Source organism: Shewanella sp. SM32, assembly GCF_025654235.1.
Taxonomy (GTDB): Bacteria; Pseudomonadota; Gammaproteobacteria; order Enterobacterales; family Shewanellaceae; genus Shewanella; species Shewanella oncorhynchi.
On the sequence record NZ_JAKKRO010000001.1, the window covers coordinates 113,521 to 210,784 of the forward strand.

Consider the following 97,264-nt stretch of genomic DNA (forward strand, 5'->3'; position numbering starts at 1 on the left):
TAAAGATGCGCGTAAAGAAATTGGCAACTTTAAAAGTGAGCGTGAGTTTAAGACGCATTATTCTCGTTTAAAGCAGCAAGTTGCGCGTGTAGCCCAGAAGCGCCTAACTAACTTGCAGCAAAGAATGAATCAAAAAGCCGAAACTAATTGCCAAGATCCTAAGGTGCTAGAGGTGTTAGAGGCCTGTGGTGAGCGTTCATTCCTGACGTATATGGAAGATTTAGGTAATGCCGAAAATCGATATGATCAATCGGTACGTTTACGTGAGCATCAAACATTAGCCAGCCATCAGGCGATGAAAAGTGCCGCTGTGGTGGCAACGTCTCATATTGTTGAGGTAGAAACTTCCGAAGCACCAGAGGCGATGGAAGCAAGATTGAAAGCCGAGCTTGTTGCTGAAGCGAATGCTAAAAAAGCTGCAGAGGCCGAAACGCCAGAACAAGCTGAACAACGTATTCGACAAGAGCTGCTTGCTGAAATAACTCAGCAAAAAAAGGTTGTTGAAACGGAAGAACAGATGCGCGATCGTTTACGCAAAGAGATACTTGGAGAGTTAAGTTCATGACAGGAATGACAAAGCTTGCTAAGTTGGTGGTTACTGGCTTGTTTGGCACTTTAGCTATTTCTATGTGTTTGCCTGCGATGGCCGCTGAGAGAAATGATATTAAAAGTTGCTACGAGTTTGCCAAAATTGATCCACTAACGGCAAAGACAGTTTCTGGCCGACATTTGTTTGTGGCGATCGATGGTACTTTTTCTCCGGACATAAATATTAAACAGTTAGTTCATGAGAAAGTGCATCTCTTCCTACAAGCTGGGGATAAAATTACTATCATTAGCTTTAGTGCTTATGTAAAAGATTTTTATACCGATGTTTTGTTTAGTGGCAGGCTGGATACTGATATTGCTGACAGGGATGACGTATCGAAGAAAAATCTAATGGCTTTTGATAATTGCATGAACAAGCAAGCTCAGTTCGTTAGAAGTAAAATTGATGCCCATATAAAACATGCTTTTAAACCTAATTATGTGGATTTGCCCAAAACTGAAATCCTCAGTAATTTATCTCAGGTTATTGCGCCGCAAGTGGCTGCCGATACCGAAGGACGCCGAGTATTGTTACTTGTGTCCGATATGGTTGAAAATTCAGATGTGACCAGCTTTTACAGTAAAAACACCTTAAAAGTTATCGAACCTGAGCAAGAAATGCTAAAAATACAAAAAGCGAATATGCTGAGTGATTTTAAGCAGGCAGATATTTACGTATTAGGTGCGGGTTGGGTTCCTGCTACATCAAAAGGATTTAGAGGCGGTCAAGTAATGTTGCCGTTGAAACAGTTTTGGCAACAGTATTTTGAGTCCTCCCATGCTGAACTTAAAGGTTTTGGCCAACCCGTATTAATGACGGATATGTAATGACTGAGATTTTAATTAAATTGTTACGTCATAGATAAGTACCGTTTTAGACTCTAATAAAAAAGCCAGACTCAGTCTGGCTTTTTTATTGTTATCGCGATGGCTAAAGATGCATAGCGATATTCTAAAGCAAGTTCAGTGTGCTTATTCTTCGCTATCACCCAGTGACAGTAACGTGGCGTTACCACCTATGGCGGTGATGTTGTTGGTGCGGGTCTTTTCAGTCACAAAACGGGTTAAGTAGTGTGGGCCACCGGCTTTAGGACCTGTGCCTGACAGGCCTTGACCACCGAAAGGCTGTACACCCACCACAGCGCCGATTTGGTTACGGTTAATGTAGACGTTACCCACATTCACTTTGTCGGCAACTTCAAGGGCATGGCCTTCGTTACGGCTGTGGATACCTAAGGTTAAGCCAAAGCCTGTGCTGTTGATCTCGTTGATCACTTGGCTCAGTTCGGCTGCCTTGTAGCGGATCACGTGCAGGATTGGGCCAAAGTGTTCTTTTTCGAGCACTTTGATTGAGTCGATTTCCACTGCTGTTGGCGACACGAAGTGACCGTTCTCAGTGCCAGCAGGCAGCGGCATTTGCTTGATAAGCTTACCGACTTGCTTGATATGATCGATATGCGCATCTAAGTTGGCTTTGGCGGTGGCGTCAATCACTGGGCCTACGTCGGTTTTGATTGAACTTGGGTTTCCAATCACCAATTCATCCATGGCGCCTTGCAGGACTTCGATCACGCGATCGGCGATGTCTTCTTGGAGGAATAGCACGCGCAGTGCGGAGCAGCGTTGGCCCGCGCTGGTGAATGATGATGAAACCACATCGTTAACCACTTGCTCGGGTTGAGAGGTTGAGTCCACTACCATGGCATTCTGACCGCCCGTTTCGGCGATTAATGGAATAATCGCGCCTTCGCGGTTGGCGAGTGTGCGGTTAATCAGTTTTGCTGTGCCAGTAGAACCGGTAAAGCACACGCCACCGATACGTTCATCGGCCGTAATTGCGCTACCGACAGTTGCACCAGTACCTGGTAAGAATTGCAGCACCTCGACAGGAATACCCGCTTGATGAGCGAGTTGCACCGCACGGTAACCAATAATCGAGGTTTGTTCCGCGGGTTTTGCGATGACTGTATTACCCGCCGCTAATGCCGCAGACACTTGACCGAGGAAGATGGCCAATGGGAAGTTCCATGGGCTGATACACACGAATACACCGCGGCCTTGGAGGAACAGTTCGTTCAGTTCACCCGTTGGGCCTGGAAGCAGTTCAGGTTTTGCCATCATCTTCTTGGCTTGTACTGCGTAGTAACGACAGAAATCAACGGCTTCACGTACTTCGTCGATACCGTCTTGAATGCTCTTGCCCGCTTCACGGGTGCACAGGGCGATCAATTCTTCGCGGTTTTCTTCTAATAAATCGGCCAATTTTTGCAGTGCAGAGGCACGGGTTTCCACTGGTGTGCGTGCCCAAGAGGTAAATGCTGCTTCAGCAGACGCGACGGCTGCTTCGATTGCAGCTTTGTCGGCGAAGGCGACTTGACCTACGGTTTGGGTAGTGTCGTATGGGCTAACAACAGTTTTATGTTCGCCAGTTAAGGTTTTACCGTTAACCAGAGGGCCCGCTTGCCATTGGGTATTTTTAAACTGTTCTAGTGCCGCGAAAAATGGCTCAGATTCGGAAATGATGTTCATATTGAGTCCCTTGGAATTTTTGCGTTCGCTACCGAAAATATCGGCAGGTAAAACGATTCTGTTGTTAGCCAGGGTTTTATAGCCCGTCAGCGTTGTTAGCGGATGCACCACTAATGACTCGATGGGGGTTTTAGGATCCACCAGTTTGTGGACGAACGAAGTATTCGCGCCGTTTTCCAGCAGACGACGGACTAAATAGGGCAGTAGATCTTTATGCGCACCGATAGGCGCATAAATACGTACCGCTTTAGCACCGGCTTCAGCCAAAATCGTGTCGTACAGCTCTTGTCCCATGCCGTGTAAGCGTTGGAACTCATGGTTACGATCGCCCGCCATATCGGAAATTGCCGCCACCGTTTGCGCATTGTGGCTAGCAAATTGTGGGTAGATAGCACCGCGAGTCGCATCCGATAACAAGTAACGGGCGCAGGCGAGGTAAGAAACGTCAGTACCGGCTTTGCGAGTGTAGAGTGGATAAGCGGCTTCGCCAGCTTGTTGCGCCCACTTAAGTTCGCTATCCCAATAGGCACCTTTTACCAGACGCACTGGGATTTCATCCCCTTGATTTTTTGCCAGACGCGTTAACCAAACCAGTACGGGCAGGGCACGCTTAGAGTAGGCTTGTACTACTATGCCGAGTAATCCCCAGCCTTTAGTTGCTTCAGAATTAAACAGTTTTTGGAACAGTTTTAGTGATAACTCGAGGCGATCGACTTCTTCGGCATCGATAGATATACCGATATTTAAGCCACGTGCCAGCTTAATCAGGCGAATCACTGTGTCGTACAGTTCAGTCAAGACGCGGTCTTCATTGGCCACTTCGTAACGTGGGTGCAATGCCGACAGCTTGATGGAGATTGTTGGCCGCGGTGATTCATTTTCGTTATAGCTTTGAGCACCGAGCTCAGTGATCGCATTGGCGTAATCGGTATAGTATTTCTCGGCATCTTTGCGAGTTAACGCCGCTTCGCCCAGCATGTCGTAGGAATGGGTATAACCTAACTTACGTTTATCTTCGCTGTTTTTTAGGGCTTCTTTCATGTTGCGGCCCAGTACGAACTGCTTACCCATGATCTTCATCGCTGCCATCATGGCTTGACGGATCACGGGTTCACCGAGGCGATTCACTAAGCGGCTCAGCAAGTTGCTTGGAGTACCATCGAGTTTTTTATCGAGTTTAACGATTTTACCTGTGAGCATTAAGCCCCAGGTCGATGCGTTAACCAGTACTGAGTCACTCTTGCTCATGTGCTCATCCCACTTAGCGCCTGAAAGCTTATCTTCAATCAGCGCATCGGCAGTGGCCGCATCGGGAATTCGCAGTAAAGCTTCGGCTAAACACATCAGGATAATGCCTTCCTGTGTTTCTAAGCTGTACTGTTGCAGGAAGGCATCTATGCCGACCATCAAGCCTTTTTTATCGAATTGACGAACCTTATTGACCAGTTCGTGGGCACGACGAGTGACGCGCTCTATGGCTTCATCACTGGAGGGCACTAGTTTGATCAGCTCTGACAAGTATTGTTCTTCATCGACAATGTAGTTGTCGCTGACTGCTTTGAACAGTTCGTCGAGATTGGCAGAATCGTAGCGGCCTGCCAGCACTTCACTCGCTTTGAACATAGTTATCGCTTCCATCTTGGCCGTTATTGGGGCGCTATTGTTGAAACAAATTGGGAGGCGCCAAACGCATTTGATATTTTGTATACAATATGAAGGTTTGCGCGCGCAGATTATACAACCAAAATGTGACGGACAACACTATAGCGTGAAAGATTGTGAAGCTTGTTTGATTAGCTTGTTAATAAGTCGATGTAACGCTTGATTGACAAAAAAGCCAGTGTTTGAAAACACTGGCTTTTGGAAGGTAAATTAAGACTTTTTGTGTGTCAGACTCACATCCAACGTTTTTTATTGCGACGTTGTGGTCTAGGTAAATACACTAAAATAATGCCTAGGATTAAGCCCATGCCTGCGATTAATCCACCTTGGCGCCAAAGTTCAAAACGCTCGTCTTGAGCTGTGCGATCTACCGCATTTTTCAGTTGATCACGTTCTTGAGTCGTTTTAGCTAGGTTGGTTTCTAACTCGCTTAGTTTAGCCTTTAATTCGAGCAGTTCGCCGGCATGATTATCTGTTGAACTTGATACTTCTGCTAACTTAGCTTTGGCCTGTGCGAGTTCAGTTGTTAACGCAGGGACTTGCTCACGGAAACTTTGAGTCGAACTGATCAAGTTGGTTTGTACCCAACCTTCACGGCCTTTATGGTCGATTATTTTGGAGTAATCACCTTGAGTTTCGTTGAGCAGTGTCACAGGTTGACCCGCTTCAATTGATCCAACAATTCGAAACTCAGTACCAGGGCCACCTAAAAGATACAGAAACACGTTATCCGAGATGTAGCGGGATTGGCCTTCGGCCAGCAGGTTGGAAGACAGCAAGATCATTCCTACCAGAGTCAGGAGTCTAAACACTTTTGTATTCTCATCAACGAAATAGTCTGCACATGCTAGGGATTTGAGGCCTGTAATGCAAGAGGGAAGTCATAGACTTCCCTCAACTTTACGGCATCCATGCTATGACCATTCCAATTTAATTCAATCTTTCCTACGACCTTCTAGTCCTAGGCGCTAATACTGCTTAATGTCAGCAACACATTTAGCGAGACTTCTTAATTAAAAATACCTTTAATCATATAGAAGAAGATGATTGATAGGCCAGCACCTGCTGGTAAGGTCACAACCCAAGATACGACTATATTACGTACCACACCAATGTTAATCGCTGCGATACCACGGGCCATACCTACACCTAATACCGCACCCACTAAGGTTTGTGTGGTAGAAATAGGTAAACCAGTGCTAGAAGCAATAACTACAGTCGTTGCCGCGGCTAATTCTGCCGCAAAACCACGACTTGGCGTCAAGTGAGTGATGTTTTTTCCGATAGTTTGCATAACGCGCTGACCAAAAATCGCCAGACCCATCACAATACCTACGGCACCCAAAGGTAAAATCCACCAGACTAGAGGTGATTTCGCTGCAATCTCACCACCGCTATTGACGACAGAAACAACCGCCGCTAATGGACCAATCGCATTTGCTACATCGTTTGAACCATGGGCAAAAGCCATACAACAAGCAGTCAAAACCATCAGGATCGCAAACACTTTTTCAACGTTTTTGAACTGGGTTTGACGATCTGCTTTATCACTCATTTGTAAGCGTGAAATGGCGATTTTACCTAAGATACCAACTACAGCAGCAATAGCACCTGCGAGTAGGTAAGACTCGGTAACTGAGAAATGCAGACCAACATGGGATAAGCCTTTCATAATCGTCATTAATGACATGATGAAACCAGCAAATGCCATATAGAAAGGTACGAAACGCTTAGCATTACTCAATGGATCGTCAGTGTTGAAAATGAGTTTTTGAGTGCTTTGGAAGAGGATGAATGCCATAAAGCCCGAAATAGCGGGGGTTACGATCCAAGAGCCTACAATCCCGCCTACTTTATCCCATGAGACTGAATCTGCACCAACACCCACGGCGGCGAAGCCAATAATGGCACCGACGATGGAGTGAGTCGTTGATACTGGCCAGCCAAGAGCCGATGCGACGACAAGCCAAATACCTGCTGCCAACAATGATCCTATCATGCCGTAAACCAGCAATTCAGGAGTTGCAGTGAAATAGCTAGAATCAATAATACCGCTACGAATTGTATTGGTAACTTCGCCCCCAGCTAAAAATGCACCGGAAAACTCAAAGATCATTGCGATAATAATCGCTTGTTTAATTGTAATTGCGTTTGAACCTACAGAGGTTCCCATCGCATTGGCGACGTCATTCGCCCCAATACCCCATGCCATGAGAAAACCAAATGCAGCCGCAATGGCAATAAGCCACGGGCCATTGGTGACTAAGACGTTAGCCACCTCAATACCTGCATCAACCATATTGATACCTTGATAACCTTAATTTGTTAAACGCGAGCCAGCATAAGCTCAAGACGCGAACCGACGCGTTCGGCAAGATCTGCAAGACCACCGACCCATTCAATCGTTTTGTAGAGGAACATCACATCGACAGGATTCAATTCAGATTCCATAGCGAATAACTGACGGCGTAACTGAATTTGTAGATCGTCAGTATCTTCTTCGATGATATCGAGTTCGTTGATCATTTTTGCCACTAAGTCGACTTCACGGCCACGGAAACCTGTTTCTAACAGATCTTCGAGTTCATTAATGACTTGTTTTGCTAGTGCTACCGCATCGATACAGCGTTGTAGATAAGCAATAAATGGGACTTGCATGACCTGAGGGATTAACAGCTGACGGCCGATAACACGACCGGAAATATCTTTGGCTTTGTTGGCTATCTTGTCTTGTTGAGTTAAAAGTTCCAATAAATCTGTACGTTCTACTGGCATAAATAAACCGCTTGGCAGAGTCAGACGGATTTCACGCTTCAGTGAATCTGCTTGCTTCTCGGCTAAACTAATTTGCTTACGTAATTGAACTGCACTGTCCCAGTTACCTGTGATAGTGGCTTCGAAAAAGGGGACGAGTAACGATGCGCAATCGTGTACTTTGTCCATGTGCTCTTGAAGAGGCTTAATTGGCGATTTTGCAAACACGCCCAAAATAGAGTTTACTGGCATTGCCGTTTACCTATTTAGATTGTTCCATTATTGGAAAAAGCGGGCGCATGTTAACCTATGCGTCCGCGTATTGAAACTGTGTTTTTTCAGAAAAAACGACAGGTTTATTCTAACGGGTTATATACCAACTGCAAAACCAAATCCTACGGGATTTTTATGACACATTTGTGACATTATGAACTAAAGATGACGCATCGATGAATATTTGATGACAAAGTGAGCGGTTACGCAATGAATGCTGAGATTGAATTAAAACTGTTTTTCCTGCCGATATATCAAGAATCCCTGATAAATAAGTTAGATAGTCTCGATAATGCCGTACCTCAAGGTCAACGTCGTTTGGCGAATGGTTACTTCGACACCCCTGACTTGCAATTACGTCAGTGGGACATGGGATTGCGGGTGCGCGGTTACGATGCGCACCGAGAGCAGACCATAAAAACCGCAGGACAAGTCGTGGGCGGCATTCATTCGCGGCCCGAATACAATGTGACTATCCAATCCGATAGCCCAGACTTAAGTCTATTTCCTACCAGCATTTGGCCCGTTGATGCCGATTTAGCGGCGACGCAAGCTCAGTTGACTTGTATATTTCACACCGATTTTTATCGTCGCGCTTGGCATGTTCAGATTGATAACAGCGTGGTCGAAGTGGCGTTAGACATAGGTGAAATCACCGCAAATGGCCAGCAAGAAGCCCTGTGTGAGCTCGAGTTTGAACTCCTCAGCGGCGATACTGAGGCGCTACTTAAGCTGGCGATGCAAGTGGCGAGCGTTGTGCCCGTGCGTTTAGGTAAGGCCAGTAAAGCGCAGCGGGGCTATCGATTGGCGGGCAAGGCTAAGCCGCTCGATTTAAAAGCATTGGAATTTCTGCCACTGGCCGAGTCACACGATTCTTCTTCACAGGATTTAAGTGCAAACTGCCAAATCCTGCTTGAAACCGCCCTTGAGCGTTGGCAATTATTAGAGAGCATGATCGCAGAGGAAAGCGACCCTGAAGCCTGTGTGGTACTATGGTGGCGGATGCGCGCCTGTATTCGTTTGCTGCGCATGACCCTAAATCAGTTCGAATTATTGAATGTGACACTGTCTAGCCAATTTATGCTGATTGAAAAGCAGCTCGATTTTATTGAGCAGGCACAGGCGTTGACCGCTTTGCTTGGTAGCCAAAGAGGCTTATTTGCTAAACTTGGCCAACACGCCCAAGTTAAAGTGCGACTTCTGGCGCAACTGACAGAGATTAATCTGACGGGACGCTTACTCTTCCTATGGCAACAGACCGAATATGGTCAATTACAGCTGGCTATTGTTGAACTGTTGCTAAAGATCAGTGCTGGTGAAGTGGACATCACCCATCAGCCTAGCTTACGCCAGCATGCCGATCGTGCTCAGCAAGCTTCTTGGATGGCGATAATTGAGGTCATGCCACTCAATAGCGTCATGACAGCGGCGAATTATCTACAAGTGGCCACAGTGTTGGATGCGAGCATTCTTGTGGGTCATGCCTACGGCAGTTTATATGAGGCGAAATCACGGGACGCATTTCGTGCACCTTGGCAAGATCTCGCGCTTGGGATTAAAACTTTGGCTTGTTATCGCGCCTTACAGGATGCGAGTCGGGAGTTAGATATCAATTTAGCTGAGTGGCTGGAAGACAAGCAGCAGAGTTTGTTGTTTGCTATGGAATCGACACGCCGTAACGCGATGCAACAGCAGGTCTACTGGTAGTATTACTTTTTATCGCTGATAAACGGAAAAGGCTCAATCTAAAATAGATTGAGCCTTTTCATTAGTCCGTTTTCGCAACAAAGTCAGCTATTTTTTGTTTCGATAACCTGCTTAAGTTCCGCAACTTGAGCCAGCATTTGCGCTTGATTTTGTTCTATTTTTTGTTGGTTCTCTTCCATTCTCGCTAAGGCTAATTCAAGCTCTGATTTGATTTCGGCTTTATGCGCATCTTGGCGTTCTTGGCGTTCAGATTCATCTGGCGCGACAAATACCGATGCCATATAACCTGAAATCACCCCAAAAAAACTCACACCGCTGACAATGACCACGCCACCTATGATGTGGCCTGCTGTGCTTACAGGATAATAATCGCCGTAGCCGACGGTAGAGATAGTGACTAATGCCCACCAAATCGCTTGCTCAGCGGTCTGGATATTGGCGCCTTCGGTGCCGCTTTCGACGATGAGCATAATGACGGAAGCTAATGTTAGAATCGTCACCATAGCAACCAGTAAACTGGCTAAGGTGGCTTGTTTACGTTGTTTTACCAGTGGGAGCAGCAGTGAGCGACTCATGCGGATCAGGCGTATTACCCGTAGGATTTGAAAAAGCCGTGCCATACGTAGGGCTTCAATCGCCGGAATACTGGCAATAAAATCAATCCAATGGTGTTTAATGAAAAAGCGTTTATCGCGAGCACGGATCAACCCAACAAAGAAGTTGATCATAAAAATCATGCAAATACTGGTATCGACAAAGAAGAGCAAGCGGTAGGTTTCGCTATCTAGGCGGCCGAAGGTCATGACAAGTACTATGATCACCGACAGCAAGGACAATAGCATCATCGCCATTTCGAATGGAGAAGGAGTGCCAAGGGTGCGAAGCGACCATGGGGTTTTATCTGTCATGCCAAACATGATCCCTGTTAAGTGCGGCGAATATCACTACTAAAGTAAAAGACTTTAGGCTGTGAGTAAATTGACTGAGTTAATATATCGATTAATCGCGCCAGCCAATGGTAAGAAGGGTTGGCGCTTGAGATCAGCGTTGATTTAGGTTTCATCAACAAAGTGGACTAAATCGTCGAGTACACGACGTTTAATTTCTAGCTGTGAATCGGCACTTAAACCATATTTCTCTGCCAGTTGCACATAGTCATCTGCATTGAGTGACACGGTAAGACGCGGACGCGTTGGCCGTTTCGATACGCTAAGACCTAAAATAGTGCGAATTTGATCAGAAGGGCTAACGCCTGCATCTAACGCGGCTTTACGTATAGAATATTGAAATTTTTCATCGAGATCGAAGGCAACCTGTGTTGCCTTAGCGGCTTGTTGGTTCTTTAACCATTGCTCGGGCAGAGGGTGTTTGGTTTTACTCATGGCGTATTACCTATTGCTATCAACCGTTTCTAGCGCTTATCTGTGAGATTGTATTGGGATTATTGATAAAGTGCGAGCACGCACTTTATCTTATTTTCGTGTTATTTCGCCGGCCAGTATTCCCGAATATCCGTTAGCGGGCGATATAGGGTCAAGACAACATCGGTATCACCCCCTTCGTAGACTTCCACTTCGACAGCGCAGCTTTCATTGTCATCAAGTAATAAATAGTACTCAAAGGGCTCACCTGTGGCGCCATTGGCATCCTGTGGCGGCTTTTGGCCACGATAATCCTGACGATGGAAATAGCCAAAAGCGGCAAAAGTCACTTGGTGGTATTGTTTTCCAAGCCATTGTTCAAGTTGTTCAGCTAAGTCGGCCGGTAATTCTTGCGTAGTTAACTCGGCATGACCCGGTTCCTCGAACAGGGCGCTGAATTGCTCGAGATCGAATAATTGCTCCACTTGGGCGCGGGAAACCTTAATCGAAAAGGCGAGATAGGTTTCGTCGTCTTCTTCAATGCTCAAAAAGAGAGTATCGCTACCATGTCCCTTGAGTAACCACTCGGAGTGTTGTTTACGTTCAGACTCGTAAGTATGTACGGCTTCGACTCTTAATTGTTGACCACGGAGTTGTGGTGGCAGGGCAAAACTATCATCAATTGAGATCATGTCGCCGACATTGAGCTGGGACGGGTGATTGAGCTCGCGCTGTGGCGGGGCTTTCTTACCAAAAATACTATTGAAAAATCCCATAGTGACTCCTGCTGACTATGCTCGCGTGCGGCCTCATATTGATTGGCAGCAGATATTCACGGGCAATAGTGGTCATTTTTATTTAATGAGGATGAAACAAAAAAATGCCGAGGTCAGTAGGGGGTGATGATCCCACTGAGACTCGGCATTCGGTCAATCATTGCTTAGCTTTTACGTGCTTTGATTCGATCTAGCACTGCATTTGCGTTTGACTTTTGCTCACCAATACCCGCTTCGGCTAGTTTGGCTTGCAACGACTTATCACTGTTTTCATCGGCTAAGGTTTCAGCCGCTTTTAAACGGTCGTCAAATTGTTGCTGACGTGCCTTGATACGTTCTAGTGAATCTTTAGCGTTCAGCAGCTTAGAGTTGCTAGACGCGAACGAGTCAGTAATGGTTGCCGTCGCTTTTTGCACGCTTTCAGTGGTTTTAACCATGCTCAACTGACGTTGATAATCAGACAGTTGGCGTTCGGTTTTCTTCACTAAGTCTTTCAAGCGTGCAGCATGGGCGCTAAAGCTGTCGTTGGCGCTTTGTTGCTCAGACAACTCTTGGTCTAACTGAGCAATCTTTTCAGCAATTTCAATCGCTAAGGCTTCATTGCCTTTGTCTAATGCTTGAGTCGCATAACCTTCGTGTTCTGCAATCGAACGTTTCAGACGGTCGATTTCACGGCTGGCTTGCATTTCTTTTGCCATGACATCGGTCAGTTCACGTTTAGCATTGGTTAAATGCTTTTCTGCATCACGGATTTCCTGTTCGAAAATACGGGTTGAGTTTGCGTCAACGATGCTTTGGCCAACTTCGGTGGCACCACCGCGAAACGCTGTTAAAATTTTATTCAGAATGCCCATTTAGTGGCTCCTTATTTCAGATAGTCGACCAATTCATCAATAACTTCTAAACAGTTATCAGATAAAACTGCTAATTCTTGCTCGATTTCGAGCATGCTAGATTGTAGTGATAGCGCACCGTAAACCACGTATTTGTCATCAATTTTTGCAAAAGCTGACAAGGGCATTGGAATGTTGAGCTCTAGCATGGTTTCAAACATTTCACTGCGACGTTCTTGATTTACTTCGTTCTCGCCCCACAGGTAGCTGATGCAAAGTACTTGGTTGTCCGTTACCGATACAAATACCGGGATTTCTTCACGGCCGACCACATTCACTTGCAACACTTCGACTTCACCATCGATTGGATAACAATCAAATTGAAAGCCAGTTTGGCTGTTGTTGCCAAGACTGTTGAGGTGATTGGCAATGGTATGGATATTCATATTTGTCCTTATTGACATATTATGTCTGTGTTCAAAGATAGCACCGAGACATAATATGTCAAGTACTATCTCATCCTATTAAAAAAGATCCAGTCCTTGATTCTCGGACCAATCTTGCAAATGGTAGTGATACAGCTGCAATGAACCCAATTCATTGGGTTTTATGTTGGCGGCATCTTGATAAAAATTGGCTGGAAACTCAAAGGCGCCATCCACTAAACCTAAAGTGAGCCAGTCATCTTTGATGGGCAACTCAGTTAACTTCGCTAATCTGTGTTGTGCATCGAGCCCGCCTAAGGTTGCAATACTCCAGCCCCATTCGCCAAAACTGGGCACATTATGATGGTACTGCTTGACGTCAAATCCCGCCAATGCCAAGGTTTTTGCTACCGAAATAAAGGCCTTAGGGGCATGGTAAGGCGATGTTGACTGTACAGTCAGAGCGCCATCACTGCTCATAAGTTCCTTTAATTTACGGTAGAAATAGTCCGAATAGAGCTTATTAAGATCGGGATGGCTCGGATCGGGCAAGTCTACGATAATCGCATCGTATTTCACGCCTGTGGCAATCAGTTTATCGACACCATTAAATGCATCGTCGTTGATCACTGTGACACGGGGATCGTTCAGTGCATTGCCATTGAGCGCCAACATAGCGCGACTGAGACTATCGGGCATATCTGTATCGGGCGATTTAAATAATTGCACTAGGCCCACATCGAGATCGAGCAGCGTGACTTGTTCAGGCTCCCAGCGCAGTACTTGTTTGAGACCGAGTCCATCACCGCCGCCAATGATCAGCACCTTGTTGTGACGGGCACTGGCCGCGAGCGTAGGATGAACGAGAAACGTATGGTAGATGTGCTCGTCTATGCTAGAAAATTGTAAGCGACCATTGATGTATAAAGCATAAACTGGCGGCAGACCGTTACCGCGCAACCGCTCGGTGAAGGTCAGCTGTTGGAAACGTGTCGCCTTGGCGTAAACCACTTTGTCTTTATAGAGCAAATTATTGAATTCTTGCTCCCAGCGTGGGCCGTGGATTGCTAATACGAGTAAGACACCAGTCACGATAAAATGCCCACTCAAAAGCAGTTTAGGGCGGCGGATTTTAGGCCAGAATCGCCAGATAAACACAAAACCTGCCAATAGATTGAAACTGGCAGTTAAGGCGGCGGCGAGTTGGATATCGATGGCGAGCATAAAGCCAACCCAAATGGCGGCACCTATGCCTGCGCCTATGTAATCAGCTCCGTAAATTGTGCCCGCGTTATGCAGTAAATGCTCGTCGGAAAGGGATTGGCGAACCCTAGCAATCAGCGGGATTTCCATACCAATCATCAGGCCCAATAACACACCCCACACATAGGGTAAGTATTCGCTGAGTTTTTGCAGCGAGCCTATCATGCCACCTTCGGGCAGTTGATCTGGCGGTAAACCTAAGGTGTTAGCAATGATTAATGGCAGTTGTTGACCAAAACCAATCACCGCTGCTGTGATTAAAATGGCGAGTGAGCCACAGAGTGCAACTGTGAGTTCTAAGATCACAAAACCGGTAAAGGCATCACGGATCTTACGCGCGGCGAAGGCACCTAGCCCCATGGAGACAATCATTAAGCCTATCATGGTGTAAATGGCGGCTTCTAATGCGCCTAAAATGCGGCCCGCATAGTGGGATAAAAGATATTCGTAGATCAGGCCGCAACCTGCTAATACGGCCATAATGCCCAATAAGAGAACATCGTCGAACCAACCTAGGCGGCTAGGTTTAGCCGCCGAGGGAGTTAAGCTAATTTCTTGCATTCGATTAAGCCATCAGTGCCGTAAGAATAAGTGCGATAGCGATACTGATCGCCATTTCTACTGCGGCGATACCGATATTGTGTTGTCTTTCCACTTCATCGGCTAAATCGATACGGGCCAATACCAGTTTCTTCACGACGAACAGCAGTAAGGAGAGTGCGATCAGCATAATGACTGAGAACACTAACCAACCGATCACGTTAGTCACATAAGCCGTTGGATTATAAATAATAAAGTGACTGGCGGCATTAAAGCTCAGTGCCATAGCAATCATGTAACCCGCATGGCGTAGCGCTAACGCTGTATGACCTTGGGCTAAGGCTTGTTGCATAGACGAGTCTTGGTTGCGGCTTGCGAAACGGTTTTCACGCCACCGCGTGAGTAGCACTAACATCAACTGCGAAATCGCAAAGGCGCTGAAGATGGCAATGAAGGTATCGACCGTTAAATCTTCTGCCCACAGCAAGACGGAGCGAATGATAATGGCGGTAGCAATAGCAACGCTAGCATCGACGATAGCGACGGACACATTACCTTTGATGATTTGCTCGTTCTTATCAAACTCATTTAGCGCTATTTTATCGTGGAGAAAACGGCCGAGTTTAATCAGTACTAAACCGAATAAACCATAGCAGCTCATGCCAATCGCTTCGGTAAGATAAGAGTGTGCCGCAGCGCCTGTGATAGCGCCTGTAAGCACTATGCCTAGGGCGGCAACTGCGCCAGCGGTACTTATGCCAAAGGCAAAGTTATCCCGCTCTGCCAGCTCTTTACTGCTATTGACCTTTACACTCCAACCTTGCAAATAACGCATTAGCGTTAGCAAAATCACGGCTATGGTGAGGTCGATAGCCAGAATGATGGCTAGCTCTGGTGTGATACCGAAATCCTGAAATAATGTCATTGGAAATCCTTAGTTACTTGCCCCGGCGCACACTGCGGGTCGTGCGATTGCTGGAATTGCGGAAACTGCTGTCTTTAGCATAGTTAGATCGAAACTTACTGTTCGAACTCTTGCTCGCACTTGTCGTGCTGGCCTTAGGTGCGCTGGTACTTTCACGGGATAACGCCGTGCCACCAGTTCGCGGTTTAGCATAAGGGCTGTCAAAGCGTTTGCCTTGTGAGTCGAAACGTTTTTTCGTTTGTTCGAAGGTCTTATTTTGCGCATCCGCTTGTTTGGGTGAGGTATAGCGATAACGACCTACGTCATTGTAATAGCTATAACCTCGGTTACCCGACCAACGATCGTAGGAAACTGGGCGATTGAAAACATTCGAAAACATCGAATACATGCCATACCAAGCCCAAAACGAAGTGCCGCTTGAGTCGGTTTGCCAGTTGCCGTAAGAGGGATTACCAACTAATTGACTGCCTGGACCAAAATCTTCACCGCCATTGGCTAATGTTGCGGCCTCACGGCTAATCGAATTCACGCGAGCCAGTTTGCCGTCGGACATATCGGCGACCACGTTGACGGGATCAGACAACATATCGTTAAACAGACTGGGATCTGCGGCTTGATAAAGATTTTCCGCTTCGGCCAGCTGTTGATCGAGATCAGCAAAGTTACTCGCCACTTTCGATTCATCTAAACGACGTTTCAGCGAGGTATACATGGGACCTTGGGTGCCAGAATCCTTTGCTAATTCATCGAGTAAGGGTGCTAAATCGGGTTTCTGTTGCTTTAGCAGTGTCGTGTATTGTTTTAAGAGATTAGCGTTACGCAACTGGCCGTCATCGATCATCGTCGTGAGCGTAGCGAGACGTTGCTGCGTGAGTTGTTGATACTTCGCGATTTTATCCGGTCTGTCATCGCCACAACCCGTCAGCGATAGCGAAACGGCTAAAAAAAGTATCGATGTGAGAACACGGGTTAGCATTCCTGCCATGTTTTCTCCAAAAGGTAATGAAATAAAACTCAAATACTTGCAGGCAATAATAATCCTCTTGCCCAATATGCCTGCCGCGCAGGTTATAGTACCCTTAAATGCCACAGATAAAAGTGTAAACCTTTATTTGTGTGTTACATCAGGTAGCTGCAAGTCTCGTCGAACATAACATGATGTGGCGTCAATCTATATCATTTACGACATAATATGTCGATAGCTAAATTTGTTAGGGATTATTATGACCATGCAAAAAGACAGTAATAAGTCATTGTCTATTCTTATTAATCAAACCGCTGAACGCAATTGGCTGCGATTAGAGGAAGCATGGTCCGAAGGACTTGCGCAATTAACGCCTGCTCAGCAGCAAGAACTCAAAACGGTTTTGGGACTCAGTGATTATGTAGCGGCTCAACTATGCCGACATCCCGAGTGGATCGCTATGCTGTTTGCGGGCGAGTTAAGCCTGATTGATCGTAAAAATTTTGATGTTGATTTGCATGAAGAACTGGCTAGCACGACCACCGAGGAGATGGCTAAAACCACCCTGCGACGGTTTCGTAACTATCAAATGGTGCGTTTAGCTTGGCGTGACTTTTTAGACTATGCCAGTTTAGAGGAATCCTTGCTTGATCTGTCGGCGCTCGCCGAAGCGTTAGTAATCTGCGCCCGCGATTGGCTCTATAAAGATATGTGCGCTCAATATGGCACGCCGATGGACAAAGAAGGGAATCCGCAACCGCTACTGATTTTAGGTATGGGTAAGTTAGGCGGCCGCGAGCTTAATTTCTCCTCCGATATCGATTTGATTTTCACGTTTCCTGAGCATGGCGAAACCGTCGGCGGTCGTCGCAGTTTAGACAATCAACAATTCTTTATCCGCATGGGGCAAAGGCTAGTGAACTTGCTCGATCAAGTTACCGTCGATGGTTTCGTGTTCCGCGTGGATATGCGTTTGCGTCCCTACGGTGAAAGTGGCCCCTTGGTGGTGAGTTTTAGTGGTCTTGAGGATTATTACCAAGAACAAGGGCGAGACTGGGAGCGTTATGCCATGGTCAAGGCTCGTGCGCTCGGGCCTTGGAACCATTTCTCCGATGAACTACACAGCCTCCTGAGACCCTTTGTGTATCGCCGTTATATCGACTTTTCGGCAATTGAATCCCTGCGAAAAATGAAGCAACTCATAGCGCAAGAAGTGCGGCGCCGTCATTTGACCGACAATATTAAACTCGGTGCAGGCGGTATTCGTGAGGTCGAGTTCGTGGTGCAAAGTTTTCAATTGATCCGTGGCGGCCGTGAGCCTGCGTTGCGTCAGCAGAGTTTATTCGGTGCTATCGATACGCTTTACAGCTTAGGGCAGTTTGAATATTTGGCGGTGGATGAGCTTAAACACAGTTATTTACTGCTGCGCCGGGTTGAGAATCTGCTGCAAGCCATTGACGATAAACAAACCCAAACCTTACCGAATAATCCACTCGATTGGGCGCGATTGTGCCATGTACTCGATATGGCCAATGAGGTTGATTTACGCACTCATATTGAAGCGGCAATGAGCAAAATCCATCGCCATTTTAAAGCCACTGTGGGTGGCGAAGAAGGCGAAGAAAAAGCCGAACATTGGACAGCGCAGCTGTGGAATATGCAAGACCTTGATGATGGCATTACGTTGTTGGCCGAACAGCAAATTGATGATGACAAGCTGTGCCCTATGCTCAGCAGCTGGCGCGAAACAGTGACTAAGCGTTCCATTGGTCCACGCGGGCGGGAAACCTTAGATAAGTTAATGCCAAGATTATTGGAAGAATTGATTAATCAACAGAGTCCATCGTCAGCTTTTGAGCCCGTGTCTAAGGTGCTGGAGCAAATTTTAACTCGTACCACTTACCTTGAGCTTTTGTGTGAAAACCCAGGCGCACGGCAACAGTTAGTGAGCTTGTGCTGCGCCAGTCCTTGGATTGCCGCGCAGTTGGCTAAATTTCCCATGTTGCTCGATGAGCTTATCGATCCATCGCAGCTTTATGACACGACCTCCATCGACGATTATCCGAGCGAGCTGCGTCAGTACATGATGCGCGTGCCCGAGGATGATATGGAGCAGCAGATGGAAGCGCTGCGACAATTTAAGCTTTCACAACAACTTAAAATCGCCGCCGCCGATGTCACGGGTGTTTTACCCGTGATGCAAGTGAGCGATCACTTAACTTTTTTAGCCGAAGCTATTATCGAACAAGTGGTGATGCAGGCGTGGCAACAGGTTTCAGTGCGCCATGGGGTGCCCGCTCACCTTGAGGGCAGTGACACAGGCTTTGCCGTTGTCGGTTATGGCAAGCTCGGCGGGATTGAATTGGGTTACGGCTCCGATCTCGATTTAGTTTTCTTGTGTGAAAATAAAACAGAGAACGGCCTGACCAATGGTGATCGCCCGATTGAAGTTGGTCATTTTTACCTCAAACTCGCCCAGCGCATTCTGCATTTATTCTCGACTCGCACCACTTCGGGGGAGTTGTATGAAGTGGATATGCGCCTGCGTCCTTCTGGCGCCTCGGGTTTGATGGTCAGTGAGATTGAGCGTTTTGGCGAATACCAAGCTAACGAGGCATGGACGTGGGAACATCAAGCCTTAGTGCGCTCGCGTTTTGTTTTTGGCGACAATAGTTTAGCGGTTAAATTCAGTCATATTCGCGCTTCAGTATTGGAAAAGCCCCGTGATAAAGCTGAGCTGCAAAAAGCGGTACGTGAGATGCGTCAGAAGATGCGCGATCACTTGCTTAAAGTCAGTGATGGCATGTTTGATTTAAAGCAGAGTCCAGGCGGGATTGCCGATATTGAGTTTATTGCCCAGTACTTAGTGCTGGCTAATGCCCACGAGTATCCAGAGCTAACGATTTGGTCTGATAATGTGCGGATTTTTGGTGTGTTAGCTGAGCTTGAACTTTTGCCAATGATGAGTGCCCAGCATTTAACTCAGACATATTGCTTACTACGGGATGAAAATCATCGACTGACTCTGCAACAAAAGGCGGGGCAGTTACCAGTGTCAGAGGTAGAAGACCATGCTGAGCGGGTGTTAAACATTTATCGTGCTGTGCTTGAATAGTGCAGTCTTTAAGGGGATTAAGGCTGATACGAATTTCAGCCTTAACACCGCAAGAATACACCATTTAGGCTAGAGTTTAATGAGAGCAGTTAGCTGAGAGCACCATGCAATTACCTACAATTCCTGAAAACGAGCTGCAACGCTTGGCCACATTACGCGCACTTAATGTGCTCGACACCGATGCCGAGGAACGTTTCGATCGTATTACTAGGCTTACGCGTAGAATTTTCTCCCTGCCCATTTGTGTTGTGACCTTAGTAGATGCCGATCGGCAATGGTTTAAATCACGCCAAGGATTGGAGGTGACTGAAACACCTCGGGAAATTTCATTTTGTGGACATGCGATCAATCATGACGGCATTTTCATCGTGAACGACGCCCTCAAAGATCCCCGTTTTAGTGACAATCCTCTGGTGACTGAGCAGCCGCATATTCGCTTTTACGCCGGCTATCCCCTCACCATTCACGAGCAATATCGGGTGGGTACTTTGTGTTTAATCGGTACTGAACCGCGGGATTTTACGGCTGAAGACATTGAAACCTTAACGGATTTAGGACAAATGGTAGAGGCTGAATTACTCTCTATCGCGCAAAATACCTTAGATCCCTTGACGGCTATTTCGAATCGACGTGGTTTTGAATTACTGGCCCATCAGTCAATGGCGAGTTGTCGACGTACCGAATCTGAGGCGGCCTTAGTATTCTTCGATCTCGACTTTTTTAAGGAAGTGAATGACAGCTTTGGTCATCGCAAGGGCGATCAGATGTTATATGATTTTGCCCATATCTTAATGACTGCTTTTAGGGAGTCGGATGTGATCGCAAGGCTTGGCGGCGATGAGTTTGTGGTGCTGCTAAGTTTTGTGCATAGAGATACAGTCAATCGGGTCATCGAGCGTTTTAAGCAGTTACTTGATCAATATAATCAACAGCATCCTAAGCAACATAGATTGGCGACCAGCATAGGTATCGCCCATTGGACACCGGATTCAGATATGAGCTTAGAGGATCTGTTAGATTCCGCTGATAAAGCCATGTATCAGAATAAAGCCACACATCACAGTGATGCATCTTAAATTGTTTACGCTTATGCCAATGAAAAGGGAGACAATAATGTCTCCCTTTTCATTGGACTTTATTCGGCGAAGAAGTACTAAGCTGTAATGAGCGTTACCCAATGTTGATATAAGGGTAAGCCAATTAGCACGTTAACTGGAAATGTGATCCCGAGTGAGGCTAGCATAGCCAGACCTATATTGGCTTCGGGGATTGCGGCTCGAATGGCCGCTGGCGCTGCGATATAAGATGCGCTGGCACTTAATGCCGCTAACACTAAAATGCTGCCTGAAGGTAAGTCCAGCCAAACACCTACACCAATACCACACCAAGCCAATACAAAGGGCGCTACGGTGGCAAACACTAATAAGCGCCATTGCTTAAGTGGCAGCGGCAAACACACTTTGGCCGTTACTAAGCCCATTTCCAGTAAAAATAATGCCAGTAAGGTTTTGAACCCGCCTAGTAACACAGGTGTAAGCGGCGCAAGTCCCGTTGGGCCATAAAGCCAACCTATCACCACACCGCCAAGGAGTAAGACAACGCCACGACTGGTTAAGGCTTCGTGCAACACGCTTGATTGATTTTCATTTTTGGGTGATGTTTCAATTGCTTTTTTGGCACTTAAGTATCTGTGTAACCAGAGCATTACGACAATAGCAGGTAGTTCCAGCAGCACGAGATATAGGGTCGTTTCTGGCCTTAAGATCAACCCAGATTTTTCAACCATAGCCATCACCACCGCAAAGGTTCCTGCACTGACGGAGCCGTAATGGGCGGCAATACTAATGGCATCGGTATGGCCAATGCGAACCAGCCGGGTTAGTACAGGGTATAAGGCCAAGGGGATAATCAAACCTAAGGCAACAACCGCTAACAGCTCAGTGAACACTAAGTTTTGAGTGTGACCGTGGAGCGCCATTCCGCCCTTTAAACCTAAGGTAAGCATTAACAGTATGGATAGGGTTTCGTAGATCGCGGGGGGGACTTTAAGATCTGATTTCACTAGGCCAGCTAACAGGCCTAAGGCGAAAAATGCAATGACAATATCGGGCATGGGTATCTCATTAAGTTTGACTTTTAAGCGGTGCAAAACGCGCTTGTTTGTCGAGTGATCCTGATGGCTGGTGATTTTGGACCTAATTAGTTATATTGAAAAATAAATTGTTTACCACCTAGGTATAGATAATTGTCTATGGATAAGCGTTCGTTATCGACTCAGCTTAAATTGCGGCATTTGAGTTTTCGGTTACTGCAGGTGTATGTGCAAGTGGTGCGGTTAGGTAATATTTCCGCAGCGGCGAGGGCATTGCATTTAACTCAACCCACAGTGTCATTACAGCTTAAAAAACTGGCCGATGTGTTGGGTGAGCCATTACTCGAGAGTCGTGATGGCCGCATGTTACCGACCTTGATTGGTAATGGGTTGTACCGCGCAGCCTGCGATACCTTGAGTCGTTTTGAGGATTTCGATGCTTTTATGCAGCAGGCTAAAGGTGGCAGTGTTGGTCACATTAATATCGGTATTGTCACTACCGCAAAATACGTGTTACCACGGATTTTAGGGGCATTTTATCGGCAGTTTCCACAGGTTAAAGTGACCTTAAACATTGGTAACCGTGCCCATGTATTAGGCAGATTTGAACGTCAAGAAGATGATTTATACCTGTTCAGTCATCCTCCAAGTGGCGATAACGTGTTATCTGCACGCATCATTAAAAATCCGCTGCAACTGATTGCACCAAAGGATCATTGGGCAGTGGGTCGTGAACAAGTGAATTTTAACGAGCTTAAAAATGAGCGTTTTATCGTTCGCGAACCGGGATCAGCCACCCGCTTAATGTTCGAGTCTTGGTGCAGTGGTCAAGGCATCACGCTCGGTGACACTATGCAAATCGAGAGTAATGAGGCGATACGCTTGAGCGTCGCGTCGGGCTTAGGTTTGTCGGTGATTTCGGCGCATACCTTGCAAGAAGGGCGCGAAAAACCTGCAATTCTAACTGTTACGGGGTTTCCGCTCGAAAGTAACTGGTATCTAGTTGGCCGTAAAGATCGCCGTTTGCCGTATGCCGCCATGCAACTGGTGGACTTTATGGCGGCGCATTTGGTCGAGTGTATCGAGCCAGAATGGGTTGCCACTGATATCAGTGAATTGGCTATGCACTTTAATCATGCTCCGCAAACTCGGTCCTCGCACTCTTGAGTCTTGCTTGTATTATGGAATGCTTTATTAAACTAGAGCATAGCGTTATGCATTGAGGGTAACGGTTTAACACATCTTGTGCCATTACCCTCTGATTCCATTATAAAGTGATACTCTAGACTTTAAATCGCGTTAGTAGATTGTTCAGTTCAACGGCGAGTCTTGAGAGCTCATGTGCTGAGGCACTGGTTTGCTGTGCCCCCGCAGCACTTTGGCTGGCAAGATCACTAATATTCACAATGTTTTTATCGACCTCGCGTGCGACTTTCGCTTGCTCTTCGGCGGCGCTTGCGATGACCATGTTGCTGTTATTCATCGTACTGATTTGGCGATTAATCGTGTTTAATGCATCCCCTGCCAATCTTGCGACTGAGAGTGCCTGTTCAGCCTTTTGGCCGCTGTGCTGCATTGATTGCACAGCCGTTTCGGTGCCGTGCTGGATTTTGTTAATCATGTCTTCAATTTCACGGGTCGAGGACTGAGTGCGATGGGCTAGGGCACGAACTTCATCAGCAACAACCGCAAAACCACGGCCTGTATCGCCCGCTCGCGCCGCTTCAATGGCTGCGTTTAAGGCCAGTAAATTCGTTTGCTCAGCAATGGCGCGGATCACATCGAGAACTTTACCTATATCCCTCGCTTGAATCGCTAAGGTTTGAACAACCTGTGAACTTTGCGTCACATCCTGATTCATGTCGATAATGGCTGCGACAGTCTGATCTACCTGTTTTTTACCTAATTCGGTACTGCGGGCGGTTTCTTCAGAGGCTTCTGAAGCGAGCACCGCCGTATTGGCAACTTCATCTACTGCCGAACTCATTTCGGTAATCGCAGTTGCCGCTTGCTGTATTTCATCATTTTGTTGCTGTATGCCGCGGGAAGCATCTTCAGTGACTGAATTGAGTTCTTCGGCGGCGGAGGCGAGCTGGCTAGAGGAGTTTGCTATATGGGATAAAGTGTCGCGCAGGTTTTGCTGCATTTCAGCTAATGATTGCATCAGTTGACTGGTTTCATCTTTACCCACTGTACTGATTTTCTGTGTTAAATCCCCCCTTGCGACTGCCACAGAAATGCCTACAGCTTCCTTCATTGGCTGCACGATACTGCGAGTTAAAAATATTGCTACTACAAATGCAGCGATTAAGGAGCCCACTATCATAATGCTGTTTAGCCATTTACTCTCGTCGTAGGCTTGTGCAGTTATTTGACCTTGTTCCTTTGCATATTCAGTATTCAAGCTGCCAATGCTAATGAGCGTCTTTGTCATTTTTTCGGCTTGCACTATCATGACATCATCCATGATCCGTTTAGCTTCGGCTGCATCATTCGCCTGTAGCTTGCTGATCATCTCATCTTGATGCTTTAAATACAGATCAAGGCTGCCACTAAATTCTTGATAAAGCTCCTGCTCACCTGGCAGGCTAATTAAAGGCTCATAGTTTTTTTGATCCGTTTTAATACTCTGGCGGATTTGCCTTAATGTATCGAGTCCTTTGTTAAGTTCAGCAGCCGAATTTGCTAATAACAGGCGAAATGTAAACACCCTAGCGCGCATCACATTGAGGTTGATGCTCGACAGACTGACTAGCGAAGGTAGAGTATTATCTTCAATTTCTACAGCAGTGGAGCGCATGGATGACATTGTCTGTAATGACATGATTCCTTGAAGTAGCAACACAAGAGCAAGTAATCCAAACGCAGCAATTAATCGTGAGCCAATCTTAAATTGTCGTAACCACATAAGTTAATCGTCCCTGTATTTAAAAGAGTTCCGTTTAAGGCTGTTCTTAATATTTTCTAGCGAATATTTCGAACTAAGTGTCATGGCGCTTAGTCAGAATCATGAGTCTTTAGTTGATTGCATAAACTATAGATTATATTTTTGAGCTTTTATGTTGCAGGTTGTAAATTTGATCGATTTAAACCTATAGGCTGTAAATTAGAACAATTGAAACTAAGTTACACCGTACCTTAAAACTCAAGGTTAGCAACAGCTAGAAGCAAATTGAACGTAATGAGTCATTTGGTTGTGTGGATTGAATCGATTATGGAAGATGGGTTTTATATTTTATGTATTTGATTTTTAATTATTATAATTTTTTTGTTGTACTAGTTTGTCTATGATTGCAGATTTTCAATTTAGGTACTTATTCATCTTTCTAGGCTTGTATCTGCAAATAGCGTATTTGACTTGTTATATTCTGAATGCATGAATTATCTTATCACTAATTGTTCCTCGAATTTTTATCGTGATGGCTAACTTCTTGCTTATCAATATTAGGGTTTTGGTCTAACTCAACAGAGCGATAAATCGCTAATGTTTTACGGCCATTCACTTCGACTCATTTCTATTAATCGACTGTAGGTGCGGCGGAATTCAAAACTGAGTGCGCCACCTTGATAGAGTTCACTCAGTGGCACGTCGCAGCTGAGATATAAGCTGACATTTTGATCGTATAACTCATCAATTAAGCTGATAAAACGCCGTGCTGGGTCGTCGTTGGCTGCATAGGAGAGTTTGCGCTCGCCCGTGGCTGCGGCTTGGTTATCACCTGTACCGTCTTCTGTGCCGCGGGCACGGATCCAGCTTTTCACTTCGCCGCCTAATTTGGGAACGCCGCTCACCATTAAGATCTTAAATCGGCTGGCGATTTCGATGTAATCGAGTTGGGATCTCGGGCCGTCACATAGGGCATAAAAATCGAACCAAGCGACGGAGTTGCCTGTTGGCGCTATAGCGGCGCGGATCACTGGAATTTCACGGTTGCAGATGGTGAGGTTAGCATTACTCATTCTGCTATCACTAATGCCAATAGCGCTCATACTGAGTGTATTTGGTGTTAACCCATTCACTAGCTTGTCAAAAATCGGCTCAAAATCGAGTGTTCCGGTAATGCCGATATTGCGGGAAATTGAGGCGTTAACTTCAGCGCTATCAATGTCAATCTCGTTGTTTAATGAAGCATTGATGGCGTGCATCCTATGGTCTTGGTTGCCATTGAGATGCAGCATTTGAGTGTGTGTTTGCAGCAGTTGGATGCAAGGTAAAAATCTGTGCCTAGCTAGGCCGTTCTCATATAAGCGCTCAATAGGAATATTTGAGGTGGCGACCAGCACCACACCTTGTTTGAATAGGCATTCAAAGAGCCCTGCGAGTATCATGGCATCGCCAATGTCCGAGACAAAAAACTCATCGAAACACAGCACCTTGCACTCTTTTGCGAGATTTTTAGCAATGAGAGTTAACGGATCTCGTTTACCCGAATGTTCGCGTAATGCTTGGTGTATCCGTGCCATAAATCGGTGAAAATGCAGTCTTAACTTACCTTCACTCGGCAAGCAATCGAAAAACAAATCCATCAGAAACGTTTTGCCCCGACCCACATCGCCCCACAGATACAAACCTTTGATTGCTTGTTTGTTGATAAGGGGAAAGTGTGCTGAATGTGGCTGTAGCATCAACTGCTTAAATAGCACATCGAGCGCCAACACCGCCTGTTGCTGCGCGGGATCGTCAATGAGATCTATGCTCACCTTGGCGCGATACGCTTCAAGTGGTGTCACGATTGGGGTTATCGATTGCGAGCTAGCGGAGTTTGAATGTGCCATGTCGGGGTCTCGTTGGCGGTTTGTTTTCGGTGTTTGCTGCTAGTGTGTTCTTTAGCTTTGTTTTAGTGCGATATCAGTACTCACCTTTTTGAGGCATCCTGTTACTCATATTCAGGTACTCGGGAGCCATATGGCAAGATGCGCAGGGTAACATAGTCGCTGACGTGACTTAAGTCCCGCTCTGAGGCTTAGGTTAAATACTAAGCGAAACCAGTGCTTTATTCTCGAGGACTTTTACCATAACATCTTTGTCACAAAAATAATGATATGGAATGAATCCTATGGCGAGTAAGGGCAATGGCATTACGGTTATCAGTGCACAAACCTTGATTGAGGGTGACATTCAGTTAGAGAGCGCGGCATTCATTGCGGGTAAATTGCAGGGCAATATTAGATCAGCAGGACAAATTAAGATCGAACTTGGCGGCGAAATCTCTGGTGAAGTCAGTTGTCATGAGCTGCGTGTTTGCGGCGTATTTCGCGGAAGAGTCTGTTGTAATAAGTTGATTATTACCAGTTCTGGTGTGGTTGACGGTGAAGTCGCCAGTCATCAGATGGAGATTTACGAAGGCGGGCAGTTTATTGGTCAGCGTATTAAAGGTCCTGAACTTGATGCCTTGCCGGACATGCTACAAGCACTCGCGCCAATAGCTCAACGCTCGGATGCGCATTTATATGCCAGTGAAAGCACTTTACTAAGAGGTGATAATCTGGCGATTCGCCCTTGGCTGTATGTTGCAGTGGCAACTGTCGTCATAGCGTTAGGTTTTAGTTTTGGACCCGAGCAATTGCGTGAGTGGTTACCGAATCTTAGTGACAGCACGTTCAAAACTGAGGTGTCTCCGGCAATCGAGGGGCCTAAGGCCGTAAATGGTATGGCTCCTGAACAACCTGCTACGCCAAATAGCGCGAATGCCGACAATATGGCGGTGTTACCGGCAGAAGATCCTGATCCGCAGGCCATACAGCAGGATTCGGCGATGGAAGATTTGCAACAAATGGAACAAGGCCATGAACAGATGACGCAGGGTGATAATGGCGCACCGCCTGCCAGCGACAGTGCGACCAATAAGCTCTAATCTGTCGATCGCGCATTTGAATCTTTTAGAAGGATTATTTGGCTTTAGTTGTCAGTTAGGCCAACCTTGACCCTTTCAAACTGCCACTCTGGTAGCTTGGTTTTTAAGTCAGGAAGAATTCGATCAACATCGCCCCGCAAAATAATCAATGGATTACCACTAAAAGCCGCGTTTGCTAACTGTTGTAGCCTTTCGGGCGTTAGAGCCTGTAATCCTGCATTTAGCTGCTGAACTTCAATTTGAGTTAATCCTGTCGCGACTTGGTGGATATATTGGTTTTCACGTTGAATGCTGTTGTCTTGGCTGAGCAAATCTTCACCGATCAAATAGGTTTTAAGTGCATCGATTTCACCTTGGCTAACACCTTGCGTCTTAACGAGTGCGAGGTGATCTACTATCCCCACCACAAACGCGCCCGTATGTTCTATGGCTGTACTGCCGTAAAACTTGATACTGCTGGAGAGCGGTGCATTAGCACATTGGCCGTAGATGCCATAGGTGAGGCCGCGTTTTTCCCGTAAATCATAGTAAAGTCTGCCCGAAAAACTGCGGCCCATGAGTGCGGATAAACTGCGACAGCTTAAGGCTACTTCCTGTGGGTTCAGTTGCTGCTGAGTTGATGCATTACTTAGGACATGATCTATGGCATAACCTAGGCGGACTTGGGTTTGCACGCTGCCCGGCGCATCAATAAGGTAAATCCTCTTGATTTGCTGAGGCTTTACTGTCTCTGGTTTATCCACTTTCGGCACTGAATTAGGCAATATTGGCCACAGTTTAAGGCTAGCTTGAAGGTTAAATTTAGCGTTATTTGCCAAAGAGTTGGGTAGAAAAAGATGCCACTGTGCTTGTGTTACCGCCTGCTGTTGGATTTGTTGCAGTTGCCTTAGGCTGAGCGAATCGAACAATGTATTATTATTGATCACTCTATTGTAGGGATGTTTAGGGCCGAGCAGTTTATCGCGCCACACTTTATCTATCTCGGCGCCACTAAAGGCGTTTAAGTGTTTATTGAGCTTGAGTTGACGGCGAATATTGTCGACATCGACGGGGGCGGTTGTCGCATCAACAAAGGCATCTGGCTGCCAAAATTGCAGTAGTAAGCCGTAGATATGGTTAACATCGTCGGGGCAAGTGAGGCTTAAATTAATGCTGTGCAAGCTGACACGCATACTGAAAGTCTCAAGACAGGGATCTGCGCGGCTAATGGCAAGTGTGCGGGCCTTTTCTTGAAAGGCAATCTGTAAAATATCAGGATTATTGAAGGGAACTTGCGGGCTCACAGCCGCTAAACTGACCCTGTTGCTCACACTGTTATTCATTTGAACTGAGGCAAGGCGATGTAACTGATAGGGTAAATCCAATTCGGTATGGACTTCATCGGTAAAAATTTCATCCGTTACGGGGATAATGACGCCGCTTTTGGGTAAATGATTGTTCAAAGAGCTAGGCAAAGAATGGGCTAAAGAGTTTGGCGTTTCAAAATGGGCCAAACTCGGCGGTTCGCTCGGCGTGAAGACGATTTGCGTCTGCTGGCAGGCGTTTAGTGATAAAACCACAGCGCAGAACATTAAGCCTTGTAGCTGCTTTGACATTGTCTGAGTCGTCATAATACCGCATCCTCTAAACTGTCACTCATATCGTTAGGCAGCCATTCCAGTAGCGTTTTACCCCAGCGAATATACCAAGGTGGCAGTAGGTCGACTCGGACATAATCTTGGTTGAAATACCGTTTTGCGACGCTTTGGATATCGTCGGCCGTGACTGCGTTGATCCGTTGCCACTGCGCGGTAAAGGGATGGTCTTTATCTTGAGCCGACGTTGCGGAAAGCTTGGTAGCTAAGGCCTGGGTGTCATCCAGTTGTTGTAATTGATTGTTTAACCACACTTGTTTAAGTGTGCAAAGACTTGCTTCATCCAGAGCATCTTGCTGTGTTTGTGCCACAAGTCCCAACACTTTTTGCACTAAGGCATCGAGTGAGGTCCGTGCCCGTGGAACCAGGACGATATTCGCTATGCCATGATTTTCTAACTCAAAGGGCAGGGAGTAGCTGAGCATTTGTTCGGGATTATGCAGACTGAGTTTAGCGAGTGCACTGGTGGTGTTTTGAAATAAATAGCCTTCTAGTAGCCGAATTGCCGCCGCATCGGGGTGATCTTTACCTACTGTATGCCAAGCGAGCAGTAATCCGGGCCAAGGTCCGCGCTTATCCACTAACTCAGCATGTACTTGTTTAGGTTGGATTGTTAACTCAGAAAATTCAGGTTCAGCAATCGTTGGCCTAGACCAAGCCGCAAAATTTTGCTCAATCCATTGCCGGGTTTGTGGGCTTAGTTTGCCGACAAGGGAAAGCTGCATCGCATCGGGACGATAATAAGCACGGTGAAAGGCCGTTAGGTTTTCTGGTGTGGCTTGCAAGATATCTTCGCGATTGCCAATAATACCGTGACCGTAAGGAGTACCTTTTACTTGCTCGAGTAAAAACGTCATCGCGCTGCGGATATAGGGCTGATTATCTATGGTTTGTGCCATTTCCTGCAGTACGGTTTCCTGCTGATTTTTAACCGTAGTGGCATTAAGGCTAGGGCGGATAAAGCGATCGGCTTCGAGATATAAGCCCAGTTCTAATGCTTGGTTTGGCAGCGTCACATAGTAGTTGGTGTAGTCAAAATGTGTGCTGGCATTAAAACGTGCACCTAAAGCACTGAACTGCTGAGCATAGGTATCGCCGGGGGCATTTTCACTCCCTTTAAACAACATGTGCTCAAACAGATGGGCGTAACCGCTCTGACCTTGGGCTTCGTTGCGGGCGCCTAAATTAAATTGGCTGGCGACTGTGACTGTTTGTTTATCTACCATGGGCAGTAATCGCACTGTCAGGCCATTTTGTAGCGTATAGGTCTCTATATTCGCTTCGAGCGTATATAAGGCTTGCGCATCTTGCTCCGTGCGGCATTGGGCCTGTAGCGTATGACTGAAAACACTGGCCGAAAGGGCGATAAAAAAGGTGATTTGAGTTTTCATAAGTGCGTCCTGCCGAGCTTATTTTTTAATTTGTCAAATGTCTTACTCAAGCTGGATACCATTAACGACAGGCAATTGATACATTCGCAGGTATCGATACAGATTGCACCACTGTCGACGACTGCTCGGATTTCATCGAAATCAGTTGAATAGCATTCAGTTTTTGAAAAGAACTGCTATGATGGCACAGTTCTTTTTCTGGCATAAGTACAAGATATGGTAAGCAGATCTCCGTTCGAATCCTTTCAGTGGAAAAGCGATATTTTTAACTGTGAAAGCACTGATATTGATAATTTCTATCTGCTGCTTGAGCAGGAAATGACCCGTTTGGGCATGGTTGAGAAAACATTGGGTGAAGTGGGTAAATACGATGTTAGCTTGTATCAGTCACCGGCCGCTAAGTCAGGCTTACCTTCTTTATTGATCAGCACAGGATTTCATGGCGAAGAATCTGCAGGCCCATGGGGTTTGTTGCATTTTTTGAGTGAAGCTTCAGCAGACCTATTTGAACGGGTGAACTTGAGTTTATTGCCTCTCGTCAATCCTACTGGATTCAGTCGTGGTCATAGATTTAATAAATACGGCGAAAATCCAAATCGTGGTTTTGTATTTGAGAACGGTAAACCTAAAGCGAATGAACATACATCGGTTGAAGGTAAGCTATTGTTAGAGCACGCACAGTTACTGCTTGCTGCGAGTCGAGACGGTATTTTAACTTGCCATGAAGATGTCTTGAGTCGTGAAGCCTATGTGTATTCTTTTGAGCCAAGCCAAGTGCCAGGACGTTTTAGTCTCGATCTGCGCGATACTTTAGGTGGTTATTTCCCGATTGCGGTAGACGGTGAGATTGATGGGTGTCCTGTTAAGGATGGTTTGATCTTCAATCATTTTGATACGTCTTTTGAAGCTTGTTTAGTACGAAGTGGTGCTCGTGTCGGTGCTTGTACTGAAACGCCTGCGTTGCAAAACTTCGATCAACGCGTATTAGCAAACAGTGCTGCTATGACTCACTTCTTGGCCCTGTGTGCACCTTTATGTGATTGATATGTTAGTCTATTACGTTAGTGAATAGCCTGACATGACAAAAAAATACCCGCAGATTGCGGGTATTTTTTTAGGTGGTATTCGCCAGTGAATTATTGATTAATTCGCATTGGCACACCAGTACGTTCATCGAGTAGCTTCTTGATCACAGAAGAATCAGTGTCAGCTTTAGCGATAAACTTAGCGATCTCTTTTGGCAGTGATATCGCAACGGGCTCATTTGATTCAAACTCCGCCACAGTGCGAGACAATGGTTGATGCACGGCTAAGTAGCGTTTACCGTCTGGCTCTTCGGTTGCTTTAATCGGTTGGTTCACAAATTGTACCCGGGTTCCCACTGGTACAGTCTTGAATAGATGCTCGATATCTTCATGGCGTAAACGCACACAACCTTGACTGACACGCAAACCGATACCGAAACTCGCGTTAGTACCATGAATCGCATACAAGTTGCCGATATACAGCGCATACAGTCCCATAGGGTTATCTGGACCCGCTGGCCATACCGCTGGCAGGATTTCACCTTTAGCAGCATATTCTTTACGAATGCGCGGTGTGGGTGTCCAAGTTGGATTCGCACGCTTGCGTTGTACAGTGGTCACCCAGTTTTCTGGTGTGTCTTTACCAATTTGGCCAATACCAATAGGCAACACTTCAACAGTCTTTTTGCCTTTCGGATAGTAATACAAACGCATTTCAGCCACGTTGATCACTATGCCTTCACGGGGAGCGTTTGGCAGGATCAATTGCAATGGAATGATCAGTTGGCTACCTGGTTTTGGCAGAAATGGATCCACACCTGGGTTAGCTTCGAGTAAGTTACTGAGACCAAGCTGGTATTTGGCTGCGATATCTTCGAGAGTGTGTTTACCCTCTGGAACCGTATAATACTGGTTCTCGCCAATTAGCCTGCTTTGGGCGGCTGGTAAAGGATATTCCGTTGCTAAAGCGGACAGACTAGGGAAAACCAAAGTCAATAATAAAGCTGTGGTGCGAAGCATACTCATAAGCGGATACTACGATTCCTGTTAATAAAAAAGCGTGTTTAACGCAGCTTTCTCTCTTAAAACGAGAGCGGCAATTTGACGAGCAAAATGCACTGGCGCGCGAAGCTCGCATCCTTCCTTATTTTGGACATTATTTCAACTGAAATATGATCAGTACGGCGTATTTATCGCTTAATTTTTTGTTTTAACGGTTTTCCTTGGCGGCGTCAATTGCCAGTATTTAGTCTTGTCGTTAAAACCTGCTGTACTCAATTGTCTTGTGCATGCCTTCCTGCTTGATGAAAAATATTTGCAGTGTTAACCAATCTAAAACGTGTCTGTTTGAATGGCGAGCATGTATGGCGTTACTGGAACTGAATTGATTTGTTTTGGGAAAACAGTGTGTGGTCATTTTCTGACAAGGCTATTGCTCATCGGATAAAGTGAGTTTAAATCATCTCATTGGCAAATAAATGGAGTTAAAACAATTAGCTTAAGAATAATGTTCAAATATTCACCTTTTATACGACATTATTTTATCTGGCACTAAATTGGCTATGATACCGTTAGTTTATGCAGGTTTGTGAGCTGAGTTTTGCTTGAATGATTTGAGTTTACGTTCAGTTTGTTATTTTTAACTATTTGATATTTATTTCTTTTAATTCTTATTAAGTCATGTGGAGATGTTCTGCTATCCTTTAGGTTTTACGTTCGCCTTTATCTAAAGGTTAATAGAAAGTTGGTTTTATGACATTTTTTATGTAGATGATTGAAATTTAATATTTAACGCTCCAATAATTCGATATTTTTGTGCTAATATAAAATCATAAAATTGTGAGTTGAGTCATTTTTAACCTCGGTGATTTGTCTATCGTTTAACTAAACAACCTGTATTAAGGAGGCGTTTGTGGATGCAGATTCCATCAATAGTTTTTTTCTGATTGGCGCCTTGCTTACAGCAGTGAGTGTTTTACTTAGTCCTATGTCTTCCCGTTTGGGCATCCCTATTTTATTGATTTTCCTCGCTGTGGGTATTTTGGCTGGCGAAGATGGCGTTGGTGGAATCCAGTTTGATGATTATTCAACTTCCTATTTAGTCAGTAACTTAGCCTTAGCGATTATTTTACTCGATGGCGGTATGCGCACCCGCGTTGCCAGTTTTAGGGTGGCGCTATGGCCTGCATTATCGTTGGCGACCTTTGGCGTTGCCATTACGACCAGTATTACTGGCATGATGGCCGCATGGTTGTTCGACTTGCATTGGTTGCAAGGTTTGCTGGTGGGCGCGATTGTGGGCTCGACCGATGCCGCCGCGGTATTTTCCTTGCTTAAAGGGCGTAGCCTTAACGAGCGGGTTGGTGCGACCTTAGAAATTGAGTCCGGCAGTAACGATCCTATGGCGGTATTCTTAACCGTAACCTTGATTGCCATTCTTGCCAATGTCGACAGTGAGTTGTCCTTCAGCTTTATGCTTATTAGCTTTATAAAGCAATTTGGTCTGGGGATCTGTTTAGGTTTAGGCGGCGGCTGGATGCTGTGGAAGCTCGTCAATTTAAGCAAGTTAGCTGATGGTCTGTACTCTATTTTAGTTTTAAGCGGTGGTCTGATTATTTATGCTGCATCCAACAAACTGGGTGGTAGCGGTATTCTGTCGATTTACTTAGTGGGTCTGTTCCTCGGCAATAAGCCAACCCGTGGCCGTCATGCGATTTTGAACGTACTGGATGGTATGACTTGGGTCAGTCAAATCGGCATGTTCCTCGTATTAGGGTTATTGCTTACCCCTTCAGATTTAGTCGATATCATGATCCCAGGTTTTGCTCTGGCATTCGGAATGATTTTATTTGCTCGCCCTGTCGCCGTATGGATCAGTTTATTGCCGTTTAAGAGCTTTAGCAGCCGCGACCGCTGGTTTATTTCTTGGGTGGGGTTACGCGGCGCTGTGCCTATCATCTTAGCAGTATTCCCTATGATGGCGGGCTTACCGGGTGCTCAGTTGTACTTCAACTTAGCCTTCTTCGTTGTATTAGTGTCGTTGCTGGTTCAAGGTGCATCTTTGACCACTGCAGCGCGTTTAGCTAAGGTGGAACTGCCCCCAAAGCCGTTACCCGTTTCGCGCTCGGGAGTTGAAATTTACCCGAGCAGCGAATGGGAAGTGTTTGTCTATCGTTTGAGTGAAAGTAAGTGGTGTATTGGTGAGCCGCTAAAGCGCTTAGCTATGCCAGATGGGACACGGATTGCGGCGGTATTTAGGGATGACACTTTGCTGCATCCATCGGGTAGCACTCGTCTCGAGGCGGGCGATATACTCTGTGTGCTGGGTCAGGAGAAAAGTTTAGAAGCCTTGAGTAACCTCTTTAGCCAAGCGCCAGAAAATAAAGAAGTACAACGATTCTTCGGTGATTTCTTTATTGAAACTGACGTTAAGCTTGCGGATCTCGCGCCTATTTATGGTTTGAGTTTAGATAATCTCGCTGATGATATGACAGTCGCAGACCTTGTGGTATCTCAGCTTGGCGCCAATCCTGTACTTGGGGATCAGTTCCACTGGCAGTCGTTGCATTGGGTGGTGGCGGGGTTGTATGAAGGTAAAGTCACTAACGTAGGTATTCGTTTACCGACTGAGAATGCGCTCTAATCCTATGTGCTAGATGGTCCTTACTATCGAAAGTCACCATAAAAAATGCCAGCTTATTTGCTGGCATTTTTGTATTCAAAGCTAATTGAGCTTATTGATATAAAGATTTGTCCGTTGGGTCGGGACGGGTCTTAAAGCGGCGATGTAACCACATATATTGGGCGCGGTTTTTATCTATGATGGATTCGATAATCTTGTTACCGCGAATCGCGTCGGCTAATTCATCTTCGCCGGGGAAATTATCTAGCGGTGGCATCACTTCAATTCGATAGCCTTTATCATCTGTAGTACGTTCCACAAAAAAAGGCAGGACTTTGGCTTTGCCGAGTTTAGCTAACGTGGTGGCACCGGTAATCGTTGCCGCATCTGGCATGGCATAAAATGGGATAAATACCGCACTGGAACGGCCAAAGTCTTGATCGGCCGTGTACCAAATCACATCGGGATTGCGTAGGCAGCGTATCATTTGGCGCAAGTCGCGTTTAGAAACAAGACCTTTATTCGAGCGTAAACGGCCTTTGACCTGCAGGTATTCCATCACAGGATTATTGTGTGGGCGATAAACCCCCACGCCGGGTTGGAATTGGCCGAAGATACGTGCGCCCATTTCCAGCGGTAAACAATGCACGGCAAAGAGGATCACGCCGTGGCCAGCATTTAACGTGTCTTGTACGTGTTCTTTGCCTGTGATGCTCATGTGCTGCTGCACTTTTTCATCGGACCACCACCATGCATTGATGGTATCGAAAATGGCTTTGCCCGTTTCTTCAAAGTTACGCGTGAGTAAATCTTCTCGCTGTGTTTCCGTCATTTCAGGGAAACAGAGGGTCAAGTTACGGCGCGCTGTGTGGGTGCGGCCAGCTGCGAATTTCATCACTAAGCGACCCAATCCCTTACCCAGCGTCATCTGCCAAGGAAGCGGTAGAAGCTGAGTTAAACGCATCAAAAATACGCCAAACCACATGGGCCAATGCTTAGGATGATATAAAGAAGATGAAAACTCGGCTTTCTCGACCACAAAAATACTCACTACTTTTGAAAATTACTGCTCATTCTAACTCAATTTTTGCTGAAAATTAGGTACAATCACGGTTTAATTTCTGCATAAAGATAAGAGCACTATGAAGGTTTCTCTGCCTGCATTTGAAAAAGCCAGAGTGTTAGTCGTCGGCGATGTGATGTTAGACCGCTATTGGGTTGGCCCTACGGGACGTATCTCCCCTGAAGCCCCCGTACCTGTGGTGAAGATTAATCAAGTCGAAGACAGACCCGGCGGCGCGGCCAACGTGGCGCTCAATATCGCGACCTTAGGGGGGCAAGTCCAACTTGCCGGGCTCGTCGGTCAAGACGATACTGCCCATGCCCTAACGCTCGGTGTGCAAACTTTAGGGGTTGAACCCCAATGGTTAAGTATTACTGATAAACCAACCATCACTAAGCTGCGGGTGTTATCACGTAATCAGCAGCTTATCCGCCTCGATTTCGAAGAAGCCTTCGACAAGGCCGATAGCGTACGTTTATTGAAACAATCCGAGGCCTTACTCGATTCTGTCGATGTTGTGGTGTTGTCCGACTATGCAAAGGGCGCTATCGATCAGCCGCGAGATTTTATTGCATTAGCGCGTTCGAAAGGTGTGATGGTATTAGTCGATCCTAAGGGCAGTGACTTTGGTCGTTATCATGGCGCGTCGCTAATTACCCCAAATATGAGCGAGTTTGAAGCCGTTGTTGGCACTGTGACCTCTGAAGCCGACCTGCTGGAAAAAGCCCGTGGCTTACTCAAGCAACATCATTTTGATGCCATTTTAGTCACCCGCTCTGAAAAGGGCATGACCTTAGTGACCGCTAATGCGCCTGAGTTGCACATTCCTACCGTTGCCCGTGAAGTCTATGATGTGACGGGGGCTGGCGATACTGTGATTTCAGCCTTAGCAACCTCATTAGCCGCGGGCGCCGATTTACCGCAGGCTTGCGCAATTGCGAACACCGCCGCTGGCGTTGTGGTAGGTAAACTTGGCACTTCTACCGTGAGCCGCATTGAGCTTATTGAAGCCCTAGCTTTGCACCATGGAGAATCGGGTTTTGGGGTGGTGAGTGAAGATCAACTGGCCTACGCCTTAGAGCAAGCCAAACTACGCGGTGAACGTGTGGTGATGACTAATGGTTGCTTTGATATTTTACATGCGGGCCACGTGAGCTATCTTAAACAGGCGAAAGCTTTGGGCGATCGTTTGATCGTCGCGGTAAACGATGATGCCTCGGTTAAACGCCTCAAGGGTGAAGGCCGTCCAGTTAATCAGGTTGATCGTCGTATGGCTGTGCTCGCTGGCTTAGCTTCTGTTGATTGGGTTGTGCCTTTTAGTGAAGATACGCCGCAGCGCATCATTACTCGATTGCTGCCAAATCTGCTGGTCAAAGGTGGTGATTATAAGCTTGAGGATATTGCTGGTGGCGCTGAAGTGATTGCCGCCGGTGGCCAAGTTCAAGTGCTGGGCTTTGAGGATGGCATTTCAACGACAGCGATTATACAAAATATCATGGCGAATCAGTGAGCTTAGTCGCTCTGGCATTCGCATCTAGCCTGACTTGGACGCCCATTGCCGATAAGCAGGCTTTGATTTGCCCTTTACCAGAGCTTGGTACTTGCTTGGCATTATTGCCAGAGCAAGTGTTGGTGCAGCTTCCTGCAACACTCGAACAATTTAGGCTTGATTTAGGCCGCAGAAGTGCCATGGTCATGCCCGTCGATGACAATAAAATTGCGGGCCTAGTCTTAGTGAATGAGCAGCGGACACCGCAAGTACAGTTAGCCAGTGTCGATATGGTGACCTACCAATTACCTTTGCTTGAACAGCCGCAATTAACCCTATGGCATGAGCTCGGTCATTTGGAGAACCTTGCTCTGCAAGGCTCTGTGTTACCGACTCACTTGAGTGCATATCAACATGAATGGCTAGCTGACATTTATTTGGTTTGGCGTATCGCACGGGAGAAAAATGATTTTGCCTTGGCGTGGCAGCAATACCACAGACGCAATCTTGATGCATTAACAAGCCCGCAATACTTGTCACATTGGAGTTCGCCAATGTTGATACAAGTGTTGCATCGATACGATGTTGCTCAAGTGGCTAAATTTGCCGAGTATCGGGACTTTTTAACGAATTTTTACCCTAAAGCCGAGCAATTAGAGCCGAGATTATTAGGTGAGTATTCGAGCTTAATGCAACGCACTTTTGGCGCGAGTGTATTGCAACCCCTTCCTGAATATCTATTTTGGCGAAAAGCTGATCTTGGACACTATCTCCAACCGACGTTCGTTTTACTCATGGGCGAAGAAAAAGCACATAACTGGTTGGTACAAAATTCAATGTTATGAATGTGTTAATTAAATCTGTGGTGAAGCCTGTTTTAAACTGAACCCTAGCTGAACAAAAGTGAAATACGCTGGTTACGGCCCAGTGAACAGCAGTAATCCCTGAGCGGCTTTGGTAAGCTTTCCCCCTAAAAATAAGAGGGGAGACATTACTATGGCTAAGCGCTCGCGAGTACAAACTGAGCAAACCATAAATCAAATTATGGATGAAGCGTTAAGACAAATTTTGACTATCGGCTTTGAGACTATGTCTTATACTACGTTATCTGAAGCAACGGGTATTAGTCGCACAGGTATTAGTCACCATTTTCCACGCAAAAGCGATTTTCTTGTTCGTTTAGATAGTCGTATCGGCAATCTATTTGTTGCTGCGCTGGATTTTTCTAGCCAAGAGGCATTGGAAACATCCTGGATGCAGGCAATGCAGGAAGAGCATTACCGCGCAGTATTAAGACTGTTCTTTAGTCTTTGTGGTGGTGCGAATAATGAAATTACCCTCTTTAGAGCGGTGAGTACAGCGCGTCAGCAAGCGATTGCTGAGTTAGGCTTAGCGGGCGATCGCACGATCAACCACCTATTAGGCCGTACAGCTGTGATGTTGCTATCCAATTTTGATGTGGCAAAAGCAGCATAATAGACTGACCAATGAATATAAAAATGGAGCCAGATGGCTCCTTTTTTGTGGGTAAAAATCGTGATTTGTACTGAGGTAAGTCATACCCCAATAGTGTAGGATGACCACTCAATAATGATTTAAGTTAGTGATATTGCTTTGTACTCTTGATTTGACAGGATAAAACATATGGACATGACACCCATCTCTAATGAGGCAGATATGCCTAAACGCGCCATTAAGCTTGATAACACTGAGCTTATCAAAACCAGTTTTTGGGTGAGTCAGATTTTTATAATCATTGCGACTGTTGTTGGCGTGTACTTAGCCGCGCAAGAAGGGTTGTCACAGGCAATTAAATTTGATGCCCTGAGCAATATGCAGAATAACTATCATCTGCGTCATGCCCTATATGACGAAGTGAGTGACAATGTTGAAATCTTGAGTCATTACGCTGACACAGTTGAGACTGTGAGTAGTAATAGTTTAGTGAAAATGCATCCGCAGATGGGATTATTTGTCTGGGATAACATGCGCTATTCTGCCAATGCGCTAGAAACACCGAGTGATATTTTGTCTGATATTCGTCGTTTGTATTTAGAGTCTGAGAAGATCATTAGTAATATTGAAACCCGTCACTATAGCGTTTCTTACGGTAAGGATCAGTTGCAAAATGTATTGAGTAAAATCAAAGAAGATACTTTGCCAAAACTCAAAACGAATTATGAAACCCTGTCAAAAGAGCTTAAAGATAACGATATTGCCGTCGACTAACGTATCTTGGCTTAGCTCCCCCCAAACATCAGGGGTCATTCTTATCCCTGATGTTTGAATCCATTGATGAATTCTGTGTTGCTGACAACACTTCTGCATGATCTGCTTTAGTCCCCATTATTTTATGGCACTTAAGCTAACGATGAATCTAGTCAGATTTTCTCCGTCGGTATTTGTCATCAAAACCATGTTGAGTTAGCTTAATTCCTGTCGATAGGCTTGAGTTAGCTTAATTCCTGTCGATAGGCTTGAGTTAGCTTAATTCCTGTCGATAGGCTTGAGTTAATTTTTGCTGTTGTAGATAGATGCGAATAGCCAAGAAGGTTAATGCGGCAGCAATCACGGCACAGATTGCGTGGTGGAAGACTAAGTGACTTATTAGGAATGTGGGCAAGTCTTCAAAGCTGTCGATAAGGAAAAGCTTAGTGATTAAGCCGATATAGACGAGAAGATGTAGAGCCGCGCCAGTGATAAAGAGTCGTTTAAATTTATCAGTCAGTTTGATATCTAACTTGATATTAAACCATCGACAAAATAGGTACCCACTCAGGCCGATGGTAATCGATATCCAGCCAAGCCCGAGTAATGAGGTTTTGATTAATACGGCAGACAGGATAAACAGCCCAAGCAACATTTATTATTTCCTTAAACCAGCTTTAGATTTAACTTAGTGTTTTAGTTTACATTAAGCATATCAGCATTGTGGGCAGATAAGCCTCGCATCATATTGGCGCAGAGACTAGCTTAATAGGCTTAAAAAAATGTGAAAAGAAAGGGAGCCATTGGCTCCCTTCATTTCTTTAGAATAGTGTTTATCGCCTAAACGATTTCTACTCTGTTGATATTAAATCAAACTCAAAGTGCCTTTAAAATGGCTTCAACACTGGCCTTAGCATCCCCAAACAGCATTTGGGTATTTTCTTTGAAGAACAGTGGGTTTTGCACGCCGGCATAACCTGTGTTCATCGAACGTTTAAAGCCAATCACGTTTTGTGCTTTCCACACTTCCAGCACTGGCATACCTGCGATTGGACTGCCTGGATCTTCCATTGCCGCGGGGTTAACCGTGTCGTTGGCGCCGATAACGAGCACGACATCTGTGTCTTTAAAGTCTTCATTGATTTCGTCCATTTCGAGCACGATATCGTAGGGGACTTTCGCTTCAGCGAGCAGTACGTTCATATGGCCTGGTAATCGACCAGCAACTGGATGGATACCAAAACGCACTTTCACGCCGCGATCACGTAGTTTTTGAGTGATTTCCGCAACAGGATATTGCGCTTGCGCCACTGCCATACCGTAACCCGGAGTGATGATGACTGAAGTGGCATTTTTCAGCATATCCGCCACATCTTCGGCGTTGGTTTCACGGTATTCACCCATTTCTTCATCGGCAGTCGAGGCCACTCCATCTGTGCCAAAGCCACCCGCGATAACTGAAATAAATGAGCGATTCATGGCCTTACACATGATGTAAGACAGAATAGCACCCGATGAACCCACTAACGCGCCGACCACAATCAAGAGGTCGTTCGACAACATAAAGCCTGCTGCTGCCGCTGCCCAACCTGAGTAGGAGTTCAGCATAGACACCACCACTGGCATATCCGCGCCGCCAATGGATGCGACTAAATGCCAGCCAAAGGCGAAGGCAATCAAGGTCATCAACAGCAGTGCTGGCATAGTGCCGCCTGTCTGTACGAAGTATACCAACAGGGCGAAAGACACTAGCACTGCGACTAGGTTTAGCTTGTGGCGATGTGGCAGCATCAGAGGTTTAGATGAAATCAGTCCGCGTAACTTACAAAAGGCAACGATAGAACCCGTAAAGGTCACCGCACCGATGAAGATCCCGAGGAAGACTTCGACCAAGTGAATTTTAAGCATAGCGCCAGTGAGGTGCTCTTTGCTGGCGGTCTTCACCGCTTCACTCAACGCATCTTGTACTGCGGCGAGGGTCGTATTGATATCACCACCGACTGCCACCACGACTTGTGATACTTCCTGTGGGTGTAAGTCGATAAAGCTGTTGAAACCCACTAATACCGCGGCCATACCCACAAAGCTGTGCAATATAGCAACCAGTTCTGGCATTTCAGTCATTTCGACTTTTAGTGCTAAACGGATACCAATCGCGCCGCCAATCACCATAGCGATTAAGATCCACGCAATTCCGTTAGTATCGGGGTTGAAAATGGTAGCCAGTAGGGCGATTGCCATACCTAAGATACCGAATAAATTGCCGTGTTTTGCCGTCTCTTGCTTCGACAGTCCCGCGAGACTGAAGATGAAGAGAATGGCGGCAATAATGTAAGCTGCTGTTACCAGTCCTTGAGACACGTTAAACCCCCTTAATCCTTACGGAACATCTTCAGCATGCGCTGAGTGACGGTAAAGCCACCGAAGATGTTAATACTGGCGATCAGCACGGCGATAAACGCCAGTACAGTGACCAAAGTTGAACCCTGACCGATTTGCAGTAGGGCGCCGACCACGATAATGCCCGAAATCGCGTTAGTGACTGACATTAAAGGTGTATGCAGTGAGTGGGATACGTTCCATACCACGTAATAGCCAACAACGCAGGACAGCAAGAATACTGTGAAATGCGACAGGAACTCTGGTGGTGCTACCGATGCCACGGCAGCAAACCCTGCAACGCCTAAGGCGGCGAGCACGTATTTGAGCTTAGATGGTGCCTTCGGAGTGGTATTTTTCGGCTCGATTTTCGCCGCTGGTTTTGCTGGCGCCGCAGAAACAGAAATCGGTGGTGGCGGGAAGGTCACTTCACCTTCTTTAATCACTGTCATATTGCGCATGACTACATCATCAAAGTTGATGCTGGCTGTGCCGTCCTTTTCTTTACACATTAACTTCATCAGGTTGACTAAGTTAGTGCCGTAAAGCTGTGAGGATTGCGCCGGTAGACGACCTGGAAGGTCGGTATAACCAATCACTTTTACGCCGTTAGGAGTAACAAACAGCTCACCCGATTGCGTGTATTCGCAGTTACCACCCGTCGCAGCGGCTAAATCGACGATCACTGAGCCGCTCTTCATGCTATCGACCATGGTTTTGGTGATGAGCTTAGGCGCAGGACGACCAGGGATCAGCGCCGTAGTGATGATGATATCGACTTCTTTGGCTTGCTCAGCAAACAGCGCCATTTCGGCGGCAATAAATTCATCCGACATGGTTTTAGCATAACCGTCCGATGAACCACCTTCCTCGTTACCAAAATCCAGTTTAAGGAATTGGCCGCCCATAGATTCGATTTGCTCGGCCACTTCTAAGCGGGTATCGAAGGCGCGCACTATGGCGCCAAGCGATCCTGCTGTACCAATGGCGGCAAGGCCAGCTACACCAGCACCAATGACTAACACTTTGGCGGGCGGTACTTTACCAGCAGCGGTAATTTGGCCAGTAAAGAAACGGCCAAATTGATGTGCGGCTTCAACAACGGCGCGATATCCACCAATGTTTGCCATAGAGGAGAGGGCATCAAGTGACTGGGCGCGGGAGATGCGTGGCACCATGTCCATTGCCATCACGTTGATCTTACGTTTAGATAACTTCGCAACCAGCTCAGGGTTTTGTGCGGGCCAAATAAAGCTGACGATAGTCGCCCCGTCTTTGATTTGTTCAATTTCGGCGTCGCTTGGCGCATTGACCTTAAAGATCAGATCGGCTTGCCAAACGTTTGTTGTCACCTTCGCGCCCGCAGCTTCAAAAGCTGCATCATCGAAACTTGACAGTTGACCCGCATTGGCCTCAATAACAACTTCAAAGCCGAGTTTTTTAAGCTGCTCAACGGTGGCTGGGGTCGCGGCGACCCTAGTTTCACCGGCGAGACTTTCTCTCGGTATTCCAATCTGCATGACTACTCCCTGATGGTTTATATAATCGTTCCGCCTGCTGTTCTTCCTTCATCGTACTCAACTGCAAAATCTGTCGTCACCAGCGTTTATTCGGCGGGTGATTCGAGTCAGTTAGGGCATTCAATCTAGGATGGACACTTTTTGTTTTTAAAACAAACTATTCTGTGGGCAACAGAAATTATTGTTCGACAGGCTCATGACCATTGTGGCAATACTTTAGCTTGGCACAAGTGCATATTTCTCAAGCAGGCCGTTTCTGCACTGGTCGGATCAAAAACTTTTAACCAGTGCACACTTTTGTAGCTTAAATTTTGCACTTTGTATATTCCAAAATGGAATTAAAAATCCTATTTTATTCTTTTTTGCTTTTCTTAAACCGCGATAAGCTTGTGGACATTACACTGTCATAGGGCCGTCTCATGTTGTTAAAAGAACTTTCATCGCTGGCTTCGCCATTGTCTCAAGGACAAGTCGAGAAGCTAAAACAACTCACTTCTGAGTTAAGTGCTGTGCAATTGGCCTGGGTGAGTGGCTATCTTGCTGCTACAGCCAATGCGGGCCAATTAGCGCCCGTCGCGCAGGCGCAAACGGCTCAAACTGTGACGATTCTCTATGGCAGCCAAACGGGTAATGGCCGTGGTGTCGCCAAAGCGCTCGCCGATAAGGCGCAAGCGCAAGGTTATGCGGTCAATCTGGCTTCAATGGGCGAATACAATGTTCGCCAATTAAAGCAAGAAGCTGTGCTGTTATTGGTGGTCAGCACCCATGGTGAAGGTGAAGCGCCGGATGATGCGATTGAATTACACAAGTTTTTAGCATCGAAACGTGCCCCTAAGTTAGACAATCTACATTACTCTGTGCTTGCGCTGGGGGATTCTAGCTATGAATTTTTCTGCCAAACCGGTAAAGACTTCGATGCCCGCCTAGCGGCACTCGGTGCTAAATCACTGTTACCTTTAATTGAATGTGATGTGGATTATGAAACTGCCGCTGGCCAGTGGCACGCCGATGTATTAGAGGCCGTTAAGCCGCTAATTGAAACCTCGTCCGCCAGTGTGGTATCCATCGGCACCGCTAAAGCGATTGGCGAAAGTGAATTTACTAAGCAAAACCCCTATAGCGCCGAAGTGCTTGTGAGCCAAAAAATTACCGGCCGTGGATCAGACCGAGATGTGCGCCATGTTGAAATCGACCTTGGCGACTCAGGCTTAACCTATCAAGCGGGCGATGCCCTTGGTGTGTGGTTTAGTAATAACGAAGTGTTAGTCGATGAAGTCTTAGCGGGTTTGTCATTAGCCGCCGATGAGTTAGTGACACTTGGTACTGAATCCTTATCTCTTAAGCAGGCTTTGGTCGATAAGAAAGAATTAACCCAGTTATACCCTGGATTAGTCAAAGCCTGGGCCGAATTGAGCGGCAGCGCAGAACTGCTGGCATTGAGCGAAGATAAAGAACAAGTGCGCCACTTTATCCTTAAGCATCAATTTGTCGATTTAGTTACTCAGTATCCATTATCAAATAACTCAGTAACCTTAAATGCAGCAAAACTGCTTGAGCTACTGCGTCCATTAACGCCAAGACTTTACTCTATCGCCTCAAGTCAAAGCGAAGTTGAAACAGAAGTCCACTTAACTGTGGCCTTAGTGGAAGATGAGCGCCATGGCTCAGCACGTTTTGGCGGTGCGTCACACTTCTTAGCATCTGCGCAGGAAGGCACGCAAGTTAAGGTTTATGTTGAGTCGAACAAGCATTTCCGTTTACCTGAAAATCCAGAAACACCGGTGATCATGGTGGGCCCTGGTACAGGTGTTGCGCCGTTCCGTGCCTTTATGCAGGAGCGCGTCGCCCAAGGTATTCAAGGCGATAGCTGGTTATTCTTCGGCAATCCTCACTTTGAGCAGGATTTCTTGTATCAAACTGAGTGGCAACAGTATTTGAAAAATGGCGATCTCAGCCGTATCGACGTGGCGTTCTCCCGCGATCAAGCCCATAAGATTTATGTGCAGCACCGCATTAAAGAACAAGGCCAAGCCCTGTGGCAATGGTTGCAAAATGGCGCGCATCTTTATATTTGTGGTGATGCTGAACGTATGGCGAAAGATGTTCACCAAGCCTTGATTGAGGTGGCAGTCGAAGTCGGTGGTTTGAATACCGAAGCTGCCGAAGCCTATTTTGAAACCCTGCGCAGCGATAAACGTTACCAAAAAGACGTGTATTAATCTCAACCGTTGCGCAGATAAGAAACGCATAAGAATAGCTAAAGCTGCACACGTGATGACCTGTGCAGCCAGCGAACCCAATTTTAAGAGGCAGTTGCCATGAGTGAGCAAAAGTTAGCGTTAAATGAATACCTAAAGACCGACAGTGATTACCTGCGCGGGACCATCAAAGAAGGTTTAGATTCTTCTGTGACTGGCAGTTTCAGTGACGGCGATCAGCAGCTGATCAAATTTCATGGCTTCTATCAGCAGGATGATCGCGATTTACGTAACGAACGTAAAGAGCAAAAACTCGAACCTTTATATAGTTTTATGTTGCGTGCCCGTGTACCCGGCGGTATTTGTTCTCCGCAGCAATGGTTAGGCGTAGATAAAATTGCCTCGACGCTCACCAGCTCGAACAGTATTCGTTTGACGACCCGCCAAACCTTCCAATACCACGGTATTCCTAAGCGTAACTTGAAGACCATTATTCAAGACTTAGATCGCGAAGCGCTGGATTCGATTGCTGCCTGTGGTGACGTTAACCGTAACGTCATGTGTAACCCCAATCCGGTGGAATCGAAACTGCACGAGCAGGCCTATGCGGTGGCGAAACAACTGTCAGATCATCTATTACCACACACTCGCGCCTACGCTGAAATCTGGTTAGATGAAGAAAAGTTACTTTCGACCGAAGATGAAACCGTCGAACCTGTGTATGGCAAAACCTATCTGCCACGTAAGTTCAAAATGGCGGTTGCGGTTCCTCCCGATAACGATGTTGACGTTTACACTAACGATTTAGGCTTTATTGCTGTTGCCGAAAACGGCGAGCTAGTTGGCTTTAACTTAACGGCGGGCGGCGGCATGGGCTCGACCCATGGCGAAGTAGAAACCTTTCCACGCCTGGCTGACGACTTTGGTTTTATCAAAACTGAAGACGTGATGAAGTTTGCTGAAGCTGTCATGACAGTGCAACGCGACTGGGGCAATCGCTCTAATCGTAAGCGTTCGCGCCTTAAGTACACAATCGTTGACCACGGCTATGAAAAGTTCAAAGCCGAAGTTGAACTGCGTGCAGGAGTAAAATTTGAACCTAAGCGTGATGTCGTGATTGGCGATCGCGGCGACCGTTATGGTTGGGTCGAAGGCGTTGACGGTAAGTGGCATTTAACCCTATTTATCGAAAGCGGCCGCATTAAGGATTTACCGGGCCAGACCCTGCAAACGGGGCTGCGTGAAATTGCTAAGATCCACAAGGGCGATTTCCGCATGACCTCGAATCAAAACATGATCATCGCAGGTGTAGCGGCAGAAGATAAAGCCACGATTGAAGGTTTAGCCCGTAAACATGGTCTGCTGGGCCAAGTGTTGACGCAAACCCGCGGTCACTCGATTGCCTGTGTGGCGTTGCCGACATGTCCATTAGCGATGGCGGAAGCCGAGCGTTATTTCCCTGAGTTTATCGATCATATCGATGCGCTACAGGCAAAACACGGCATCAGCGAGCAAGCGATTGTCGTGCGTATGACGGGTTGTCCTAACGGCTGTGCCCGCCCATTTGCCGCTGAAATTGGGCTTGTGGGTAAGGCGCCGGGTCGTTATAACTTGTACTTAGGTGCAAGTTTTGAAGGGACTCGTTTGAACAAAATGCACAGAGAAAATATCCAAGAGGCGGACATTCTCGCCGAATTGGATGCCCTGTTTGGCCGCTACGCCGTAGAGCGTGATGCAGGCGAAACCTTTGGTAACTTCACCGTCCGCGTGGGTGTAGTGAAGGCGGTGATCGATGCCGCTAAGGATTTTCATGGCTGATATTGAGCAAAAAACCAGTGATAAAGTGCCGACTGTGGTCAGCGCTGCCGAACTCAAGGCATTATTGAGTGCGCCTAAGGCAGAGCAAGCGATAGAGCTTGAACGTATTAATCAGTTCTTAGGTGGATTAAGCGCACAAGAGCGGGTGCTATGGGGCTTAACTTATTTGCCCGGTAATCATGCGCTGTCCTCAAGCTTTGGGATTCAAGCCGCAGTGATGCTGCATATGGTGAGTCAGGCACAGGCGAATATTCCGGTTATCCTCACGGATACGGGTTATTTATTCCCTGAGACTTATCAGTTTATCGATGAACTGACAGAGCGTTTATCGCTGAATTTAAAAGTGTATCAAGCAGTGATGACATCTGCATGGCAAGAGGCACGCTTTGGTCAGTTGTGGGAGCAAGGGGTAGACGGGCTAGAGCAATACAACCGTCTCAACAAAGTTGAGCCTATGCAACGCGCTTTAGCCGAGCTTGAAGTCGGCACTTGGTTTGCTGGGCTTAGACGCAGTCAAGCCAGTACCCGTGAGGCGTTGCCGATACTGGCGATTCATGGTACTCGCTTTAAGTTACTGCCGATTATCGAGTGGTCGAATAAAGATGTGCACCTCTATCTGACTCAATTTGACTTGCCGTACCATCCACTTTGGGACCAAGGCTATGTTTCTGTGGGGGATACCCATTCGAGTAAACCACTCGAATTAGGTATGACAGAGGAAGAAACTCGCTTTAATGGCCTACAACGTGAGTGTGGTCTGCACTACGAAATCTAGTCATTTTATTGATTTTAAATATTAAACGCCTCAACTTAGTTTGGGGCGTTTTTTTATCATTTTAAGATAAGTGGGATTGAATTTAATACTCTGGATTGTCGAGGAAGTTAAGTGATGTCATTTAAGCGTCATTTAACTAAGATAGATTGATATTCATAGAGTTAGTTTGCATTCATTTTTAAATGCTAAAAATGTTGTACATTTTTACTCACAGAGTTATGCACATTGGTTAAGCCTGCGCTATATTTTGAAGTTCCCGTAGATGGTTTTGAAGCGTTTTACTGCGTTAATTGACATGATTCATGTCTTTTATGAGGTTAAGTTGTTGTATATCGGTATTTATGGGCTGGGTTTGCTGTGTATCGATATGGCTTGATTGGATGCAGTGAAAGCGTTGAAAACCTGACTCGCACCTGCGAGTATCAAGCAGTTTGATTGACTTGCTAGCTCTCGTTAATCAGCCATCATTACCTCGGTCAGCTGTCGTCAAAGCTGCCGAGGTCAAGTTAAGTCGACCCCCAGTCAATCTCCAATAGTGATTTGTTCTTGTTATGGTTATTTCTCAACCTATCTTTGATTATCGAGTAAGATATCCTTGGTGTTTCCTTTACTCTCGTAGCATGATCAGCTTGCAACTCGCGTAAAGCTTTAGAATATTTTCTGTAAGCCTAGGTTGCCCCAAAGAATCCTTGTAATGGGATTGACTGGATAGATGAGAAACAAGAAATGAGAGTGTGTGGATGAGATGGTATAAATGACGGCCCCTTTATATGCGATGCGAGATCATGTCAGGCGTCCAAGTGTCAATAAGTCGAGTGACCCAGCACCTCAGAGACGAAAGCGTGGTTTTCGTCGTTTATTGTCTTGGTTATTTAAGGGATTAGTTTGGGTATTTATTTGCTCAATTTTATTAGTGATCCTACTACGATTCGTCGATCCTCTTATGTGGACTTGGCGTATCGAACGTGCCTTATTTCCACCTGCTCCTATCGGTGAGATCAGGCATCAATGGCGCGATTTAGCGCAAATTTCTCCCGAATTACAATTGGCTGTGATTGCTGCGGAAGATCAACGTTTTGTTGAGCATACTGGATTCGATTTAGCCGCGATAAGTTCGGCACTGAAATACAACCAAAAAGGTACCAAAGTCCGCGGGGCAAGTACCTTAAGTCAGCAGGCGGCGAAAAACCTTTTTATGTGGTCGAGTCGCAGTTTCTTTCGTAAGGGATTGGAAGCTTGGTTTACGTTATTGATGGAGTTGACTTGGGATAAGTCGCGTATTCTTGAAGTGTATTTAAATATTGTAGAATTTGGCCCAGGCATTTACGGCGCCGAAGCGGCATCAAAGCATTATTTTGGAAAGTCAGCGGCAAAACTTACCCAATACGAGGCCTCATTACTCGCAGCCATTTTACCCAATCCTTGGCGCTATAAGGTGTCTCCACCGTCATCGTATGTGCAGCAGCGCTCTGCTTGGATCCGTAAGCAAATGCGTCAGCTAGGTGACGTCACGCTTAAAAAAGTCCACGAAGCACGATGACGCTCTGGTGAGGTAGTTTGAGTGAGATGAGCTTAATTTGTCATTGAGTTCTTTGCTTAATCGTCGATGACTTTGAGATGTTTTATTACCGAATTGAAATAAGATTGGAGTTATGTTTAATAAACGTTAATTCTAATGCGTTTTTAATGCTGCGAACTCCTATCCTGTTCGCTTCTGTGTCGGTTTAATGTTAAATTATCGGGAAAATTTTATACCTTAGTTTCGCTTAGCCTAAGCATTTTAAACTGGGTTTGTATTGCGTAGGGCTGAGTTGTTGTGTTTTCTGATTTTGCATTATCTGCGTAAGGGATATGTAAGAGCGGATAAATATTTAAATACCTAAGGTGAGTTCTTTAGGTATTGTTTTCATAAAATTGAATGTCATTAAATGGAGTTTCTTAAATGAAAAAGATTGTGATTGCCGCGGCAATTATTGCAGCAGGTGCTGGTGGTTATTGGTATATGCAGAATGGCGCGGGTTCTAGTGCCTCTGCTAATCCTTTGCTCGACTATGTGCCTGCCGATACGCCGATATTTTCGGGCCAGTTAAAACCCTTCCCGTTAAAAGCGTATTTACAGTCTATTTCTGGAAATTATCAGCAATATCCAAGTAACACGCTTGATGAACTCGGTGTGCAGGATAGCCCTATGGGCAAGTTCTTCGTTAGTATTTATCAGCAGTATATGGATGGGATGAAAGATCCTGCCTTACTGTTAAAAACCTTCGGTTTCCCCGATGAAGTTAAACCTTATATTTATACTTTAGGTGCTTTGCCAGTATTAAAGATTGATGTTAATCAGGCTGAAGCATTTTGGGCTGTATTAGATAAAGCCGAAAAAGACAGTGGTGTAACCCACGAAATGCGTAAAGTGGGCGATGTTGATTATCGCGCTTATGCACTATCGGATGAAAGCTCAGCAGAGAAAGCTGAACTGTTATTTGCCCAGAAAGATGGCATATTAACGATGACTTTCAGCACCTCTATTACCGAGCCTGAGTTATTAGAAATGGCATTTGGTATTAAGAAGGCGCCGCAGTCATTAGCCGCTTCTGGCATATTAGAAGATATTATTAAGACCCATGGTTTTAAAGATGACAGCATTAGCTTTATTAACCATGTGGAAATTGTAAAGGCATTGACCTCTGCAGATAGCAATATGCTAGCTAAGCAACTGACTCAATTTTTTGCTGATGAAAGTGAGGGTGAAGATCCATTAGCTCAAATCAGAACACCAGAATGTCGTACCGAACTGACTGCGATTGCCGCTAACTGGCCGCGTACCGTTGCTGGTTTAACGGCGTTTTCTGTGACTGAAAAAGAAAGCCATATGGCGGCTTCATTTGTTGTCGAAACGAAGAATCAACCTATTCTTGCGGCAATGCAAAAGATGCGTGGTTTTATTCCATCGCATCTGGCGGATATCGACAGCACTATCTTCTCCATGGGAATAGGTCTAGATATCAATGAAATTACCCCTTCATTAACGGCTATTTGGGATGATCTGCAAAAGCCACAACTGACCTGTACACCATTGGCAGAGTTGCAGGCTGAGTTGAGCCAACAGAGCCCTGCTATGCTAGGCATGTTTACTGGCATGGCTAACGGTGTGAAAGGCATGAGCGTTTCATTGCTCGATTTTAAAATGAGCACACAAGATCAAGAGCCTAAGTTAGAAAGCTTAGATGCTTTAGTCAGCCTTAGCGCCGAAAACCCATCCATGTTGTTCAATATGGTCAAACCTTTCGCCCCTATGCTGGCTGAAGTGCAATTAGCCGATAACGGCGATGCTACTGATTTATCTCCAATATTGATGTTGCCTCCAGAGTTAGGTGTTAAGCCAATGCTGGCGATTAAAGGTCAACATTTAGTGGTGTATAGCGGTGATAAAGGCTTAGCTTTAGCCAACAAATTAGCAGGCGAGAAACTGTCAGCGAATGGCATGTACAGCTTGTCTGCTGATTACGGCAAGATGTTTACGCCAGTGCTTACACTGTTAGAAATGAGCGGTGAGCCGATCCCTGAAGAAATGCAAATGCTTAAAGATTACAACATGCGAGTTCAAATGAGCTTTGATGTGAATAAGCAAGGCTTGGTCATAGGTTCAGTCGCCAATTCTAAAGCGACTGAAAAGAAGTAATGCGTTAGTAAACTCATATTTGCTTTAAAAGAGCCTGCAGATTGCTGGCTCTTTTTTTGGCTTAATTTAGCTTAGCTTGAGCCAACTTAGTGTGCTGTGCTGGCAGTACAAGTTGTGCTTTTGGCTTGGCGGAGCGCATTAAACTAACGAGCCCTTGCCATTGAATATCACTGTTCTGAGGGAGCAAAATATCCGGTTCAGTCCCGATACCGGACAGGAGTTGCCCCTGTGCATCATAGGTTAACGAACTGCTGAATCTTATGTTTAATCCACTGTTTGGCAGTTTGAAATGATACTGACGTGCAAAGTCGCCTGAGGTTTTTTCACCAATCAAATTTGCCCTAGACCAAGATTTAGTACGATAGGCAATCCACTCGCATTCTTGGCGACAATGGGGACTCACGAGTAGAGCTAAGCGATTTCGCCCTTCAGGAGCCACCGCAGGCTTAGTGCGAACATACCAAGGGCTGAATTTCTCTTTATCGACAGAGGGTAAGTTACGGGTGAGAGATTTGAGCTTAGGTTGACTGTACTCTAACGCATCCAGAGGCATAAAATTGAGCGGCTGTAGATAGTCATTTCTCAGCTCTGGTGAGCGGCGATAGTGCGCAAATCCCATCACGTTAGGTGCTAAAGTGTTATTTAAATCCGCATCTTGATATCGCGACAGCATAGTCAATAATTTCGGACTAAAGCCACTGGCATCACGTAAATCAATGATCAGTAATGGATGTGTCATGCCTTTGAGCAGTTCTTGCTGTTGTTCTTTATCTAATTCAAAGGCGTAGAGATCGCTGATCTTAAGTTTGACCGTCGTATTGTTGACCGTCTCTAATTGATTTGGCATGTCTTGAAATTCGGTGCGTTCAAATTGAGATAATTGGTTAATAAACTCGAGCACATTAATATCTTGAGTCTCGTCTTTTTCACTGATAGTTGCTAATTGAACTTGCGGTTTATGGCTTGGCAGGGCGAGAGTCACCTGCTGGCTTTGCAGGTCATCATTAATTAGCGTAATGACTACATAGGGCTTTATGCTGAGTCCTAAGTCTTCGCGCAGTAGGTTAAGTTTTTTCAGCCAAGGTAACTGCATTTCTTGGCTCTGTTTTGCCGGCTCAGGTAAGTAGGCTTGGCTGGTCGCTACCCATTTGCTCATAGGTAAACCATCGATATGAGTGATAAAGGGGAAGTCGTTGTTGACTGGATTATTACCGTTATCCAAGGCTAACCATTGGTCGTTGACTGGCCTTAGCGTTAACGGGAGATCGCCGCTTTGATCATCGAAGTTATGCACTTGAGCGCCTGGATCTTTGAGGGTATTGAGTAATTTAGTGACTTCAGCAGCAAAGCGATCATTGGGAGTAATATCTTGATACTGTTCAACAATAAGGCTAGCCATAAATTTAAGCTGCGGGTTGGCTTTGTCGGCCGTTAAGGCATAAAACGCTGAGTGTTGCTCGATTTGATCCAATAAGGCATAGAGATCTTGGCGTACCTCTTGTGCATTCAGCACTGGTGCAGCGCTATCTTTTGGCACAGCGAAAAACGCGAGCTTAAGTAAGCTCGCGAAAATAATGACACTGAGTAGCATGACTATGCTGCGGTAGCTAAAACTCATATTCCTCCATGATGTTAAGGCTCTGCTTCAGGGCACAAAAAGGTGTGCGACTATCGGCTTAAATGCCATTCGGATCAATGTAAATCGTCCCGCTGAGCCATAAACTCAGGTCCATCTGAGCAATTTAGCAGCAGGTTTGGTAGATTAGCAGCAAATTATGGTCGATTTTTGTACTTAGTCACTTTATATACCCAAACAATCTTAAATAGCGGGATCAAGTGGGTATATCTTTCTTAAAGAATATCGTTGAGTGAAATTCCGATACCAATACGTTGATTGTGATAGTTGTAATCGATTAGGCTTTCGCCATAACCATTAAAGTATTGAGTATAAAAGCGTAAGTTGCCGACGATAGGATGACTCCAAGTCAGTTCTGCTGAGCCTCTGTCGATATCTTCTAGATTCGTTTTAACGGTTAAAGTGAATCTATGTTCATCGATACCATAAACGCCAATAAACTCTGCTTTACCTATATAGTCATCAATATTAGGGTTATCGTCGCCGCTGGCTTTATATGGATCTGTCTTTTCATCTTCAGGAATACGCCACCACACTTTGGTGGAGAAGGCGAGTGGGCCTGCATCAAAAATCATAGTGGCATAGAGTCGATTCCAACTGCGGGAAAGTGGCCCTGCTTTACCATTCGATTGATGTACGGCACCAAATCCCCAAAAGGAATTGGTCACACTGCCAATTTTCCAATCGTTATTAAACAGCATAAAAACTTCAGGTTCGTGATTGGTTTCCCTAAAAGGCGATGAAGTGTCTTTGTTATAAACCTGCCAATAGGATTGATTGGTGTAAGCAAAAAATAAATGGCCATTATCACCAAACACATTGTACCAAATAGGAAATTTAAAACTGATTTGGAACTTAGCCTCAAACTCATCTAATGAATAGGGGTTGAGTATTGCATCTTCGGTGAAAGGTGCCATGTTGGGATCTGGGCTGTAGGTGACTGGTAAAAGGTAATTCACTTTATGTGGCGTAATCACAAAAGGTAGATCCGCCGTGGCAAGTTCATCTTTTACTCTTCCTTTGACTAATGATTCTTCGGCATTTATGTCCGTACAGGCTAATAGCCCTGCCAATGCAATACCTGAGTAAAGTGGTTTCATCTGCCCTCCTTGATGTGTTTATTTATTTGTCAGTCGTACTCAACAAGATAGTTATTTCCAGCTTAACATTAGAAAGTGAATTTATGGTTATGGAAAAATCCGGTGTCACTTAATGACAAATCTTGTAGTCAGCCATTTTTAGTCCCATAGAGACATGTTTAGGTAGAATTTTTGGCAATAACATAGTGCCAAAATCATGCACTTAGCGGACAGAAATTATTTTGATGCAATTCGCTTAATCTTATTAAGTCATTTTTATTTCAATGGGTTAACTTGGATTTAGGGCATTTTTGATTTTGAAACCCAAGGTTTTCCCCACTTTAAGTGAGTGGTTACTCATTCTTTTATATCTAAATGATATAAAAACTAATAATTATCTATTTATTATGGAATATAAGACGCGCTATATTTCTACAGACTAAAGTGATCTTGGGGATTCTGATGGAAATTTTCTCTTTACCGGGCCAAGCGGCCAAAGGCAAAGTCTGGCTGGTGGGTGCCGGTCCCGGCGACGTTGAGTTATTGACGTTAAAGGCATGGCGCATCCTTAAAACCGCTGATGCAGTGCTATACGATGCTTTAGTCAGCCAAGATATCCTCGATCTTATTCCCAAAGACGCTGAGAAGATTGCCGTAGGTAAACGTGCGGGCAAGCATAGCGCCGCACAGGACGAGATTAATCAGTTACTTGTCACTAAAGCCTACACCCGTAAAAATGTGGTGCGCCTTAAAGGTGGCGATCCTTTTATTTTCGGTCGCGGGGGCGAAGAGTTACAAACTTTAGTTGAAGCTGGGGTTGAGTTTGAAGTCGTTCCCGGCATTACCGCTGCCAGCGGCACGTCAGCCTATGCGGGAATACCCCTAACCCACAGAGACCATGCCCAAGGCGTCACTTTTATCACTGGCCATTGTCAGTTAGAGAGTCGTCCTATGGATTGGCAAGGTTATGCTAATCCTAACAATACCTTAGTCGTGTATATGGGGATTCTGAACGCAGGCATTATTCGTCAAGGTCTAGTCGATGCGGGCCGAAGCCCTGAAACGCCCGTGGCGATAGTGTCAAAGGCAACCACTAAAGAGCAACGTCGTTTTATCGGCCGTTTAGGTGAGCTTGAACAGCTTGCCGCCGATCCAGAATTACAAATGCCAGCTTTGATGATCATAGGTGAAGTTGTCACGCTGAGTGACACCTTGCATTGGTTCAAACCTGAAGCGATTGAATCGACTCAGGTCAGCGATGAACAGACTCAATCGGTTAGAGTCTCGGGCGCGTCGATAAGCTAAGCCGTAAACAGTTAAAGCTATTAAGCAGTTAAACAAATTAAGCTAATCCATGCTGTGGTAACACGGCGAATTTAAGGTAACGGAGAATAGTATGGCCGGGCGTGAACTAAGCCACTTACAACAACTGGAAGCTGAGAGCATCCAGATCATTCGTGAAGTTGCAGCCGAATTCGATAATCCTGTGATGTTGTATTCCATCGGGAAAGATTCTTCCGTTATGTTGCATTTAGCACGTAAAGCCTTTTATCCAGGCAAGATCCCATTCCCGCTACTGCATGTCGATACAGGTTGGAAATTCAAAGAGATGATCGCGTTTCGTGATGTGCAGGCAAAGAAATTTGGCTTCGAGTTACTGACGCACATCAACTCAGAAGGTTTGGCGCAGGGAATTAACCCCTTCGACCATGGTAGTGCGAAACACACTGACATCATGAAAACCCAAGGTTTAAAGCAAGCACTTAACCAATATGGTTTCGATGCGGCTTTCGGTGGGGCTCGCCGCGATGAAGAAAAATCCCGCGCCAAAGAGCGCGTGTATTCCTTCCGCGACCGTCACCACAGATGGGACCCTAAAAACCAACGTCCAGAATTATGGCGCACCTATAACGGCGCAGTGAACAAGGGCGAAAGTATTCGCGTGTTCCCATTATCTAACTGGACTGAGCTGGATATTTGGCAATATATTTATCAAGAAAACATTGAGTTAGTGCCTTTGTACTTTGCTGCTAAACGTAAAGTGGTTGAGCGCGGTGGTCAGTTAATCATGGCCGATGACGAGCGGATGAAGTTAGCCGAGGGCGAGCAGATTAAAGAAGCAGTGGTGCGTTTTAGAACCTTAGGTTGCTACCCACTCACGGCCGCCATGTATTCTGAGGCCGACAGTCTAGAAAAGATTATTGAAGAAATGCTGTTAACCCGTTCGAGCGAACGTCAGGGCCGATTGATCGACTCAGATCAAAGCGCCTCTATGGAGCAGAAGAAGCGTCAAGGCTACTTCTAATCTCTACAGGGTTAACCCTATTTCGCGAAGGTGGCGCTAATCAGCGCGATCTTCAGCCAAGCAGATCAAGAGTGAGAATATGATGGACAAAGCGGTCAATAAAACCAATCTCATGGCGGCAGAAATTACCCTCCATGGTGTGAAAGAATATCTAGCCCTGCAGCAACACAAAGGCTTACTGCGTTTTTTAACCTGTGGCAGTGTTGACGATGGTAAAAGTACCTTAATCGGCCGTCTGTTACACGACAGCGCCCAGATCTATGAAGATCAATTAGCGAGCCTAAAGAGCGACAGCGCTAAGATGGGCACCACAGGTGAAGCCATTGACTTAGCCTTACTGGTGGATGGCCTACAAGCTGAGCGCGAGCAGGGCATCACTATCGATGTGGCTTATCGTTATTTTTCAAGTGATAAGCGCAAGTTCATCATCGCCGATACGCCAGGGCATGAGCAGTACACTCGCAACATGGCAACGGGTGCATCAACCTGTGATTTAGCGGTGATTTTAGTCGATGCCCGCTACGGCGTGCAGACTCAGACTAAGCGCCATGCGTTTATCGCGTCATTACTGGGTATTCGTCACTTTGTTGTGGCCGTGAATAAGATGGATTTGCTTGGGTTTGACGAGCAAGTATTCAACCGTATTCGTGCCGATTTTACGGATTTTGTTAAAGATTTCGGTAATCTCGATATCCACTTTGTGCCGTTATCGGCGCTTAATGGTGACAACGTGGTTGAGCGCAGCACCCAAAGCCCTTGGTATCAAGGCGGTACACTGCTTGAACTGTTAGAAACCATTGATACTCAGCGTGAACTCAGCTCATTGCCTGTGCGTTTCCCTGTGCAATATGTGTCGCGCCCTCACTTAGATTTTCGCGGTTTTGCGGGCACTTTAGCCTCTGGCATCATTAATGTCGGCGACGAGTTAGTCGCTTTGCCATCGGGCAAACGCAGCAAGGTTGAACGTATTGTGACCTTCGATGGTGACATACAAGAAGCGGTTGCAGGCCAAGCTGTGACTATCACGCTGGAAGATGAAATTGATATTTCCCGTGGCGATTTACTGGCAAAACCCGATTCTGCGCCAGCCGTCGCTAACGTGATCAGCGCTGACATAGTGTGGATGGATGAAAAGCCATTACAACTTGGTCAGTTATACGACATCAAAGTGGCCGGTAAGAAGACGCAAGCCTCTGTGACTGCTATCGATTATGTGGTTGACGTTAATACCTTAGCACGCAGTGCGACGGACACTCTTGGGTTAAACGCCATTGCGCGTGTGACCTTAGAACTGACCGAAGACATAGTGTTTGATGCATATTCGTTAGTACGCGATACCGGCGGAATGATCTTAATCGACCGCCTGAGTAATGCGACGGTTGCCGCGGTTATGGTGGTGTCGGGTCAACATGTTAACAAGCAAACAGCATCACAATTTAGTGCCTTTGAAGTCGAGTTTAATGCCTTAGTGCGTAAACACTTCCCCCATTGGCAAGCGATAGATATCACTAAGCTTGGAGCTTAATTTGTGAGTGACTTGTGGCTATTAGCGATTATTTTGATAGGGCTTGTGGCTGGCTTAATTAGTGGCCGTATCAATCCAGCGGTATTGTTTTTATTTGCATTTTTGCTCTGTTATTTGCTTGGCATGGTTGCGCTCGATACCGCATTAACAAGCTTTACCAATATTGGCTTAGTCACGCTTGTCCTGTTGGTGTTGGCCGCGACAGCATTAGAAAAAACGTCCCTGCTGGGAAAGTTGAGTCAAGTCATAGGCAATAGTTCTTTGCCTATGACAATCGCAAAGCTCGGTTTTTCGACGGCTTTACTGTCGTCATTTACCAATAACACTGCAGTTGTGGCATCACTGATTGGTGTTGTGCGCCGCAATCAGGCACACGCGCCGGCTAAGTTATTATTGCCGTTAAATTATGCGGCAATTTTAGGTGGCACACTGACCCTGATTGGTACCTCGACCAACTTGATTGTGAACTCCTTTGTGGAAAACGCCGGCTTACCCGCCTTAGGGTTCTTCGAGTTTACACCAGTTGCAGTGGTGATCGTCGTCGCAGGCATCTTGTTACTGACCTTACTGGCGAACATTCTGCCCGACAGACGGGAAGAATCAGGTGAAGAAGCGCTGCCATATTTGCTCGAAGCCCATGTGGCGAAAGGTTCGTCCTTGGTCGGTCGCAGTGTGGTGGATAATAAACTTAGGGCGCTGAAAAAGTTATATCTGGTTGAATTAGAACGCAGTGGCATTTGTATTTGCCCTGTGCCGCCCCAGTTAGTGTTGCAAGCGGACGACGTGCTGCGCTTTAGTGGCGCGGTGGAATCGGTTGAGTTATTGCACCAATTCGATGGTTTAGATTGGTTTGGTAAACATCAAGCCAAAGGACAAAATTTAGTTGAAGCTGTACTCGCACCGTCATCCAGTTTAGTGGGCAGTTCGTTGAAAGCATCGCGTTTTCGTGAGCAATTTGATGCGGCTGTGATGGCCATTCGCCGCGGAAATCATCCGCTGAAGGGCGGACTCGGTGACATTATTCTGCAACCCGGTGATGTGTTGTTATTGACGCCAGGTGATGGTTTTAGCAATAGCGCAAAATTAAGTTCAGAATTTGCGGCGATTAGCGGCTTAGATTTGAATGTGCGTCTGGACAGTCGTCGTGGTCGTTGGGTATTGCTGGGCTTTGCGGCAACGATCATCCTGAGTGTCACTGGCATATTACCCTTGGCTAAGGGTTTAGTGATATTGCTGCTCAGTTATTTTGCCATAGGCGCAGTCACACTGGCTGAGCTTAAACGCCGTTTCCCATTGGAATTAGTGGTGATCGTGGGGAGTGCATTAGGGCTTGCCAACTTGATGATGAGTACAGGCCTTGCGAACAGTTTAGCCCAAGGATTACTCTCAGTTATTAACGGTTATGGGGTATTTGGCGCTTTTGTCGGCGTGTATTTAATGACTTTATTGCTGACTGAACTGGTGACCAATAACGCAGCGGCGGCGCTGGCGTTTCCTATCGCTTACGCGATTGCGCTTAATTACGGTGTCGATGCAAGGCCCTTTATTATGGCCGTTGTCTTTGGTGCCAGCGCGAGCTTTATTTCACCCTACGGCTATCAGACCAATTTGATGGTATTTAATGCGGGTAATTATCGCTTCAGTGACTTTGTCCGCCTTGGATTGCCGTTATCTGTGCTTTATTCCCTGATAGTGATATTTATGGTGCCGATCATCTTTCCATTTTAGTGATTAGCTTGAGTTTATTGCCCTTATGTTAGCGGTTAGTCAACATGGGGATTGAGGAGTTTTTATGACAAATATCGTGTGGCATCAACATCCTGTAGACCAAGCCGCCAGAGCCGAGCAGAAAGGCCAAAACCCGGTACTACTTTGGTTTACCGGACTTTCTGGCGCGGGCAAGTCAACACTGGCGGGTGCATTAGAGCGGGCGTTATTTGAGGCGGGATTCCACACTTATTTACTCGATGGTGATAATGTGCGCCATGGCCTGTGTAAAGATTTAGGGTTTACGGTTGAAGACCGTGATGAGAACCTGCGTCGTGTGGGTGAAGTGGCTAAATTGATGGTGGATGCGGGGCTTGTGGTGTTATCGGCATTTATATCACCGACCCGTGAAGAACGTGATGGTATTCGTGCCCGTTTTCCTGCGGGGCAGTTTATTGAAGTGCATGTAGCTACGCCTTTGAGTGTGTGCGAGCAGCGTGACCCTAAGGGGTTATATGTGAAAGCGCGCAGTGGCGAGATTAGCAATTTCACTGGTATTTCATCACCCTATGAAGCGCCATTGGCCGCCGAGTTAACCATAGATACCAGCAAAGGCGATTTAGTGACTCAAGTACGCGCCTTAATTGATTATCTGACGGCAATCAATGTTATCAATGCCGATAAGGCAAAAGCGCTAGCTTAACATTTAGCCCTTATCTTGCTTAAAAGGAGCCTTTAGGCTCCTTTGTTATTCCCGGGCTTTACCGCCTATACCATTGATTCATAATTTTTTATGGCGTGAGCATTATTCTATTTTAAAGTCTTTAGCAAATAAGAGCTGCAGAGCCTTCAAGTATTCTTGATCCGGCTTAGGTTGCACGAGTTGGGCGAGTTCATCACCAATCGGTGTTAAGCGATAATAGCTAAAAAGCAGATTACCGCTCTTGGGCGTAAGCTTCATTTGTATGCCTTGTAGGGCAAATTGAATCGGTGTTTTGTTATTGAGTAGGCCGGTTTCGAACTCACTGCTGTGAAGTATTCCCGCATCGACTAAGGTCAAAATACTGGAATAAGGTAGCCCAAACTGGGATAAGCCTAAATTGACTGAGGTGCTTTTACGGAAATACTGGCCAATCCCACCTGACAAGCGGTAGCCACTGATGAGTTTTAGGCGCTGCTCGTTATTTACCTTAGCCGCCATGCCAAGGGCTTTTTCAAGAATTTGTGCTTCTCTGTGAGTCAGTTGCTTGAGCAGCGCTAGGGTACGTAGACTGAAGTTTCCCGGATTCACTATTTCGCTCGACAATATCCGAGCCCACAAATCTTGCATCTTACGGTTATGGATTTGTTCCGCCATCAAGAAAAATTGATGGCTCCAATCGGGATCAAGATCGACCCCAGTGACATCTGAGTGGGTATAACTGAGGGCTAAGGCAAAAATGGTTTCCACATTGGCCTGATATTCGCTCGATAACTTTCGTGCTCTATGTTGAGCTCGCTCGGCAATTGAGGCGTTCGCAGGGCGATATTCTTGCTCACTGGCGAGCCCTAATTGGCGACCAAGTAGCAGGGCTTTTTTGCGAGCGGATACCTCGGATGCTGACTCGCCTTCTTCTGCCAACAGTAAAATATCTGAATCCTTCATCGCGTTATTAATCCTTGAGCCTACACTGTGGTTGAGGTGAGGGTTTAGTGAACTCTTACATTCGGTTGTAGCTTACTTTAGATGATCATCTCTTTAGTTTGAGCATCTCGTTAAGCCAATTCTTTGGTTCGTTATTATGCCGTTTTATTTAACGACTTTAGCGATTGATTTCGCACTTTTAGTTGGCCAAGACCATAAGGTTTCATTACCCGGTTCAGGATGGCGCGGAACATTCAGCGCTAGCAGTAACGAACATACGGCAAAGCCCGCCCCTATGTAAAATACAAAGGCGGGATCGGTTAACCATAATAAGCCCAAAAGTACAGGAATAATCACTGCGGCTATGTGGTTTATGGTGAAACTGACTGACATAGTGGCGGCAATGTCTTTGCTGTCGGCGATTTTTTGAAAATAGGTTTTCATCGCAATTGCCATCGCAAACAGTAAATGATCGATGACGTAGAGTGCTGCCGCCATATGGGCTTGTTCGACTAGGGCATAGCTGATAAAGACTAAGATGAGTCCAATATATTCCACAGTAAGCGCATTACGCTCACCAATACGTCCAATCAAACGACCAATAGCAGGCGCAAACAGTAGATTAACGGCATAGTTGATTAAGAACAGCGCAGTGATTTCACTGACGCTATAACCAAACTTTTCAACCATCATAAAGCCCGCAAATACCATAAAGATTTGCCGCCTCGCACCTGAAAAAAAGGTGAGCAGGTAATAGAGCCAATAGCGTTTACGCAGTATGATTTTTTTGTGTTGTATTTCCGTTGTCTCAAACTTGGGGTAATACCATGTTATGGTTAGCACAATGATGAGACCTAATACGCCTATAATCAAATACATATGCAGGTAGTCTAGCTTCAACCAAGTCATTACTAGCCAAATGCTGGCATAACCGACTAAAGCGGCCGCCGAACGCCACGCCAGTGCTTTCCCCATAAATCCAGCCGCGTCTTTTTTATCGACCCATTGCAGCGTTAGCGATTGGTTGATGGTTTCAAAATAGTGAAACCCGACAGACATCAACACAGTCGTTAGATACAGGCCTATGACCTGAGGAAAGAAACCTGTTACCGCTACGCCGATACATAAAATGGCGAGCGAGAGCAGGGCGAAGGCTTGTTCTCGAATGAGCAGCAGCACAAAAATTGCCGTAAAAGCCAAGAAGCCGGGGATTTCGCGCAGGCTTTGTAACATGCCGATTTCAGCACCAGTGAATTGGGCTTTCTCAATCACGAAGTTGTTGAGCAATGCCTGCCAAACGGCAAACACGAGTGACATAACAAAGGTCATCCACAGCAAGAGTGTTTTAGGATCTTTTGCTTGAATAGCTTTCATGGATAAGGGACTCAGGCGATAAGTGTTCAAATGCTAATGCTTTTTTCTTAGGTTGGCTATATAAGGTGTGACTTATCCCTTTCAATTTTGTAACAATGTTTAGGCGAATTAACTCCCTCGGTTACAAAGACGCTAAAGCGAGAATATACCTAAGGCGTTATTTTTGTGAGGCAGTTAAAACTACCGCATATACTTGGGGTGTTTGGCGCTAAGCCTGTGATCTATTTCATGTAAATTGGCGGGTAAATCACCTAGTATGAAATATCATAATTGTCATTTTACTTTTGCATACCAAGTTAAATTCCACTGGAATGCCAATGACTCTGGGTGTCCATTGCTACTTTTAGCGCATTTAGTCTGAGCGTTGTGATGTCATTTGATATGCCAAACGGGCATAGAGAGTCGAAATTAAGTCGCCTGCACCGTCTTTTCTAGGCTGCTTATTGTTATTTTGCTTGGGATTAATCGAGGCTAAATTGAAAAGAATTCTTATCATTTACTCTAGTGTTCACGGCCAAACCCAAAAGATTGCTAAAAAGCTCGCACAGCAGTTAATGGCTTTGGGTAATGAAGTGGTTACTGCCGATATCAAGGCCGCTCCAGTGCTCACTGAGTTCGACAAAATCATCATAGGTGCCAGTATTCGCCATGGTAAACATAACCCAAGTTTGTACGAGTTTATTGAAAAGCATCAAGCCGTATTGACGGATAAGGTCAGTGGTTTTTTCTCTGTCAGCTTAGTGGCACGTAAACCCGAGAAAAACACCCCAGAGACCAATCCTTACATGCAGGCATTTTTAAGTAAAACCACTTGGCGGCCACAATTGTTGCGCGTTTTTGGGGGGAACTTGAATTACCAAGGCTATAACGCTTTAGATAGAAATATTATCCGTTTCATCATGTGGTTAACTAAAGGACCTACTGACCCTGTTACCAATGTTGAATACACGGATTGGCAGAAAGTGACTGAGTTTGGTGAGCAGATCCACAGCGCTTAAGCTTGATATCAAATTTCGGTGCTTCATTTAGCCCTATTCTATTCGCGCCCTGCAAGCTGTATGTATGCCTTAGTCACAAGGGCAAAGGAGCATTAAATATGATCAGTATGATGACTAAACTTCGCTCCTTGTGCCGAGTCATTATGGCGCAACTGCATGTGTGGATTGTCGTGTCGACTATCTTACTCGTGTGTTCCAGTCCGTGGATTTTTATGGGCCGACGGATACCCGATAACGCCAGTTTTTGGGATTATTTGCATGTATATTTAGGTTTAGTGTGCACTGTGCTTGGGATTCTTTTCTTACTCAGCAATACCTTGCGTGGCAAGTGGCACCAATACTTTGGCTGGTTGGCGGGCGATTGGGCACAGTTAAAGCAAGATATTGTTGGACTTGCTAAAGGCAAATTCCCCGTCGCTGGTGGCAAAGGGCTGTTTAGTGCCATAGAAGGTCTTGGCATGCTGTTGCTGGTGGCTACAGGGGTTACGGGCCTCGTTTGGTTTATCGTTCAAGGGACGCCAACAACACTGGCATGGCGTGGTTATCATCAAGTCTTTGCGCAGGCTTTTATTGGTTTCTTGATCCTACATCTCGTCTTGGCTGCGAGCCATATTATTGATTTTATTCGGCAATAAACTTCAGAACCCATATCGAGCGCTTATACCAATCACTTGGATTGAACACGTATAAAAATGGCCTCCTAATTTGGTGGCCATTTTTTATTTCAACGATTGTTTTGAATTAGCTAAGACGTTGCTGACGGGTCACACCAATTGCGGCGGTGAAGACTAGAAATAACCAGCCTAGACTGCCACCCGATGAGGTTTTAGCGGGGGCGGCATCTTTCTCAACTGCAAGGTAGTTAATTAACCCAATTAACTCATCTAAGGTTTTGATACTGTTTAAATTTACTGCATATTTATCGTTCACGATAAAGGCGGGTACGCTGTCGATTTTGAATTCATTCTGCTGGGTGCGCCACAGGGAAAGCTTTTCATTAGTGCTTTTGCTATTGGCTAATTCATCGTATTTAGCAGCATCGACACCAAATTGGGCGAAGACTTTTTTGATGTCATCACGGCTGTTAATTTGCGGCTCGTGCTGATGGCCAGGTGCACTATGATCGTGGCCGTTTGCGCCCTCTGCACCTTGGATTGCGGTAAACATGGCATGGGTTAAGGCGTCTTTGTTATCAACGCTTTGGATCACGGCTAATGAACGCATCACTTCGGTGCCAATGTCGCTATTCATAAAGTCGACATGCTTATTGTCGAAACTTATCTGTTTGTTGAGGTTCGCCTTGATATCAGGCAAATAGTTGGTTTCCATATTGAAGCAGTTATGGCAATAAAATGAATAGAATTCAGTGAGTTTTGGTTCGCTGCTAGGCGCTTTGGTCGAGATTTGAGTGTAATGTGTGCCTTCAACAAAATTGGCGGCAAAGGTGCTCAATGGTGCAATCGCAAAGGTTACAGCCAAGGCTAATTGTTTAATCATAGTTTCCTCAAATTCGGTGGGATTGAATTCACAATGTCAGTCGTTGTTATCGTTGATATTCAACGGTCAACATAAGAGATAGAGTGAGCTTCAACCTAGGAGTTAAGCTAGCCAAAATGGCAGCGTTGACACATAGGTTCAGGTTAAATGGAAAGGCTTAATTATGACTGAATTGGCATGAAGCTAGTAGGCTAAATCTGTGATCTCAATGGAAGTTTTACCTTAGATTTGGCAGGACTGTAGATAGGATCGCATCGCTAAGTCGGTGCATGTTGATTAAAGCCCCGTTCTGCATCATCACTGGCTAAATTCTTACGCAATATCCCTAAGCGACTGCCAAGCTTCGCACACCTCGCGAAAACGCGCCGCATCGCCATCGGGTCTGTCTGGGTGCCATTTGAGTGCTAAACGACGCCATTGCTTGCGGATATCACGGGCGGTAGCACTCTCGTCTAATTCGAAAACTCGCAGCGCGTTACCTTTGTTCATCAGATTGATATTTAAGCCAATATAGCTCTTATAATTGCTCCAGAATGCCTCAAGTAATTCTCGTACTACGTTTTCGCTGGTGTCGTAGTTATTCCAATCGAGGTAATACTCACGCAGGGAAGTATCTTGCATTATCAGCAGGTTAACGTTTGATGGTACTAAGCGGAAGATTTGAATTTCCATGGCTTTGACTTGCAGCCATTGCTTGGGCAGTAATATTTCTTGTAGCTCAAACAGGGCGTTCATCAGTAGGAAGTTACGTTTGAATAAATCGTTACCCGGATTTTCATCAAGCTGGTGGATCAGCCCTTGGGTTTGTAATTCAGTGGCTAAGTGATGGATTTTCCAACTTTGATTTGAAGCTTGTAAAACCGTAAGCAACGGCCAAATCAGTGGGTTATCGCCCTTAGTGTTTGCAACTCGAATCGATTGAGATTCTTCAGTGAGTGAGGGTTTGGCAAATAACATACTGACTGTCCCATCCTAAATTGTGAGTGTTACCAATGCGCCGATAAAACCGCTGTGCTGCAACAAAGATGACTCGAAAGGCGATGATAAATGATCATTCACTAAGTTGAGCCGCAAACTATGCCACAGAGCCAAAGTGTAGGCAAAGATGAATTTTAGAGCAATACCGTGATGGTTGACTCCTACTTTAGATGGTTTCTCGGCGTAAATAAGCCGTTAACAGCAGTTAGGTTTTAGGGGAAGGTAGTTAAGAGAGGGCTAGCTTTAGACATGATGCCCTTGTTTATATCACATAAAATCAAGGGCATGCTTATTTTTACATAGAGTGAAGGACTAGATTTCGGTGAAGATCACTTCTTGATCTAAGCGAGACTTAGGCAATTTAGCGTTGAAATCATTTTCTGAGTGATAACCCAAGGCGACAACCACGCAGGCACATAGACCTTGCTCTCTTAAGCCTAGGACTTGATTCATTTTAGTGGCATCAAAACCTTCGATCGGACACGCATCAATATCTAATACACTTGCACCGAGCATTAAAGTGCCAAGTGCTAAGTAGACTTGTTTTTCCATCCAATGCTGGGCATCTTTCAGCTCAAATTTATGCATATTAGCGAAGAAAGAGCGGCCATTATGTTGGCCTTGCTTGGCTTCTTCATTAGCAAAACGGCCATCCTTTGCTTCTTGCTCGAGTACTTGCAGTAAGTGTGCTTCATCTAATTGAGCACGAGCACAGAGTACGAGTACATGGGAAGCATCGAGAATTTTTTGGGTATTAAACGCATAGTTTTCGGTCGCTTGGGCAACTAACGCTTTACCTTCCGCCGTACTCGCTAACACAAAATGCCAAGGCTGTGAGTTAGTCGATGATGGGCTGTACTGCAATAAGGTTTTGATTTCTGCTATTTTATCCGCAGGAATCGTCTTAGTTGGATCAAAGGCCTTAGTGGTGTAGCGCTTTTTGGCGAAGAAACTTAAATCACTCATGTAACGGCTCCAAATCATTAAGGAATACAAATTCAATGGCAGCATTTTAAGCAGGTTTAAGTAAAAAACAATGTGATCAAGGCAGGTATTAGTTTCAAAAAAAATTTGAAACTGGGTGCTTATGCGTACTAGACAAAGCTTATGTGTGATGGAGTAGATGGCATGAAGTTTCAGACAATCCCAATTATGCGGATCTTTGATGAAGATAAAGCCAAAGAGTTTTACCTTGGCTTTCTGGGGATGGAATTAGATTGGGAACATCGCTTTGAGGATGGCTACCCGATTTATATACAAGTTTCACTTGGCAATTTTGTTTTGCACTTGAGTGAACATTCAGGCGACTGTACTCCTGGCTGTAAGGTTTTTGTGAATGTGAGTGAACTTGATAAATTATTTGCTCATGTGACTTCTAAGCCATATAAATACAACAAACCTAGTATTGAAGATGCGCCTTGGGGCGATCGTTGCTTTACTGTAACAGATCCGTTTTCAAACAGGATTTTGTTTAATGAAGCAGCAGATATATAACAGAGTGAGGCATTCGAGGCCTGCGGCATTTACAAGTTTACGCGCATGGGCACTGCGTTATGCTTTCAGGAGAAAAAATGAGTTCAGTTGAATTGTGGAAAAGCTTTGTTGACGAGTTTGCTCAGTTACATGATGGAGTATTTGAAAAATGGGTCTTGCAAGAAGGGAGCTATCCAAACAGGCAGGAAAATTCAGAAATAAATGAGTTCTTAACGTCACTAACTGTCCAGCAAAGAGAGACTCTCGTCAAGATGCTTATTAATGCTAGACATGGTGGTATTCATGATGCCTTAGTACGACTTAATGACAGAATGGACTGCGAAAATGGTCAGTATTACGAAAACGGCATTGAGATGGAATTTCAGCCCTTTGGTTCCACCCTTTACTATGACTATGTTTGTCGCCGAGAAGGGGATAATTGGGAGTAAGAATAGGTATTATCGGAATATCTCGCTTCCAGTGTTCACCCTGCATATAGCCTAGCACACAGCTTAATGATTTCAGTTACTTAACAAAGTCATCGCTGGTTGAAGGCAAACCAAAAGTGCATTATGTTGTTGGTTTAAAATGGATGGCTTGATTTATTATTCGCTAACGCGGATCCGCTTATACCCAACGTTATGTGTAAGGGAATCTTAATGATCGAAAGACCCAAAGTAATAAACCTCACAGAAGCCAGAACGATTCGCAAAGTCCATTGCGGAGAGTGTAACTGGGAGCAGGAAATAGCTGCTATCACTGAAGCTGAGATAAAATGTTGCCCTTGGTGCGGCTGGAGCGATCTGGAAATAAGTACTTTAAAAGCAGAAGGTGGCTTCCAAGAAATAGAATGTCAAAAGCACGGTAGAGTTACGGTTCTACTACCTAGCTCCAATATTGATCCACTAGACTTCATGAACAACTTATTTTGTCCATTCTGTGAGTAACACATAACAATGCAAACCAGCCTGATGGCTTTTTCGTTCCTTGTTTTGCTACGCTACCGCAAAACAATCCAATACAAAGCAGCTGTTTGCGGCTATGCGTGAAGAGAGAGCGGATATATAAATGGAAAAAGCATTAATAGATATTAGGTATTACGCTAGCGACTCCCTATATGAGACAGGTAAGAGTCTACCTTCGAGTTGTTCTAGATTTTTCAAATTTCCTAAGCTGCTTCATTACTGGGGTGCTCGCATAGCCACAATACTTGGTGAAAATGGATTATCCCTCGGAGAATTCGATCACCTATATGTAAACTACACAAATGCTATTCCAGAAGGCACGATGGTTTTTTCCGATAGAACACCAGAAAAGTGGCTTAGGTATATAGACTGTGGTGTAAATTTTGAGAAATTAAAATCATTAAATGAGTCCGAACTTGAACAATTTGTAATTCGCAGTACCTTTGAGTGTCTTGAGCACCTTTGTAAGTTGAGCATAGAAAAAACCGAAAAAATCAAGCTTGCTTCAAACGAGGTGGAAAGATTTGGTTCTGCGGTCGAGCTTCCGGTTAAGGCAAAACATACTAAGTCATATTCGGTTCTGGTTTCATATAAATTGCGCCCAAATGGCGAAGCATCTCATGGGCTTGTAAAATACATTAACCACAAAACAGGTACTACTTTCACTAAAAGGTTTGTTGATCTTAAGGGACCATCGGATATATTTCCTCTGGTCGGTACAATTTCAGTAAAAGATGGAAAAGTCTTGATCACGCCGAGGGCATCATTTAAAGCTAGCCTTTACACAAATTCATATCAGATTCCAATGGAGATTGATTTAAGTGAAGCGGCAAGCGCATAACAAGGCGCTCTGTGACAAATCTACGCTGCGCTTCGGTTTGTCCTAGAGCGCGGCGTTAATCCATAGAAAATTTAATCCGAAAATCATAGATTAGAGCAAGAATTCTAACCCATTTATGTCTACTAGCTTTTTACGTATATATAGCAAAACTGGTAGTTAAAATTGGCATTGGGGCACCAGTGACCGTTGGCGACATGGATGTCGCCGTCGAGCCTATAAGGACATATTCACGGCGTGTCGCTGGAGACACAATGACAATAAACTCCCTGAACAGATAAACGGCTATTTAGCTTTTGTTCAATACCTATTAATTCAAAGGCATAATTTTTATGGTGTTGTGAAAGATGATTGTATCCTGACTTGTTTAATTTAGTCTTTGTCATAAACGTTGAATGTTAGGATCCTAATTTGAATCATTTACTCACTGCAGGCACTTATTAAAGTCACTGCAGTGAGCATGAGGGAAAGGACTTAAGCTGCTTAAGCTAGCGCAGTACCTTGCTTAAAAACGCTTGGGTACGGGCTTCTTTCGGGTGAGTGAATAGCTCATCGGGTGGGCTAGATTCGACCACATAACCGCCGTCCATAAAGATCACTCGATCGGATACATCCCGTGCGAACCCCATTTCGTGGGTGACAATGACCATGGTCATGCCCTTTAGCGCTAAATCTTTCATCACGTCTAATACATCACCGACCATTTCAGGATCGAGTGCCGATGTTGGCTCATCGAACAGCATCAAGTCTGGTTCCATGGCCAATGCGCGGGCAATGGCGACCCTTTGCTTTTGGCCGCCTGATAAACTGGCGGGGTAGGCATTGGCTTTGTCACTTAAACCAACCTGTGCCAGTAGGTCGAGGGCTTTGGTCTCGGCTTGAGCTGGCGTCATCAGTTTTAGGCTGATGGGCGCTAAGGTGATGTTTTGGATGACGGTTTTATGGGGGAACAAGTTAAAGTTTTGGAACACCATGCCCACTTTTTGCCGCAGTTTATCTACGCAGGCGTTTGGCGCTGTGATCAATTGACCTTCAATCTCGATATCGCCTTGGCTTGGCTGCTCTAACAGATTAATACAACGTAAAAAGGTACTCTTGCCACTGCCACTTGGGCCGATCACGCTCACCACTTCACCCTGACGAATATGCTCGCTAATGCCCTTGAGCACTTGGTTATCGCCGAAGTTTTTATGCAGGTTGGTTATTTTAATCACTTTGTTTCAACCTCTTTTCAAATTTCGACAGCACAAATGTGAAGCTGTAGGTCAGGAATAGGTAAATAAGGGCGCAGGTAAATAAGGGCACACTGTCCTCGAAGGTACGGCTACGGATGATTTCACCGGCGCGCATAAGGTCAACACCACCGATAAAGCCAATGACGGCGGTTTCCTTGAGGAGCACGATAAATTCATTACCAAGTGCGGGCAGAATATTCTTAATCGCTTGGGGCAGAATAATCGACTTCATGGTCATTGCTTGGGACAAGCCAAGTGAACGTGCCGCTTCGGTTTGACCTTTATCAACGGCTTGAATCCCCGCGCGGATTATCTCAGAAATATACGCGCCGCTATTGAGACCAAAAGCGATAATAGCGGCGGTGATCTTATCGACATCTAAGGCTGAAAGCACGATGAAGTAAAGGATCACTAATTGCACAACTACTGGGGTGCCACGGATCACACCGACATAAAGATTGGCGGGGAAGCGGATATACCACCTAGACGACATCTTCATAAAGGTGGTGCCAATGCCTAACACTGCGCCTAATAACATGGCGAAGAAAGTGACGATTAATGTCACTTTCAAACCATTTAATATCAGCAGTATGCCTATCATGCCATCTTCGCCAATCGGGCTAAACAGCGAGGTATTAATTGCGTCTATCATGCTGATATCACTTTATATGGGCAGAAACGAGCGTCTGATATTGGCCGTCAGCTTTCATGTTAGCCAGTGTTTTATTGATGCTCGCCAACAGTTCAGGCTGCTCTTTCGACACGGCGAAACCATAAAACTCAGCAGGAAAATCCAGTTTGATCATCTTTAATTCAGGATTTTTAGCCAGATAGTTAGCGGCAGGTTCGCTGTCGAATAACACTAAATCTACCTTTGAATTTTTAAGCTCCATAATGGCTTCGAAACCCGTATTAAAGGCGGTGATATTTTGGGTGTATTTTTTCGACATAATGTCAGCGGTGGTGCCTAACTGCACCGCAAAGTGTTTGCCTTTAATATCTTCAAGCGTATGAATACTATCGTTATCTTTGTTGACTAGTACGACTTGAGTCGCTTCGTAGTAAGGCTCAGAGAAGTTTACGTTTGCTTGACGTTCAGCGGTAATCGTCATACCTGAGGCGATAAAATCAATCTTGCCTGAATTAAGCGCGACGATCAGTGAATCGAATTTCATGTTTTCGACTTTCAGCGTCTTGCCCGCATCTTTAGCGATTTGCTTGGCCAGATCGATATCAAAGCCTTTGATTTCATCGCCACTTTGGCCGCCAACATATTCAAAAGGAGGGAAGGCGGCATTGGTGCCAACGACTAACACGTCATCGCTTTTTCCGCATCCAGCTAACAACAAGGTGGCAGTTAAGGTCAGGCCGCCTAATAACATGGACTTTTTCATTTAAGACTCTCTTGTTCGATTTCACTATCAGTGTGGCGACTATAGGCAGATGAGCATTAAGTGTCAATAATTATGCTGTTAATTTGATTAAAAATTCATTTCTATTTTGCAGTTTTCAGTCGCAAGATTGAGGGGCGCTGCTTTCCTGTACAAATTTGTGTGTAAGTTGTTTTTTCTGGGTTGAATTATTGTGCTTTGGTCTGTAACTATTGTTACTGTTAGTTTTTTGGCTATCTATACTTCTGTGGTGTTTATTAGCGGCTTCTCAATGAGAGTGTCATAATTTGAACTATCGCCTATTATTTTTTGATTAAATTGGCTAGTTTAGCCGCTCTTTAACGGCAACCTTAGTTGGTGTTATTCCTATTTTATGCAGTTTAATCCTCTGGCTGATTTGATTATCAAGCTAGAAACGATGTTTCAGGAGTCAAAAGTGAACTATCTCAACTCAGCATTAGTGTGCTTAGCCCTGTGCTTATCGAGTGCACTGCAGGCCGAAGAGCAAACTCAGTGGCATTACAGCTTAGGCAGCCATGATTTTGTGGTCGAGGATTCTCACACCTTAGGGGTGAATGCGAGTCTATTGTTAGAACATAAAACCCAAAGCGATATTTTGCTGACGGCGGCGCTGGATGCCTATATAGACGTAGATGTCGATAAACTCGACCCTGACCACATCCCTGTGTGGTTTAAGTCTGCCTATGCCGCGAGCGGTGAACTTTATCGTGTTAATCCCGCGTTTTCATTCGGTTGGCAGTTCGATTTACAGGGAAAGCGTAATACCGTTAGCTCGGTTGAGAAACAAGCTAAGGTATTTCCTGGGCTGACAGCTAACTTTGATGGGCAACAATTACAGGCTCAGTTCAAGGCGGGTGCGGGTTATTACTATCTCGAAATCGATGACGATGTGCCTAGAACTCGAGGTTACGATCGTGGCGATTTTGGGAATGGTATGTTTGCTTATACCTTTATGGGAAGTGTAGGGGCTAATGTGACGCCTAAGCTACATATGCAAGTGGCCGCACAAACCTGGCAAGACGAAGACCAATGGTTAGAGAATCAATATCGCTTTGAGCTGAGTTACCAAACCGATTTTTGGCGGCCTAATAGCGTGTTAATGCTGAGTGCTGAGCACACGCAATACAATTTAGACCACTATGCCAAAGTCGATGTTAACTCGGCTGAGTATTTGCCTATTCTGCCATGGGATAGCGATACGCTAGTGCGTTTAAGCTTAGTGGTTCCTTGGTAAGAATAGGGTTATTTATGGGTTAAGTGCTTCTCGACTAAGGCGATCATGGCTTGAGCCGCGAAGGACAATACTTGGTCTTTGCGCCAAAAGAGGGATAACTCCCAGCGCAGCTCGTCACTCGCCAGCGGGATATTTACGACGCCTGACACGCTGTAGCGCCGCGCGATGGAGCGCGGTAATACCATAACCCCTGTGCCCGCGGCGACTAAGGCAATCCCGAAATCGGCTTGGCTAACGCGGGTAATGTTTTTAGGGACAAATCCGGCGTGTCGGCAGGCATTGAGCACTAATTGGTAGAGAGTGTATTCGGTTTCGAACATCACTTGAGGATCGGCGCTGAGATCGCTAAACGACAATATCTGTCGGGTGGATAACGGATTTTCCTTAGGCAGCACTACTACCATAGGATCGTTAAACACACGTATGCCGTCATAACCCTCATCAAAATCAATAATCCCAGTGGCCAGTTCAATTTCGCCCTTTTGGATTGCCGCGGTTTGCTCTACACCGCCACGGACGAGTAAGTGCATCTCTATCTGCGGATATTGCTGGCGATATTTGGCAATAATCGGGGCAAAAATTTCGGCACTACCTAGAGGAGCCAATCCGAGATTGAGTTCGCCCGCGGTTAAACTGCGTTGGGCCGTGAGTTCAGCGAGCATGCGTTGTCGGCCAGCGAGTAACTCTTTGCCATGTCGATAAACAACTTCGCCCGCGGGCGTGAGTTTGACTTGGGTGCCGCGTTTACCGCGTTCGAGTAAGATGAGGTCTAGCTCCTCTTCCAATTGGCGTACGGCTTTTGATAGTGCAGGTTGGGTGAGATGGACTTTTTCGCTGGCTTTACCGAAGCCTCCAGCATCGACGATTTCGATAAAATAGCGGATAACTTTGAGGTCCATTAAGGTTCACCTTAAAATGTATTCTTAAAATTCATGCATTACATTCTTAATATTCATTTTTTTTATCAAATAGGCAAGCCTAGAATAGCCCTATAGAAAACTTTGTTCTAACCGAGAAAATCATGTCATTCCCACAAGCCGCAATACGTCAGTGTCGACATTGGGCTTTGTTATTAAGCCAAATCGGCCTCTTCTGTTTACTGTCCTTCGCATGTCACTGGTTCGCCACTTGGGCACATTCTCCTATTCCAGGGAGTGTGATTGGCTTAGGCATACTCTTATTTTTATTAGGTTTTAAACTCATTCCTGAAAATGCAGTGCAACTGGGCGCCGCTTGGTTGATTGGTGAGTTATTGCTGTTTTTCATCCCGCCAGTGATATCCGTTATTAAGTACGAAGGTTTGTTTGAGCAATACGGCACCAATATATTGTTCACTTTAGTGATGGGCAGTGTGTGTGTGATGTTTGGTACAGGCTTTGTGGTCGATAGAGTGTTTCGTTTTGAGCGCCAACTGAACATCAAAAAGCAAGCCCGTCGCCACGCTAAGGCGGCTTAATGATGACTGACTCAAGAGTGGTGGATTTTGTGTTGTCGCAGACGGGATTAGCCTTATTCAGCTTATTGCTGACCATATTCTGTTACTTCGGCGCCAAGCGTCTCTATAAGTACCATAGAGTCTGGTGGTTAGCGCCCATAGTGTTAGCGCCAATAGTGATTACCTTATTGGTGTTTAATCTTAAAATCCCGCTGCCAACCTATTTTGAATACACCCATTGGTTAATGGCCATGTTAGCGCCAGCAACTATCGCCTTTGCTTTGCCGATTTATCGTGAGCGTAACTTGATCCGCCAGTATCCGCTGACGATAGGGTTAGGTGTAACGGCCGGATTGTTTCTGGGGATGATGTCTTCTTGGCTGTTGGTGAAGTTTGTGCCCTTGCCGGTGGAATTGTCTAAGAGTTTGCTGGTACGTTCGGTGTCGACTCCTTTTGCGATGGAGGCGACCAGTGCCTTTGGCGGCGTGCCTGAGTTGACTGCCATGATGGTGTTAATTACAGGCGTCATTGGCATCTTGGTGTGTGATCCCTTATTTAAATTTATGCGTATTCGTACTTCGTTAGGTAAAGGTGTTGCTCTAGGCGCATCTGCCCATGGTGCGGGCGCAGCAAAAGCCAATGAAATCGGCAAGCAAGAGGGCGTTATCGCCAGTTTGACTATGATTTTTATTGGTATCGCTATGGTGTTAGGCGCACCCGTTTTTGCATTGATTTTTATCTAGGCTTTGAATGCTATCGTGTGAGTTTTATGGCTTGAATTTACACACCTCAATTTCGGCGAATTTGCCTCTTCGAGCGCTAACTCCTTCTCGGTTATGCGCTTTTTTTTTGAGCTTACCTTCATAAAATGTGGCATGCTGTACCAAGTTGAAATACATAGTATTAATGGTGATACCTATGTCTAGTAAGTCAGATAAACAGCCAAACACGCAATACAGCGTGAGTTTACGCCAGATTATTGAAAGTGATCTTGAAGCTATTTTTGTGCATCAAAGCGATCCCATTGCTAACCAGCTTGCTCAATTTCCTCCTCGGGATCGAGAAGCATTTTTTTAAACATTGGCATCAAAATATTCTGGGACAAGTAAATGTATTGCCAAGGGCGATAGTGGTCGATGGCAAGTTTGTGGGCAATATTGGGCATTGGCAAAGTGATGGACAAGCGCTTATAGGGTATTGGATTGACCGTGAATATTGGGGCAAAGGTATCGCGACACAGACCTTAGCGCAATTTTTGCCTTTAGTCAGTTTAAGACCCCTCTTTGCCCATGTGGCTAAACATAATTTAGCTTCACAGCGAGTGCTGCTCAGACACGGTTTTGTGCTGACAGACCAACTGATACAAGAGTGTGAAGATACTGAAGCTTTACTCGAATTTGTCTTACGCTAGCGGATAAGATGCTATAACGTGACATTTTAGGGCGTATGTTAACGCTTTCATTCGGCTAAAATGACGTATTTAGATGCTTGAAACCACTGTTGTACAGGGACTTTTGTTAAAAGTGCAAAAAGTCGCCCATTATTTTTATTTCAAATTATTCTACTGAAAAAAGCCTATTTCTAAGACTTTGTCTCTACTGTAATTGAAGAGCCTAGGCCTAGATGCTTTATTGTTCCTGATTGGTAACAGGTTAAGCTGGTGTTACATAAAAAAATTGAGAAGAAAGTGCTGATCTTACTGATAAAAGTCTAATTGCATTCTATTTCTTTCACTGTAGAACTCCTATACTTAGCCAAAACCTGTGCCATAGCACAATCGATCCCTTATCTATTCAGTGAAATCTATATGAAGATCCGTTTTCTGCTCAGTAGTTTTATTCTTGCGTGCAGCAGTCTCACCGTTGCCACGACAGCGCATTCAGCCGATTCGGCCTCTGTCGCATATAAAAGCACCAAAACTCAATCGACAGCAAAAACGAAGCAAGCACCATTAAAGCAAGAAATTGCAGGACGTAGTGCGATAGTCGTGGACTTAAAAACCAATGAAGTGCTTTATTCCAATAATCCTAATGCAGTAATGTCAATTGCATCTGTCACTAAGTTGATGACAGCTATGGTGGTGCTGGATGCAAAGTTACCTATGGAGCAAAAGCTTGCGGTAAACATCCGTGATACCAAAGAAATGAAAGGTGTTTATTCTCGAGTTCGTATCGGCAGTGAAATCAGCCGTAAAGAAATGTTATTACTGACCTTGATGTCATCAGAAAACCGTGCCGCTGCAAGTCTTGCACATCATTATCCCGGTGGTCATAAAGCTTTTATTAAGGCGATGAATGCCAAAGCAAAAGCGCTGGGAATGAAAAATACCCGCTATGTTGAACCTACAGGTTTATCCTATAAAAACGTTTCGAGTGCCAGTGATCTGATTGTATTACTTAAGGCCAGTGAAAAGTACCCTATGCTAGGCCAGCTGAGTTCGACCGAGAAGAAGACGGTTACCTTTGCCAACCCAAGATACAGTTTAGATTTTCGTAATACCAATCGTTTGGTTTATAAAGATAACTGGGATATTCATCTAACCAAAACAGGCTTTACGAATGCAGCAGGGCACTGCCTTGTGATGCGTACTGAAATGGCAAAACGCCAAGTGGCATTTGTCGTGCTCGATGCTTACGGCAAATATACTCATATTGCGGATGCTAACCGTTTACGTAACTGGCTAGAGACTGGCAAAGTCACTCCTATTCCTGCTGAAGCTAAGCAATACAAGAAACAACGTAGCCAGCAGCAATTAGCTAAGTTGAGTGAGACCTAGTTTCTCGGTTGCAGCTCTATAAAAGTACAAACATAAAGGCCAGATGAGCAATCAATCTGGCCTTTATGTTTTAACGCTTTGAGTTTCTACTCAATTTTGATAAATTTATGATGGATTTGAGCGTACCATAGTCGTTATTTTATGTTCTCAAGGATGACATTTGTGTGGATGTATTTTTAAAAAAAATTCAACTTATCTATTTTCCCTTCTTATTTCTCAGCCTGTTATTTGTTTCTGGTTACAGTTTTGTCCATTGGCTGTTGTTGGTTAACCTTGAGTTTTTTAGCCTAGATGAAGATATCGTTAATTTGTGGCTGCCGCAGATACTGTCTTGGCTATTGTCGATCATTTATATCAGGCCTAGGCTAAAACGACTCAAGTTTGTTAAAGATAATTCGCGCTTTTTCTATTTATTGATCGCGGTGCAATTAATGGCTGTTCCTTGCATCGTTGCGCAGGAATATCTCAAGACTACCACGGGGAAGTTAACGCAATTAGCATCGATACAAGAATTGTATCTCCATAAAAATACTCAGTATTATCAGTTTCAGCAATCTTATATTGATAAGACGCAAATTGGTTTGCAGCGAAGCCTAGAGGTTACAGGTAAACATAGTAGTCACTTAAATATGGCGCTGTATATCGCTATGCCTATTTTTGCAGAGCGTGCAGACAGTTGGCATGCTAAGGCCCTCGCTTGGTATGGTAAAGTTTATCAGCAGGAGATCAGTAATCGACTTGAACCCAATGAGAAAGAAGCGCAATTCAAAGCGTTTTTGGCTAAATCCCTAAATGAGTTCAATGAGTTGGATCCCCAGAGTTTTGTTTACCTTGAACGATTAGCCCCATCCTCTCTTCGTTCAGAGTTGCTCAGCGCCGCACAAAAAAGTCCGCTTTATCAAGCTGAACATCAAACGATTTTTATGCCCAAATTTGAACCATTTGAGGCTCGTAATGGCTATAAGTTAGTGTGGATTTTTATCTGGTTTGTTGTTGGCGCTTTAGTCTGGTTTGTACTCTTACTGCGGGTCAATCTGGATGAGAAAAGCGTAAAGCCGAGACGCAAATAAATCACGCTCGGCCTTGGATTTAATAAAGTTTAGGCATGTTCAAACATTAAGAACAAGTAAACGATAAACAAGACTATATGAGTCGCGCCGTGCAATGCATTGGTGCGACCGCTGCTAAAGCTTACCTTACAGACCATTAAACTGGTAATTAACAGCACCATGTCGGCGGGTGACAGGCCTAAATGGACTTCTTGATCTATCACGCTGCCAATAATTAATACCGCGGGGACTGTGAGTGCAATCGTCGCGAGCACTGAGCCAAAATACAGATTCATCGCCCGCTGTAATTGATTGTTTAACGCGGCCTTAAAGCCTCCCACAGCTTCGGGGGATAAAATCAAGCAGGCCACAATAAAGCCCCCTAATGCCTGTGGAGCGCCTAGGGTTGCTACGCTGTAATTGATGGGCATAGCTAAGGTTTTTGCCAGCAAAATGACTACGAGTAAGTAGCCAATTAATAGAATCGTATGGTAAGCATTACTGCGCAGTATGCCGTGGTGTTCCTCATGGTCTTCATGATCGGCATCGACAAAGAAATGGCTGTGGCTCTTCGTCTGTACCACTAAAAAGACGCCATAGAGCAGAATCGAAATAATGATCAGCATCCAAGACATGGCTTTAGACATGCCGCCAATAGTGCCACCTTCGGTAAAATTGGGCAGTACTAAACAGAGTAGGGCGAGGGGAATAATCGCCACGAGATAGGATTTTACGCCATCTAAATTGAAATGCTGGGTATGGTAACGCCAGCCGCCAAGTAATAATGTAAAGCCCACTAAGCCATTGATGATCAACATGACGACGGCGAACATAGTGTCGCGTGCCATGACAGGGTTGGGTTCTCCGGTCAGCATCACGGAGGAGATCATCACTACTTCGAGTGAAATGACCGATAAAGTTAAGATTAAGGTGCCATAGGGATCGCCAAGCTTAATCGCTAGTGCATCTGAGTGGCGTACCACAGAGAAAATGGCCCAAGTCACTACACCCAATAGGGCGAGTGAAACGGGAATATAGGTCGAGAGGGCGGTGCCATCGGCGAGTAAGCTATCGCCACCGGTTTTAAAGAATACTAAGGTCAGTATTCCCAGTAGCAGGGCTAACTCGTCTTTCATAAATGTCTTCATAGGCAATTTGTCCTAAACGAAAAAAAAGGCCGTTAGTATAGACACTGGTTATGGCACACTTTGCATGAAACTTCCTTTAGATTTGGAGTTAAGGATAAATGTTTGAACTAGATCGCTTTTTAATCTAAAACCCCATTTTTAAGCTAGCCATGGTGTTCTGTTTTAATCAGCTTGCCGAGTTGATCATAATGATTCCAATCCCCTGATTCTCGATCGCTGAGATAACTGCCTTCAGTGCGTTTTTCACCATTAGGCCAAAAACTTTGCCATAGGCCTTCCCTGCGATCCCTAAGATAAGTGCCTTGTTCGGCTAACTTGCCATTGTTGTGGTAATAGCTGGCATCGCCTTCTTTTTGGCCTTTCACCCAGGTTTCAACGAGTTCTGGCTTACCGTTCTGGTGATATTGCTTAACTTGACCATCAAGCGAACCCTTAGCATAAATTGCCTCTAATTTGAGTTGGCCGTTACTGTAATATTCTTTCGTTTGGCCATGGCTTTGACCCTCTAAAAACTCAGTGCTAGCAGCTTGCATCCCATCCTCAAACCAGCTTTCCCACAATCCAGTTTGATTACCTTTATCCATAGCACCGCTAAGTTTTAGCTGGCCATTGTTGGGATAGTACTCGGCATACGGGCCAGTTTTATCATTGTTATCATAGGTTTCTGAGCGGTAAACCACTTGCTTAAAGCTGTAAAACTCTCGAATTCCATGGCGCTTGTTTTCCTGCCAATGGCTTTTTTGCTGGATATTTCCCTCGGGGATTGTGCCATAGGTAGGGTCTTTTTCTTCGTAGCGATAATCCGTCCATAGACCGGTTTTTTGGTCGTCCAGATACTCCCCTGTCACACGGCGGCGTCCGTGGTAATACTCTGCATAGTTACCATTAAGTTTGCCATTGGCGAAGGTTTGCTCCCGTTGTTTCAGGCCTTCGCTGTACTGTATCCATAGGCCTTCTTTATTGCCGTTTTGATATGTGCCTTCTTCATTGGGATCACCATTGGCATACCAGCGGGCGAAATGGCCATCAAGAGGGTAACGACTGGCATTGTCTTTTTTATCCCGTGCGTAGTGAGATATTTCCCGAGGTTTACCGTTATCGTAAAATGACTCATATTTTCCGACCCATTGGCCATCGATACGTTCGCCGCGCTCACTCACTGTGCCGTCGTCAAAATAGGTTTCTGATTTCCCTGTTGGTTTACCTTCAACGTATTGATCTAGCGTCCGCAGCTTGCCATTGTTGTGGTAACGGCGTGATTCACCGTGACGCTGCCCTTGTCGCCATTGCTCGGAGGATTGCAGCTTGCCAGCGTGATAGCGCTCAAATTGGCCATCCTTAATTCCCATGTCGTAGTGGCTTTTTTCGAGCAGATGACCTTCGGCATCATAACGCTCCGATGGTCCATGAAGCGGGTATTGGCCATTGTCAGCCTGCTTTGAGTCTTGGTAGTTACGTAATTCTTTAAGTTGGCCGTTGTTGTGGAAATATTTTTGCGTACCGGCGAGTTGATCCTGTTTATAGTTGAGAGCACTGGTGAGAATGCCCTCGGCATTAAAATATTGCTGTGGCCCGTCTAATGCACCATTAACATACTGTTCTTCAACTTGTAATTTACCTGCATCATTATATTGCTGGCATTTCCCTTGGCGTTGCCCAGCGCTATATTGACAGCGGCTGGCGAGTTCACCATTGGGGTAAAATGTCCGTTCTTCACCCTCGAGCAGATTGAGATTAAACTGGCTGCTGCTCGATTTAGTCCCGTCATCGAAAAAGGTTTCCCATGCTCCTTGGCGACGGCCTTCTGCATCGAAGCGGCCCGTCACTGTGGCTTGTCCATTGGGATTTTGTTCTAAATAAGAACCTGAGAGTTGGTTGTTCGCATAGCTCTGGCTTTGGGACAAGGTACCGTTTTCATAGAAACTTTCCCATTTCCCGTGGCGCAGGTTATCGAGGTAGCTTTCTTGGGCTTGCAGTTTGCCACTGTTATAGAAACGTTTTACTTGCTCCTTTTTACCGTCTTTATAGCGCGTCGTTTGGCTGAGATGGCCGCTGCTGTTGTATTCCTTCCATTCGCCCGTGGGCACGCCTTTGGCAAATTGCTGTTCCTCAGTAACGGCGCCGCTCAAATCGAACATATGCCAAGTGCCATCTTGATAACCCTGCTGATAGTTTCCTTCGACTAGCTTGCTGTTATTGGTATGAAATACTTGCCATTTACCATTAGGGATCCCCTCGGAAAACTGCCCTAAGGTATAGCCTTGGTTGTCGCGCACTATGGCGATATCGCCATTTAAGGGCATGCCAGTGGCGAGATTGTAATAGCTAGGAATTCCGTCCTGTTGGCGGATTTCTACCATCATGGAGGAGAGATTTTGCGCTGCTTGTACATGGACACTGGTTAAGCTGGCTCCCGCAATCGCGAGGCTGATAAAGTGAAATGACGTATTGAACATGCTGATTCCTTGCTCTGTTCTGGGTCTTAAGGCCGCGCGGTTTGCAGCCTATACAAGAATCCTAATTTTTTGCTGTTGAGTTTATTTATCGGGCTGTGCACTTATATACAGTGCACAGCGCCAAGGGTTAAGTTAATCGATTAAGCGAATATGCTTAGGCTAAAAAATAGGGAAAACATGGTCCGAGGTAATCACCGGCGGCGGTATTTCCCGATTTAAAAACTCGCCATGATGGAAGCTATTGATCACTTCTATCCAGCCATTATCCCTAAATTCGTATTGTTTACCATGAAGCCTGCCCTGCTCGTCATAATTAGCTATTTCAAGCACATAGTCTTCGGTATTACGCAGTTCCCAGTGGCCGACTTGTTTACCTTGGTCGAAGCGGCCGTACCAATAGTGTCTCTCAGGATTTGGCCTTGGGTTAAAACCGAACTCACCATGGGTGTACACCCAGTCGCCATCCTGCTGCCCATTGCGGTATTCGCCCTTTTCATACAATTGGCCGTTCGTGGCGTAGCGTTGTACTAATCCTTCGGGGTTGCCATGGTTAAAGTTGATTAATTCAAGTAATTGCCCTGAACTTGTCTCATTACGAAACTCGCCATGGAGTTCACCATTGTCATCATAGCTAAAGGTGAGGCTGGTATCCTCTTGCTGCTTCTTCCATTTGCCTGTGGGCTTGTCATTGGAATATTGACCTTGCTCGGCCACCCAACGCTTACCGGTTTTATGGTCGATTTTCACCATTTCATAGGGGCCTTCACGCTTGCCCTCGTTAAAATACTCGCGGGAAACGGTGTTTACATCAGTTTGGTCGAAGGATTTAATATGTAAGCCAGTCAATTTTTTATCGAGTTCCTCGCTGCGACTCACTAACTCGCCTTGCTGGTAGTCTTCGCTGAGTGACCAGTTTTTGAGTATGTCGTTTTCTGTGCTCTCAATCAGTTGGCCCTTGCTAAAGCGCTGCTGCTTACGATAAACCCAGCGATTACCTTGGTATTTGCTGTCGGTGGTTTTTTTTATTTGCCCTTGCTCATCGTATTCGATGGATTGGAGGGCATCCCCTTTATCGTTGGTCACTTCCTTTAATTTGATCTGACCATTTTCATAATAAGTCAGTTGCTCACCGACCTGATAGTCAGCTTGATATTGGTAGTGACGCTCGACTTTGCCATTGTCAAAATATTCAAAATAGTCACCTTGCCTTTTGTCTTTAACGAACTCTTGGGTCGAGATGACTTGCCCATTCAGGCCCCAAGTTGTCTCAGTGCCATGCAATAGGCCATCAACGCGATGTGTTTCGCGGTTGAGTTTGCCAAGATTAAAATATTGGCTCACACAGGTCGGGTCATTGCAGATTTTTGCGGTAACTTCGCCCTCAGGACTAAAATGTTCGCTGATGCCGACTTCTTTGCCTTTTTGAAAGTTCACTTTGTAACGGATATTGCCGCCATTCCAATAAGCAGTTTCTAGGCCTTGCTTCACACCATTTTCATAGTGGGATTCAACATACAATTGGCCGGTGGCAATGTATTTTTTTAGCAAGCCATGAAGTTGACCTTGCCCATTGCGAAAGCCTTGCTCGTACGGCTTGCCATCCTCAAAGTAACATTGATAAGCACCGCGGAATTGTTCGCTTGTGAGGGTTTTACCGATTTTGTTATCGGCGAGGGCACTGGCGCAAAAAAGCATATCGTTGTTTTTGTAATAAACCTCAGCCTTATAATTGCCGTCGATCACTTCGGTCGATTGTTTTAGATAGTATTGAGCCTGTTTTTCATCTTTGACAACCTTCCAATGGGCATCGAGTAGCACACTGTCTGCACTGGCATTAGCACTGATAAGTACGAATGCTCCAAGGAGCAGTTTTAATATAAATAGACGCATAACTGCTCCTTATGGCAAAGGTTTAAAGGCGAATTCATAGGGGATGTCGACGGGGTTTTGAGAGAGCGTCATATAACTCACCTTAGCGGCAGGGCCCGCAACACTCAAATAGCGGCCATCGACCAGCGCCTCGTTAATCCGCTGCTCAGTATTTTCAGGGAGTCGAATGGTTAACAGATTGCCTTGGGCATCTTCGACTTTAAAGTAGTTCTTAAGATCTTTACTCGGCTCGTCACCATAACCGGTTTTTGTTAGCCAAGCTTGTAAATCGATTAACCAAGGACGTGGATTCGCGGCCTGCTCTAAGGGTTGCCAACTGATATCACCTTGGCAATGGATTTTTCCTTGGATGTGTTTATCGTAGAAAAACTGCCGCTCGCGGTCGGGCGTCATCAGGGTATAGGCTGGTCCGTTTGGGGCATTATGCTCAAACAGCCAAGTGACTTCGTGTTTCCCCTCTTTAAAACCTTGTTCTATTTCAGGTTTACAGGCACTCGCTAATGCGGCTGACATAGGAATATACAGATTATGGCCATTTTCAGTCTCAGGTTTTATCCCTTGGATCGCACTGATTTCGGCGTTTGATGGCTCAAGATCTTGATAGAGGAAGTTATTGAGGCTCGAATCGCCAAACTCGCTTAAGGGATTGGCCAGATTTTGGTTGTAGTCGGTAAAGGTCACAAAGCGGATGTTCTTGGTTTGGCTTAACTCCGGCTGTGGCTGGTTCTCTACGATTACAACGGTTTTAGGGATTTCATCTAGCTTAAGTAACAGGGCGCGGGTGCTAAGGTGATGAGGATCATCGACACCGATTAATTCCCCCAGTAGTTCCTTATCCGTCACTGTTAACCATTGGGGATAATCACCATCGCGACGGGCTTCGGCCATCTTTCCTTTAAATTGCTGAAAAGGAAGGTTAATGTTTTGAGTGTTACTCTGCTTTGTTACGACTTTAAATAGCTTTGCCTTGGCGTCGAGCACCTGAATGGTGAGGCTCGCATCGCCGAAGGCGTAAGGATTCGCGACCAGTTCATCCCACGACTTTTCGACTATCTTATTGCTTTCGGGGATAAGGGTCAGCTTGGCGGTGATATGGTCTATCAGTTTGAGTTTATTGGCGGTGTTGTCCCAGCCTGTGGCGATAAGATCCACCGAAGACTCAATCGAGCGGTTGAAATTCATCGCCACACCTCTGCTGTGCTGCCAGAAGTGAATGTCTATCGGATTTCCGCTGGCATCAAAGGCGGCTAAGTCTTCATAATTCACATTAGCAACCACATATCGCGGGCTCATATTATGCACAAAGCGCAATTGCAGAACTTCTGGCGTGTCAGCGCCCCATGGGCCAATATTATCAAGAATACCTTGCTGATCAGCTAATAAGGATTTTATAAAGTCCTTATCATGGGCTTTATATTCCCGCGGAACATCGCTAATCGGGTAGAGCTCTTTTTGCAGATCATCTATATCACGCTCCGCATCGTAGCGAGCGTCGGCATGCCAAAGCATGCTCATAATATAAGGGCTATCCTTGGGCGCCATGGCGATGCGGCGGGTGAGAGTACTGCCTTGCTGCACTTCTTGTTGAAAAAACGCCATGCTCTCTAACCAACCGGTTTTGCGGTTAAGCTCGAACTTGCCATAGGCCTTAAAGTTGTCTTTCTCACCTTGTACTACCGCAAATAACTTATCTTCGGTCACTCCCTCAACCGTCCAAGTTAGGCGTGCGTCCATGGGGGCGCTAATGCTATAACCGACCTTAGGCTCTAGCGCCACGGGTAAGGTTGGAGCCTGTTTAAACAAGCTATTAAGATTCACCCAGTGGTCAAATAATTCTTTGATATCTTTTTGATCCATCTTGGCAATGGGAGTCAGTTGGCGGACTTCACCATTGTTAAATTCCACATTAAAGCCATCTTTAACCAACTGAAAGATTTCATTAGAGTTACCTTTAGGGTCGATATTACTCACCGGAATCGGCATGCCATAATCGCTAATTTGCAGCATATTAGGTTGGATAAAAAAACGGGCGTTATGGGTTAACGGCGTTGTTAAGCTGGTCGCCTTACCCTCTGCATTCTGTAATTGGTAATCCAGCAGCAGTCGTGCCTGCAGCACTTTGCGGGTTTCAAAGCCATCATTGAGGTTTATTGTGGAGATAATCTGATATTCACGCTCTGTGGGTATGTTGGTATTAACTGAATTGGAGGGTGACGTTGAGTTATCGCAGGCGGTTAACAAGAGTGTTATACCTGCCATTGTCAGTGTGATTGCGGCGTTAACTGCCTTGTATTTCACTATGGCCATTCGTACTCCTTTGGCTACGCATGTTATTGAAATGTAAACTCATTAATCTTTTTCTGGCGACATTATACACAAAAAATATCTGAGGCATAAAAGAAAACCCAAACCAAGCTTGCTTGATTTGGGTTTGTGTTGATCGCGGCTTTGCTGCGCGAGAGTGGCTAACTTAGTGGTTAACTCAATGGTGAGATGAGTGCCTAAAAAAGCCCAAGCTGATGGATTACAGCGAGAGGATCACGCTGGCGATTGCCGCACTCATGAGGTTAGCGAATACGCCAGCGGCAATGGCGCGAAAACCATTACGGGCGATAAATTCGCGGCGCTCTGGCACCATGCTACCCAGCCCACCGATCAAAATCGCCATGGTTGAAATGTTCGCAAAACCACACAGGGCAAAAGTCACAACGGCCTGAGAATGGGCGCTCAGTTGGTCTTCGACTTTCATTAACTGGATGAAGGCTACAAATTCATTCACTACGATTTTTTGGCCAATGAGTGAGCCTGCAGTAATGGCCTCATGCCAAGGAATACCCTGCAGCCACGCCATAGGGGCGAATAGATAACCGAGTAAAAATTCGAAGCTTAACTGGTAACCGAACCATTCACCCACAGCGCCTAACATGCCATTCAGTAGGGCGATAACACTGACAAAGGCCAGTAGAGTGGCACCAATCCCGACAGAAATCCGCATGCCAGACATAGCACCATCGGCTAAGGCTTCAACCACATTGGTGGCGCGTGGCAGTTCGACTGAGGTAATTTCATCGGCACTATTTTTGTCATTGTCGCTAGGCGGCATGAGGATTTTTGCCATCAACAGACCCGCGGGTGCGGACATAAAGGCCGCGGCGATCAAATAGTTGAGATCGACACCTAAAGCGGCATATCCGACTAAGGTACCGCCCGCGACAGAGGCTAAACCACAGCTCATGACCGCGAAGAATTGCGAATCGCTCATGTGCTTTAAATAGGGTTTGATCACCAGCGGCGCTTCAATCATGCCGACGAAGATGTTTGCCGTGGCAGATAAAGACTCGGCGCGGCCCGTGCCCAGTAAACGCTGAAGACCACCACCAATAATGTTGATCACCTTAGGCATTAACCCAATATGGTATAAGGCCGAAATCAGTGCCGAGAAAAAGATGATGATACCTAACACATTGATTGCAAATACGAAGCCGACTTTACCCGTGGCGAGATCCCCAAACAGGAAACCAATTCCTTCGTTGCCATAGGCTATCACGCTCGACACGCCCGCCGTAACAGACTGCAATACGGCCTTACCCGCAGGAACGTAGAGCACTAACAGGGCGAATATAATTTGTAAGCCTAGGGCTAAAATCACAGTGCGGTAGGGAATATTCTTGCGGTTCACTGACAGTAACCAAGCAAAAAACAAGATACTAATCATGCCTAATATCGCGATCATAAGGGGTTATTCTTTTGAGTTAAGGAAGAAGCCGCGCATTGTAGGCCGAGTCGCAGTAAGGGCAAGTCGAGGGCGTTACTGGGCTGTTACGGTAAAATAGTCGAAAATAGCAACAGTTTAAGTTGCTGTTTATGCAGGAGAATAAAAGCTATTTTAGCTACTGTTGCCCAGAGGAAATAATATTTGTGCCTGTGGCAATAATCGAAATCACGCCACAGACGACTTTAGGCTGGTGTCGTAGTCAGTACTTTTTTGAAATGCAGCTTAAGTGACTGTTGCTTAAATGACAGTAGCTTAAGTGGCTGCAGTTTAAGTGACTGTCTTACCTAACCAAGGTTTGAGCTTTTTATCCCAGTAGGGCGGGTGGCCGATATGGGACTTTAAACACTCGATTATCACCTTGTACTTAGTCGGTAAATGGCGCCGCCTCGGGTAAACCACATAGACGGGCATCTGTTGCAGTGGTTTCCAATCGGGTAAGAGCTGGATCAGTTTTCCGCTTTGAAACTCATCACTGAGTAAATACGTGGCCACATAGCCTATGCCGCGCCCGGCAATCACCGCATTGCGCACGGCTTCGGCTAAATCGACACGGTAATTCCCCGCCACATGCACGGTTTGTTCTAGGTCATCCTTAGCAAAACTCCAGCGATCATAATTACGGCTCTTGCTTTGATAGATAACGCAATTATGTTGCGCTAACGCCTGTGGATGGTGTGGCACGCCATGCTTGAGTAAATAATCGGGAGAGGCGACCACCACAAAGTTAGTCTCGGCAAGGTGCTGGGCGATATAACCTTCGTTCAGCTGTTCATGGTTAGTGATCCACAGATCCAGGCCTTCTTCTAGCATGTCGGCTTTATGGTCGAACAGGCTTAGCTCAAATCGCAATTCGGGGTATTTTTGCTGCAACACTTCCAGTGCGGGGATGATGTGTAAGGTGCCGAAGGACTGGGAGGAACCGAGACGAATCGTACCGCTAATGTCATCGCGGGCATCTAGCATAATCGCATCGGCATTTTGCGTCGCTTCAAACACTTGCTCACAGTAATGGGCAAACTGTTGGCCCGCGTCGGTTAGCACTAAGGTGCGAGTAGTGCGCTGCACTAACAGCAAGTTCAGCTCGGCTTCCAGTGCGCCAAGCTGCTTGCTGACATAGGAAGTCGAGGTTTTTAACTTGGCCGCCGCTTGGGTAAAACTACCACTGGTCACCAGAGTGTGGAATATCACCATCTGGCTAGCTCTATGTTGTATCACGCTAGGCCCTCTAGAATCTAAATCGCTATTTTAAGCTAGCCTTGCCCTAACCGACAGCCGTTTGTGCCGATCGTGTGCTATTTCAAAACAAACTTACCAAACGGCAAACGTTAAAGTCAGTTGCCCTAAGTGCGATTCTTACTTTACTCTTGAGTTAAATCTTAACACCCACAAGCTAGGGAAGACGTGTTACCTGTGGTTAGCTTGTTCAATGGAGGAATAACGATGACACAACAAGACAAGCAAGCCTTAGCAGAAACAAGTCAGATACATGCCCAGAAAGTACAACCGATACCGCAGGAAGCCTTTGACTGGTATGACGAATATGCCCATGGCATTATCGATCGCCGTGAGTTTATGGGGCGGCTCGCAGGGCTGGTGGCGCTAGGTTTCACCATGACGATGCTCACGAGCGCACTCTTGCCGAACTATGCCGTCGCCGAGCAAGTCTCCTTTAACGATCCCAGTATTCAAGCCAGCTATGTTAAGTTTCCCTCGCCAAATGGTTACGGTGAAGGGCGCGGCTACTTAGTCATGCCCGATGGGTTATTGCTCGCGGGCAGTGCAGCAGGTGAGCCGAAAACCTTAGATCTCAGTAAAAAAGCCGCAGTGGTATTAGTGGTGCATGAGAATCGGGGCCTTAATCCCTATATCGAAGATGTGGCTCGCCGATTAGCCGCGCAGGGGTATATCGCCTTCGCCCCCGATGCGCTTTATTCCCTCGGTGGTTATCCGGGTAATGATGATGCGGGCCGCGCCATGCAAAGCAGTTTAGACAGAGCCAAAATCGAGCAAGACTTTATTGCCGCTGCGCAGTTTTTAAAATCCCATCCCCAAAGCAATGGCAAACTCGGTGCCGTAGGTTTTTGCTTTGGCGGCTATATCGTCAATATGCTGGCCGCCACGATTCCCGATGAACTCAATGCAGGCGTACCTTTCTATGGCACACCCGCGGCTGCAGAACTGCGTAGCCGAGTAAAGGGGCCACTTATGTTGCAATTTGCTGGGCTCGATCAGCGGGTAAACGACACTTGGGCCGAGTACGAAACCCAGCTAAAAGCCAACAAAGCCGATTACGTCGCCTATCTTTACCCGAATGTGAATCACGGTTTTCATAACGACTCCACTGGCCGATACGATAAAGCCACCGCCGAACTCGCTTGGGCGCGCAGCTTAGCCTTTTTTGATACTCGACTGCGTGGTTAGTGAGAATAAACGCCGTTGACTGACAGATTTTCGTGCTCTAAATCATTCAAGCAAAAGCCGACTCTAGAGTCGGCTTTTATTTTAAATCTCCCACATACCTATGTGGGTTAGTCGTGCTCGAGGATCACTTCTTTTAAGCTTTGGATGGTTTTTACATCGAGATTACCAGCTTGTGTGCTCCAGGTGAGTCTTAGGTAATTGGCTAAGTCTTTAATCTGCTCGTCGCTTAACTCATCAGCATATCCCGGCATGGCATAAAAGCTGGTGGTAGCGTTGTAATGCTGGCTCTGAATGCCTTTTAGTATTACGGCGACGATATTATGAGGACTCGCTTTATCTAAGGTGGCGTTTCCTGCCATCGCGGGGGCGACATTAGGGCGACCTTCACCATTTTGACCATGGCAACCGGCGCAGTAACCTTTGTAGAGCGTATAGCCTGGCAGTTCAGGTTTATGGCCGTTAAAGGTGAGCGGATCCGGTTTAAGATCATCGTCGTTATCGAGCAGATAACTGCTTACCGCGCGCATATCATCATCGGTTAAGTGGCTAAAGCTGTGATACACCACGGGATACATGCCGCCAAAGACGGTGCCTTTACGGGAGTAGCCTTCGGTAAACAGCGACTTAAGATCCTCATGGGTCCAGTTCTGCCTGTTAAGCTCAGCGGGGCGAATGTCCGATGCCTCTAGCCCTTCGATAATCGCGCCCTCAAAGTGCTTGTCCTGCTCCATGGCAAACAGCGTGTCTCTTGGGGTGTGGCATTCACCGCAGTGCCCAAGGGCATTGACTAAGTAATTGCCGCGGTTCCAATGTTCGCTTTTTTCCTTGCTCGGGGTAAATTCCTTAGCATCGTGTGCGACTAAGTTCCAAGCTTTTAAGCCAAAACGCAGGTTAAACGGAAAGTAAACATCATTGTCGCGATTGGCTTGTTTGATGGGTTTAGTACTCATCAAATAGGCATAAATCGCCTGAGTGTCTGCGTCCGTGAGCAAACTGTAGGAAGTGTAAGGCATAGCAGGATAGAGGTTGCCGTTGACGCCAACACCGTGGTGCATGGCGTCAAAAAACTCTTCGTAACTGTATTTGCCAATCCCGGTTTCTTTGTCTGAGGTGATATTGGTCGAGTACACAGCGCCAAAGGGGGTTTCGAACGGCAAACCGCCCGTGAGTTCACGCCCGCCCACCGCAGTATGGCATGCCACGCAATCGCCTATCTTCATCAGATACGCGCCGCGTGCGATGTCGTTATTCGTATTGCCGCCTTCATCGGCAACGCTGCTGGAACAGGCGAGCAAACCTAGCCCTAAACTCAGGAGTAGATTGTGACTCAACAGATTTTTTATCCTGTTAAGATACGAGAAATGGCGCAGATTGGCTGATGTCATCACAGGGTTAGCCCCTTAGTTTTGAGGATCAGATCTTTGACCGCCGCATAGTATTTTACATAGCCAGTACAGCGGCATACGTGTTCACTCAAGGCATCTTCAACGACTTTTTCAACTTGATCTTTAGCGATAGGTTGTCGCTCTAATCGCTCAAGCAGTGCGGTCGATTCGTTGACAAAGCCCGAGGTACACCAGCCACATTGAAACGAGAAGTGCTCCAAAAAAGCTTCTTGCACTGGGCTCAGGGCGGTGATTTCGCCAAGGGAGTTTTGTCTAGCATGACCTTCAACAGTGCGGACGCGTTTACCATTAAAACGCTCGACGCCATTGATGCAGGTACGCACCACTTCGCTCATGCCTTGCTCGTCGTCGACGATCACTGTACAGGCGTGGCATACGCCTGCGCCACAACCAAACTTAGTGCCTGTGAGGTTTAAGTATTCATGTAGAAACTCAATCATCATCACACCATCGGCGACTTCAATCGGGCCTACGGCTTGGTTATTAATGGTCAGTTTAATAGACTGGCTCATGCCATGGCCTCCTTAATTTTTTTCGCTGTCATAGGTAAATCGTAAAAGCGGACATGGGTTGCTTGATACACGGCTTCAATCAGCGCCGCGACCACAGGGATCATCACCACTTCGGCGATACCACGGCTGGGATCGTTATCAGATAACTGTGGCAATATGGTATGACGTTGATCCCACACGCCCACATGCCGCGCTAACGGCACCTGATAGCGATTGAGGTTCCACGTACCATTGCCAGCGCCGGCTTCAAATGGCGGTAAGCCTTCATGCAGTGCATGGCCAATCCCCATCGCAAGGCCACCTTGAATTTGCCCTTCGACCAACTCTTTAACAATCACTTTGCCCGCTTCTAACCAAGTATGAGAACTCAGCAGCGTGACTTCGCCATTGCCTTCGTTTACGGCCACTTCAACCAAAGTGGCGCAGGGGGCGTAGTAAGTCACCATGGCATTGTTCAGTTCGGCTCTGGGATAACTCATGGCTTGACGATCGATCAAGTGATAGCCGTTAGACTTCATGCTGGCTTGGCGCGCTTTGATACTCATAGTCGTGTCGGAGGTGGCCGCAAACGTCGCATTGCCTTCGCCGTATTGCAGCGCCAGCGCATCGAGTGCTAAACGCTCTTTAGTGCCAAGAATGTCGAAATCGGCTTCAGCCCAAGCCCAGCGATTAAAGGCATGGCCCATCACGCCGACCACTAAACCCATGTCGTGGGCGCGTTTAGCGAGAATATCCAGCGACAATGGCGGAAAGCCCAAGGCAGTTAGCTTGCCATCGACCCAGCGACCATCCCGTGAGTTATGCAAATTAGTCGAGCCCATCGGAGTGTTAAAATACAACTCGTTCCAAATTGATACCGCCGCAGGCCACAGGCCGTGACGATAGATAATATCGGCGGCGATGCGGCTGACATGGCTTTGATAATAGGCCGACATAGATGCCGACGATGCCATGGCTTTAACGGGCGTCCAGCGTGGATTAGCCGCCATTTCATCTTGGCGTTGCTGCGAAATAATATAAGGATTATCGGTTTGCACTAATTGCATTGCATCCCAAATATCCACTTCGGCGAGTTTTACTTCATCGGCAAAGTTGCCAAGGGCATCGCTGACCACAACGGCTTGCGAGGTTTGCGTGCCTGTGCCCATTTCGATAAAGCCGATTTCTAGGGTGATTTTACCGTCTTTAGCTAGGCGAACCGCCGCACTTGGCGCCGCTGCGCCCGTACCATAATCTTTGGTGGCGATACCAAAACCGACGCCGTAACGCATCCCCGGATGTTTGGCCTCATAGTCCTTTTTATTCACCGCGCGGTTTTGCCACACGGGAGCTTGCTCGGCCATCTCGAGCATTTCGCGGTAACGTAAAGTACCGTTAGGAATCGCACCTTGAGTATTGCGCTGGCCAGACTCCATCACGTTGGCGGCGCGCAGTTTAAAGGGATCAACCTTTAACTCGTCGGCGATCTCGTGGATCATGCATTCCATCGCCGTCATCGATTGCAGCGTGCCATAACCGCGCATCGAGCCCGCATCTGGGTTACGCGACGCATAGGCGGTGGCGATAATATCGTTGCGCGGTGTGTAATAAATGCTTTGCATCGCTGTTGCGCCAACCGAAGTGACAGACGGGGTAAAGTTGACTCGTCCGCCGCCATCGACTGTCATCTGCGAAGTTAAGGCTTGGATTTTTAAGGTCGATTTATCCACCGCTAAGCGGCTTTTCATGATGAACGGATGACGCTTAAGGCCAGACTGGAATTGCTCGAATCTGTCATTGGCGAGTCGGATTGGCCCTTTGGCATAAACGGCCGCGATCACGCCGTAATAGGGAAATATCGAATGGTCTTTCGCGCCAAATCCACCGCCGATATAAGGCGAGTGCACCACAAGATGTTTTACCTTGCCTGCCAGTGGGCTAGATAACAGCATGTGCACTGCCATCTCTTGAAAGTCCTGCGGCGACTGCGAGGTAATCACAGTATGAAAGGTTTGGCTAGCCGCGTCATACCAGCCGTTAAAGGCTTCGGGTTCCATCATCATAGGATCGATGATCTGGGTGCGATATTCCCGCTCTAACACTTGCCATTGTTGATTGGCTTGGGCGCTAGCAATCTGCTTATCTATCTCACCCGCATAATAAAGCCCGCGCTCAGACACTGTCCCTTTGGCATTCGGATTACCTAACCATTCAGGCTTGCGATCTTTTACGCTAGGGAAAAACAGCCCATCGTGGAGCGGGCTATATAAATCTTCCCGTGCGCCATTTTCACCTTCTACTCGAATCAAACGCCAGCTGGCATAAGGGTCTTTGGTGTCCGACACAAGTGGCGTTTGCTCACCAAAACGCAGTAAGGTTTGATCAAATTGCAGCAAGGACTTAGCTTGCTTAAAGGCGGGAAAACTGTCGAACAATAATATCGCCACCGCATGACCTAAGTAGTCGGCGGTTTGACCCTCGGCCAGTAACATGTTGTCACCGTAAAAATCGGGCAGCTTGATTTTATCACGGGCCAGATCGGCCGCAGTGATCACTTTATAGGGCTTAGCCGACGCGGGCAGGTGGTCGAGGGAAAAGCCTTGATAAACATGGGAGGCATCGGCGGCGCGAAGAATAAAAGCGTAACCTTGCTGCTTGGGCCAGCCCTCCATGTCCATAGCACGGTAATCACGGCCATAGACCTTTTGGCCTGTGACCTTCGCTATGCCGTCGTTACGAAACTTAGGTTTGGATTGACCATTAACCTGAGTTTGCCATTGGGCTGCCAGTTCAGGTGAGACAATCGCCGCATTAGCGCGACTCATTTCCCACAACAAAGGGGCCGAATATACGGCAACCCCGCCAATCACACATTGCTTAATAAAGGTCCGGCGTGACGTATTAGATGGTTCCATATCTCAACCTCAGTTGTGCTTCCGTGTAATATCAGCCGCGCTGCATGGTATCGCCCGATATAAGCTTGTTGTCGATCGACTTTTTATTGATTGTTGCGACATAGCTTTGATAAACACTGAATGTAAATTTACATTAGCCACGTTAGCATGTAGGGCCGAAAATGCAAATTTAGGCGGTTAATCGTTGCAGTTTTGACCAAGCTAAATCAGAGTGTAAACCCAGTGTTATCAGGCATCTGCAGTGATGTTCGTACTGTGATTCAACTCAGTTACGTTATGGCTGAATTTTGTTCAGTGCTCTTTGCGCTGAGCCCTTGAGCAATGCGCTCAATTGGGGCTTATTTGCATGTCGAAATTGGCTCGCTTGCCAAAACCAAACCGCCCGTCACGGCAAGACTTCATGCCACTGCAAGATCAAGAGATAGTGTTATTTGATGGCGATTGGTTTAGTCACATGCATTCATATCAACATTGTTAAATCAGTGCTTGCTTAATTACTTGATTTGTAATGCTAAAGTTATAGACAAGTGTACACTATGTCGCTATCTTAGGTTTTTAACAAGGATGAGCTTTAATCGCGTACCCGCGATTCGAGTCACTTGCATCAGGACGATGTGTCTTTTCTCTTTCTTAGATACCCAACTCCTCCTGCAAATTGGTGAATATGCTTTGGCACTTATTTTCTTGTTGCTCAGTGTTTGTCGCACTGTACTGAGTGTTATGGGTTAACCGTTTCGCGTTGAGTTCGTTGAGTTCGTTGAGTTCGTTGAGTTAGTGCGGCCTAACGGCCGAGGTGAATCAAGGTCGTGGGTCTTCAACCCACACCCGACCAAGGAGGACTGCTCGTCCTATCCTCCTTGGATGCTCCAAGACGCCCCCAACGGAGTTGAAAGCCCCTTGTGCTCATTGGCAAATTTGCTATCGCTTCCGAAGGATGCGTCCCTGCACCTGCGAAAGCTAGCTCGCCATATATGGACCCATCCGGTTTGCAAGACATTCGATATCAATTTTGAGAAGAGTTCATTGCACCCATATATTCGGCCTGTTATTGAGGTATGCCTCTGGCCCTGATGGATATCTGCTTCTACTGTCCTTATCATCCTTGCGGCTTCATTATGAGCCTATGGCGAGCTAAGGTTTTTAGTAGATCAGTCTGACT

Annotated in this window: 77 protein-coding genes and 1 pseudogene (1 of these 78 cut by a window edge); 36 read left to right on the forward strand and 42 right to left on the reverse strand. The window is 45.9% G+C overall.

From position 1 onward, the window contains the following. Positions 1-565, forward strand: partial view of a hypothetical protein gene (locus L5M10_RS00570; protein WP_263142684.1) — the end only. It extends 1,046 nt beyond the left edge of the window; 565 of the gene's 1,611 nt are visible here — the last part of the coding sequence; its start codon lies beyond the left edge, outside the window; it ends in the stop codon at positions 563-565. Beyond that, the gene (locus L5M10_RS00575) at positions 562-1,416 is read left to right on the forward strand and encodes a hypothetical protein (RefSeq protein WP_263254668.1); all 855 of its coding nucleotides are present in this window, start codon (positions 562-564) and stop codon (positions 1,414-1,416) included. The genes L5M10_RS00570 and L5M10_RS00575 overlap by 4 nt, the downstream gene beginning before the upstream one ends. Positions 1,417-1,560: 144 nt before the next feature. On the opposite strand, the gene putA is transcribed toward L5M10_RS00575, so the two are convergent. From putA to L5M10_RS00595, 4 genes are all read right to left on the reverse strand, one after another. Beyond that, positions 1,561-4,755 carry a bifunctional proline dehydrogenase/L-glutamate gamma-semialdehyde dehydrogenase PutA gene (gene putA, locus L5M10_RS00580; RefSeq protein WP_263146490.1) on the reverse strand — a complete coding sequence of 1,065 codons (3,195 nt, stop codon included), beginning with the start codon at positions 4,753-4,755 and terminating at the stop codon, positions 1,561-1,563. A gap of 257 nt (positions 4,756-5,012) precedes the next feature. Beyond that, positions 5,013-5,564, reverse strand: a complete 552-nt coding sequence (locus L5M10_RS00585; protein ID WP_105251551.1) for a TIGR04211 family SH3 domain-containing protein — start codon at positions 5,562-5,564, stop codon at positions 5,013-5,015. A 224-nt stretch (positions 5,565-5,788) separates the two neighbouring features. After that, positions 5,789-7,078, reverse strand: a complete 1,290-nt coding sequence (locus L5M10_RS00590; RefSeq protein ID WP_113939029.1) for an inorganic phosphate transporter — start codon at positions 7,076-7,078, stop codon at positions 5,789-5,791. 26 nt (positions 7,079-7,104) lie between these two features. After that, the gene (locus L5M10_RS00595; protein WP_105251552.1) at positions 7,105-7,785 is read right to left on the reverse strand and encodes a TIGR00153 family protein; all 681 of its coding nucleotides are present in this window, start codon (positions 7,783-7,785) and stop codon (positions 7,105-7,107) included. Positions 7,786-8,016: 231 nt separating this feature from the next. On the opposite strand from L5M10_RS00595, the gene L5M10_RS00600 reads away from it, so the two are divergent. Beyond that, complete coding sequence (locus L5M10_RS00600) at positions 8,017-9,513, forward strand: inorganic triphosphatase (protein ID WP_263183028.1); 1,497 nt, start codon at positions 8,017-8,019, stop codon at positions 9,511-9,513. An 83-nt stretch (positions 9,514-9,596) separates the two neighbouring features. Here the strand turns inward: L5M10_RS00600 and L5M10_RS00605 are convergent, their stop codons facing one another. From L5M10_RS00605 to L5M10_RS00640, 8 genes are all read right to left on the reverse strand, one after another. After that, positions 9,597-10,421, reverse strand: coding sequence for an ion transporter (locus L5M10_RS00605; RefSeq protein WP_263254669.1), 825 nt, complete (start codon positions 10,419-10,421; stop codon positions 9,597-9,599). 144 nt (positions 10,422-10,565) lie between these two features. After that, positions 10,566-10,895: a hypothetical protein gene (locus L5M10_RS00610; RefSeq protein ID WP_028761837.1), complete on the reverse strand. Its 330-nt coding sequence runs from the start codon at positions 10,893-10,895 to the stop codon at positions 10,566-10,568. Between the two features lie 101 nt (positions 10,896-10,996). Further along, a complete protein-coding gene (locus L5M10_RS00615; RefSeq protein WP_131524290.1) occupies positions 10,997-11,650 on the reverse strand; it encodes a hypothetical protein in 654 nt (217 codons plus the stop codon). 164 nt (positions 11,651-11,814) lie between these two features. Next, positions 11,815-12,504 (reverse strand): PspA/IM30 family protein, encoded by a 690-nt coding sequence (locus L5M10_RS00620; protein ID WP_028761835.1) that lies wholly within the window; start codon positions 12,502-12,504, stop codon positions 11,815-11,817. Positions 12,505-12,515: 11 nt separating this feature from the next. Beyond that, on the reverse strand, positions 12,516-12,929 hold the full coding sequence (locus L5M10_RS00625) for a YjfI family protein (RefSeq protein WP_105251554.1): 414 nt from the start codon (positions 12,927-12,929) through the stop codon (positions 12,516-12,518). A gap of 78 nt (positions 12,930-13,007) precedes the next feature. Further along, positions 13,008-14,732 carry a polyamine aminopropyltransferase gene (locus L5M10_RS00630; RefSeq protein ID WP_219233820.1) on the reverse strand — a complete coding sequence of 575 codons (1,725 nt, stop codon included), beginning with the start codon at positions 14,730-14,732 and terminating at the stop codon, positions 13,008-13,010. Positions 14,733-14,736: 4 nt separating this feature from the next. Then, on the reverse strand, positions 14,737-15,636 hold the full coding sequence (locus L5M10_RS00635; RefSeq protein ID WP_113939026.1) for a DUF350 domain-containing protein: 900 nt from the start codon (positions 15,634-15,636) through the stop codon (positions 14,737-14,739). A 13-nt stretch (positions 15,637-15,649) separates the two neighbouring features. Next, on the reverse strand, positions 15,650-16,621 hold the full coding sequence (locus L5M10_RS00640; protein WP_263146478.1) for a hypothetical protein: 972 nt from the start codon (positions 16,619-16,621) through the stop codon (positions 15,650-15,652). A 238-nt stretch (positions 16,622-16,859) separates the two neighbouring features. On the opposite strand from L5M10_RS00640, the gene glnE reads away from it, so the two are divergent. Then, complete coding sequence (gene glnE, locus L5M10_RS00645) at positions 16,860-19,715, forward strand: bifunctional [glutamate--ammonia ligase]-adenylyl-L-tyrosine phosphorylase/[glutamate--ammonia-ligase] adenylyltransferase (RefSeq protein WP_263254670.1); 2,856 nt, start codon at positions 16,860-16,862, stop codon at positions 19,713-19,715. A 104-nt stretch (positions 19,716-19,819) separates the two neighbouring features. Then, entirely contained in the window at positions 19,820-20,791 is a 972-nt protein-coding gene (locus tag L5M10_RS00650) for a sensor domain-containing diguanylate cyclase (RefSeq protein ID WP_263254671.1), read from the forward strand. Between the two features lie 77 nt (positions 20,792-20,868). Here the strand turns inward: L5M10_RS00650 and L5M10_RS00655 are convergent, their stop codons facing one another. Further along, entirely contained in the window at positions 20,869-21,828 is a 960-nt protein-coding gene (locus tag L5M10_RS00655) for a sodium-dependent bicarbonate transport family permease (RefSeq protein ID WP_263254672.1), read from the reverse strand. Between the two features lie 138 nt (positions 21,829-21,966). Here L5M10_RS00655 and L5M10_RS00660 point away from each other — a divergent pair, with 138 nt between their 5' ends. Beyond that, the gene (locus tag L5M10_RS00660) at positions 21,967-22,974 is read left to right on the forward strand and encodes a LysR family transcriptional regulator (RefSeq protein ID WP_263254673.1); all 1,008 of its coding nucleotides are present in this window, start codon (positions 21,967-21,969) and stop codon (positions 22,972-22,974) included. Positions 22,975-23,089: 115 nt separating this feature from the next. Here the strand turns inward: L5M10_RS00660 and L5M10_RS00665 are convergent, their stop codons facing one another. Together L5M10_RS00665 and zapE are read right to left on the reverse strand one after the other, a co-directional pair. Further along, positions 23,090-24,715, reverse strand: coding sequence for a methyl-accepting chemotaxis protein (locus L5M10_RS00665; protein ID WP_263254674.1), 1,626 nt, complete (start codon positions 24,713-24,715; stop codon positions 23,090-23,092). A gap of 581 nt (positions 24,716-25,296) precedes the next feature. Continuing rightward, positions 25,297-26,583: a cell division protein ZapE gene (zapE, locus tag L5M10_RS00670; protein ID WP_263146462.1), complete on the reverse strand. Its 1,287-nt coding sequence runs from the start codon at positions 26,581-26,583 to the stop codon at positions 25,297-25,299. A 281-nt stretch (positions 26,584-26,864) separates the two neighbouring features. Here zapE and L5M10_RS00675 point away from each other — a divergent pair, with 281 nt between their 5' ends. Next, entirely contained in the window at positions 26,865-27,662 is a 798-nt protein-coding gene (locus tag L5M10_RS00675; RefSeq protein ID WP_263146603.1) for a polymer-forming cytoskeletal protein, read from the forward strand. A 44-nt stretch (positions 27,663-27,706) separates the two neighbouring features. Here L5M10_RS00675 and L5M10_RS00680 read toward each other — a convergent pair whose 3' ends face one another. Both L5M10_RS00680 and L5M10_RS00685 read right to left on the reverse strand, forming a co-directional pair. Then, a complete protein-coding gene (locus L5M10_RS00680) occupies positions 27,707-29,272 on the reverse strand; it encodes a M16 family metallopeptidase (protein WP_263146459.1) in 1,566 nt (521 codons plus the stop codon). Then, entirely contained in the window at positions 29,269-30,687 is a 1,419-nt protein-coding gene (locus tag L5M10_RS00685) for a M16 family metallopeptidase (protein ID WP_263146457.1), read from the reverse strand. Before L5M10_RS00685 ends, L5M10_RS00680 begins: the two co-directional genes overlap by 4 nt. A gap of 216 nt (positions 30,688-30,903) precedes the next feature. Here L5M10_RS00685 and L5M10_RS00690 point away from each other — a divergent pair, with 216 nt between their 5' ends. Continuing rightward, positions 30,904-31,731, forward strand: coding sequence for a M14 family metallocarboxypeptidase (locus tag L5M10_RS00690; protein WP_105251567.1), 828 nt, complete (start codon positions 30,904-30,906; stop codon positions 31,729-31,731). A gap of 92 nt (positions 31,732-31,823) precedes the next feature. On the opposite strand, the gene L5M10_RS00695 is transcribed toward L5M10_RS00690, so the two are convergent. Continuing rightward, the gene (locus tag L5M10_RS00695) at positions 31,824-32,738 is read right to left on the reverse strand and encodes a L,D-transpeptidase family protein (RefSeq protein WP_105251568.1); all 915 of its coding nucleotides are present in this window, start codon (positions 32,736-32,738) and stop codon (positions 31,824-31,826) included. An 886-nt stretch (positions 32,739-33,624) separates the two neighbouring features. Between L5M10_RS00695 and L5M10_RS00700 the strand changes: the two genes are divergently transcribed. Then, complete coding sequence (locus L5M10_RS00700) at positions 33,625-35,355, forward strand: potassium/proton antiporter (protein WP_131524280.1); 1,731 nt, start codon at positions 33,625-33,627, stop codon at positions 35,353-35,355. A 91-nt stretch (positions 35,356-35,446) separates the two neighbouring features. Here the strand turns inward: L5M10_RS00700 and L5M10_RS00705 are convergent, their stop codons facing one another. Next, the gene (locus tag L5M10_RS00705; protein WP_263146454.1) at positions 35,447-36,373 is read right to left on the reverse strand and encodes an LpxL/LpxP family Kdo(2)-lipid IV(A) lauroyl/palmitoleoyl acyltransferase; all 927 of its coding nucleotides are present in this window, start codon (positions 36,371-36,373) and stop codon (positions 35,447-35,449) included. 103 nt (positions 36,374-36,476) lie between these two features. Here L5M10_RS00705 and hldE point away from each other — a divergent pair, with 103 nt between their 5' ends. The 4 genes from hldE (at position 36,477) to L5M10_RS00725 (ending at position 40,115) form a co-directional block, all read left to right on the forward strand. Beyond that, a complete protein-coding gene (gene hldE / locus L5M10_RS00710) occupies positions 36,477-37,907 on the forward strand; it encodes a bifunctional D-glycero-beta-D-manno-heptose-7-phosphate kinase/D-glycero-beta-D-manno-heptose 1-phosphate adenylyltransferase HldE (RefSeq protein WP_113939015.1) in 1,431 nt (476 codons plus the stop codon). Beyond that, positions 37,904-38,731: a hypothetical protein gene (locus L5M10_RS00715; protein ID WP_263146449.1), complete on the forward strand. Its 828-nt coding sequence runs from the start codon at positions 37,904-37,906 to the stop codon at positions 38,729-38,731. Before hldE ends, L5M10_RS00715 begins: the two co-directional genes overlap by 4 nt. Positions 38,732-38,882: 151 nt before the next feature. Continuing rightward, entirely contained in the window at positions 38,883-39,362 is a 480-nt protein-coding gene (locus L5M10_RS00720; protein WP_006082899.1) for a TetR family transcriptional regulator, read from the forward strand. Between the two features lie 168 nt (positions 39,363-39,530). Further along, positions 39,531-40,115 (forward strand): hypothetical protein, encoded by a 585-nt coding sequence (locus L5M10_RS00725; RefSeq protein WP_105251573.1) that lies wholly within the window; start codon positions 39,531-39,533, stop codon positions 40,113-40,115. A 253-nt stretch (positions 40,116-40,368) separates the two neighbouring features. On the opposite strand, the gene L5M10_RS00730 is transcribed toward L5M10_RS00725, so the two are convergent. From L5M10_RS00730 to L5M10_RS00740, 3 genes are all read right to left on the reverse strand, one after another. Then, complete coding sequence (locus L5M10_RS00730) at positions 40,369-40,749, reverse strand: hypothetical protein (protein WP_263146445.1); 381 nt, start codon at positions 40,747-40,749, stop codon at positions 40,369-40,371. Between the two features lie 221 nt (positions 40,750-40,970). Further along, positions 40,971-42,455 (reverse strand): Re/Si-specific NAD(P)(+) transhydrogenase subunit beta, encoded by a 1,485-nt coding sequence (gene pntB, locus L5M10_RS00735; protein ID WP_263146443.1) that lies wholly within the window; start codon positions 42,453-42,455, stop codon positions 40,971-40,973. A gap of 11 nt (positions 42,456-42,466) precedes the next feature. Next, positions 42,467-43,993, reverse strand: a complete 1,527-nt coding sequence (locus L5M10_RS00740; RefSeq protein WP_263146441.1) for a Re/Si-specific NAD(P)(+) transhydrogenase subunit alpha — start codon at positions 43,991-43,993, stop codon at positions 42,467-42,469. A 419-nt stretch (positions 43,994-44,412) separates the two neighbouring features. Here L5M10_RS00740 and L5M10_RS00745 point away from each other — a divergent pair, with 419 nt between their 5' ends. The 5 genes from L5M10_RS00745 to L5M10_RS00765 all read left to right on the forward strand — a co-directional run bounded on the left by L5M10_RS00745 (position 44,413) and on the right by L5M10_RS00765 (position 52,463). Continuing rightward, entirely contained in the window at positions 44,413-46,212 is a 1,800-nt protein-coding gene (locus L5M10_RS00745) for an assimilatory sulfite reductase (NADPH) flavoprotein subunit (RefSeq protein WP_263161555.1), read from the forward strand. A gap of 99 nt (positions 46,213-46,311) precedes the next feature. After that, positions 46,312-48,009 (forward strand): assimilatory sulfite reductase (NADPH) hemoprotein subunit, encoded by a 1,698-nt coding sequence (gene cysI / locus L5M10_RS00750; RefSeq protein WP_113939010.1) that lies wholly within the window; start codon positions 46,312-46,314, stop codon positions 48,007-48,009. After that, on the forward strand, positions 48,002-48,784 hold the full coding sequence (locus L5M10_RS00755) for a phosphoadenylyl-sulfate reductase (RefSeq protein ID WP_263146435.1): 783 nt from the start codon (positions 48,002-48,004) through the stop codon (positions 48,782-48,784). The genes cysI and L5M10_RS00755 overlap by 8 nt, the downstream gene beginning before the upstream one ends. Positions 48,785-49,538: 754 nt before the next feature. After that, positions 49,539-50,324 carry a monofunctional biosynthetic peptidoglycan transglycosylase gene (gene mtgA / locus L5M10_RS00760; protein WP_263146432.1) on the forward strand — a complete coding sequence of 262 codons (786 nt, stop codon included), beginning with the start codon at positions 49,539-49,541 and terminating at the stop codon, positions 50,322-50,324. Positions 50,325-50,726: 402 nt separating this feature from the next. Further along, the gene (locus tag L5M10_RS00765) at positions 50,727-52,463 is read left to right on the forward strand and encodes a hypothetical protein (protein WP_263146428.1); all 1,737 of its coding nucleotides are present in this window, start codon (positions 50,727-50,729) and stop codon (positions 52,461-52,463) included. 61 nt (positions 52,464-52,524) lie between these two features. Here L5M10_RS00765 and L5M10_RS00770 read toward each other — a convergent pair whose 3' ends face one another. Together L5M10_RS00770 and L5M10_RS00775 are read right to left on the reverse strand one after the other, a co-directional pair. Further along, positions 52,525-54,081, reverse strand: a complete 1,557-nt coding sequence (locus L5M10_RS00770; protein ID WP_263146426.1) for a S41 family peptidase — start codon at positions 54,079-54,081, stop codon at positions 52,525-52,527. 233 nt (positions 54,082-54,314) lie between these two features. After that, entirely contained in the window at positions 54,315-55,199 is an 885-nt protein-coding gene (locus L5M10_RS00775) for a phospholipase A (RefSeq protein ID WP_113939007.1), read from the reverse strand. Between the two features lie 441 nt (positions 55,200-55,640). Between L5M10_RS00775 and cobA the strand changes: the two genes are divergently transcribed. The 5 genes from cobA to cysC all read left to right on the forward strand — a co-directional run bounded on the left by cobA (position 55,641) and on the right by cysC (position 61,418). After that, on the forward strand, positions 55,641-56,483 hold the full coding sequence (cobA, locus tag L5M10_RS00780) for a uroporphyrinogen-III C-methyltransferase (RefSeq protein ID WP_173496781.1): 843 nt from the start codon (positions 55,641-55,643) through the stop codon (positions 56,481-56,483). Positions 56,484-56,574: 91 nt separating this feature from the next. Further along, positions 56,575-57,483, forward strand: a complete 909-nt coding sequence (cysD, locus tag L5M10_RS00785; protein WP_263146422.1) for a sulfate adenylyltransferase subunit CysD — start codon at positions 56,575-56,577, stop codon at positions 57,481-57,483. A gap of 82 nt (positions 57,484-57,565) precedes the next feature. Beyond that, positions 57,566-59,008 (forward strand): sulfate adenylyltransferase subunit CysN, encoded by a 1,443-nt coding sequence (cysN, locus tag L5M10_RS00790; RefSeq protein WP_219233805.1) that lies wholly within the window; start codon positions 57,566-57,568, stop codon positions 59,006-59,008. A gap of 3 nt (positions 59,009-59,011) precedes the next feature. After that, on the forward strand, positions 59,012-60,736 hold the full coding sequence (locus tag L5M10_RS00795; RefSeq protein WP_263146420.1) for an SLC13 family permease: 1,725 nt from the start codon (positions 59,012-59,014) through the stop codon (positions 60,734-60,736). Between the two features lie 64 nt (positions 60,737-60,800). After that, positions 60,801-61,418: an adenylyl-sulfate kinase gene (cysC, locus tag L5M10_RS00800; protein ID WP_105251589.1), complete on the forward strand. Its 618-nt coding sequence runs from the start codon at positions 60,801-60,803 to the stop codon at positions 61,416-61,418. Positions 61,419-61,520: 102 nt separating this feature from the next. Here cysC and L5M10_RS00805 read toward each other — a convergent pair whose 3' ends face one another. Together L5M10_RS00805 and L5M10_RS00810 are read right to left on the reverse strand one after the other, a co-directional pair. Further along, positions 61,521-62,360 carry a TIGR03899 family protein gene (locus L5M10_RS00805; protein ID WP_198571838.1) on the reverse strand — a complete coding sequence of 280 codons (840 nt, stop codon included), beginning with the start codon at positions 62,358-62,360 and terminating at the stop codon, positions 61,521-61,523. 144 nt (positions 62,361-62,504) lie between these two features. Further along, on the reverse strand, positions 62,505-63,713 hold the full coding sequence (locus tag L5M10_RS00810) for an MFS transporter (protein WP_263146417.1): 1,209 nt from the start codon (positions 63,711-63,713) through the stop codon (positions 62,505-62,507). Positions 63,714-64,189: 476 nt separating this feature from the next. Between L5M10_RS00810 and hemG the strand changes: the two genes are divergently transcribed. Together hemG and L5M10_RS00820 are read left to right on the forward strand one after the other, a co-directional pair. Continuing rightward, positions 64,190-64,711, forward strand: coding sequence for a menaquinone-dependent protoporphyrinogen IX dehydrogenase (hemG, locus tag L5M10_RS00815; RefSeq protein ID WP_028761755.1), 522 nt, complete (start codon positions 64,190-64,192; stop codon positions 64,709-64,711). A gap of 107 nt (positions 64,712-64,818) precedes the next feature. Next, the gene (locus tag L5M10_RS00820) at positions 64,819-65,346 is read left to right on the forward strand and encodes a cytochrome b/b6 domain-containing protein (RefSeq protein ID WP_263146602.1); all 528 of its coding nucleotides are present in this window, start codon (positions 64,819-64,821) and stop codon (positions 65,344-65,346) included. 106 nt (positions 65,347-65,452) lie between these two features. Here the strand turns inward: L5M10_RS00820 and L5M10_RS00825 are convergent, their stop codons facing one another. The 3 genes from L5M10_RS00825 to L5M10_RS00835 form a co-directional block, all read right to left on the reverse strand. Further along, positions 65,453-66,208 carry a thiol:disulfide interchange protein DsbA/DsbL gene (locus L5M10_RS00825; RefSeq protein WP_263146414.1) on the reverse strand — a complete coding sequence of 252 codons (756 nt, stop codon included), beginning with the start codon at positions 66,206-66,208 and terminating at the stop codon, positions 65,453-65,455. A 312-nt stretch (positions 66,209-66,520) separates the two neighbouring features. After that, entirely contained in the window at positions 66,521-67,165 is a 645-nt protein-coding gene (locus L5M10_RS00830; protein ID WP_131524261.1) for a DNA-J related domain-containing protein, read from the reverse strand. A 333-nt stretch (positions 67,166-67,498) separates the two neighbouring features. Continuing rightward, entirely contained in the window at positions 67,499-68,152 is a 654-nt protein-coding gene (locus L5M10_RS00835; protein WP_028761757.1) for an oxygen-insensitive NAD(P)H-dependent nitroreductase NfsB, read from the reverse strand. A 162-nt stretch (positions 68,153-68,314) separates the two neighbouring features. On the opposite strand from L5M10_RS00835, the gene L5M10_RS00840 reads away from it, so the two are divergent. From L5M10_RS00840 to L5M10_RS00855, 4 genes are all read left to right on the forward strand, one after another. Beyond that, a complete protein-coding gene (locus tag L5M10_RS00840) occupies positions 68,315-68,680 on the forward strand; it encodes a VOC family protein (RefSeq protein WP_263146411.1) in 366 nt (121 codons plus the stop codon). A 77-nt stretch (positions 68,681-68,757) separates the two neighbouring features. Beyond that, complete coding sequence (locus tag L5M10_RS00845) at positions 68,758-69,108, forward strand: DUF6547 family protein (RefSeq protein ID WP_263146409.1); 351 nt, start codon at positions 68,758-68,760, stop codon at positions 69,106-69,108. A 210-nt stretch (positions 69,109-69,318) separates the two neighbouring features. Next, entirely contained in the window at positions 69,319-69,606 is a 288-nt protein-coding gene (locus L5M10_RS00850) for a hypothetical protein (protein ID WP_105251593.1), read from the forward strand. A 121-nt stretch (positions 69,607-69,727) separates the two neighbouring features. Next, positions 69,728-70,465, forward strand: a complete 738-nt coding sequence (locus L5M10_RS00855) for a hypothetical protein (RefSeq protein ID WP_263146406.1) — start codon at positions 69,728-69,730, stop codon at positions 70,463-70,465. Positions 70,466-70,950: 485 nt separating this feature from the next. Here the strand turns inward: L5M10_RS00855 and L5M10_RS00860 are convergent, their stop codons facing one another. Genes L5M10_RS00860 through L5M10_RS00870 form a run of 3 tightly spaced genes read right to left on the reverse strand, consistent with a single transcriptional unit; the run spans position 70,951 to position 73,091 of the window. Next, positions 70,951-71,676 (reverse strand): amino acid ABC transporter ATP-binding protein, encoded by a 726-nt coding sequence (locus L5M10_RS00860; RefSeq protein WP_106649618.1) that lies wholly within the window; start codon positions 71,674-71,676, stop codon positions 70,951-70,953. Further along, the gene (locus L5M10_RS00865; RefSeq protein ID WP_263146404.1) at positions 71,669-72,349 is read right to left on the reverse strand and encodes an amino acid ABC transporter permease; all 681 of its coding nucleotides are present in this window, start codon (positions 72,347-72,349) and stop codon (positions 71,669-71,671) included. Before L5M10_RS00865 ends, L5M10_RS00860 begins: the two co-directional genes overlap by 8 nt. 7 nt (positions 72,350-72,356) lie before the next feature. Continuing rightward, on the reverse strand, positions 72,357-73,091 hold the full coding sequence (locus L5M10_RS00870) for a basic amino acid ABC transporter substrate-binding protein (protein WP_011847627.1): 735 nt from the start codon (positions 73,089-73,091) through the stop codon (positions 72,357-72,359). A gap of 433 nt (positions 73,092-73,524) precedes the next feature. On the opposite strand from L5M10_RS00870, the gene L5M10_RS00875 reads away from it, so the two are divergent. After that, the gene (locus L5M10_RS00875) at positions 73,525-74,343 is read left to right on the forward strand and encodes a hypothetical protein (protein ID WP_263146402.1); all 819 of its coding nucleotides are present in this window, start codon (positions 73,525-73,527) and stop codon (positions 74,341-74,343) included. Positions 74,344-74,351: 8 nt separating this feature from the next. Here L5M10_RS00875 and L5M10_RS00880 read toward each other — a convergent pair whose 3' ends face one another. After that, complete coding sequence (locus tag L5M10_RS00880; protein WP_113938996.1) at positions 74,352-75,242, reverse strand: LysR family transcriptional regulator; 891 nt, start codon at positions 75,240-75,242, stop codon at positions 74,352-74,354. Between the two features lie 122 nt (positions 75,243-75,364). On the opposite strand from L5M10_RS00880, the gene L5M10_RS00885 reads away from it, so the two are divergent. From L5M10_RS00885 to L5M10_RS00905, 5 genes and pseudogenes are all read left to right on the forward strand, one after another. Continuing rightward, a complete protein-coding gene (locus L5M10_RS00885) occupies positions 75,365-75,799 on the forward strand; it encodes a CidA/LrgA family protein (RefSeq protein WP_028761649.1) in 435 nt (144 codons plus the stop codon). A gap of 2 nt (positions 75,800-75,801) precedes the next feature. Beyond that, positions 75,802-76,521 carry an LrgB family protein gene (locus L5M10_RS00890; RefSeq protein WP_263146600.1) on the forward strand — a complete coding sequence of 240 codons (720 nt, stop codon included), beginning with the start codon at positions 75,802-75,804 and terminating at the stop codon, positions 76,519-76,521. 175 nt (positions 76,522-76,696) lie between these two features. Continuing rightward, positions 76,697-77,189: pseudogene (locus tag L5M10_RS00895) on the forward strand (GNAT family N-acetyltransferase). A 396-nt stretch (positions 77,190-77,585) separates the two neighbouring features. Then, entirely contained in the window at positions 77,586-78,554 is a 969-nt protein-coding gene (gene pbpG / locus L5M10_RS00900) for a D-alanyl-D-alanine endopeptidase (protein WP_105251600.1), read from the forward strand. Positions 78,555-78,718: 164 nt separating this feature from the next. Beyond that, on the forward strand, positions 78,719-79,624 hold the full coding sequence (locus L5M10_RS00905) for a hypothetical protein (RefSeq protein ID WP_249195546.1): 906 nt from the start codon (positions 78,719-78,721) through the stop codon (positions 79,622-79,624). Between the two features lie 29 nt (positions 79,625-79,653). Here L5M10_RS00905 and L5M10_RS00910 read toward each other — a convergent pair whose 3' ends face one another. The 6 genes from L5M10_RS00910 to L5M10_RS00935 all read right to left on the reverse strand — a co-directional run bounded on the left by L5M10_RS00910 (position 79,654) and on the right by L5M10_RS00935 (position 90,087). Further along, a complete protein-coding gene (locus tag L5M10_RS00910) occupies positions 79,654-80,751 on the reverse strand; it encodes a calcium:proton antiporter (RefSeq protein ID WP_025008445.1) in 1,098 nt (365 codons plus the stop codon). Positions 80,752-80,894: 143 nt separating this feature from the next. After that, positions 80,895-83,207, reverse strand: coding sequence for a toxin-antitoxin system YwqK family antitoxin (locus L5M10_RS00915; RefSeq protein ID WP_263146397.1), 2,313 nt, complete (start codon positions 83,205-83,207; stop codon positions 80,895-80,897). 159 nt (positions 83,208-83,366) lie between these two features. After that, entirely contained in the window at positions 83,367-85,097 is a 1,731-nt protein-coding gene (locus L5M10_RS00920) for a toxin-antitoxin system YwqK family antitoxin (protein WP_263146395.1), read from the reverse strand. Between the two features lie 9 nt (positions 85,098-85,106). Beyond that, entirely contained in the window at positions 85,107-87,404 is a 2,298-nt protein-coding gene (locus tag L5M10_RS00925) for a hypothetical protein (protein WP_263146392.1), read from the reverse strand. 217 nt (positions 87,405-87,621) lie between these two features. Further along, entirely contained in the window at positions 87,622-88,830 is a 1,209-nt protein-coding gene (locus L5M10_RS00930; RefSeq protein WP_263254675.1) for a NupC/NupG family nucleoside CNT transporter, read from the reverse strand. A 309-nt stretch (positions 88,831-89,139) separates the two neighbouring features. Further along, a complete protein-coding gene (locus L5M10_RS00935) occupies positions 89,140-90,087 on the reverse strand; it encodes a LysR family transcriptional regulator (protein WP_028761657.1) in 948 nt (315 codons plus the stop codon). Positions 90,088-90,312: 225 nt separating this feature from the next. Here L5M10_RS00935 and L5M10_RS00940 point away from each other — a divergent pair, with 225 nt between their 5' ends. Continuing rightward, positions 90,313-91,293: a dienelactone hydrolase family protein gene (locus tag L5M10_RS00940; protein WP_263146389.1), complete on the forward strand. Its 981-nt coding sequence runs from the start codon at positions 90,313-90,315 to the stop codon at positions 91,291-91,293. Between the two features lie 107 nt (positions 91,294-91,400). On the opposite strand, the gene L5M10_RS00945 is transcribed toward L5M10_RS00940, so the two are convergent. The 3 genes from L5M10_RS00945 to L5M10_RS00955 are packed head-to-tail and all read right to left on the reverse strand — an operon-like array spanning position 91,401 to position 96,105. Next, positions 91,401-92,678 carry a cytochrome c gene (locus tag L5M10_RS00945; RefSeq protein WP_263254676.1) on the reverse strand — a complete coding sequence of 426 codons (1,278 nt, stop codon included), beginning with the start codon at positions 92,676-92,678 and terminating at the stop codon, positions 91,401-91,403. Beyond that, positions 92,678-93,211: a (2Fe-2S)-binding protein gene (locus L5M10_RS00950; protein WP_006082848.1), complete on the reverse strand. Its 534-nt coding sequence runs from the start codon at positions 93,209-93,211 to the stop codon at positions 92,678-92,680. The genes L5M10_RS00945 and L5M10_RS00950 overlap by 1 nt, the downstream gene beginning before the upstream one ends. Next, positions 93,208-96,105 (reverse strand): xanthine dehydrogenase family protein molybdopterin-binding subunit, encoded by a 2,898-nt coding sequence (locus tag L5M10_RS00955; RefSeq protein ID WP_263146385.1) that lies wholly within the window; start codon positions 96,103-96,105, stop codon positions 93,208-93,210. The genes L5M10_RS00950 and L5M10_RS00955 overlap by 4 nt, the downstream gene beginning before the upstream one ends. Between the last annotated feature and the right edge of the window lie 1,159 nt (positions 96,106-97,264).

Bases quoted from the DNA above. Each gene is read 5' to 3' on its own strand.
- L5M10_RS00575 (WP_263254668.1), top strand. From the start codon at position 562: ATGACAGGAATGACAAAGCTTGCTAAGTTGGTGGTTACTGGCTTGTTT.
- putA (WP_263146490.1), bottom strand. From the start codon at position 4,755: ATGGAAGCGATAACTATGTTCAAAGCGAGTGAAGTGCTGGCAGGCCGC.
- L5M10_RS00585 (WP_105251551.1), bottom strand. From the start codon at position 5,564: ATGATCTTGCTGTCTTCCAACCTGCTGGCCGAAGGCCAATCCCGCTAC.
- L5M10_RS00590 (WP_113939029.1), bottom strand. From the start codon at position 7,078: ATGGTTGATGCAGGTATTGAGGTGGCTAACGTCTTAGTCACCAATGGC.
- L5M10_RS00595 (WP_105251552.1), bottom strand. From the start codon at position 7,785: ATGCCAGTAAACTCTATTTTGGGCGTGTTTGCAAAATCGCCAATTAAG.
- L5M10_RS00600 (WP_263183028.1), top strand. From the start codon at position 8,017: ATGAATGCTGAGATTGAATTAAAACTGTTTTTCCTGCCGATATATCAA.
- L5M10_RS00605 (WP_263254669.1), bottom strand. From the start codon at position 10,421: ATGACAGATAAAACCCCATGGTCGCTTCGCACCCTTGGCACTCCTTCT.
- L5M10_RS00610 (WP_028761837.1), bottom strand. From the start codon at position 10,895: ATGAGTAAAACCAAACACCCTCTGCCCGAGCAATGGTTAAAGAACCAA.
- L5M10_RS00615 (WP_131524290.1), bottom strand. From the start codon at position 11,650: ATGGGATTTTTCAATAGTATTTTTGGTAAGAAAGCCCCGCCACAGCGC.
- L5M10_RS00620 (WP_028761835.1), bottom strand. From the start codon at position 12,504: ATGGGCATTCTGAATAAAATTTTAACAGCGTTTCGCGGTGGTGCCACC.
- L5M10_RS00625 (WP_105251554.1), bottom strand. From the start codon at position 12,929: ATGAATATCCATACCATTGCCAATCACCTCAACAGTCTTGGCAACAAC.
- L5M10_RS00630 (WP_219233820.1), bottom strand. From the start codon at position 14,732: ATGCAAGAAATTAGCTTAACTCCCTCGGCGGCTAAACCTAGCCGCCTA.
- L5M10_RS00635 (WP_113939026.1), bottom strand. From the start codon at position 15,636: ATGACATTATTTCAGGATTTCGGTATCACACCAGAGCTAGCCATCATT.
- L5M10_RS00640 (WP_263146478.1), bottom strand. From the start codon at position 16,621: ATGGCAGGAATGCTAACCCGTGTTCTCACATCGATACTTTTTTTAGCC.
- glnE (WP_263254670.1), top strand. From the start codon at position 16,860: ATGACCATGCAAAAAGACAGTAATAAGTCATTGTCTATTCTTATTAAT.
- L5M10_RS00650 (WP_263254671.1), top strand. From the start codon at position 19,820: ATGCAATTACCTACAATTCCTGAAAACGAGCTGCAACGCTTGGCCACA.
- L5M10_RS00655 (WP_263254672.1), bottom strand. From the start codon at position 21,828: ATGCCCGATATTGTCATTGCATTTTTCGCCTTAGGCCTGTTAGCTGGC.
- L5M10_RS00660 (WP_263254673.1), top strand. From the start codon at position 21,967: ATGGATAAGCGTTCGTTATCGACTCAGCTTAAATTGCGGCATTTGAGT.
- L5M10_RS00665 (WP_263254674.1), bottom strand. From the start codon at position 24,715: ATGTGGTTACGACAATTTAAGATTGGCTCACGATTAATTGCTGCGTTT.
- zapE (WP_263146462.1), bottom strand. From the start codon at position 26,583: ATGGCACATTCAAACTCCGCTAGCTCGCAATCGATAACCCCAATCGTG.
- L5M10_RS00675 (WP_263146603.1), top strand. From the start codon at position 26,865: ATGGCGAGTAAGGGCAATGGCATTACGGTTATCAGTGCACAAACCTTG.
- L5M10_RS00680 (WP_263146459.1), bottom strand. From the start codon at position 29,272: ATGACGACTCAGACAATGTCAAAGCAGCTACAAGGCTTAATGTTCTGC.
- L5M10_RS00685 (WP_263146457.1), bottom strand. From the start codon at position 30,687: ATGAAAACTCAAATCACCTTTTTTATCGCCCTTTCGGCCAGTGTTTTC.
- L5M10_RS00690 (WP_105251567.1), top strand. From the start codon at position 30,904: ATGGTAAGCAGATCTCCGTTCGAATCCTTTCAGTGGAAAAGCGATATT.
- L5M10_RS00695 (WP_105251568.1), bottom strand. From the start codon at position 32,738: ATGAGTATGCTTCGCACCACAGCTTTATTATTGACTTTGGTTTTCCCT.
- hldE (WP_113939015.1), top strand. From the start codon at position 36,477: ATGAAGGTTTCTCTGCCTGCATTTGAAAAAGCCAGAGTGTTAGTCGTC.
- L5M10_RS00720 (WP_006082899.1), top strand. From the start codon at position 38,883: ATGGCTAAGCGCTCGCGAGTACAAACTGAGCAAACCATAAATCAAATT.
- L5M10_RS00725 (WP_105251573.1), top strand. From the start codon at position 39,531: ATGGACATGACACCCATCTCTAATGAGGCAGATATGCCTAAACGCGCC.
- L5M10_RS00730 (WP_263146445.1), bottom strand. From the start codon at position 40,749: ATGTTGCTTGGGCTGTTTATCCTGTCTGCCGTATTAATCAAAACCTCA.
- L5M10_RS00740 (WP_263146441.1), bottom strand. From the start codon at position 43,993: ATGCAGATTGGAATACCGAGAGAAAGTCTCGCCGGTGAAACTAGGGTC.
- L5M10_RS00745 (WP_263161555.1), top strand. From the start codon at position 44,413: ATGTTGTTAAAAGAACTTTCATCGCTGGCTTCGCCATTGTCTCAAGGA.
- cysI (WP_113939010.1), top strand. From the start codon at position 46,312: ATGAGTGAGCAAAAGTTAGCGTTAAATGAATACCTAAAGACCGACAGT.
- L5M10_RS00755 (WP_263146435.1), top strand. From the start codon at position 48,002: ATGGCTGATATTGAGCAAAAAACCAGTGATAAAGTGCCGACTGTGGTC.
- mtgA (WP_263146432.1), top strand. From the start codon at position 49,539: ATGACGGCCCCTTTATATGCGATGCGAGATCATGTCAGGCGTCCAAGT.
- L5M10_RS00765 (WP_263146428.1), top strand. From the start codon at position 50,727: ATGAAAAAGATTGTGATTGCCGCGGCAATTATTGCAGCAGGTGCTGGT.
- L5M10_RS00770 (WP_263146426.1), bottom strand. From the start codon at position 54,081: ATGAGTTTTAGCTACCGCAGCATAGTCATGCTACTCAGTGTCATTATT.
- L5M10_RS00775 (WP_113939007.1), bottom strand. From the start codon at position 55,199: ATGAAACCACTTTACTCAGGTATTGCATTGGCAGGGCTATTAGCCTGT.
- cobA (WP_173496781.1), top strand. From the start codon at position 55,641: ATGGAAATTTTCTCTTTACCGGGCCAAGCGGCCAAAGGCAAAGTCTGG.
- cysD (WP_263146422.1), top strand. From the start codon at position 56,575: ATGGCCGGGCGTGAACTAAGCCACTTACAACAACTGGAAGCTGAGAGC.
- cysN (WP_219233805.1), top strand. From the start codon at position 57,566: ATGGACAAAGCGGTCAATAAAACCAATCTCATGGCGGCAGAAATTACC.
- cysC (WP_105251589.1), top strand. From the start codon at position 60,801: ATGACAAATATCGTGTGGCATCAACATCCTGTAGACCAAGCCGCCAGA.
- L5M10_RS00805 (WP_198571838.1), bottom strand. From the start codon at position 62,360: ATGAAGGATTCAGATATTTTACTGTTGGCAGAAGAAGGCGAGTCAGCA.
- L5M10_RS00810 (WP_263146417.1), bottom strand. From the start codon at position 63,713: ATGAAAGCTATTCAAGCAAAAGATCCTAAAACACTCTTGCTGTGGATG.
- L5M10_RS00820 (WP_263146602.1), top strand. From the start codon at position 64,819: ATGATGACTAAACTTCGCTCCTTGTGCCGAGTCATTATGGCGCAACTG.
- L5M10_RS00825 (WP_263146414.1), bottom strand. From the start codon at position 66,208: ATGATTAAACAATTAGCCTTGGCTGTAACCTTTGCGATTGCACCATTG.
- L5M10_RS00830 (WP_131524261.1), bottom strand. From the start codon at position 67,165: ATGTTATTTGCCAAACCCTCACTCACTGAAGAATCTCAATCGATTCGA.
- L5M10_RS00835 (WP_028761757.1), bottom strand. From the start codon at position 68,152: ATGAGTGATTTAAGTTTCTTCGCCAAAAAGCGCTACACCACTAAGGCC.
- L5M10_RS00840 (WP_263146411.1), top strand. From the start codon at position 68,315: ATGAAGTTTCAGACAATCCCAATTATGCGGATCTTTGATGAAGATAAA.
- L5M10_RS00845 (WP_263146409.1), top strand. From the start codon at position 68,758: ATGAGTTCAGTTGAATTGTGGAAAAGCTTTGTTGACGAGTTTGCTCAG.
- L5M10_RS00850 (WP_105251593.1), top strand. From the start codon at position 69,319: ATGATCGAAAGACCCAAAGTAATAAACCTCACAGAAGCCAGAACGATT.
- L5M10_RS00855 (WP_263146406.1), top strand. From the start codon at position 69,728: ATGGAAAAAGCATTAATAGATATTAGGTATTACGCTAGCGACTCCCTA.
- L5M10_RS00865 (WP_263146404.1), bottom strand. From the start codon at position 72,349: ATGATAGACGCAATTAATACCTCGCTGTTTAGCCCGATTGGCGAAGAT.
- L5M10_RS00870 (WP_011847627.1), bottom strand. From the start codon at position 73,091: ATGAAAAAGTCCATGTTATTAGGCGGCCTGACCTTAACTGCCACCTTG.
- L5M10_RS00880 (WP_113938996.1), bottom strand. From the start codon at position 75,242: ATGGACCTCAAAGTTATCCGCTATTTTATCGAAATCGTCGATGCTGGA.
- L5M10_RS00885 (WP_028761649.1), top strand. From the start codon at position 75,365: ATGTCATTCCCACAAGCCGCAATACGTCAGTGTCGACATTGGGCTTTG.
- L5M10_RS00890 (WP_263146600.1), top strand. From the start codon at position 75,802: ATGACTGACTCAAGAGTGGTGGATTTTGTGTTGTCGCAGACGGGATTA.
- pbpG (WP_105251600.1), top strand. From the start codon at position 77,586: ATGAAGATCCGTTTTCTGCTCAGTAGTTTTATTCTTGCGTGCAGCAGT.
- L5M10_RS00910 (WP_025008445.1), bottom strand. From the start codon at position 80,751: ATGAAGACATTTATGAAAGACGAGTTAGCCCTGCTACTGGGAATACTG.
- L5M10_RS00915 (WP_263146397.1), bottom strand. From the start codon at position 83,207: ATGTTCAATACGTCATTTCACTTTATCAGCCTCGCGATTGCGGGAGCC.
- L5M10_RS00920 (WP_263146395.1), bottom strand. From the start codon at position 85,097: ATGCGTCTATTTATATTAAAACTGCTCCTTGGAGCATTCGTACTTATC.
- L5M10_RS00925 (WP_263146392.1), bottom strand. From the start codon at position 87,404: ATGGCCATAGTGAAATACAAGGCAGTTAACGCCGCAATCACACTGACA.
- L5M10_RS00930 (WP_263254675.1), bottom strand. From the start codon at position 88,830: ATGATCGCGATATTAGGCATGATTAGTATCTTGTTTTTTGCTTGGTTA.
- L5M10_RS00940 (WP_263146389.1), top strand. From the start codon at position 90,313: ATGACACAACAAGACAAGCAAGCCTTAGCAGAAACAAGTCAGATACAT.
- L5M10_RS00945 (WP_263254676.1), bottom strand. From the start codon at position 92,678: ATGACATCAGCCAATCTGCGCCATTTCTCGTATCTTAACAGGATAAAA.
- L5M10_RS00950 (WP_006082848.1), bottom strand. From the start codon at position 93,211: ATGAGCCAGTCTATTAAACTGACCATTAATAACCAAGCCGTAGGCCCG.
- L5M10_RS00955 (WP_263146385.1), bottom strand. From the start codon at position 96,105: ATGGAACCATCTAATACGTCACGCCGGACCTTTATTAAGCAATGTGTG.